This is a genomic window from Labilibaculum manganireducens, from assembly GCF_002843385.1.
In the GTDB taxonomy this organism is placed as follows: domain Bacteria; phylum Bacteroidota; class Bacteroidia; order Bacteroidales; family Marinifilaceae; genus Labilibaculum; species Labilibaculum manganireducens.
On the sequence record NZ_MVDE01000001.1, the window covers coordinates 115,343 to 230,685 of the forward strand.

Here is a 115,343-nt window from a genome sequence, read left to right on the forward strand (position 1 = left end):
AAGTACAAAGCCTTATTTGAAAACTCCCCGGAGTCTCTTTGGGAGGAGGATTTCACAATTTTAATATTAACTATAGAGGATCTTAAAGCTAAAGGAGTAACTGATTTCAAAAATTATTTTGATGAGCACCAAGAATTATTAATTGAATTAGCTCAGCAGGTTATTATTGTTGATGTTAACCAAGCAACAGTGAATTTATACAAAGCTAAATCAAAAGAAGATCTGATAGGAAATTTAGCACTGACATTTCTACCGGAATCCCTTACCGTTTTTAAAGAGGAATTATTGGCTATTATCAATGGTGAAAACTCATTTGAAAAAGAGGCGAAAGTAAAAACCCTTGAAGGAGAAGTTGTTGAGGTGATCATTAAACTTTTCTACACCAAACATAATAACAAATTTATTGCATATGTTTCAACAACAGATATAACATCGCGTAAGAAAACAGATCATGCGCTAAAACAAAAAAATGAAGAGTTCTTAAAATTAAATGCAGAACTTGAGAGTACAAATAAAGAATATGAGCTGCTAAATCTAGAATATAAAACAATTAATTCTGAGATTCTTAAAACCAATATAGAGCTTGAAAAAGCGAAAGAAAAAGCCATAGAAAGCGATCATCTAAAGTCAGCTTTTTTAGCAAATATGAGTCATGAAATACGAACTCCAATGAATACAATTATTGGTTTCTCGGATTTATTAGGTCAACCAAGTCTTACTCTTGAAAGAAGACAGAAATTTTTAAAATTGGTTCAGTCGAGCAGTGAACACTTACTTCGAATTATTGATGATATTATTGATGTTTCAAAACTTGAATCGAACCAACTAAAAGTGAATAAGAAATCGTGTCTTTTGAACGAATTGCTTTATGAAATTAAGGAGTCTCAAAGCATGATTAAGATTGTGAAAAATAAAAATGATGTTACACTTCAATTAAACATCCCCCCAAACACTGAAAATCTAAATATAACCTGTGATCCTACACGATTTAGACAAATTGTTTACAATCTGGTTTCCAATGCTTTTAAATACACTGAAAAAGGCTTTGTGGAAATTGGTTATTCGATATCGCATGTTGATTCGATGGTTCATTTATATGTGAAGGATACAGGTTTTGGTATTCAAGCAGAAATGTTTCAGATGATTTTTGAGCGGTTCAGGCAAATTGAGAATCAAAATTTACAAGAAGGAACAGGTATTGGCCTTAGTATTGTAAAAGGTTTAGTGCATCTTTTAGGAGGAGAAATCTGGATTGAATCGAAGGTTAACGAAGGCAGTACATTTCATTTTACAATACCAATATCAGAACAAAACAAACCTGTCATCGAAAAAAAAGTGACTCCTCAAATCACAAATAGTATAAACCTTTCAGAATGTCTTGTTTACATTGCTGAAGATGATATTTCATCTTTTCTTTTACTTGAAGAGTTGCTGCAGGCTACAGAGGTTAAATTAATACATGCTGTGAATGGTGAAGAATTAATAAATCTTATTACTTCACACACACCCGATTTGATACTTCTTGATATTAATATGCCGGTAATGAATGGTTTTGAGGCAATGAACAAAATCAGAAAAACTCATCCATCCATTCCTGTTATTGCCCAAACAGCATATGCTATGGCTGAAGAAAGAGAAAAATGTATTGCTGCTGGTTGTACTGATTATATTTCCAAACCAATTAACGCAACTCTGCTATTGGAAAAAATAAGAAAATATCTGACCTGCCACAGTAATCATCAATAGTATTGATTCATAAAAAAGCATCCAAGCTATAATTCTATGGATCAATATTTGTGTTCATCCATATTCAATACGAATGCACCCAATAAAGAGCAAGACAAATAAGTAATATATATGCAGGCAATTCATGCAAAGCTAATTTCATATGTTTGCAACTGTATGTTTTTGCCATATAGCCTGTCCCGAACTTGTTTCGGGAGAACTTACCATGCTTGGAATAATCATCCCTCTGTGTGTCAAAAAATGTTTTGGCATGGACGTTTCATATGATTATAATTCTAAGAATTTGCCATATTGAACTTGCCATGAACCAATAATCATCCCCCTGTGTTTAGAATGATTTAAACATGGTCGTTTCATTTTAAAAAAAGTTTTGTAATTTTCGCTTCCAATTATGCTTATCAACATTATAATGAAAATGAAGAAAAATTTTATTACTATTTTATGTGTGGGTATTTGCCTGCTATCCTCTGTTACAAGCAAAGCACAAAAATACAATATTGACGTTAACCTAATTGGCTGTACTGATAGTACTGCTTATTTAGCACACTATTTTGACGGCAGAATATTTGCTGATGATACTACGCAATTAATTAATGGCAAAGGCTTATTTAGCAAAGCGAAACAATTGGATGAAGGCATTTATGTCATCTATCTTCCCTCCCAAAAGTATTTCGATCTGTTAATTGGTAAAGATCAGGAATTTGCCATATCAGCAGATCCGGTTAGTTTTATAGAAACGATTAAAATTACCGGTGCCAAAGAGAGTGAAGCATTTCATTCTTTTCAAAAATTCATGAAAGCCCAAAACGAGAATTCCAAAAAAATTCAGGAAGCATACAAGGCAAACAAGGACAATGAGAAAGAAAAAGAGAAATATCAGGAAGCTTATAAACAAGCAGATGAAGATGTACGTGCATACATTCAAAAACTGAATCAGGATTACCCCAACGGAAGCTTTGTTTCCAAATTTGCACAGTTGACTTTATCACCAAAAGTTCCCGATTTCTCAAAGGAAATTCCTGAATCTACTCCAGACAGAGATCAGGAGATCAAAAAAAAATCATACTTGTACAATAAAGATCATTACTTCGATTACGTAGATTTCACTGACAACCGTTTTTTAAGAACACCAATTCTTAAAAATAAACTGGAGTTTTTTTATGAGAAAATTTTGGTTCAAAGTCCGGATACAATTGTAAAAGAAGCCACTGCTATTATTGAAAAATCACGATCTGATCAGGAATTCTTCCAATATCTGGTACAATACTCTCTCAACTACGCAGTTAAAAGCAAGATTATGGGAATGGATGCGGCTTTCGTTAGTCTGGCAAAAAAATACTATTTAAGCGGAGAAGCCAATTGGGCCGATTCAACTTTACTTGCCAATATTCGCGAGCGGGTAATAAAGCTTCAATACAATTTAATTGGAATGAAAGCCCAGGATCTTAAAATGGAAACGCCCGAAGGAGAGTTTGTTCGTTTGCACGAAGTAGAAGCTCCGTTCACCATTTTATATTTTTGGGAACCCGAATGTGGTCATTGTAAAACATCAACTCCAAAATTAAAGACTGATATTTTAGATAAGTACAAACAAATGGGTGTAAAGGTGTTTGCAGTCTGCACTCAAAACGAAAAAGAAGAATGGGAAAATTTTATTGCTGATAAAAACTTATTTGATTTTATCAATTGTTACGATCCCCACTATCAGACCAATTTCAGAATTTATTATGATGTTTTTAGCACTCCAACCATATACCTGCTTGACAAGGATAAAAAAATTATAGCCAAACGGCTGGATATTGATACTCTTAAAACCTTTCTCGATCACGAGCTTGAAAATAAAACAAATTAAGCATGAGGGCACTTCAAAAGGTGTCCTTTTTTGTTATTACCATGTTAATTTCCTCCTTCACCCCCGATAATAAGAACGCCATTCAATAAACAGCCTCTATTTTCGAATCGTTCGAAAAAATAATCTTTTCTACCTATACACAAAAGATATAGAGCTTAAAACATAGTAGAAACTAAATTGAAAATCGTATTTTTGACAACTAATACCAAGATTAAACAGCTTAACCATATTTTTACAGGCTGATAAAATAACTATTAAACAATTTTTTATGTGTGGATTTGTTGGAGTTTTTGATTTGAAGATGGATGCTCAGGAGCTGCGCCCTCAAATTTTAGAAATGTCAAAAAAGATTCGTCATAGAGGTCCGGATTGGTCTGGAATATTTTGTGATGAAAAAGCGATTATGTCTCATGAGAGACTATCGATAGTAGATCCTCAATCGGGAGGACAACCACTTTACAGCAAAGACGGTAATCTGGCTTTGGCTGTTAATGGTGAAATTTATAATCATCTGGAAATTCGAAATCAGATGAAAGAATCTTACGAGTTCCTGACAAAATCAGATTGTGAAGTAATTCTTGCCCTATATCAACAAAAAGGCATCGATTTTATCGATGATTTAAATGGTATTTTTGCATTTGCCTTATACGACAAAAAGAACAATTGCTACCTTATTGGACGGGATCATATGGGAATAATTCCATTGTATCAGGGATGGGACAAGTATGGTAACTACTACGTGGCATCGGAACTAAAAGCATTAGAAGGGTATTGCAATAAAATTGAAGAATTTCTTCCTGGAAAATTTTTATACAGCAAAGACGGCGTTGTTAAAGATTGGTATCAGCGTGACTGGAAAGATTACGAAAATGTAAAAGACAACAAAACTGATATGGCTGCCCTTCGCAAAGGGTTAGAAGATGCTGTTCATCGTCAGTTGATGTCTGATGTACCTTATGGGGTATTACTTTCAGGTGGTTTGGATTCATCTGTAATTTCGGCTATTGCGAAAAAATATTCCGGTAAGCGTGTTGAATCAGGTGATCAGAAGGATGCCTGGTATCCACAATTGCACTCATTTGCAATTGGATTGGTAGGTTCACCTGATCTGGCAGCCTCTCGTTTAGTAGCAGATCATATCGATACAATTCACCATGAAGTAACTTTTACTGTTCAGGAAGGATTGGATGCTATCCGTGATGTGATCTATCATCTGGAAACTTACGATGTAACTACGGTTCGTGCTTCTACCCCAATGTATTTAATGTCTAGAGTGATTAAATCGATGGGAATTAAGATGGTGCTTTCCGGCGAAGGTGCGGACGAAATGTTCGGTGGCTATTTGTATTTCCATAAGGCTCCAAATGCGGAAGAATTTCACAAAGAATGCATCCGAAAATTAGATAAACTTCACCTTTACGATTGTTTACGTTCGAATAAATCGATGTGTTCATGGGGTGTTGAAAGCCGTGTGCCGTTTCTGGACAAAGAATTCCTTGATATTGCAATGAGAATTAACCCGGAAGATAAAATGGCTAAAGATGGAAAAATGGAAAAATGGGTGCTGCGTAAAGCATTCGAAGACTATTTGCCTGAAAGTGTTGCCTGGAGACAAAAAGAACAATTCTCTGATGGTGTGGGTTACAGTTGGATTGATACTTTGAAAGAAGTTGCAGAGAAAAAGGTTTCTGATGAACAATTGGCCAATGCCAAATTTCGTTTTTCTGTGAATCCTCCAATGTCGAAAGAAGAATATTACTACAGAACAATATTTGCAGAACATTTCCCTTCGGATACTGCTGCAGCATGTGTACCATCTGTACCATCTATTGCCTGCAGTACTCCTGAAGCTTTAGCCTGGGATGCATCGTTCCGTAACAATGCCGATCCTTCGGGAAGAGCAATTAACGCCGTTCACAACGACGCATACAAAATGAAATAAATATTGTATCAGATAATTAAATGAGGTTGTTCCAAAAGGACAGCCTCTTTTTTATGCCTCAAAACTTGTCAATTGAGTATCGAAGCATCATAATCATGGGTCAAGACTCCTTAAGCATGCATTGAAGCATCGAAATCAAAGATCAAGACTTCAATGTCAAGCATCGAGACAGCTCAATCGAGTATCGAAGCACCTCAGTCGAGTATCGAGACACAGTTTGCATTAAAAAAACCACGGCTCAGCGTGCCTCGATACTCGATTGATGCCAAAAAAACCACACCTCATCGTGGTTCGAACCACCCTTTTGGTCAAAAAAGACACGGTACACCGTGGTTCGAAGCTCGATTGAACCCAAAAGTTTTGGCTTCGGGGTCAAAAAATTATTGTTAGTAACAAGAAGAAAATCCCCGTTACCCGAAGCATCACCAAGCTTCTTCCAGTAAGAACTTATTGTTTTACTATTGATCTGCTTTCCATTCATCATGGTCTGCATTGTCCTTATTAGTCTGCCTTACAAAAATGCCAAGTTATGAATCAGATTCAATATTTAATTTCCAGTCTTAAAAGTTCTTTTGTTGACGCAATTAAAAAAATGGTTTTTCATTACTAGAATAAAGACGACTTTCTTCCATTAATGTTCTAATTTAGCAGATTCAAATTAGAGAATTACATCTATGCCAGATAAGAAGAGAAAACACCCAAAAGAGAAACCCAGTTTGCATCCCAGAAATAAAAACCGTAACCGCTACGATTTTAAACAACTGGTGGAAACTTGTCCGGAATTAGCTCCATTTATTATTCTGAACAAGTACGAGGATGAATCGATTGATTTTGCGAACCCAGATGCGGTAAAAATGTTGAACAAAGCATTGCTCATGCATCATTATGGACTTAGTGACTGGGATATTCCTGAAAACTACTTGTGTCCTCCGATTCCCGGTAGAGCAGATTACATTCATCATATAGCTGATTTACTGCAACAGAACAACTATGGTAAAATTCCTGCAGGCAATAAATTTACTTGTGTAGATATTGGTGTTGGAGCCAACTGCATTTATCCTATAATCGGAAACAATGAGTACGGATGGTCGTTTATTGGTTCGGATATTGATCCTGCTGCGATTGATTCTGCTGAAAAGATTATTGCTTCGAATCCGTCACTGCAAGGAAATGTGAAATGTGTACTTCAAGAGAATCCCAAAGATTATTTTTACGGTGTTATTCCAAAGGATGAACTGGTTGATTTATCGATTTGCAACCCACCATTTCATGCATCAGCTAAAGATGCATTGGAAGGAACCATGCGCAAAACAAGAAACCTTTCTACCGAAAAAGTGACGAAACCAAGTCTTAATTTTGCAGGACAAAGCAACGAATTGTGGTGCGATGGCGGCGAAGAACGCTTTGTTCGAAACATGATTAATCAGAGTAAGAAATTTGCGAAATCGTGTTTTTGGTTTTCTACACTCGTCTCGAAAGAATCGAATCTGAAAAGTGTTTACCAAGCTCTTACTGCAGCCGAAGCTGTTAAAGTAGAAACCTTACCAATGGGACAAGGAAACAAAAAGAGCCGGATTGTTGCCTGGACATTCCTATCAAAAGAAGAACAACAGAAATGGAAAAATGTAAGGTGGAACAATCAAGCTGAGAAAAAAAAGAAGATTTAATAGTTCAGACCTGACTGGTTTTCAAAAACAGTCAGGTCTAAAAAGAACCCAATATGCTCAGTCAGCTTTTTATTGGGGCTGCGGTGCGCTGCACCTTTTGCTTTTTTGATGATTTATTGCTGCAAATACCATGGTGCTCTGCATCTGAATAAATGGCAACAGACGTTGTCTCCATGATTAAACTTTTGATTCTTTAATTGTAATTGTGGCTACTTGAATTGTAGGCTGCGGTGCGTTGCACCTTTTGCTTTTTTGATGATTTATTTCTACAAATACTATGGTGCTCTGCACCTGAATAAATGGCAACAGACGTTGTCTTCATGATTAAACTTTTGATTCTTTAATTGTAATTGTGGCTACTTGAATTGTAGGCTGCGGTGCGTTGCACCTTTTGCTTTTTTGATGATTTATTTCTACAAATACCATGGTGCTCTGCACCTGAATAAATGGCAACAGACGTTGTCTCCATGATTAAACTTTTGATTCTTTAATTGTAATTGTGGCTACTTGAATTGTAGGCTGCGGTGCGTTGCACCTTTTTCTATTTGATGATTTGTTGCTGCAAATACTGCTTACTACGTACCTGAATAAATAGCAACGGGCTTTGCCAAACTCCGCGATTAAATACTACATCCCTGAAAGAATAGTTAGCAACAGAGTTGCGCAGTCTTTGTAGGTTAATTTATACGATAGTGAATTAGGTACAGAGTACCGAAGCTCTTTCTGAATTTACTGTCTAATATTTAGATTTTGGATCAAGTCATACTCTGACATGTTTGGTTTGTTTAGAGTCAATGACGGAGATTTTTGTTTTGGGAATGCGTTAGGGATTGAAATGAAAACCCCACAGCGAGAAACGAGCGATACCGATTAGTATCTAAAATTACTCATTCATTTCACTTCGTTTATGATTGAGTTTTAGATATCTATCGGCATTATACGAGTATGTAATTTTGTATCTAAAATCGTATAAGGAGTTGTAATAGAAAGCCCGCCCGAAGGGAACGCAAAAAAAAGGCCAGTATCTGGAAATACTGACCCTTTAAAATCAAAACTAACTTAACTATAATGAGTTCTTCTTAATAAAATCGATTACTTCATCGATGTAGGCGAAACTCATGCCAACTACCGTATCGGCAGCTCCGTAATAAACGGCAACTTTATTTCCTTCGGTTAATGCGGCACATGGGAATACCACATTAGGCACATCGCCAACCAACTCGTAAGGTGCTGCCGGAGCCAATAAATAGGGTTGAGATCGGTACAAGACCTTATCGGGATTTTCGAGGTCGAGAAGGGCTGCTCCCATCGAATAACGGAATCCATTGCAGGTATTGATTACCCCATGGTAAAACATCAACCACCCTTCGTTGGTGCGAACAGGAACTGAACCGGCTCCAATTTTGGTACACTGCCATGCACTATCGGTGAAATTTGATACCTTCATTACGCAACGGTGCTCTCCCCAATATTTCATATCGGGACTGTAAGAGATATAAATATCACCGAAAGGTGTGTGTCCATTATCGCTTGGGCGGCTTAGCATTGCGTATTTTCCGTCAATTTTCTCAGGAAACAAAACACCGTTACGGTTGAATGGTAAAAATGCATTTTCGCACTGGTGAAAGGTCTTAAAATCGAAGGTGTAAGCGATCCCGATTGTTGGTCCGTGGTAACCGTTGCACCATGTAATCCAATAGCGGTCTTCGATCCAGCAAACACGAGGGTCGTATTTGTAATCGGAATCGATCATGTCGGTGTTGCCGGCTACCATTTCGATTGGATCGTGATTGATGTCCCAATTGATTCCATCTTTACTGAAACCGGCAAAAATATTCATTTGCACCGATTTGTTATCGCAACGGAATACTCCGGCAAAGCCATCCCCAAAAGGAACTACTGCGCTATTAAAAATACTGTTGGATGTTGGTATGTCGTACCTTCCAATAACAGGATTTTGAGAAAATCTCCACATCACGTCCTTACATCCTTCCGGCCTGTCTTCCCAAGGCATATTTACTTTACTAGTCATTTTTTATTGTTTATGAATTTAATTCTATTCAATATCGTTTTAGTCTTCGTTGATTTCTTTTTTGCAATACTTATAATCAGCAGGATAATCTTCGAGCTTTTTGTACCATGTAAAATAGAGAATAATGCTCGTTATTATAAATAATGCCGCAACCCATGACAATGAGGTGTATTTTCCAATCACAAAATAAATTGGGATGAGTGGCAACATCATTTGCCAGCCTGCTCCAATGGTACAGTTAAACATGTCTTTTAAGAAATCGTTATTCGGTTTTGCTTCCGGATTTTGTGCTTTCAATTTTAAATAAACCGGCTTCCAAAATCCCCATGGACGAACACTTTCGTAAAATTTAATTAATACCTCATCGGATTCAGGTTTGGTTAGCAAACTGCCGATAACCGATGCGGCAAAAGAGAATAGGAAAATATACGGGAAGGCATAAATTGGAGACACTTCGGGAAACACAAGAGGTGCCACCAACGAGGCTGTTAAACCGGCAAGCATTCCATAAAAATAGCCATAGCCATTAAATCTCCACCACACCCATTTTAAAAGATTTGATGCGGTATATCCGCCAAACAAAGCTCCTACCAACCACTTCATAACAGTATCGATACTTTCGGCAAAAAAGCCAAAGAATATTCCTACAATTACAACTGCGAATGATGACAAATAACTCATTCGAATGTATTTCTTTTGAGAAGCATTCGGATTGATGAATTTTTTATAGATATCGTTTACAATGTAGGCCGGTCCGGCATTTACGTTTGCAGCAAAAGTGGACATGAAGGCCGCGATTAGTCCTGCCAGTAATAATCCTTTTGCTCCATCGGGAATAAAATTATTTAAGGCATATGGCAAGACCATTTCAAAATCGATGTTGTTACCCATCTTATTGAATTCGGGAGCCAGATAAACCAATGCCAATACTGCCAGCCCCGCAATCATCAAATAACGGGGAACGAATAGTACCAAAGATACAATCCCACTCATTTTAGCAGCATCTTTAGGTGTTTCGGTAGAAAGAATCCGCTGCATATCGTAACTGGGAACCGGTCCGGCAATACTCACCAATACCCCTTTAAAAATCATCATCATCATTAAAACCGAGAACAAATTATAGCCGTCGATATCAATTTTGTGGTTTACTGCAGGTATTAGATTGCTCCAATCTAAATTCAGATTCCAGCCAAAGGAAATATCAGCCCAACCTGCAGGCACGGCTGCAGCAATCTGCTCCGGAGTAACTAAGGATACCGCAATTACACCTACCATGATACAGGCAATCGTCATAATTACAAACTGAAGTACTTCGGTAAAAACTACGGAATACATTCCCCCTTTTACAACATACAAAGTGGTTAATCCCATAATGATAATGGCGTACATATTCTCCGACTTGATTCCTAGTCCGAAAACAGAGGTGTGTAAATCCCATGGAAAAAATGTTTGTGCGAATTTACCAACGCCGACAAATCCGTAGGTTATAAAGCCAATTACACTAATAATAGCAAATAGTACAACAATTAAATGCGAAAGTTGTGATCCTCTGCCATTACCGAAACGGGTTTTCAACCACTCAGCTCCTGTCATTACATTCGAACGCCGTAACCAAATAGCCATGAACATCATCAGGAAAATTTGATTCCAAACCGGCCACAACCATGGAATCCATACCGATTTTAAACCATACACAAACAAAATGGTAACCGTCCACATGGTACCTGTGATATCGAACATACCCGACGCATTCGAAATTCCAAGCATGTACCATGGTATTTTGTTTCCGCCCAAAAAGTAGTTGGAAAGGTTTTTTGATGCTTTGGTTGATAAAAAGTAACCAATGAATATGGTTAAAATAATGTATCCTACAATTATGGATAAATCGAGTACAGATAAGTTCATTTAATAGATATTAGACTTTATTTTCATCTGCTTCGCTTTCCTCTGAATGAACAAAAGGAACAAATCTTGCTGCCAACAGAGATGGAATTATAACAACAAGTATGCATATAAAAAACAACTTATAGCCTAACCAATCGCTCATAAAACCACTTAACATACCCGGCAGCATAATGCCCAGATTCATGATTCCTGTAGCAAATGCATAATGAGCCATTTTATATTTACCAGGAGCAACTTGCTGCATCATAAACAACATTAAGCCCACAAAGCCAAAACCATATACAAAATATTCAACCACAACTGCTGATCCAATTAGAAATATACTTTCCGGGCGGTAAACGGCCAATAGAGCGTAAATTATAAATTGAACATTAAAAATACAAACAAGAGTGAACAAAGATTTTTTTAATCCCCGTGCTGAAATATAATAGCCTGCTAAAATTGACCCCAGAACAAAAGCTGCAGAACCAAATACGCCATAAATAAGGCCTATTTGCGAAGTGCTAAGTCCCAAACCGCCATCTTCGATTGTAGCTTTAAAAAACAAAGGAGCTATTTTAATGGCAAAGCCTTCGGTAAATCGGTACAAGATGATAAAAGCAATAAACCAACCAATGTGTTTTTTCTGGAAAAAGGTTTTTATAACATCCCACAAGGTTTTAAATCCCTCATTTAACGAAGCAACCTCACTGCTTGCGTTTCCTCCTGATGGTAACATTTTAATATGATACAAAGCCAATGAAATCATGATTACTGAGTAGGTAAGCATAACGGCCATCCATGCATGTAATACACCAAAACGGTCTTCGAGGATGCCTGCTAAATAAACAAAAGCACCGGCAGTTAAGATTTTTGCAATGTTATACGAAGCACCTTGCCATCCAATATATTTTGCCTGTTCTTTTCCTGATAAAACACTTAGGTAAACTCCATCGGCGGCAATATCGTGGGTTGCACCACTAAAGGCGATAACAGCTAATAAAGCAATAGAATAGGTAAAAAAACTATCTAATGGCAAGGACAATGCGACCAGAGCAAATGTAAATCCTGTTACGAGTTGTGTTGCAACAACAAAATGCTTTTTTGTTTTAAACATTTCCAATATTGGACTCCATAGTGGTTTTAATGTCCAAGGCAACATGATGAGCGAGGTCCAGAATGCAATTAACGAATCGGAAATCCCGAAACTCTTAAACATAAGCACGGATGCCTGAGCAATAGCAACAAATGGTAAACCCATCGCAAAATATGCAGTGGGAATCCAAGTAGCCGGGTGTTTTGGTTTGTTATTGGTTTTTGACATTAGTATTTAACAAGTGTTATTAGGTTGTATTTTTATTTTTTGATAAAAAATTCCAGTTTTCCCCCTTCGCTTATTGCTTTGTGAGTAATGAAATAAGAGTTTTGTTTCTTTCCATTAATCATCATTTTATCAATAAACAAATCGCCTTTATTCTTACGATGTGTGATGATTTCAAAAGTTTTTCCTGAATAAAATTCGGGATCGAGTTGAATGGTTATTCTATCGAAAACAGGACTTGTAATAGCATAATCAGTATCTCCAGAACAAACAGGGTATATTCCCATCATGCTGTAGATTACCCATGCCGATAAGGTGCCGCAATCATCGTTACCCGGAATGCCGTCAGGAGCATTTTTGTAATAAGTATCGATTAACCGGCGAACTTCTTTTTGCGTTCTCCACTCCTCTCCTTTGGCATAATTGAAAAGAAAAGGATAATGAATATCAGGCTCGTTGGCCATATCGAACAATCCTTTGTCAAAAACCATCTGCAATTTGTTTACGAACTTCTTTTCGCCTCCCATCAGTTTTGTTAATCCTTTTACATCATGCGGAACACAAAAAGTATATTGCCATGCTGTTCCTTCGTGAAAACCTGGACTTGGTTCAAAATTTTCGCCTTGCTTTGGATCAAAATTTTGTAAGAAATCACCATTCGCCAAGCGTGGGCGAATCATGCCAAATTCCTGATCGAAATATTCTTTGTATCGGAGCGATTGATTCAGGAATTTCCTGTAATCATCTTTTTTATCAAGAGCCTTGGCGAATTGTGCCAAATTCCAATCGGCAATGTAGTATTCCAAAGCATGAGAAACCGAGTTATCAAATTCTTCCATCAATGGAACGTATCCTTCGTTAAGGTAATAATCAATATCTGGTCGTAATTTGTTCTTTTTCCCTTCTGTCGTTGCTGATTTAACCATCGCAGAATAAGCTGCTTCCACATCAAAATCAGTTAATCCACGCAAGTATGAATCTACAATTACAGGAATTGCCGGATCGCCTTCCATAACATGGGTTTCTTTGCTGTTTAGCTCCCATTTTGGTAACCATCCGCTTTCCTTGTACATGTCCACCATAGATCGAACCATGTCTTGCTGCTCCTGAGGATACAACAAGGCCATTAATGGATGGAAATTTCGGTATGTATCCCACAGAGAAAAAACGGTATATCGATTGCAATCTTTGGTCTCGCGAATTTCGAAAGATTCCATTGCCGGATATTGTCCGTTTACATCGTTTATGATGTTTGGATGAATTTGCGTGTGATACAATGCTGTATAAAAAATGGTTTTTTGGTCTTCGGTTCCGCCTTCCACTTTTACTCGGCTCAAAATATTATTCCATTCCTCTTTGGCTTGCAATCTGGTTTTCTCAAAATCAAATTGGTTCGATTCTGCATTCAAATTCATTCTTGCATTGGCAATACTTACGTATGATACGCCAACTTCTGCAATTATTTGTTCGTTCGTGTTGGTATCGAAAGTGAAATAAGCTCCAATTTCGTCACCAAATAACTCCTGAGTGTAGTTTTTGTAATATTTGAACTGACCATCGGTATCGCTCCATGCAGATTCGGCCTGCATTTCGGGCATTTTTTTCCAAACACCAAATTCTTCTGCTTTTTTACTGAAGCGGGCCACAAAATAAACCGGACGCTCTGAACCATCGTTGTAACAGAAACTTCCCGTCATGCGGGAACCTTCTATTTCCTGATTGTTTACAATCCGAAGCTTTGCACCCGTTTCGTTGGTTAAACCCAAACCTAAATTTAAAAGTATATTCGATTTCCCTTTTGGAAAAGTATAGCGACTGATACCTGTTCTTTTGGTTGAGCTCAGCTCTGCTTTAATTCCATATTTTTCCAAATCGGTGGCGTAATATCCTGGACTTGCCTCCTGATTTGTCATGATAGATCCGTATGCTTTATGATCTGCATTGACTTCACCGATAGTCGGCATCAATAAAATAACGCCCAAATCGGGACAACCAACACCACTTAGGTTTACATGTGAAAATCCGGTAAGAAAAGAATTATCCCAGGAATAGGGTGTTGACCACCATCGGGCATCTTTATCGTAGGTATTCAAATCGGATCCGGAAACATTAAACGGACTTACTGAGACCATTCCCCGTGGTACAATTGCTCCTGGATTTGTAGTGCCAAAATTAGTAGTCCCAATAAATGGATTTACGTAATCGACAAATTGAGCAAAACCATTTATGCTTAGAAAAAAAAGAATCAAAATTCCTGATAAGCGCTTCATCAAGTTGAGTTTTATTGGGGTGCAATTCAAAATAAAAACAATACCGAACGGGAACTGGGCCAGCCAAGCTCTTCCCCGAACGGTTACTAATTTCTAATCTATATAGTCAAATAAAAGCTTTATGGATTAAAAGCAGATTAATTTTAAGATTAATCACTCGTTACATTCATTAATCCTTCTAAAAATAACAAATAACCAAAGAGTTACTATCGTAGCTTTCAGCTAATAATTACTCTTGCTTATTTTTCAGCTTCTCTGATTTCAATAGCCTGTCCTCCACTATTCTGCATTTTCACATGCAATTTTGTTTTGCTATCGACTGCTTTTTTAAAGATTTTTATTTCAGTAGGATTTTCATTCAAGGATGTATTTTCTGTGTCTGAATAAATGGTCGCAACATACTTTTTATCAGCATCCAAAAAGCCTAAATCCAAATCAATTTCTCTGGCATTTTCGTCGGTAATGGCACCAATGTACCAATTCGAAGCTTTCCGACGGGCAACAGCATAAACATCTCCGATTTCTGCAGCCAATACTTTAGATTCTTCGAAATCTGCCGGCAGATTCACAAAAAACTGAAAAGCCGGCTGATCTTCGTAATTACTGATCATATCAGAAGCCATTTGCAAAGGACTGTACAAACAAACCCACAAAGCCAATTGCTTCGCTAAAGTGGTATTTACCCGGCTATTGCCTTTGTCGTTGCTGTTCCATTTAATGTAATTCTTTCGGTTTTTGTACAAAATATCAAAAGTTCCGGGCGTGTAATCAATTGGTCCACCCAAACAACGGGTAAATGGCAAAATCACATGATGCTCCGGCGGATTTCCTTCACTCCATCCATTCCACTCCATGCCTCTCGCACCTTCCCTTGTCATCATATTTGGATAAGTCCGGCTGATTCCTGTTGCTTTTATTGGTTCATGTGCATCCACCATCAAGTGATATTTGGCTGCTGTTTCCACTACTTTTCGATAATGTTGTACCATTTTTTGTCCGTGATGAAACTGACCGTTAGGAATTGGTCCGGCATATCCTGTTTTTACAACCCTAATGCCATTATCATGCAATTTTGAAAAGGCTTTATCCATACTTTCTTCATAAAAAATATAATCTCCGCCTGTTTCGTGATGTCCTATCAGTTCAACTCCTTTTGACTTTGCATAGCTCACAATTTCATCAAAATCGAAATCGGGATATGGTGTTACCTGATCGAATGCCCTTGGTTTCCCCCAATTTTCCCAGCCTGTGTTCCAACCTTCGGCCAAAACTGCCTGAATATTGTTATCCGCAGCAAAATCAATGTATTTTTTCATATTATCAGTAGTCGCACCATGAATTGGTCCCGGGGTCCATGTTTCAACCCCCAAATGCATTCCCCACCAAATACCAACATATTTCATGGGTTGAATCCATTTCGTATCTGGAATTGCACAAGCCTCATTCAAATTCTGAATTAAATTCGATTCAACTAAATCTGCCGCATTTTTGCAAAGCATTACTGTTCTCCATGGAGACTGCAAAGAACCTTTTGCTTTTACTTTCACTCCATCGGGCCAAGGAACCAAATTCGCCTGAAAATTAGTACTACCCGTATTCTTTAAAGTCATTCCTGCATAATTCGTCAGGTTCGCCTCGTGAATACTCACGTAATACCCTGATTCCATTTTTACAGTAATTGGCGTATTTGCATCTGGCACTTCGCTTAATTGGGTAGTTCGGTAAAGCATTTCGTAAGAATCGAAATTTGCAGGAATCGACCATGCTGTTCCATTTTGGGCAAAATTAAATTCTGTTAATTCCTTAGTAATGTTAATACTATCGATGCCGTTTTGCTGAGGGATTTCATATCTGAAACCTAATCCATCGTCGAATAAACGCACGTATAACTTCAAATCGTTATTTTCATGATTTTTTAAGGAAACGATTAGCTCATTGTACTTTTCGGGTATTGTTTCATTTGGTCCCCAAACTGGTTTCCAATTCTCATTCTTTTCATTTCTTACTACATTAATAATTCGCAAGCCATCCGTAAACAAAGAATCTTCATGCAATTCCATCCCTAATCTTGAATCGGAGAATATTTGATTTTTATTGGTTTGAAGCTTATAAAACGCCTGTCCATTCTCATTCACTTCCAGGTTGAAAGCAATTTCACCATTGGGTGATAACAAGTCAACACTTTTACTCGATCCGCATGCAGAAAACAGCAAGACTGACAGCAATACTACAATTGTCATTTTACTCATAATTACTCAATCACATAAGTTGTTAATTCGGGGCCAACACCCTTTATGGTTAATTTTTTCCATTGTTTTGGCAAACATGGATTTTTTTGTTCTATTCCATTCTCTGTAAAATGTAAACCTCCAAATCCGAAAAGAACTGTTTGCAGCATGCCGCCGGCTCCTGTCGCGAAATATGGATTATTACTATAAGCAGATTCGGAAAGTGCTCCGAATGGGAGTCGTTTATTAGGCACATAAGCTTTCTTAAAAAGTTCAAAAGCTTTTTCCGGCTCACCCAATCGTGCATACAATACGCCTAAAACAGAATAAGACATGGCCGGACCTTCCGGAGCAACCTTAGACTCATAGTATTCCAAATCTCTTCTTATTTCTTTAGGTTCGGTAACAATTTCCAAAGGATAGGCCAATAAGTTAACATCTGCCTGTTTAATAATCTCCCCATTGTATTCCGAATTCTCTTTGGTAACGCCATCCCCGAAATAATGAAACTTTAAACCTTTGGCTGCATTAGCCCAACGAGGATTGCTTTCTTTTTTGAGAATTTTTCCCGCCTCATTTGCAAACTGCAAAGTGGTTTTCGCCGATCCGTTGGTAAAGGCATTATCATTGGCATGATGATAGAATTCATTCGCACCAACTACATTGTTAATGGAATAACTACCATCATGATTCTGAACAGAACGACTTACCCAAAAATCAGCAACTTCTTTCAAAACGGGAAATCCTCTTTCCTTCAACCATTCCTTATCTCCTGTAGTTCTGTAATAATTCCAAAAAGCAATAGCAATATCTGCTGTAATATGATGCTCGAAGGTTCCCGTTAAAGCCCAGGTTGGTGTCGCCTCTTCTCCTGTATCATCCGATTCCCATGGAAACATAGCGCCTGTATAGCCATAATTCTGTGCCTTTTTCCTGGCCATTTCCAGTCTGTCAAATCTGTAATTCAGTAAAGATTTTGCAATTTTCTGATTGAAAACCAAAAGAGGTGGGAACATCCATAATTCAGTATCCCAAAACACATGTCCGTTATAAGCTTGAGATGATAAACCCATTGGAGCAATGCTCAAATTAGAGTCATCTCTGGCAAAAGAATACAAATGATACAATGCCAAACGGATATCCTGCTGAGACTCCGGATCTCCCTCAATTTCAATATCGCCCTTCCACAATTCAGACCAAAGTTCTTTATGACGATTAATCACGGCTTGTTTATTTCCCAAAAGTTGAAAAATAACCATTCTCTCCGATTCGCTTTTCGGATCTGTAAAATTCTGCGATGTACAAACCGATCCGCACCATGCAAATTTATATTCTTCCTCGTTTTTCAAAGATTTAGAAAAGCCCAGTTCATTAGTAAAAATATCTTTCAAGTTGTGTTTTAAATCGGGTGTTTCTCCTTCAAATATAAATGCTGCACTGGTTGCCAAATCGTGTTTCCCAAACGGACTCTTTGCTACAGTCTGCAATATTGGCATTCGTGCATCCAAATCTTGTAAAATCCTAAAATCAGAAGTCACATCTTTATATTCACTTGGACAAATAATTTGTCCATTCACCACTATATTCAATTTCTTTTGCAGAGATTTTATTTTCACATCTACCAATCCGGAATAAGGCATTCCTCTTAATGCGTAAAGTGTAAAAGATATCTCGGCATATTCTTTAAACCGACATGATGTTGTGAAAGTAGCTGATTTCATATTCAGCACTTGTTTCCAATTGGAACAATCTGCAAAAGAAAGTGTGTCTTGATCAACAACAATCTGAAGGTTTGCAAAGTTAATTCCCAGCAACACTTTACTGACTCCAAATTCAGATTCCTTGTCATAAACATTATTAAGAATGATCGATTTGGTTTTTCCTGGCTCGGCCGAAGGAAGAATTCCTATTCGTCCATTTGCAACTGATATTCCTGTATAGTTGGTATAATCATTTGCTTCAATCATCCAAGCTGAATTCTCCTGTGCAAACAAGCAGTTTCCAAAAAATCCAAAAAGAATAGATAACAGTAACAATTGTGTCCTAACTCGTATCATATCACTTGTTTTTAGCTTGATTTATCTTTTCATATGATTATAATTTTAAGTTTTTGTCATATAGCCTGTCCCGAACTTGTTTCGGGAGAACTTACCATATAATCATCTCCCTGTGTGTAGAAAGCTTTATACATGGACGTTTCACATAAGAAAGGCCTACAAACTCATGTTTGCAAGCCTTCCGTTATATTTGATATGCTACTATCATTCTTTCTTATTTACTCATAGAATATGGAAAACTTTCTTTAGTAGTTCCTCTCTCCTTATTTGGTTCTGCCGACATATTAAATTCAAGATTTCCCCCGTTTAAAATATCCTTGTGTTTAATGAAATTAGCTCCATAAGACTTACCGTTTAACTTGATATCATCCACAAAAACATGATCTGATGAATTGTTAGTACCTGAAATTGTAAAGGTTTTTCCATTTTCAAGGCTCAAAGTAATTTTATCGAAAAGCGGAGCACCAAAAACATACTCATCGGTTCCGGGACACACGGGATAAAAGCCCATTGAACTGAATACATACCAGGCAGAAGTTTGTCCGTTATCCTCATCCCCACAATAACCGTCGGCCTGCGGAGTGTAGAGCTTATCCATAACCTCACGAACTCTTGCCTGCGCTTTCCATGGCTGGCCTGCAAAATTGTACAAGTAGATCATGTGTTGAATCGGCTGATTTCCATGTGCATAATTCCCCATATTTGCAATCTGCATTTCACGAATCTCGTGAATTACTCCACCATAATATGAATCATCAAATTTAGGAGGCATCTCAAAAACACCATCCAAAGTAGAAATGAACTTTTCCTTTCCTCCCATCAAATCAATTAAGCCATTCACATCCTGAAATACCGACCAAGTGTAATGCAAGCTGTTTCCTTCAGTAAAGGCATCACCCCATTTTAACGGGTTAAAAGGAGACTGAAAAGTTCCATCTTCATTCTTCCCACGCATTAAGCCAGATTCCTTATCGAATACATTCTTATAATTCTGAGCTCTTTTGGCAAACAAATCAATTTCCTCTTGTGGACGACCCAATTCTTTAGCAAGCTTCCAAACACAGAAATCATCGTAAGCATACTCTAATGTTCTGGCTGCATTCTCATTAATATTCACATCGTAAGGAACATAACCCAACTCGTTGTAATAATCTGCACCATAACGTCCAACGGATGTTATCTCTTCATTGTATCCTTTCGTATTTTTAAGAATTGCTTCATACAATGTTTCAATATCATATCCGCGAATTCCTTTTAGGTAAGAATCTGCTATTAAAGAAGCCGAATTCGAACCAATCATGCATCCTCTGTGACCAGGACTCGCCCACTCGGGCAACCAGCCACTCTCTTTGTAAGTGTTGGCTAATCCTTCCATAATCTGAGCGTTAATATCAGGATACATTAGTGTGAAAAATGGAAAGACTGCCCGGAATGTATCCCAAAAGCCATTATCTGTAAACATATAGCCGGGCAGTACCTTACCATTGTAAGGGCTGTAATGGATTACTTCATTATTATCGTTAATTTCATGAAACTTGCGGGGGAATAACAGTACCCTGTACAAGCAGGAATAAAATGTCTTTAATTGATCATCGGTTCCACCTTCCACTTTAATTCGGGAAAGCTCCTTTTCCCATGCCGATTCAGCATCGGTTAATACCTTATCAAAATTTTTCGTTCCAATTTCCCGGTCCAAATTCAATTGTGCCTGTTCCGGACTTACAAAAGATGAAGCTACCTTTACATGAACGACTTCCCCTTTTTGAGTTTTAAATCCAATAACAGCACCAACATGCTCTCCGCTTGCTTTCAGTGAATTTTCAGTTAACTGATCTCCATTCCAAGTATGTGTTACCTCAAATTCTTTATCGAATTCGGCAACAAAATAGTTGTGGAAGTTATCAGGAACACCACCGCTGTTATTTCTGCAGTAACCAATTATTTTTCTTTCCTTCGGAAGAATTGTCACTTCAGATCCTTTAAAAAATCCGTCCAACAAAATATAAGAAGACTCATTTTCCGGAAACGTAAAACGAAAAACAGCCGCTCGTTCTGTAGGTGTTATTTCTGCGGTGACATCATAATCAGCCAGATAAACTTTATAGTAGTTTGGTTTCGAAACTTCAGCTTTATGTGAAAACCAAGATGCTCTTTCATCCTCTTTAAATTTTAAATCACCGGTAACAGCCATTAATGAAAATGCAGCGTAGTCGTTTATCCACGGACTTGGTTGATGGGTTTGTTTTATTCCTCTGATTTTTTTGGCATCATAGGCATAACACCAGCCATTTCCCATTTCACCGGTTTGTGGTGTCCAAAAATTCATTCCCCACGGCAATGCAACAGCCGGATATGTATTTCCATTTGACAAAGAATAGTCGGAATCGGTTCCCATTAATGGATTTACAAAATCAACAAGGTTTTTTTCAGTATTCATTACTTTCTCACCTCCACAGGCTGATAAAACAGTAACAAATAACAATAATAATACGTTTGCTTTCTTCATCTTAGTACTAGTAAACAATTGATTTAGGTCGATCTTGAATTGATTTTCCAAAATTTGGATTTGGTGTAGCTCCCATCTCAAGTGTCAGCACTCCACCGTTTAAAATATCTTTGTGTGTGATAAAAGATTTTGTATACTCCAATCCGTTTAAGGTCGCAGACTGAATGTAAATATTTTTATCACTGTTGTTGTTTGCTTTGATGGTAAACTTCTTATTTGCAGGAAGATTAATACTTGCTTCATCGAACAAAGGACTACCGAAAACATAGGCACCATTGCTTGGATTAACAGGATAGAATCCCATGGAAGACATTACATACCAGGCAGACATCTGTCCACAATCTTCATTCCCGCATAAACCATCTGGTTGATCGGTATACAATTCATTCATGATGTAACGAACCTTATCGGCCGTTTTAAACTGCTCGCCGGCATATGCATACAAATAGGTGATGTGATGACTTGGCTCGTTTCCATGTGCATACTGACCAATTAAGCCTGAAATATCAGAGGAAGCTCCTTCTTCCAATTCGGAAGAAATCGAGAAAAGACTGTCCAACTTATTCAAAAATGGTTTTTCACCACCTAAAAGAGAAATTAATCCTTCCGGATCTTGTGGAACCAACCATAGATACTGCCATGCGTTGCCTTCACAATAATCATTTACACGATGCTGTGCTGAGTAAGGATTAAAAGGTGTTCTCCAGGAACCATCTTTCATTTTTCCTTTCATAAACCGATCTTTCGGATCGAAATATTTAGTATATGCTTTAGCTCTGTCCGCAAAATATTTTACATCATCTGTTTTCCCCAATTTTTCAGCCAGTTTGCTGATTGCCCAATCACTAATCGCATATTCCATAGCACTTGCCACAGATTCATGCATCATATCACACGGAATGAAACCGTATTCCTGTAACTCTTTAACTCCTGGTTCAAAATCGCCCATAGCCGTTGCCTTAACAGCTTCGTAAGCTAATTCATAATCTATCCCTTCAAATCCTTTTAAACAAGCATCTACAACAACAGGAACAGCACTGTATCCAACCATTGTGTTGGTTTCGTTTCCTCTTAAATGCCAAACCGGTAATTTCCCTTGCTGCTGGTAAATTGTCAGCATTGAATTAATCATATCCGGAACGCGTTCCTGTTGTGTCAAAGTATATAAAGGATGTGCTGTACGGTAGGTATCCCATAAAGAAAATAAGGTGTAATTTGTAAAATCTGCATTTTGGTATACTTTTTTATCAACTCCTCGGTAATCGCCATTAGAATCATTAAATAAATTAGGCGCTATAAGTGTGTGATACATTGCAGTGTAGAAAACCTTTTTCTTTGTTAGGTCTTTCGTTTTGATTTCAATTTTAGCCAGTTCCTTATTCCATTTTGCTTGATTTTCAGTAAGGATTTTAGAAAAATTCCATGATTTCATTTCAGCTTGAATATTTGCCAAAGCATTTTCCATACTTACTGGCGACATTCCAAACTTAACTTGTATCTCTTCAGAAATTTCTGTCTCAAATTCCAGACAAGCCTTTACTGCAAGTCCTTTTGCGGCATCTCCTTCGACTAATTTATCGCCATTATAAACTGCAATATCTTTAACCGGCTTAGAGAGTACCATTGCAAAATATTCTCTTTGATCTTCAGCCCATCCAGTTGAAAAACGATAGCCGGCTACAATTGTATCGTTTACTTTATGAAAAAATGTCTCGGTAGCGTTATCACCGTTTCCCTCCTGCAAATCAAGAATTATTTTTGACTGATCTGATTTTGGGAATGTTATTTTATGAAGAGCCACACGTTCACTTGTGGTCATTTCAATATCTACATTATAAGTATCCAAATGTACTTTATAGTAGCCAGGCTCAACCTTCTCAGTTTTATGATCGTAGTAGGAAGCGTAACCTTCCTCAGGATTTTCCTGTGAACCTGGATTCATTTTCACATCTCCAACAGCAGGCATAATTAAAAAATCGCCTAAATCGGTACAACCAGTTCCACTCAAATGCAAATGAGAAAAACCTTTGACGATGCTATCTGAATAATGATACGATGAACACCAATCCCAGCCTTTATGGAAATTGCTAGGGCCAGCCTGAATGGCACCAAAAGGCACACTTGCTCCAACAAAAACATGTCCATGTCCCGCCGATCCAATTAAAGGATCAACAAACTGAATGTAGTTGCCTTCGGTATCTTTTTGCTCTCGGTTACTACAGGAAAATAAAGTAGTAATTGCCAGAGATAGTAAAATTAATGATTTAATAGAATTTTGGTATAGCATCTGGTTTTTGTTCTTAAGTTTTATAATCTGCTGATATATGTTGTAGCTCAAAGCTATTTAATCTTCAATTTTAGTACACCTTTTTTCGAAAAGGCTGGAAAAAAATCCTTCCTTTATATGCAGGCGGAAGCAAACCTCTTTACTTTAATATGGTTTCCCTTAAAAAAAACAAAAATTGGAAATAGGAGCTGTCAAGCGACAGCTCCTAAATTATTTAATCAAACTATTAATCTTCAATTACATTCCAAGAGATTCCTCTCATGTCACCTTGATAGTTTCCAGTTTTATCAGCGAACTTAACGCCACGAACCCTATTCAATGGGAAGTAAACATTTAATCCAGTTTCAGTGCCATCGATATCAGCATCCAAATCAGCAACATCACGAGCAACGTCCCATAAACGAAAATCTTTCATATAACCATCCATTTTACCCCAGCCGTTACCAAGCCACATTTCACCCCAACCAGATACATTTGGAGCACCTATATCTTCCTGAACACCTTTCGCAACACCATCAACATATAATGTTGTTGTTAAGGCTGTATTGTCATGAACAATAGCAACATGTTGCCATACATCTTTCTGCATTGTCAATGCTTCTGCTTTTGGGCCTTGCCATCCACTTCCAGCGTCAGTAAAGTTCCATAATCCTCCAGCTCCTAATACATTCTCTTCAGATAATTCAGTATATCCATCAACCCAAACTCCGTAAGTTCCATTATTAAAGAATTCTCCATTGCCATATCCAAACAAAGATTTAACTTTAACATTGAATTCTACAGTATAATCACCTTGTGGTGTATAGTTTGGTGTAATTCTTAAACCAACTGCAGCAGGATTATCATGATCAATAAAAATACCGTCAGTTTCAGCAACTAGCATTTTATTAATCAAAGCAATTTTACCCGTTAATGATGTTGCCAATTCATCCAACTTGGCTTGACGTCCTTCATTTTCCAAAGCATCATTTGCATCTACAATCAGTCCATCAATGTATTCAATCGTTCCAATTGGATAATCACCATCTTGCTCGCCTTCAACAACTGTTGCTTTAAAATCTGATATTTCTTTAATCGCATTCGTTAGGTTCGCTTTATCTAAAACGATAACCGGAGGAGCAGATACCCATTCTACTTTTCCTTTAATAGCAGCAGTATAGTTTCCTGTAACATCCTTAAATGAATCACCTAAATTTGCACTCAAAGGAAAGAACATTTCAAGATTTGCTTCAGTTCCATCCAATGCCGCAGTTTTGTTATCAGCAATTTCAGAAGCTGTACGAGCGCCTTTCCAAACTCTAACATCTTTCACGATACCATTGATAGCACGACTGGTCCAAGTTGGTCCATTACCTATAAAAAAACTTTTGTCAGCTCCCGGCAAATAAGTTTGTGTTTGTGATAATACCTCAACACCATTTACGTATAATTTCTGGCTGGTAATTTCGTTTACCAATGCGATTTGCATCCATTCGCCGGATTTCATTACGCCAGCTTCAGTTTTAACTTCTTTCCAACCATCAGCAGTACCCACGTTAAGATGGATAACACCATCGCTGAAATAACGAATTACGAAACCACTATCGGGACCATCCTGCTCGGTTGCAAAAATATTGTTTGAATAATCTAATACAGCTAAGTCAACCACATAAATCTGAGTCTCAATAGTAAAACTTTCAGCAAAAACAGATTTGATATTATCTGAAATTTGAATCCCTGTTCCATCTTCCTGTTGAATCCAAGGCATTGCTAACGCAACCGTATTTGCCTTAAAAATATCAATGTAACGCTGCAATTTCACCGCAGCATCAGCAATATCTTCCTGTTTATCAGAATTTTCGATACGCCAATAAGCCCAATCAACCACTTCCTGAAGTTCTTTTTTTGCCCCTGGTTTAAAATCGCCGGCATTAATTCCTTCAACACTGGTTGCAATTAAGCCTTCTGCTTCTGTAATCAAAGCATCAAGAGAGCCCGTCTCAAAATTACCTGCACTTTTATTGTCATCATCACATGCTGCGAAGGTGAAAACCATCAAAAAAGCAGCCAGATAAGACAACATTTTTATATTAAATTTTATTGCTTTCATATGATTATAATTTTAAACTTTTGCCATATGGAACTTACCATGCTGAAATAATCATCCCCCTGTGTGTCAAAATATCCTTGTCATGGACGTTTCATATAACAAAGTTTAAATGAAGTGCTCTGTTAATCTAATAATCAGAACACTTTCATTAAATTTTTAATTAAAAATTGCTATTCATTAATCCACTACCATCTTTGGTTTTGGTATCTGCAGTATCCCACCACACTTTAATATCCATTCTGTCAGATGTTAATGTATTAAGTGCTGACGGCATGTTCGTCTCATTCTGAAGGTGCTCATTATCAGGATAACGAACTCTTTTCACCCAAGTACCGGCTGCAACAGTCGAACTTCCGCTAACTCCGTCTTTCGGTAAAGTGATGTCTGGGTAGTCAGTTCTTCTAAAATCCGCCCAGCCTTCCACTCCATTAGGGAAATTTGCTAACCATTTTTGAGTGATTAATTGCTTTAATTTAGCTTCATTCGTTCCAGAAAGAGCCGCTAATCCATCAATATAACCAGTAGCATCACCACCATCTACACCAACATAATCCATAGAAGCTTGTACGCCTTCTTTGTACAATGCATTTGCATCTCCTGAAATCCATCCTCTAAGAGCAGCTTCGGCTTCTAAGAACTTAACTTCAGAATAGAACATTACAGGACAATACATTCCGTTTTCTCCACCGTCTCCCGCAAAATCAACATATCCACCCTCTAAATTGATAGTCGCAAAGTTTTTATCTGAATCTGCAGGAACAAGATTGTAACCATTTTCAATTCCTAAATACTTATCGAAACCAGCATCTTCTTTCGTTGTTGGCTTACCATCAACCTGATAAGCAAACCATTTAGGTGCTCTTGGATCTTCTCCCACTGATGATTGGTTATACAGATTATCAGAGAAAGTCTTTGACATTCTGATATTGTTCCAATTCCAAGCCATTTGGTGCAAATAATCATACCATCCTTTACTCCACATTGGAACCTTAGCAACATCAGCATTGCTGATTAATAATCCACCTGGGCCACTAGCTGCCGCCTGAGCTTCAGCCTGAGCTTTTGCTGGATCTGCATTGGAAATACGCATTGCCAAACGCAAACGCAAAGAATTACCAAACTTACGCCATTGCAATGCATCACCATTGTAAATCAAGTCGTAACCGTCATCATATTTATATTGCTCTGCGTCACCAGTAATGCTTTTAATTGCGGCATCCAGTCTTGCAAATAAATCAGTATAAATTTCTTGTTGTGATGTATAAGGCACAGATTCACCTGTTCCTGCATTGAAATAAGGAATATCACCATAAGTATCGGTCATTCTTGACCACCAGTAAACCATCCAAATTTCTTTGATTGCTAATGCATCAGCAAATACAGGATTATCTCCTACACTTTCTTGAATTGCTACAGCTTTACGTAAATAATCGGTATAATGCTCTTTCCATTGATTTCCAATCCATCCATCAACATATTCATATCGTGGAGAAGCAAAACCAGATACTGTATTTGCCCAGTACTGGGAATACAAATCAGGATATAAATTCACATTCCTTTGATAGTTAGCGAATGTCGCTTGTATTATCGTGTTAAAGAAAAACTTCGGTTCTACGTCAACAACTGCATCTTTCTTGACATTCATATCGTAGAAATCATCTGAACAACCAGTGTTTATAACGAATAGTCCCAATGCAAGCAGTACTATATATATTTTATTCATAACCTTTAATTTTTTAACTATTAAAAACCAACATTAAGAGAGAACCCATAAGTTCGCGCTGATGGAACCGGTGAGAAATCAAATGCTTGTGCTGCAAAATCAGTACTATAAGCACTAGCATCAGGAGCAGTTCCCGGAGTATGCTTATAGAAATAGAATAAATTTCTTCCTACTAAAGATACACGTGCATTTTTAATCGGGTTATGAGGTATTTTACTCAAAAGAGACTTTGGCAGATTATATCCAACAGCAACTTCTCTAAGCTTCATATGAGAGGCATCATACATAAATTCTTCATCTACTTTGGCTAATTGTCTCCAATATTCCTCAGCTGAAACAATTACATTATTCGCTCCGCCACTGGCAGTAACACCATCAACAAAAAATGACATTCTGTTATTCTCAGTAGTTCTTGCCGCGGTTCCAGCAGAAACAGCACCTCTTTCAGAAGAAGATAAAATATCACCACCTTCTTGAACTGAAACTAAAGCTGTAAGAAACAATCCTTTATAATCAACACTCAAGTTAATTGAACCTGTCCAGTCAGGCTGAACATTTCCTAAAACATGGTCATCACCTTGAGCTATAACCATTAAACCACTATTGTCAATTATTATATTACCATTAACATCACGATCATATACAGTACCACGAATCACCCCTAATTTCTCACCTGGAATTGCCATTACATTCATACCAAAATTATATTCAGGTACTCCGTTGGCCAATTTTTCCATAACACTCTCGTTCTTAGCGAAATTAAAATCTAAACCAACAGTCAGATCTTTAGTTTTTACAGGAACGGTAGTCAACATCAATTCCACACCTTTATTGGTGATTAAACCGGCATTTATCAAAATTGTATTGTATCCTGAACTTTGTACGCCAGGAACAGCAAGAATTTGATTTTTAGTTTCCTCGTTGTAGTAAGTAAAGTCAATACCTAAACGATTGTTTAATAATCTTAAATCAGCTCCTATTTCCCAAGAAGTAGAAATTTCCGGCTTAAGTCCTATCACTACCCTCTGATCTGAAACAATCCCTCTTGTTAAATTATAGTTACCACTCTCTAACGTGTATGATTGACTTGTGTTATATGGTTCTGTAGCCTTACCAACTTTTGCCCAAGATCCTCTAACTTTTGCAAATGACACCCAATCCGGTAAATCAGTCATTTCAGAAACAATACCACTCAAACTCACTGATGGGTAGAAATAAGAATTATCATATTGAGCATCAGATGCTGTAAGAGTTGATGACCAATCGTTACGAGCTGTAAGATCAAGAAACAACATGTTTTTATAGGCAACCTGACCAAAACCATAAACAGAACGAACTTCACTTTCTGAAGCTGACTCCGAAGCTTTTATATTAGATCCTGCTGCCAAAAAGAAATCTCCTTCTGAAGATAAACGTCCGGAATTGGCGCTTAAACCTTTAGAAACTCTTCTCATATCATTAGCACCAACATTTACACCAATTGTAAAATCCTCATTAATATCTTTATTGTAAGACAAAAGAAATTCATAATTTTCTTCCTTAAAATTAGATTGAGTTGGATTGTAATTTGGTCTGCTCGCATCAACATTGTCTGCAAACAGATAACCTTCAACTGAAGAAAAATCATAAAAATCCATTCCATACTTAAATTTTGCTTTTAAGTCGGAATTAATCTTAATATTTGCAGCAACATATCCAAAAGTTCTGTTTTTCTCGTCGTAATTTGTTGTTTGTGCTTGCAAAAAATAAGGATTACGAAGGTTCGCATTTGGGTTTTTATATAATTTCTCCACGTGCTGACCACTAATAATATTATATCCTGGAGCCAGATCCTGATTACGAATATTCATTGGCATAGTATTGAAATAAGAAACGTAAGAATAGTTTCCAATTTCAGGTCGTTCATTACCTTCTGTCTGAAAATAAGAAACTTTAGTATCAACATTTAACCAATTATTAATGTCATAATCAGCACGTAAATCAAAAGTTAATTTCTCCACTTTATGATCTTCATAAAGACCATTCATAATGTCTTTTCCGATAGATACACGGTAAGCGCCCTCTTCATTACCCCCTGTAAGAGCCACATTGTGCTTTTGAGTTGTTCCTGTTCGGGTAAAATCTTTCAAACGATCTTTTTGTGCTTCGTATGGAATCATTTCTCCAGTCCAAGACTCTAAAAGCTGACCATTCATTTCAGGTCCCCATGACGAAGCATTATTTTTATCGTACACGCCATTGGAACCTTGCCCATACTTATCCTGAAGATCCAACATATAAGCAGCTTCAGACATAGTAAATCCACCAGAATAAGAAATTCCTAAACCTTTACCACGAGTTCCTTTTTTTGTTGTTACTAAAACAACACCATTACCTCCTCGTTCTCCGTAAAGAGCAGCTGCATTAGGTCCCTTCAAGATTGAGACCGACTCAATATCTTCCGGATTCAAATCAAAAGCACCGCCAGCTCTCGATGTTCCTCCCCAAATACTTCCATCGCGACTATTTCCGTTATCAAATGGAACTCCATCAACCACCCAAAGAGGCTCATTGTTTCCACTTAAAGAACTAGCTCCCCGAATCTCGATTCTCGATGTTCCTCCTACGCCACCACCAGATTGATTAATCTGTACTCCAGCAACCTTCCCCTCCAGAGAACTTACTAAATCAGAATTACCAGCCTGAGTCAACTCATCTGCTTTTACATCCTGAACAGCATAACCAAGTGCTTTCTTTTCTCTTTTAATGCCTAATGCAGTAACAATTACCTCATCTACCTGTAAAGCATCAGTAGCCATAACAATATTAATTACAGATTGAGAACCAACTGTAATTTCCTGTGTTTGCATACCAACAAAACTAAAAACCAAAATACTGGTTGACTCAGGAACTGTGATCTCGAATTTTCCATCGATATCAGTTACTGTTCCAGTTGTAGTACCCTTAACAACAACTGATACTCCAGGAAGTGACATTCCTGAGTCTTCAGTAACAGCACCTGTAACAACTTGCTGTGTTGCTGAAACAGATGAATTGTCATTAGTTAATGTGTTAACGTTTGCATTTGCCGAAAATGGAAGAACCATCATCGCGCAAAGCAAAGCAAAAATCCCAATCTTACTTCCAAGTCCTAATGGGTTAGTCAGGCTTGAATGAAGATTTCGTAAATAGCATTTCTTCATAGTTAGAATTATTAATTATACAATGAACAAAAAAAATGTTGTTTTTTTCTGAAACCAATATTAGCGCAAACGTATTAATTCACGATTAATATTGAATTAACAAGGCACATAAAATCATTAATCAAACGTTTTATATCTGATTTACAAAACCTTACCAAAAGTGACTTGTCGGGCACAATTAATAAGGATTTTTAGCAATTCCTTATTTGTTCCAACCATTGAATGAAGTCAATTTTAGAAACAACTTATACCTATCACAATTTCACCACCTATTTACTGTTTTTTCTATTATCGAAATGAATAAATCAATTTGATTGATATCAAGCTGAAATAAGTTCACAAATTCTTCTTCTGTTTTGTGCAACGACCTTAGTCTTTTTAGGCTTTTATCTTTAAAGTCTTGGTATATTTCGATATATTTGGAAATTAACAAACGCCATAAATAATAATGAAATTTCTACTTGCATTATTTGCCTTAATTATATCTTCCCCTTCTCTTTATGCTGACCATGGTATTTATTTTAAATCCAACGAGGTTTCGAAAGAGAATCGGACTGGAATTGATATTACACACAAGAATAATATTTCATATACCAAAAGCTTCACCATTGCTTTTATGATTTCTTTACGGGAAACGGAAACTCATTATGGGGAAATCCTATCTTTAAAGGAGGAACATGGTAAAAACTTAATTCAGGTTACCTATAGAGAACCGGATTTATATGTAATCCTCAATAAAAAAGAAACTAAATTTCATTGTAATTTTAATTCATTAAACCTTCTTCGAAACAGATGGATTCCATTCCAACTTAAAATTGATAGTGAAAATGGAGAGATTTCCTTAACTCTTGGGGAAAATCACTTTAAAAATTCAATTCAATTCCCCAAATCTTCCGAGTTTTCCTTATCATTAGGTGTAATAAACAAGTATGGCTTTTTTATCGATGAAGTTCCCTCAATGTCTGTAAAAGATTTGGCCATTCATATTGACGGAACACCAAAACATTTATGGCCATTTCGAAAAGTTGCCAACAATGAACTTAAAGACATTTTATCAAGCAGAACTGCAAAACTATATAATCCGGATTGGGTAATTGATTACCACAATCGCTGGACTAAAATAAAAACCTTATCATTTCCTTCACTGCCATCTATGGCATATGATAAAAAAAATGAGGCTATTCATTTTGTTCTTAAAAATGGTACTGCAAGCACCTACTCAATTAAAACAGGTACTTTGGTTACAAACAATAAAAATTCCGGTTACCCTGTTTTTGAAAAATCACAACAGCTTATTATTGACAGCAACAATCAATTAGTTTCGTATAGTTTAAACCAAAACGATCTTTCAGCTTACAATTCAGTCAATCAAAGCTGGAGTCATGCCGACAGTGTAACTAACGATCTTCCAAAGTGGTGGCATCACAACAAGCTGATTCATCCAATTAATCACCAAATAACTACTTTGTGCGGATACGGTTACTATTCCTATTCCAATTCAATTAAATCATTCAACGAGAAAAGCAAAGTATGGACAGAGCTCAAACTTAAAGGTGATGTAATCGAACCTCGGTATTGCAGTTCGCTTGGATTTTCGGCTGAAAACAGTAATGTTGTTTACTTATTTGGAGGACTGGGAAATTCGCTTGGAAAACAAATTTTAGGAAAAGAATTTTACTACGACCTTTATCGAATTGATTTCAAAACAAATGAAATAAAAAAATTATGGGAACTACAGCAAAATGATCAATTTCAATACCTGCCCGTAAATTCATTAAAAGTAACTGAAAAAGACAGTGCCTTTTATACATTACTATTTCCTTGTCAAAAAAGCAGTACGCACCTTCGAATAGCAAAAGGATTTATTAATGATCCAAAACTATATTTTATTGGCGATAGTATACCGTATGAATTTGTTGACATTAAATCTTTTGCCGATCTGTATTATTGGGAAAGTGAAAATAAATTGATTGCACTTACATCGCAGGAAGTGGATGCGGATGCTGAAACATATGAGGTATCTATGTATTCGATAAGCTATGAGCCTGGAGCAGATACTGAATTGAATATGAATAATGATTCACTTCCGTTCGCCATAAAATTATTCTACGTTTTTTTAGCCGCAACACTTTTGTTCCTGATATTTTTTGTGAGGAGAAAAATAAGAACTAAAATAAAAATTGAAAAATTAGAAAATGATTCCATTTTAACCTTTCAGGAAAAACTACCGACTTTTGAAATTCCACAAGTAAACTCTATCCTGTTGTTTGGAGGATTTCAGGTTTTTGATAAGAAAAACAAAGATATCACCTACCGCTTTAGTCCTACTCTTAAAGAATTGTTTCTTTTGATATTATTGTATTCTCTTGAAGATGGAAAAGGAATTTCATCAAGAAGAATTCAAGAATTTCTTTGGCCGGATAAACCGGAAGACAAGGCAAAAAACAACAGAGGTGTTAATATTAAAAAGTTACGTGGCATCATAGAAGATATTCAAGGAATTGAAATTACTTTCGACAATAATTATTGGAAGATGATACTCGAAGAGAACATTTTCTGCGATTTAGCACACATTCAAAAATGTATTGATACTCAAATAACCAATTTAGATAGTGATAGAATAGAGGAAATAATTCAGATATTACACAGAGGCACTCTGCTTCGCGATATTATTCCTGAATGGCTGGATTCTTTTAAAGACAAAACAACCGGTACAATTGTAAGTACTCTGGAGGAATTATTAACAAAATTCGATTTTGAACCAAGCATACGCCTGGCCATTTCAAATGTTATTTTTGGATTCGACCAAATGAATGAAACCGCTCTTCGCGTAAAATGCAATCTCCTTTCCATACAAGGAAAACATAGCTTGGCTATGGAGACGTACGAAAACTACATTAAACTCTATGTGAAATTATACAATGAAAAATATCAATTCACATTTAAAGAGATCGTTTCAGAAAATACAACAGTTTAATCCATAAAAAAACCAGGTGTGAACCTGGTTTTTAAACTAATCTAAACTATATCCTTCTTATGAAAAAGGTTCGGAAAGAGAAACAAATTTGCTTCTCAATCCGAAGGGCAGCACACTACTACTGCAAAATCTTACTATATGTTGTTCCATTTTACAAACTACTAATCATGAAACAGCATTATATTTTATTACATTTCAACCTATATAATTCCTAAAATAGCTGGTCTCTCATGAAATAACTTAACTATTAATTCCCCAAATAATGTATTTGCCCAGGCGAACCATGATCTTGTGAAATTTTCAGGATTATTTTTATGAAATGTTTCATGCATAAACCCTGTTTCTGCATGAGTATCAATCAGCATTTGCATGCAGCTAATAATTTCCTGTTCATCATCAGAAGTCATCGCCCTCATCACAATACTCATGGGCCAAATCATATCAGCACCAACATGTGGCCCTCCGATTCCTTCCGCATATTTCCCTTTGTAAAACCACGGATTATTTGCGCTCAAAACAAACTTTCGGGTGTTTTGATAAAGAGAATCAGTCGTTTCCATTGCTCCCAAATAAGGAAGAGACAGCAAACTTGGAATATTTGCATCATCCATAAACAGCTTATTTCCAAAACCATCTATCTCAAATGCCAATATATTGCCATAATTTAAATGATCCGAAACAGCATACTTTGCAAGCGCTTCGTCTACTTCATTTGCAAGCTTCAAGGTTTCTTCAGCCAATTTAGTCTGCAAACCTAAATGAGTTGCAATCTCAGCCAATTGTTTCAACGAAACTACAGCAAAATAATTAGAAGGAATCAAAAACGGCAAAAGGGTTGCATCATCAGATGGTCGGAATGAAGAAACAATTAATCCAACAGGATTCACAGGATTACCATAGCCTCCACCCGGTAATGTGTCATAAGGCTTTCTTGTTTTTCTTTGAAAAGAGTACGGACCTCTATCCTCTTTTCGTTGCTGCTCTTTAAATGTTTTAACAATTAATTCAGCAGCCTCTTCCCATTTCGCATCAAAACAGCTGTCATCACCCGAAGTTTTCCAATAGTGATACACTAAACGAATAGTATAACAAAGAGAATCTATTTCCCATTTTCGTTCGTGCAGCTCAGCTTTCATTTCTGTATAATCACTTTCCCAGTGACTCCCTTCAGCTCCCTTGTTAAAAGCATTTGCATATGGATCAATCAAAACACATTTTGTTTGTCGGTTGATTAAACCTTTAAACAAGTTTTTTAATTTTTCATCTTCGGGAACCAATGATAAATACGGCCATACCTGAGCTGTTGAATCCCGCAGCCACATGGCATTTATATCGCCCGTAATTACAAAAGTATCCGGTTTACCCGATTCTTCAGAATACTGAACTGTAGTGTCCAATGTATTTGGAAAACAATTTTCAAACATCCACGACAATTCCGGATTCGAAATTTTCTCCTTTATTTGATCAATCATCTCATCGACAGAAGAACTAACAAAATTCCTTTTATTTTTTGCTGGTCGATTTGAAACGTAACTTAAGCCTTTAGGGGATGCAGCTGCACCAAACCCTGTCAGTGCAATTCCTCCGGAAAACAAAATTGAATTTCTTAAAAAAGTTCTTCTCTCCATGATTTCAATGAAAATTATTATTTCAAATTTTTCAATGCAAATGCATATGCTCCAATTGCAATCGCTTTACTTGCTCCAAGCTTACTGAAACAAACTGCTAAACGAGGATTTGGATCATATTTAATCGTTTTGTCTGTTCCAGGTATTTGTATATCTACTGAACAATCCGAAGCAAATTCTTTAAATTCTTCATCGTTATCAATATTGTAGATCTTTTGTACCAAACGAGGAAGAGATTCTCCACCTGCAGTGAAACAATTTCCATTCATCTCTTTCAAAGCTGCTGGCATATATAAATCATGAGCGCCGGTTAACCCTCCACCTATAACAGCAATACCATCGGTAATGGTTAAAAGATTAGCCAAACTATCTCCTAAACATGTTCCAAACAGTTCAAATGCCTTTAGAGCTGCTTTTTGATCCGGATTATTACTATCCACAGCAATATCATAAACATCTTTTGGCATCAGTTCATTGGAATACTTGCCTTTTGCATTTTCCAGAAATGTTCTTTGAATAGCCCGGGTACTTATTCCCTCTTCAGCAAAACGATCAGGAAAAACTCTTGAACTGGTTAACCAAACCTCAGTTGCAATCGAATTATCGCCAGTAAATAATTCATTATTGTGCACTAATCCGCCTCCAAATCCGGTACCAAGTGTAACTCCAATTAAATTACGATAACGCTTAGGACTATTTTCTTCTTCCAAACGTTTATTGATAGCTGGCAATACGCCTCCCAAGGCTTCGCCATAAGCAAATAAATCACCGTCATTATTAATAAAAACCGGTATTGAGAATTTCTCTTCAAGCATCGGTCCTAAAGCAACGCCTCCTCTAAATGCAGGAAGATTCGGCAAATCACCAATAATTCCATTTTTGTAATCGGCTGGTCCCGGAAATGCAAAACTAATTGCAACAGGTTTCTCTGCAAGCAGATTCATAACTTCCTGAAATCCATCAACAATTGTTTTCAGACACAAATCAAGCTGATCTGCATTTGATGACTTTCGAATTGGTTCAACTATTTCTTCCCCGCTTTTCATTGCCGAAAAAACAAAATTTGTTCCTCCTGCATCAAGAGTCATCACAACCCTTTTATCATTCCAAATATTCATATGCTTTCTTACTTTCTTTTGTAAAACGACAATCCAAAAATGTAACCAATACACACCAGCGTAACAACAAAACCACCCATAAGTGAGAAAACATCTGCTACAGCTCCAAATATTACAGGTACAATTGCACCTCCAATAATAGCTGTCACCATCAGACCTGAAATTTCGTTGCTTCTTTCCGGCATTGCATCAATTGCTATTGAAAATACCAATGGGAAAATATTAGCAAATCCCAATCCAATTAAAAATATTGCAGCAAATCCCATTATCGAACTTGATGCTATATAAAGTCCGGCAATCCCAATTAAAGACAAAAGAGTTGTAATTTTCAAAAATCTTGAAGGAGACATCCAATTCAAAATTACACCTCCCAAAAAGCGACCGGTCATTAAAGCAATGAAGAAAAATAAGGTTCCCCACAAGCCTAACTCTTTAATATCATAGCTAAATTTTTCAGATAAATAGTTTGGAAGTTTAGCACTCATACTTACCTCTGAACCAACGTATAAGAAAATAGCTAAAACCATAAAGAAAACATATGGATTTTTCAACAAAGCGAAAACTGAACCAAACGAAGCTGGAGATGCTGAATCATCTTTTTTCTCTTCAATAGTAACAACATATAAATAAATTGCTGCAACTAAAAGAATACCGGAATAAATTGGGAACAAAAGTTTCCAGTCCAATCCCCAATACTTAGCCGCCAACAATGGAATTAAAGCACCCGACAAAGAACCAATTGCCTTAATAAACTGTCCGAACGATAAATTTCTTGAATATTTTCCTTCAGGTGATACATCTCTCATAATTGGATTGCCTGCAACCTGCAGCAAAGCAGCACCTGTTCCTAACAGTAATAATGATCCTAATAACAATCCAAATGATGAAAAATTGCCTAATATAGGCAAGACTAAACCTACCAGCGCTGCCAGCATACCAAGAAGCAACACTCGCTTTTTTCCTTTTCTATCCTGATACAATCCCATTGGAACGGAAAGTAAACCAAACATGATAAACCCCATAAAGGTTACCAATCCAGCCAAAACGTTACTCAACTCATACTCGCTTTGTAACTGACTTGTAAGCGGCCCTACAACATCACCAAATCCCATGCACAAGAATGCCAAAAAAATTGGCCCTGATTTTAGATAATTATTCTTCATTGTTGATTCTTATTATTAACGTTCTATTAATTTAGGTTTCAATTCTATTCTTGTATTCTTACTTTCTTTGCTTTTAATTACTTCCTCCAGAATATCGACAGATTGCCTGGCAATGCTCATTATAGGTTGTGCAATAGAAATTACTCTAGGCATCGAATAATCAAAAATGTCCAGATTATCGAAACTCACAAAGGTGATTTCTTTTACCTTTTCAGGATAATGCATATTCATTAACCAAATAGCCGTAGCAGTAATCTGATTATTAGTAAAAACAACTACATCAACCCCAGCTTCAATCAAATATTTCAATTCCTTTTGAGCACTTTCTTTAATATGATTGTGATCTACAATTCGAAGTAAATTTTCATCATATTCCAAAGCATTATCTGTTAATGCCTGCTTGTACCCATCTATCCTTAGTTTTAATGAATAAACATCCGGTGTAATTGACAACAGACCAATTCTTTTTGCTCCTTTGTCTATTGTTTTCTGAATGGCTTCCTTCATCGGATTTTTGTTTTCAACCAAAATATAATTGGCTAAAAAATCAGGGTCTTCCCGATCGAAAAAAACCATTGGGAAATTTTGCCTGGAAAGAGATTTTAAAACGTCTCCTTTTATAAAACAAGACGCAATAATTAATCCATCAACCTGCCTGTTTACAAACATATTAATCAATAACTCCTCTTTCTCTTTTTTCTCATCGGTACTGCCAATTAGTAAATGATATCCTTTTTCCCAAAGCAAATCTTCAATCATTCGTCCAATTTTAGCATAAAATGGATTCGAAATATCAGGAACCAGATAACCAATAGTATTAGTTGTCCCATTTTTTAAACTCTTGGCAATTTGATTCGGCTGATAGCCTACCTCTTTAATGTAATCCAATATTACTTTTTGAGTTTTTTTACTGATGTTCTTTTCATCTCCTTTTTTATTTAAAACAAATGAGACAGTAGTTTTTGAAACTCCTAAATCCTGGGCAATATCTTTAATTGATTTCTTTTTCAAAGGTTTTCGGCTTTACTAAATCGGTTTACTAAATCGTTTTAGCAAAAATATGGTTTATTTTTAAAATTCAAAACAAATATCCAAAAAGAAAATAGCGGTCAACAGGTTATTGACATTAACGCATTAAAAATAAACACACAAACACCTGTTAATAATAAGATTAATACAACAATACACTGCTATAGTAAATAAGTAACAGATGAAATTTTTTATTCTCCTGATTTCAAAAAAAATTGTACTTTTATGCACTGATAAAAATTATACACACCTCCTTATTTTCTTGCAAATATTTTAAGCCCGATTTCATATAGTTTTAATTAACTTATATTTAAATCGTGTTATCAGACAAATATGAATGAATATGAAAAATCAAAAAATTTGTGTTATTGGTTGTGGTAATTTAGGTCGTTCGATTGTTAAAGGACTTTTAAATAATGATGTCTTTAGCCCGAGCCATGTAACTGCAACAAGAAGAAATATTGATTTAATAGCAGATTTAGCAACAGAGGGAGCAACAGTCACATCAGATAACTGTGAAGCTGTTAAAAATTCCAATATTATTTTAATTGCTGTTAAGCCATACAATGTTGGAAAAATAATTAAAGAGATTAAGGGCGAAATTATTGAAGGAAAACATGTACTTGTTTCTCTTGCAACCGGACTGACAACCGAAGAAATTTCAGAAATGCTGGATCATAAAATACCGGTTTTTAGAGCTATGCCGAATATTGCAGCCAATATATCTGAATCAACAACCTGTATTTGCAGCAAAAATGCTTCTCAGGCAGAAACAAAAAACATTAAAGCTGTTTTCGATTGTGTTGGAGAAAGCCTGATTATTAATGAAGAACTAATGGAGGCGGCCACCATTTTAGGTGCTTGTGGAATTGCTTTTGTGTTCCGTTTTATCCGTGCAATGATTCAAGGTGGAATTCAAATTGGTTTTGATGCCAATACCGCCAAACAAATAGTATCTCAAACAGTAAAAGGCGCTGCCGAAATGCTCCAGATTAATAATGATCATCCCGAATCGGAAATTGACAAGGTTACTACACCAAAAGGCTGTACTATTGTTGGATTAAACGAGATGGAACATCAAGGTTTTTCGTCTGCATTAATCAAAGGAATTGTAACTTCATTTCAAAAAATTGAAAAATAACAACATTAGTTCTCATTCTATTTGCTTAAAAAAATAGAATGAGACTATTTTTTAATTTGTCAGCAGGAGTTTTCTTTTCAAATCAACACCGTCAATATTCAAGTTTAAGATATAGACTCCTGAAGACAATCCATTCAGATTAAAATTAATCATACTTTCATAGCTGGAAACAACTCCTGAGCGAATCTGAGCTCCTTTTGTATCATATACCGTCCAATTGGTCCGCAAATAAATTATCTGGCTTAAATCAACAGTAAAAGCACCATCGGATGGATTTGGATAAATCCTTACTAAATCATTATAGGTGGTCGTTATTTCTTTTGATGTTGAATTTACACCACACAAATTTTCAGCACTAAGTTTTATCGTATATTTTCCTGTTCCGGCATAAGTATGACTTGGATTTTCCTCCTCTGAAACTGCTCCGTCACCAAAATTCCAATTGTAAGTCATCCCTTCAACCGATGTATTTGTCATTTGAACCTTATTCAAATCAACCGTATAATTAAAATTAGTCACAGGAACATCCATGGCCAAAACAGAACGAACTACACTGTCAGCAACCCCATTCCTTCTCACAATTAATTTAACCTGCTTACGACCCGGACTACTGTAACTCACAACATGAGGTCCTTTTTCTATTGAAGTTTGAGGAATAGCTCCATCACCAAAATTCCAATAAAATTCATCTGGTTCACCTAATGAAACATCCGCGAAGGTAACCTGAGATTCATAACAGATACTATCCTGAGAAACTGTAATAACTGCTCTTAATCCTTTGTATGGATCAACACCATCAATTGTTTCCACACCTAAATTCAATGGATCCAACCAAAATTTCAATTGCTGATTCGCTTCGGAATAATTGGCCCAACTTTCTGAAAACTTCGCAAAGTAATCGTATTCCGGATCTTCACAATCAGCCGCTCCTCCTGTTAAATCTCCAATTAAGCGATGATTTTCATCAAACAAAGGTGATCCGGAAGATCCACCTTCTGTAGTTCCTAAATCCCATTCTAAAATTAACCAATGTGTGTTGGGATCGAATGTAAATTTTGTATCTGAATAAGAATCTGTTAGCGGTGCATCGTAATCAGCAGATATTTTTTTCACATCTCCTTGCGGATGATGGATACAGGTTGTATTTATGGGTACCCGGCCTGATCTGTCCCAACCTGCATAATAAGGAGAATACGACGCAGGTGGTATTACTGAAAGTTCTAAAAGTGTAAAATCCAACCCGCTTGTTGTAGCCAGCAAACTTGATCCGGAGATAGATTGCGATTTTGAACCAACAGAGGATTCACAATCTACAGCCTCATAATTAAAAACGAAAATGGCAACATCTGCATCTTCCTGACTATTTACAGCATGATGGGCCGTCAGTAAAAAAGGCCGTCCATCATAGCTGGTGTTATTTATCAGGGCACCCGATGCAATGTAACCACCATACAAAATATGGCAGACTGAGTGCTTTTCAACCTGCCATTCATCTCCTGCTGTACAATTAATATTTACATTACAGGTTCCTGATGATTTTAGCCTGGAGGCTCCTTGCAGCTGATTAAAAATATTTTTATAGTCATGCAGTACACTACCAATTTCTAAATCCGCAATAAAATCAGGATGCAAAGGTTCTATATATTCTACAGTTATTTCATCTCCCTGCAAAGGTTCAACCGAAAACCTGCCCGATTCTTTATTGTTTTTTTCGTTGTATGCTCCAAGTATCCGGTTCGATTGATTATTGTAAACAAACATCTGACTGCCTGCCGGAATTCTAAATTTAGAAAAAATCAATCCTAAAGAATATGCTCCGGGCGACGAAATGGATATCCGCCAGACTCTTCTGCCATCGTCTAAAACCTGCCATTTACCGGAATTTAAGGCATTGTAGCTTGTTGTATATCGATAAGCATACTGTGCATGCTTCAGATAATTTTTACCTTCAACCTGTTCATATGCCTTACTCATTGTTGCCGTCTCGAAACGAGGCAAATAAATGGTTGACAATTCCGACTTTAACTTTCCTTTTTTAAATAAAGGTTCACCACCATAAGAGATTTGAGCCTTGGAGGAAACCCAAAAAAAAGTTAAGCTAATAAATAGCCCGAATCGAATAAATTTAGAGGTCATGCAGGTATATTTCAATCAATAATTATCAAAAATAGCAATTAAGAAAGAAATGTCAACCTATTACCGATAAACAATCGGTATGACCTAAGCTGTTTCAACAAATCTATTTCAAACACGACAGTAAATCACATGAAAACCAATATGATATCATTTCCTGATAATTCAAAATAAATAGTTAATCAACCACCTTTTTAAAGGGATTCTATATAAAGCATCTTCTTTTGAATGCTAATAATTTTATATAAATTTGAATTAAGTAAAAAACCAATTTAGTACACCAAACTATACCTCATGAATTTAATCGAACGTAATTGGTCCTCAAAAACCATTCTTATTGCAGAAGATGTAGAATCCAATTTTCTTTTTTTGGAAGAGGTAATCCGAAAAACAGGGGCTGCAGTTCTCTGGGCAAAAAACGGGAAGGATGCTATTGAAATGTTTAACTGCAATAAGGTTGACTTAATATTAATGGACATTCAAATGCCACTAATGAACGGTTTTGAGGCAACAAAAATCATCAAGAAACAAAATCCAAAAATTCCAATAATTTCGCAAACAGCATATGCAATGTCCGAAGACCGGATTAAGAGTCTGAACGCCGGTTGTGATGATTATATAGCCAAACCAATACCAAGTCAAAAATTATTAGACTTACTTTCTGTTTACATCTAATCTGAATACACCTGAGCTAAATAAAAGTTAGGGTAACATCTTTTAAAAATTTATCCTCAAGAAGACTTACCATTCTTTTCACAACTGTTCTTCTGATCTCCAATTCAATTGGTAAACTGGGATCCTGATGAGCAAAATTAATTCTTGTTCCGGAAATAATAGAAATTTTATCACTCTGTAAAAGATAGTGCACAATCTGATCTGCAGGCCCGTCTCCCAAATCATAATCACTATTGTAATCCCCAAGAATCCGGGCAACTTTTCCAATTGTTAAAATGCCTTCGGTAACCAAATTTATGCTTTCCATATAAGAAGCCGGTGGAAGTTCCGGATCAGTAATTTTCATTCCTGCGGCGAATTTTAAATTTAATTCGCGACCCAAAATTTCGGCCGTTGTTCCTCCGCAAATAATTTTTTTCCCTTTAAAATGATACACTCTCATGGCCAGCTCAGCATCCTTATCCTTTTCGTAAGGAGGACCCGTGCAAATTAAAAGTTTACGCGGCTCCCGATAATAAATTACACCGGCACTAGTATCGTCCTTTAGCTCATCCTGATCGTTTCTGGCAGCTTTTTTCACTAACTGCATGCCCAAATTACGGGCAGATATGTAAGGGGTCGATTTTACAATATTGGTGACAAATTTTAAAGCACTTTCATGTCCCCATCCAAAAGGCAATTCCCTGCTTCCCATTCCCGACTGCATAATTCCATCGGACCAAAACAGAATACGATCTTCTTTTCGGGCAGTAAATTCACAGGTTCTAAGTTCTTTGCCTTGATTTTCTTCACTGTCAAGCAGAATTGTCCTCCATCCCGGATCAAAAACCTCAGAGCCACGCATTACCACACACAAGGGATTGTCGAACTCAATGATACGCGTTGTTCCATCAAATTCAATATCAATTATGGTAAAGGTTGAATAGCTTACTTTTCGAACGCTGCAAACAGGAAGCGTGTTCATGATAATTTCGGCAATGGTTTTTACATCTTTGTGCTCTGCGGTAAAATTCATCGCCATAGATGCAGTTAAAGTTGCCAGCACATTGGCCTTCACTCCACTTCCCATGCCATCACTCAACACGGCAATTGTTCTGTTTTCCTCTTTAATTCTCTTCGAGAGAAACACATCACCGCAAATCATTTCACCATGATGAAAGAGTTGCTGACAGTCGATATCTATATGAAATTTCTCATCCATTATTCGCCTTTCCCTTCTTCCCCTGAAGCATGGGATTTAATGATCGAGCTTAGTAATTTTTCCGTTTTGGAAGCACTCTCACCCAATAAAAAGGCAATTTGCTGCACTGTTTGAAGATTCTCTTTAATAACCGCTCTTGCTCTGCCAATAACCTCTTCTCTCCTTACTTCAGGAGCGTATAAATCGCGAATAATACCACCTACAATCTTATTCTTTTTAATGGTAAAAACCGAAACATTAAACAACCTGTTTCCAAAATGTACATCCTTATTTAAGATATCCTCTCCATTTAAAATTACTGTGGAAAAGAATTTATGAAAGCTGATCAATTTTGTTAAATCTGCATCAACTAACCCGGGAATAATTTCATTTAGCATTCGGGTCTCTTCACCCAATAAATCAACAAAAGTTTTATTCGACTCAATCACTTTCAGCCTTTCGTCGACAATTACAACACCCGAAGGAAGTTTCTGCAACATAGCCGACACCGTTTCTGAAGCTTCCTGCGCTATAATTCTTTCTTCGTTGGCAATTCTTTCCGATTCCTTTAAAGCCGCTTTTGTTTTAGTTAACTGCGCATTTGTATTTCCCAGCTCCTTAATATAGCTGTTCATATTTTTAATTGTAAAGGAAGAACACATCTCATAATTGGCCAGCCCCTGACATTTTGCAATCGCAAACTCCCTGCAAGACTCATAGCCACAGGAACCGCATCCCAATTGATCCTCAATTTTTCCTTTTCCCATCTCCACCAATACTTCCAATATCTCTTCTTCTGTAGGAACTGGAAGCTCCCTTCCTTTCGATTTAAATCCCCGGGTTAAATCAAGATCGCTGTATTCATCAATTTCTTTCTGCCATTTAATCTCATCAAGAGTTTTTAATCTTTTACGCACGTAACGAATTACTTTCGACCGACGAGAAAATTTTCTTCCCCCCGGCGAAGTTCCAGGTCCCATAATGCAGCCTTCGCAATAAAATAAATCAAGATGCTGATATAAATCGTGCTGAGTTTTAAACTCATTGATCGACCTCAAAAAATTATTTCTTCCCTCAGTACTAATAATCCCACCATTCAGCATCGATATATCAATATCAGCAGCCTGAAACAGACCATGACTAATTGGAAATAAACCTCCTAAACGAGCGAATGGAGGATCAAACTCTGAGAATTCAACTGAGTTTTCCGAAACTCCGTACTCTGTAAACAGCTTCCTTAATTCTGCAAAACTCAAAACCGCATGAACACTTCCATCAGTTCCATTAAATGCTTTCACATCATCTTTACTGGCAACGCAAGGCGATAAAGAAACAATCTTAACATTTTTTCCATACTTTTTTCGTACTACTTTTGCCATGGCAATGCCCGGCGGTACAATTGGTGCCAGATTATCAACCAAACCAGGATGGAAATACTCGATATTATTTACAAGAGCCGGACATTTTGTTGAGATATAATATTTCCCATGGAAATTCTTGAACAGTTCCTTGTAGCGATAGGCCACCAAATCTGCACCAAAAGCAGCTTCAACAACGTAATCAAAGCCCAAAGCCCTAATCATACCAACAAAATTCCGAAAGTCCAGAATATCATCAAACTCACCGGAAATACTAGGATCACATATGGCAACTACAGGCTCGGTATCAGCTAACAATTGCTTAACCAAATCTTCCGAACTTCTATATTCTATCGCATTTTGAGCACAAACGGCAACACAATTTCCACAACCAATACATCTGCTTTTAATGATGTTTGCAAAATCATCTTTTATTTTAATTGCTTTGGCCGGACAAACCCGAATACACGTATAACTAAGATTACACTTATTCTTATTGGTTACAATTAATGGCATAATGAGTTTTTTAGGATTGAAAGACTTAATTAAACGAGCCCGAAAACACCGTTTAATATTTCAACAACACTATCCGGATCGACTTCCTCGTGCAGTTCATCTCCAATTTTTAAAATAGGTCCTTTTGCACAATTCCCTGTACACAATTCACCATGAAAGAACACCTTGTCTTTCAATTTATTTTCTTCCAAAAAGGTATTAATTGCTTTTAAAGCTTTTCCGTTACCTCTTGAAAAACAAGAACTTCCCAAGCAAATGGTAATTTCGATTTTTTCGGCCATTTAGTTATTGTCTTTATGATCTGTTTCATGAGGATTGTTACTTTCTTCCAATTCACCAACAAGACTACCCACCAAATGGAAATTCAATCAACAATACCCCATGTTTAATATGGGTTATATTTCATTTTAAATATAACTAAGATCTACTTCTTTTAAAAACTTTTCCTCCAGCAGAGCAACAATATTCTTTACAACGGTTCTTCGTATCTCTAATTCCATTGGTAAATTAGGATCCTGATGCGCAACATTTATTTTTGTTCCATTAATAATAAAAATTTTATCACTTTCCAATAAAACCCGAACCAGCAGATCCGCCGGACCTTGTCGCAATGATAAATTTTGCTTGTAATTTTTAAGTAAGCGATATACTTTACCCAAAGTTAAAATGCCCTCGGTAACCAAATCAATACCATTAATATGTGATATTGGCGGCAATTCCGAATCAGTAATTGTTAATTCAACCTCAATTGGAGCCTGAATTTCACGAGAGATAATCCCGGCTGTTGTGCCCCCGCAAACCACCTTCTTACCCACAAATTCCACAACTTGTTTTGCCAACTGTGCATCCTTCGATTTTTCGTAGGGAGGTCCCGTACATATTAATAAATTTCGTGGTTCCCGAAAATAGAGTACTCCACACGAAGTATCATCTTTAGGTTTATTTCCATAATTAGCACAGGCCCGGTCAACAACCGAAACACCCAATTGCCGGGCAGATATAAATGGCTGTCTGCGAATCAATCCTTTTACGTACGCATCCAGATTATCCAAGCCCCAGCCAAATGGCAATCGCGTACTTCCCATTCCTGAATTTGTAACTCCATCGGAGCAGAATACAATCCTGTCTTCCTTCTGAGCCAGAAACCGATACGAATACAGTACTTTTCCCTCATTGCGATCACCCGTAAGACTTAACTCTTCACAATCGGGGGTAAAACTTTCCAATCCACGCAAAATCAAACATTCCGGATTATCATAACGAATAATCCGGGTCTCTCCATCGCATTCAATTTCAACAATGGTGAAAGTGGAATAACTTGCTTTTCGTTTGCTGCAAACCGGCAGCGTTTTCATAATTACTTCGGCCGCTTTACGAATATCTTTGTTCACTTTCATGTAGTTCAGAATCATCGATGCAGTAAGTGTACCCAGCACGTTCGCTTTAACACCACTTCCCAATCCATCTGATAAAACAAGAATTGTTCGTCCCTCCTCTTTTATTTTCCGCGACATAAACACATCACCACAAATGGACTGACCATTAAAGTTCTTCTGCTGGCATTCTACTTCTATGTAAAAATTGGATGACATAAATGACAGTTAATCTTGTGAGAGACTGTAAAATTCGACGATGGAGTTCAGCATTTCCTCTGTTTCCGAGGCATTCTCTCCAAGTAAGTAAGCAATTTTCTGCACTGTTTCCAGATTTTTTTGATTTACAGATTTTGCTCTCGATATCACTTCTTCCCTCTGAATAAAAGGTTGCGACATATCCCGAAGAATAGCTCCTACTATTTTATTTTTGTGAATACTGAAAAGTGTAATGTGAAACATCTTGTTGCCAAAACGAATATCTTTCTCCAAATTATCAACTCCCGTTGAAAGTGCCGATGAAAACAACTTGTAAAAAGGAGCAATTTTATGCAAATCAGCATCTGCTAAACCAGGAACCGTTTCGTACAATTGTTCAATCTCGGTTCCCATCATTCTGGAAAAACTAAGATTCGCCTCAATAATTTTCAATTGCTCGTTGACAATTACAACTCCCGAAGGAATTTTACGCAAAAGCGCTGATGATTTATCGTGTGCTATTTTGCGCATGTAGGATACGCACATGTTTGGCTCCGACCGATCTTCAAGCAGTGCTCCTGCAAACTCCCTGCAGCTGTTGTAACCACAACCGCCACAATTAATTTCATCTTTATCGGAGTACTTCCCAACCATGGTTAGTGCTTCTTTTATACTATTCTCAGCATGTTCTCTTCGCTCTATTGGCAGAATAGAATCAAAAGTTCTTTCAATTGAAAAATCAGTTTCCAGCTGATAAGCCTGATCTTTACCAAGCTTATTGATTACCTCTAAACGTTTAATCGCAGTTGAATAGGACTTACTGGTTCCCGGTCCATTAACACAACCGCCATCGCAGGCCAAAAGTTCCAAAAACATTACTGTCGATTTCTTGTACTTATCCAGATCAGTTAAAACCAATTGAATATTTGTAATTCCGGAGAAAGTCATATAAACAGCATCGGTTGCAGTGGTGTTGTTCTTCACGCCCATAATCATTCCTCCATCAATTGGGTAAAGAACGCCTCTTCCTGCTTTTCCCGGAACAAAAACCTCTTCTTTTTCGTCCTCCGAAAATAAATAAGGATCGATATTTTCTTCTTCGAACCATTTCCTTACATCCGAAAATGTGAGTGCCGCATCCAACAATTCAGGAAACTGATCACTCTCGGCTTTTTTTGCAATACAAGGACCAATAAAAACAACATGAGTATCATCTCCATACCGGTTTTTAAGGTATTTGGAATGGGTTAAAAGTGGTGATAAAAACGGGGTTATGTAATTTTTATATTTTGGATAATGTTTACAGATCATCTCAACAACCGATGGACATGCCGAAGAAATATAAATTCCTTTATCTTGATTTTCGATGAATTCCGACACTTTTTTTGAGACCTTCTGAGCTCCCAAAGCAGTTTCAGACACATGTGTAAATCCCAATGTTTTTAAAGCGGCAACAATCTGCCCGTCGGACAGATTTGGGAATTCGGTAACAAATGATGGTGCCAATGAAACAATTACTTTTTGATTGCGCTTCAATAAACCCTTCACTTTATTTACATCGTTGCGAACTTTCTTTGCATTTACCGGGCAAATTAAGGTACAGGTTCCGCAGTAAATACAATCATCGTGGAGAATCTGAGCTGAATTATTAACTACCTTAATTGCCTTCAGTTTACATTCCCTTATGCATTTGTAACAATCCTGACAATCGTTTTGCTCCGTATAAACCGGCTTAAAAACATCCATATTATTCTCCTTGTGTTATCTGTATCGATCAACTAAGGACTTCCGCCCCCTTGACCCTTGACCCTTGACCCTTGACCCTTGACCCTTGACCCTTGACCCTTGACCCTTGACCCTTGACCCTTGACCCTTAGTCATGCAAATCTCAGAATTTGTGTTTTAGATATCAGATAAAAACTACTATTCTAGAACACATCAATACTATTCATATGAATTTTAAATAATTTTCATGTATTTATATTTAACTACTAAACAAGGGTTTAATCAGATTGTAATTGTACAAATCAGCAATACCCCTCGGTTGAAAAATACTGGGACAAGCAACACGCGAACCGATCTGTTAAAACATTCATTCAATCTGTTATTCATCCATATTCTTTTCCTATCCTATTCCGCCCCTGTTTTATCCCCCCTCCAGTATTTTATTTCTATAATCGGTTAATACTGTCCTCAATCCTGATGCTTTATCCGTTAATCAATTAGAATATCTCACTTATTTACGAGAGAAACTCACTTATTTAATAATATAATTCATTAATGTATGAAGGAAATCTTTAACTGTGTTTAGGAAATTTATTAAGATATGCAGGAAATCATTAAATGTATCAGGGAAATTCTTTAAGATATTGAGGAAATCATTAACTGTATTAGGAAAATTTATTAATGTATTGGAAAAACTCGATACCGTGTGGCAATACTTCCTTTATTCAAACTTATCTCTTATATAGTTACACCGTTAGAATAAGTAAAGGCCACCAATTCAAAAATCAGCAGCCTTTTCATATTTTACACTCCAGTGAATTTATTTCACCGCAATGGTTTCAATCTCAATCAATGCTCCTAAAGGAAGATCTTTCACGGCAAAAGCTGCACGGGCAGGACATTCTTCTTTGTAATATTCGCCATAAACGGCATTCATTTCAGCAAAACCAGAAATGTCACTCAATAAGCAAGTCGATTTAACAACATCCTTATAGGTATAACCTGCCTCTTCAAGTATATAACCAATGTTCTTCATCACCTGCTCGGTTTGCTCCTTTACACCGCCTTCTACAAATTTTCCTGTAGTAACATCAACAGGAAGCTGACCTGAAATGTAAAGTGTTCCGTTAGCTTCGACAGCCTGGCTGTATGGTCCGATTGCTTTTGGAGCCTTTTCTGAATTAATAGTTTTTTTCATTTTGTTTACTCTAAGTGTTTGTAAAAAAATCGCTTATTTTGCGACTTCAAAGTTAAAATAAAAATGCCTGAATGAGAATAGTAATCATAGATAATTACGACTCTTTTACCTACAATTTGGTTCATATCGTTGAGCAGTTTTGCGAACAGGTAATTGTTATGCGGAATGATCAAATAAATTGGAAACAAATAAAAAATTGTGACAAACTCATTTTTTCTCCCGGCCCCGGACTACCAAAAGAAGTAAAAGTAATGGGTGAAATATTGGATCAATATGCCAATTCAAAACCAATACTTGGCGTTTGTCTGGGTATGCAATACATTGGCGAATACTTTGGCGCTGAATTAATCAATCTGAAGGAAATTGTTCACGGTGTTCCAAAAACTACACTAATTGCCGATGACAACGAACTTCTGTTTAAAAATATTCCTTCGAAGTTCGATTCCGGCAGATATCATTCCTGGGCATTATCAAAAAATAATTTCCCAGAATGCCTTCGTATTACGGCAAGGGACGAACAGGACGTGATTATGGCCATTCGCCACAAAAAATTAAATTTATGCGGCGTTCAGTTTCATCCTGAATCCATTATGACACAGTATGGCAAAGAGATTCTTAAAAATTGGATTCTCAATCAGGCATAAAAAAACCAGCATGAAAACATACTGGTCTAATAATATTATTAAAGTTTAGCGTTAAAAATTCACATCCTGCCAAGCCTGTTTCTTTTCGTATTTTAAATCTGCCAAAATTGAAGATTCCACATTAATTCGGAAGTTATAAGATTGATACGCCCCAAATGGTATGGTATTGAAAGACATTTGCCAACAGTGCAGGTCACGGGTAATCGTAAATTGAGAAGAAGTTACTTCTTTAGCTGTAAAATCATATCCTGATGAAAAACTAACCTTCCACTTTGGTGTTAAGCTAAAATTTCCATTCACACCCATTCTCTGTCCAACAGTACTTTTTGATGTTGGTTTCGAATAAGTCCAACCGTAATCAATAGAGAACGACCAGGGAATATCAAAATCAACATATCGGGTATCTCTCCAAGGTTCAGCAGACTTATCATTTTTATTGTCCTTCCCACTATCTCCCTTCAGATCTTTTGACGACAAGCTAAAGCCCAAATCGATAGAGGCATTGGTTAATCGTGGGCCAAACTCATTAATTCTAATATTATTAGCATTAAGTTTATATGGATCGACGGTTGAGCGTACACTTAAATCCAATTTTTGATTAAAAAGCTTGGTTCTTCCCGACATTTGGATATTCGACCAGTTCAATGAATCTGCAAACATATTATATGAGGTAGAAAATTTTAAGCTCTCAATAATTTTTACCTTTTTAAATTCTTCTGTTCCGGTTGAATCATTTGCCGTACGCATTTTTGCCTCAACGTTATTATCCAAACCAAAACTAATACTTCCTGATTCCTTCGCTCCTGTTGGAGTTCCATACACACTCCCCTCAAATATTGAATATTCAACATCTTTATCTGTAGCTTCGTTTCGGTAAGTTTTGTAATATTTACTTCTGGGAATACCAATTTCAGGCGTATAACTCACACTAATACTTGGAGTCATTACGTGTCTGATAGCTGCTAATTTTGAGCTTTCCTTAAACGTATACATTCCATAAATTTTTGGACTTAAGGAAAGTGAAGCACTGGTTGAATAATTGTGTGCGTATTTAAAACCCTGAATCGTATCCGTTCGAACACCACCTTCTCCATCCTTTAAGGTGGCATCCCAGCTTTTCTTTACCGATTTGGAATACAAAACACCTTGATAATTTAAGGTTGGCGAAAGTGTAAGATCTTTCGTTAATTTAAAGTTCGTACTAATTGGAATACTGTGTTGATATCCATTTTGCCAATCTTTAACCAATGAAGAACTCATCAGTTCTTTTTCCTTCGTATTGATTCTATTTTCCAATTTTGAAGAATAACTCACTCCCACCTTATCATACCATTTCAAATTGGTACTTTTCCCTTTTGTACGGAACGGGTAAATTTGGGTCATATTTAATGACATACTAGGCAAGGTAAGTGAAATTGAAGTATCTCTGCTATTTTGTGAGTGACGAAAACTGGCATTCAAACTAAACGGACTGTCTGCCCATTTTTTACTGTAGGAAATACTTGATTGCTTCTGATTATTTGTAATCTTCTGTATCGATTGTGAGTTGTTTCTATCATTATTACTGGTAGAAAAGTTAACCGAAGCAGAAAAAGTTCGATACGGATTGGCCTTCGCATCTTGAGTATGATTCCAACGAATCGCGAAATCGGTCGACTCCGAAAAATCGGCCAACCCCTTATCACCATAGGTATTGGAATGATATTCTGTAGCAACCCGGCCATTGAACCGGTATCTCTTTTTATAACTCGATTCCATATATCCACCCCACGATCCGTTGGCAAAAATATCACCAGTCACTGCCAAATCCAGATATTCATTAATCGCCCAATAATAACCTCCTCCGCGAAGATTGAATCCTCTTCGCTGCTCTTCTCCATAACTAGGAACAATAATTCCTGATGAATAGGAAGAACTAAAAGGAAACATCGCAAAAGGCAAACCGATAGGCAAAGGCACATCTTCCAACACCAGATAAAGAGGACCTGAAACAATTTTATCGTCCTTTATCATCTTAGCTTTTGTCATTTTCACATAAAAATGCGGATGAGGATGATCACAGGTCGTATATTTTCCATTTCTAAGATAAAAAGTTTTGTCATCAATACGCTTGGTAATTTCAGAATGTACGAATCCACCTTCCTGCTCGGTAATAATTTCATTTACCAAACCCTTGCCTGTGTCAAAATTGTATTTAAGCTCCTTACATGTAAATTCTTCAGCACCATCTTTAAATTCAGGAGTATCGATAAATGTTCCGGTTGAATCTTTTATCCCGTAAGCAAAAGCTTCTTTCTTTTCCAAATCAAGCTCGATGTAGTATGCCCTTAACTCAATCTCACCATATTTTACAAAAGCATTCTTAGTTAAAAACACCTTCTGTCCGGTAAGAGAAAAAACAATTGTATCATCGGAATTGTATTCAATAGTTGCCTCAAAAAAAGCTTTTTTCTCCTTTTTAACAGAATCAGACACTAACGTATCCGACGAAACTTTTAACAATGTATCTTTTTCTGATATTTTATATTCCAATAAATTTGAGATAGCCACAGTATTCCATTCTGTAACCGGCTGATAATTACCATAATCATTAGTCAGATTAATAAACCCGAAGCTACTCAATGGAAATACTATTCCAATGAAAATAATAAAAACTCTTTGTAGTAATTTCAATTGCAATTTTTATCTGTTATTTTTGTAAAATAATCGAATTAAACGGCGCCAAGTCAGATTGACCAAATTTAACAGTCACGCCTTCTTAGGACGCCAAAAATACAAATAAAAGTGCTATATTCCCTAATCGAAACGAACTTCAAAAACATTTTTTAAGTTCTTTTATGAAGATTTTTCTAATGAACATTATTCCAGAATATATATATCGTGGTCTAATTACAAGATCATCAGTCGTTTTATTACTGCTATGTGCCATTGTTCTACAACCTCTTGCTGGAATGTCGCAAAGCAGTCATTCCAAGATCAATACTGTAGTAATTGATGCTGGTCATGGGGGAAAAGACCCTGGTGCAGTAAGCAAAATCATTAACGAAAAGGACGTTGTTCTAAGTATTGCACTTAAATTAGGCACTTATATAGAAAAATACTTTCCTAATGTTAATGTAATTTATACCCGGAAAACTGATGTTTTTATTCCATTAGATAGAAGATCGGAAATTGCGAACCAAAACAAAGCTGATTTATTCATATCTATTCATGCAAATGCAAATGATAATCCTTCTATTAGCGGAACTGAAACCTATACTTTAGGATTGCATAAAACCAAAGAAAATTTAGCGGTTGCGATGAAAGAAAATTCTGTTATGCTCTACGAAGATGATTACAGTACAAAATATGAAGGATTCGATCCAAAAAATCCTGCCTCCTATATCATCTTTAATCTATTACAAGGTATGAATAGGGAAAACAGTATTAATTTGGCAGAATTCACCGAATTTCAATTTAAAACAAGAGTCGGTCGTCACTCGAGAGGTGTTCGTGAAGCCGGATTCTGGGTTCTGAAGCAAGTTAGTATGCCATCAATACTGGTGGAAGTTGGTTTTGTCTCGAATCCTACCGAAGCCAATTACCTGAAGCATTCTGAAAATCAGGATTATCTTGCCAGTGCAATTTTCAGGGCTTTTCGCGATTACAAAACTAAAGTTGAAGAATCGAGCGTAGTTTTGGAAAGGAAAGAAGAATTAGTTCGTATTGATACAACTATAGCAACGTCTGCAATTAATGAACCGGAAACAAATTCACCACTCGAATATTGTGTTCAGGTAAAATCGTCAACAAAACAAATACCGTTAAACTCTGCTGCTTTCAATAATCTTGAAAATATTAAAGAACGTATGAGCGATGGAGTTTATAAATATACCGTTGGGTCCACTGACAAATACAAAGAGATTGTTATCCTCCAAAAGGAAATTAGAAAAGTAGTTAATGACTGTTTTGTGGTTGTATTTTACAATGGAGAACGTATTTCCCTGTCAAAAGCGAAAAAACTTCAAAAAACATAAGTAGTTTTGCCATTAAAATTATCCACAACCACTCAATCTGAAATTAAAATACCGAATTATGAAATTTTCAAAAGACGCAAAAATAGGACTTGTTGTTATTGGAGCCATTGTAATTTTAATTTGGGGTGTAAACTTTCTGAAAGGATTTAATGTATTCTCCAGCGAACAAGTTTTTTATGCAAGATACGAAAGGGTTGATGGACTAAAAAAATCAAGCTCAGTTACACTAAAGGGCTATAAAGTAGGCCAAATTAAATCCATCAAATTTAGCAGTGCATCAGCAGATCATCTTCTTGTTGAATTTGCTATCTCTGATCAATTTAAACTTCCTGCTAATTCGGTTGCTCGTATTGAGAGTGCAGACATCATGGGCACAAAGGAGATTAAAATTATACCCGGCAAAGGGAAAACTCTGCTTCAAACAGGCGATACAATTAAAGGAAGTATTGAAGGTGATTTAAAAGAACAGGTGAGCATGCAGATGTTGCCGCTGAAGAAAAAGGCCGAAAAATTAATGTCTGGTGTTGATTCGGTACTTACAGTAATACAATATATATTTAATGAGAACACGCGTGATAATTTAACAAGAAGCTTTGGTAGTATCGAACAAACCTTTAAAAAACTTGAAAATGCGTCGGGAACACTTGACACTATAATGACAGGACAAAAAAGTCATTTTGAAAATATTTTCGCAAATGTAGATTCAATAACAGGAAATTTAAAAGACAACAATAAAAACGTATCTACAATTCTATCTAATTTTTCAAATATTAGTGATTCCTTATCGGCTACAAATATTGCTCAAACCATAAACAATGCAAAAGCAACCCTTAAACAAACCAATGAAATTCTTGAAAAAATAAATTCAGGAAAAGGTTCTATGGGCTTATTAATTAATAACGATACTTTATATACAAATCTGGAAGCTGCTTCAAACGGTCTGACCAATTTACTGATTGATGTAAAAAACAATCCTAAAAAATATATGCATTTTTCATTATTTGATACTGGAAAAACCGTTTATATGGATTCTGAAAAATCTCAAAAGAAAAAAGACAAAGAGAATCACGTTTACTATAAGGTTCAGATTATGTCTTCTGCCTCTCAAATACCTTTGGATGACACGGCATTTAAAGGACACAGAAAGATTGAAGAAATCTATTTTAACGGAAGGTATAAATATACAATTGGGGAAACACAAAACTATAAAGATATTATCCGACAACTTAAAAAAATTCGTGATGATTTTCCAGATGCCTTTGTAATTAAGATAAGCCCTGAGAATTGATTTATATTGAAAAGCTGAAATTATAGTAAATCAAAACATCTTAAACAACTGAAGCCCTACCTTGTAAGATCAGTTTAATAATCTATTTAACGCACGGCTAGTTATGTTTACAGTGGATTAATTATAGATTGTATAATAAAGACCTTAAAGTATCGTATTCGGAAATGACTAACAACCAGAAAGTTAAACAAAGCCTAATATTAATTCATTGATTAACTGCAACTTAAATAATTTCTTTTTTTTTACGATTCTGTATCCCTTGTTTTATATAGAGTAATAAATGTTTTTAAAAAGTCAATAGCTAAATAATTTTTTTTTCATTTTTTTTTTGACAATCTTGCATAAGCAAAATTTAGCACACCCTACATTTTTAAAACACTGACACAGAAATGAATAATCATCACCTCCAGGTTTGGAATAATTGCTTGGCTGTAATAAAGGACAATGTGCCCCCGATAAGTTACAAAACATGGTTCGAACCAATCGTACCATTGAACTTAGAGAACCAAATCCTGACATTGCAAGTACCAAGCCATTTTTTCTACGAGTATTTGGAGGAGCAATACATTGATATTCTAAGAAAAACACTGCGAAAAGAAATTGGCAACAGTGCTAAATTGGAATACAATGTTGTGATGGAAAATAATCACATTGCAAATTCTAAACCTTTTTCTGTTGTAGTTCCCGGGAATAATGGCTCAAGCACAAAAAATCGTCCGGTTAGCATGCCTTCTGATAAGGAAGAACTAACCATTCGAAATCCGTTTGTTATTCCTGGAATTAAAAAATTACATATCGACTCGCAATTAAATCCGGACTATTCATTTGCAAATTTTATTGAAGGAGATTGCAATAGACTGGCAAGATCAGCAGGTGTGGCTGTTTCTGAAAATCCGGGAGGTACAGCTTTTAATCCATTGGTATTGTATGGTGATTCCGGTTTAGGAAAAACCCACCTTGCTCAGGCAATCGGAATTAAAACAAAAGAATTGTATCAGGATAAAACAGTATTGTATGTAAGTGCAAACAAATTCCAGACACAATTTACTGAAGCAATCAGAAATAATAATAAGAATGACTTTCTTCATTTTTATCAAATGATTGATGTTTTAATTATTGATGATATTCAGGAATTAGCAGGGAAAGAAAAAACTCAAAATACATTTTTCCATATATTTAATCACCTTCATCAATCGGGCAAGCAGTTAATTCTTACTTCTGATAAAGCTCCTATTGAGTTGAAGGGAATGGAGAATCGTTTGCTTTCCAGATTTAAATGGGGACTTTCGGCAGATCTTCAGAATCCTGATTACGAAACCAGAGTTCGAATTTTGCATCAGAAAGCATATAAAGATGGTATTGTACTTGATAACGAAGTGATTGAATACATCGCAAGTCATGTAACCAATAATGTTAGAGAACTGGAAGGAGCATTAATTTCATTATTAGCTCAGTCTACCTTAAATAAAAAAGAGCTTAATCTTGAACTAGCTGTTACCATTATCGACAGGCTGGTGAAAAACACCAAGCGAGAGCTTTCTATTGATTACATTCAAAAAGTAGTATGTGATCATTTTTCATTGCCAATTGATGTATTGCAGGTAAAAACAAGAAAAAGAGAAATTGTACAGGCTCGACAAATAGCAATGTATTTCTCGAAAACACTAACAAAAGCTTCTTTAGCTTCCATCGGATCGCAAATTGGGAAAAAAGATCATGCTACAGTGTTACATGCCTGCAAAACAGTAAACAATTTGATTGATACTGACAGAGGTTTCAAAACTCAAATTGACGAAATTGACAAGAAATTAAAAATGTAATTTTATTACTAATTATTATATTACTACCCTAAAAGCAGATTCATTTTGAATCTGCTTTTCTAATTTTAGACAAGATATTTTTCATTACTTTGCGCAAAAATTAAGTCTATGCTCAATCTATTATTTGCAATTCTTACTTCCACAGGAATATTTATCACCTTTAAATATCTGGAAAAATTCAAAATTGATATTCTTACCGCTATTGTCATAAACTATATAACGGCCTCTTTATGTGGTTATTTCCTGACAAATACCACGTTCAGTTTCAGTAACATTATTCAACAAGACTGGTTCAGCATATCCATATTAATTGGTATTCTTTTTATCATTGTATTCTTTATCATAGGCCGATCTACACAAAAAGCAGGCATATCGGCAACTACTTTAGCTAGTAAAATGTCCTTTGTTCTCCCCTTACTTTTTTCCATCATGTACTATCAGGAAGTCATAACAGGTAAAAAGATTTTTGGGATGATAATTGCAGTTAGTGCAGTATTATTCAGCATTTATAAAGAACAAGGAGATAAGATAAACCGCAGGTATATTTGGTTGCCAATACTTCTTTTTTTTGGAGCAGGAACTGTTGATTCATTGGTTAAATATGCACAACAGGAATACTTAAATTCCGGAGGAACAGAAGAGTTTTCGACACTGCTTTTTGCAATTGCAGGCATTGCAGGATTGATTACTTTGCTTATTCGAAAAGATAAATTACGTGACTTGTTTCAGCTAAAAGTTTTGATTGGTGGAAGTATTTTAGGGCTTGTGAATTTTGGCTCTCTTTATTTCCTGATTGCGTCACTAAACAATTCAGGATTCGACAGCTCAGTGGTTTTCAGTATTGTAAATATTGGAATTGTAGCTTGTTCTGTATTTATTGGCTTGAGCATTTTCGGAGAAAAACTGAACAAAGTTAATATATTGGGAATACTGCTGGCATTTATTGCTATTTTTATCCTGACAAATTAATTTAACAAGTATTTTTGAATAAAAAATGAGTGGCGATACTTACAAAACAATCAATCTGGCATCCGAAGGGCTATACAAAGAAAAAGGAAGTAAATTCATTGCATATGCTTACCCTGTAACCAACGAAGAGGAGATTAAAGAGTATATAGCCAATCTAAAAAAAGAATACTACAATGCCCGGCATCATTGCTATGCATATATGCTTGGAGCTGATAAATCTGAATACAGGGCGAATGATGATGGCGAACCTTCATCTACAGCAGGGAAACCCATTTTGGGACAAATACTCTCGAATGATATTACCAACATACTTATCGTAGTTATTCGTTACTTTGGTGGAACTAAACTAGGCGTAAGTGGGTTAATACATGCATACAAAACAGCAGCCACCGATGCAATTGCCAATACCGAAATTATTGAAAAGACTGTAAATGACATTTACAATATTAATTTCGATTATCTGGTTATGAATGATGTAATGAAAATCATTAAAGATGATCAACCGGAACAGTTGGGGCAAGATTTCAACCTAACCTGCCAAATCACTTTAAGTATGCGACAAAGTGAAGCAGATAGAATCCTTGAAAAATTCTCAAAAATCGATAGCGTTAAAACAGAATTCGTCAAAACCATTTAGTTAATTCGATATCAACATTATATGCATACACATTTCCCTGCTTATTTTTCGCTCAAAAAAAATGTTAATAATTAATCGATTTCTGATTTGATTTTCAGAATTATTTATGCCTATATTTGTAATCTAGAATGGAGATACAACTAATTCAATCTGGAACTGCAAATAATACCAAAAGAAGTAAAGACCTTTACTCCTTCTTACACATTTTCCATTATTTATTTCGAAGCAAACACGATTTGAGGATTAATTCCCGATTTGGCTATTTGGATAATCCTTTTCAAGAATATTTATCAAAAAACCCAACATTACTATCAAATTTAGTAATTGTTGGTTTTTTTTTGTGCAAAAAAAACAATCATATTATAAACACACTTAATTTTTAATCAATGGATAACAAAAGTTTAGTATCGATCGACGACTACACAAAAGAAGAAATCCTGGAAGTATTAGCAAGAGCTGCTGAGTTCGAAAAAAATCCTAACTGCAGCTTATTAGAGGGGAAAGTTGTTGCTTCATTGTTTTTTGAGCCATCAACCCGCACTCGCTTAAGCTTCGAAACTGCAATTAGTCGCATGGGTGGAAGAATTGTTGGATTCACCGATTCTTCGTCATCAAGCGTTACTAAAGGGGAAACTTTAAAGGATACCACTAAAATGGTGAGTAACTATTGCGACCTGATTGTTATGCGTCATCCGATTGAAGGTTCGGCCCGCTACGCATCTGAAGTGTCTGATGTTCCGGTAATTAATGCCGGAGATGGTGCCAACCAGCATCCATCTCAAACCATGCTCGATCTTTATTCCATCATGAAAACACAGGGAACACTTGAAAACCTGAATATTTTTATGGTTGGTGACCTTAAATACGGTCGTACTGTTCATTCTCTGTTGATGGCACTTTCTCACTTCAATCCTACCTTCCATTTTATTGCTCCTCCCGAATTGGAAATTCCCCGCGGGTACAAAATTTTCATGGAAAAAAATAATATCAAATATTTCGAACACACCGAATTTAATGATATTATTAACGATGCTGATATTTTGTATATGACCCGTGTTCAAAAAGAACGTTTTGCGGATCCTTTGGAATATGAAAAAGTAAAAAATGTGTACATCCTTAAGAATGATATGCTTAGCAACACGAAGGATAACATGAGAATTCTTCACCCGCTTCCAAGAGTAAATGAAATAGCTGTGGATGTTGACACCAATCCAAAAGCCTACTATTTTGAACAAGCTTTAAACGGTGTTTATGCCCGACAAGCTATCATAGCAAAAGCTCTTAATCTATAAATTCATACTCACGAATAAAAGCACATCATCATATGAACACAAAAAAAGAATTGCAAGTAAGCGCTATTGAAAACGGAACTGTTATCGATCATATTCCTGCTGAATATCTTTTTCAGGTAATTACAATTTTAGGATTGGACAAAAGTAAAAATTCAGTGACTTTTGGAAACAATTTGGAAAGTAAACTATTGGGAAAGAAAGCTATCATCAAAATTTCCGACAAATTTTTTGAAGATGAAGAAATCAATAAAATTTCATTAATTGCTCCGCATGCAAAACTAAATATCATTCGTGATTACAAAGTTGCAGAAAAGAAAATTGTAGAATCGCCTGAAAAAGTTATTGGTATTGCTAAATGTATGAATCCAAAATGCATTACAAATGTAGAAGCTGTAACCACTCGCTTTAAGGTGATAAATAACTCTCCTATTACCCTAAAATGCCACTATTGTGAGAAAATAACAGATCACAAAAACATAGAAATTGTATAATTGGCATTTCATTGTTCCTCATATAAAAGAAGTCCGCTTGGGCTTCTTTTTTTTGTAGAATAAATATTCATCCCCCATAGATAAAAGGATAATTACTACCTTTATATCCTCTAAAAAATAAATATCCCATAACATGACATCTTCAGAAGAACAGCTTCGCAAGCTAATATTACAAGCTATTGAGAAAGGGCAAAACGGAAAAATAAGGGCTTGTAATAAAGACTTGAATGCCATTTATTTGATTCTTAAAAAAGATCCTTTCTTACTTTGGGATGATACTGCCATTTCTCAATTGGGAAAGGCAATTATCATGATGCTCCATTTTGATTTGATTGATGATGAAGAACAAAACATCGGCCTGGCTCATCTCTCCTATCTGTTTATTACCAGAGGAATTGAAAAAGAAGAAAATTTAGCTCCTGAAGAAGATCCGGCGGAACTTTTCCGATTAAGAAAAGATCGTGTTATTCTGATGAAAAGTTGTGATGATTCGTTTGTTGATAGTCTACAGGAATTCTATTTTGCGGATAGCAAAGCCAAGGATTTGGATGAATATAACGATCAAAGAAAGGCAGTATTAAGTCGCCTGCCCTATCTTATATTTGCTGACATACATTTAATTGAACAGGAATACCAAAACCTTAGAGATGATGTATACTTACTTGAAACAGCAAATTTTATTGAGTATGAAAACGAGATGAGTGACGAGAACTTACAGGAAGGACTTTTACTGCACAAAATTTTGTATAAACATACTTATCAGAAGTTGAAAAATGGAGAATTGAATTACTAACAACTCTTTAAAAATTAAAGGATTGTTACATGTTATTTGAATACTTTTTACGTTAAAAATTCATTCCTTTACACATGAATTCTTGTTACTTACGGCTCTAAACAAACAGGATTGTGTGAGGGATAGCAGCGGTATCCTTTTTTGAGGAACGAAAAAAAGATTTAGCGAATAGCCCGACCCAAAGGGACACACCCAAACATCAGAAAAAGACTTTTTTATCCGCAAAACATATAAAAGCTTATGGGTTTGCACTTTTATTTATATCTTTCTACTTGATTTCGCGGGAAGCGCAAAAATGGCTGTAATTCTTCCTGTTACAAATACATTTTACCTAAGCATAACATGCTTGTAATTCAGCCAATTGGAACAATAAACAATAGTTTTTATGGATATAGAAAAATACGACCTTGTTGTCTTGGGAAGTGGACCGGCAGGTTTCTCGGCAGCAATGCGTGCCATCGATTTTAAAAAATCGGTTTGTATCATCGAGGCAAGTCATTTAGGAGGTGCCGGTATTATGAATGGTGCTTTAACTTCAAAGGCAATGTGGGAATTATCGAGAGATTTTTCAATAGCGTCGTCGGTAATGAGAGGTTATCGTGCATCGGGTTTAAATGTTGACTACAAAAAGGTTCAGCAAACCATTATACAGGCTGCGAAGCAAAAACAGCTACAAATGCTGTCGCAAATTGAGACTTACTCGGAACCTTCGGAGACTTACGGAAATATTACCTTAAAATACGGCTGGGGAAAATTTATAGATTCGCATACTGTTGAGGTAATTTCCAATAACAAAATAGAACAGATTAAAGGTGATAATTTTATTATTGCGACAGGTTCCCGGCCCAGACCTATGCCAGATGTTGAGATTGATAATGAGCGAATTATTGACTCGGAAGGCATAATGGATTTAAAAGAATTTCCGGAACGAATGATTATTATTGGCTCGGGAATTATTGGTTGTGAATACGCCACTATTTTTTCCAATTACAACCAGACAGAAGTTCACTTATTGGACCGACAGCATAAGGTAATTCCTTATGAAGATGATGATTTGAGTAATTTTGTTGGGAAAAATTTAGAAAGCAACGGTGTAATTATACATCACACGGCAAACTTAAGAACAATTCGAAAACGTCCGGATTTTTTAGAAGTTGTACTGGATTATCAAGATGGACATTCAACAGTAATAGAGGTAGATGTGGCTATTGTAGCTATTGGAAGAATGCCGAATCTGGATAATATTGGACTGGAAAATGTTGGAATCAACACTACAAATCGTGGTTATCTTGATATTAATGAAGTTTGTGCCACAGACAATTTTCAATCGTGCAACATTTTTGCTGCAGGTGATGTATCGGGGCATGCACAATTGTATTCGGTTGCTGAACTGCAAGGCAGATATATTGTTGAGGCTTTGTATGGCAACTCAGAATATCCATTGGACTACTCAAATATGTCGACCTTAATGTTCTTTAAACCTGAAGTTGCGGCTGTTGGTTTGAATGAGAAGGCCTGCCAAAAATGTGGTATTCCATACAAAGTTGCAACCTATTCAAACTCATTGGTAAACCGTGCTATTGCCATGCGTGCTACCGATGGATTTGTGAAAATTATTGTAAGTGATGATGGTAAGGATCGAATATTGGGTATGCGTGCTGCAGGGCCACAGGCTTCTACCCTAATCACATCCATTGCATACCAGATTACACAAAAAGGAACTTTGAAAGACATTCGGCAAAACGTTCATCCACACCCAAGTATTAGCGAGGGAATTCAGGAATGTTTGCGGGTTTTTGAAGGAAAATCAATTTATAAACCCAAAGCCTTTCCCGATTTAATAAAATTGGAAAGTTGGCAACCTGAAGAGGTTTAATACCAAATTAGACGCGATTATAAATCGCGTCTAATTTTTTTTTGCACTATTCAACTTTCCTCATTCGTGCTAAAAAATGTTTTGATATAAATCCCTGAAGATTTCGTAACTTTTAGTAACCCAAAATCTTAAAACAAACAGCTATGAACTCAACAGAAATGATGAACATTATAATGACTGGTGATTGGCGAAATACAGAAACAAATGATGTCTGTTCTTTTTCCTGGTCGGATTCGGATCATTCAATAACGATGAAATACATTTCCGGAGACAAGACCGGACGCAAAGATTCCCATCAATTTGTAAAATTATATCATAACGCTGAGTACCTGAAAAATTGCAATCTACTGCGGTATCAGAGTAATTTGTTTACCAGCGAATTTACTCTTGAATCGGAAAACGGCCCCCTTTTGGTCGTATCGAATGTTTTTGGGAAAATGAAACTTATCCGACAATAATAAAAAAAACGGAAAACCATCTTACAAGAACATATAAGATGGTTTGGTGCTATTCAATACGTGCTGTTAGTTTTCTATTTCTTTTATTAGCTCAAGAGCATTGTCACGAATAGGTTTATACTTTAATATCCAGAGGATATACCCTAACACCAACAATATTACAAGAATATATATAAACAATCCTGTTGCCATAAATACAATTATCATTGGAAATTCATTTACTGTTTTAGCAAACATTTTATACCAATGCTCTCCACTAAACAGAAACTGCCATGCTTCAACCAAATAAACTCTCCAATTTAGATCTGAATTAAAGAACTGCTTAATTGTTAAAAATATTTTTTCGTTAAGACCTAAACCTACAGCTAAGAAAAGAAATGCAGGAATACTAGCCAAATCTATTGGATGGAATATTCTGTATCGTTTTTCTGTTTTCTTCAATAACATCAAAGTTGGTTCGGCATAAGATATTTTTTTCATTTTCTTTTGTGCATAGGCCATACAAAACAAAAATATGGAAAATCCAGACACAATAAATACTACTTTAAGAATTGGCACAAGTCCTCCCTTTTCTATTTCGAAATAGAATATAGGAATGTAAATAATCAGAAGGACGATGTATGTTATTTTTAAAATCTTATAGAGTTTTTGAAGATTATTATCTTCCCTTTTTAATTTACCGATAAACGATCCCATATCGTTTGTATCCTTTGAAATCTTACTATTACTCATGTCTGCCTCCTGATAATTTAGATTTTAACTGCTCTTTAATTCTATGAATTTTCACCTTCACATTAGATTCTTTTATCCCAATTACATCGGCAATTTCTTTCATCGATAACCCTTCAAGCATCAGCGAAATTAAGGCCTTGTCGATCACAGACAATTGATTTAGCTCATTTTGAAGCTGATTAAGCATTGCTTCCTCCCTGTGTTTTTCAAGCAAACTTTCGTCATCAATGATGGAATTCAGATTTTGTGAATCACTGCTAACTATCAATTTCATCTGTCGGAAATTTTTGCCTGTAAAACTAAGAGAAGTATTCACGGCAACCCGATAAACCCATGTACTTACCATTGAATCGCCCCGGAAATTGTCCAGACTTTTCCAAATGTTTACAAGTACTTCCTGATACATGTCTTTCTGATTTTCGGAATTAGAATTGTAATAATTACAAATACGCCGAATCCGGTCGCTGTTTTCTGCTAAAATTTTATTAAATTGTTCTTCTTTGTTCACTTTATCAATCATTTTTTTGACATTCAAGAGATTTTTCCTGCAAAGGATGTTGCTTGTTGATAGCACAATATATTAAATAAGCCGCTCCGGTAAGAATAAACACAAACAAAATCCCTTCACCAATACCCAATTCAAAATCCGTCAACCGATCATAAAACCGTCTGCATAATAAAAAACCAATATTCCCAACTCCAAAAGAGGCATTCAAGTAGTAACGCAATCCTTTATTCTTCATTTTATACTTTCATTTTAATTTGCAATAAAAAAACTGAAGAGAAAACTTTTCGGTTTGACTAATCATCTAAACTTCCACAAGCCAACTATTATTTATAAAGCTTTCTTATCAATTTAGTACCCGAAATTCTGAATAGTTACAAATAATTTTATTTTTTTTCGAAAAAAAAATAAAACCGCTTTACATACATCTGTAAAGCGGTTTTATCTGGAGTTTCATCATCGTAGATCAACGCTTTGCCACCTCAGCAACAACTGCTTCAGGATCTTCTAAAATAGCCTGCTCTTCCCGATTCAATTCCAATTCCCGTATCAATTTCTCTTTAGTTGGGTAATAAGTTGCGAACAGCAGCATAATTATAACAGCAAAACCCAGCAAAAGCAATTCGCCGGTGAGTAAATAGGTAATAATGGCGAAGAAAGCCGTTCCTTCGAGCATTGCATATTTGATGATGCTGATTGCCCGATAAGATTCCATTTTAGTTTTTAATTCAGTCTCCTCTTTTGCCAGCTTTAATTTTTTGTTTGAAACTAAGTTGCCAACACTATAGGTCACAAGAAAAAACAAGGGTATCATAATCATGAACATAGTGCGCAGCACTTCATCGCCGGCCACAACTGCTCCTTGTGTTTGATTGATAAAAACGGCAAAGGATGCGAAAAACACCTGACCAATTAATAAGGCAGCATGAATAAGGGTACTGCTGCGTTGGTACTGCTGAAAATTTTGTTTTGTTTTATTCATATTGGTTTAAGATTTTTCTTTTTGACAGATACTATTTCTTAGATAAAACTTACTTTGAATTCATATAAACAGTAACCGATTTTGAGTTCAGCAAAACCAAAAGTACAATCAGTGTGATGAATAATACTGTATATGCCATAGCGTAATTCAGGCCCATTGCAAAAGCCATGAATATTGTGGCAAACAAAATAAATCCTGTTAGAATTCCTGCAATGTGCCGAACAAATTTCCATTTTGCAAGCAAGCCAATGGCCAGAATAATACTTAAGCCACCCATTATTTTAAAATGCCCGGTTTCTGATACAAAATACTCTTTGTACAAATCGGTTACAATAGGTATTGCAATAAGAATAATGGCAGCACAAAGTGTTGCTTTAAATCCTTTTTGCTGGTAAAATTTTAAATTCATAAAATTGTAATTTTCGTTTCGTATTTATCTGAAACAGCTCATTTACCTGTTTCAATTCCCGAATCTACAAAACAGAAACTAGCTAACAAAACATTTATATCGAAAAATTTAAATCTACTTTATAACATAAAAAGACTACTTTATCTTATTCTATTGAACCGTGGCTACATTACCAATAAAAAAAGAAAGGTGTCATTAAAAACACCTGAGAAGGATATCAAAAAAACTTTTCGCATTAAAATCATTTTTTCCGTTTCACAGTAGGGGTATTTCTTTCTTCAATTGTCTTCCTGATGATTTTAAGAATAATAATGCGAAATAAAAATCATGAAAATAAGAAATTACCTGTTAGTGTTACTGTTGATTCTTGCATGTAATCAGGAATCCAAAGCACAATCAAATAGTAAACTGTACTCCCAAACCATTCGGGGAACCATCATCGATCATGAAACCAAACAAGGACTTGTTGGAGCCAATATTGTGATTCTGAATTCCGATCCGTTTGAGGGAGCGGCGAGTGACATGGATGGCAATTTCATTTTAAAGCAAGTCTCCATTGGCCGAATTTCCATACACATTAGCTGTTTAGGCTACGAAGCAAAAACCATCGCAAATATTGAAATAGGTTCAGCTAAAGAAGTTGTTCTGAAAATTGAGTTAATAGAATCGCTTACACATATCGAAGAAGTAACGGTTCATCCTAAAACAGCCAGACACGAAACTTTGAATAAAATGGCTACCGTTAGTGGTCAGGCTTTCACCGTTGAAGAAACCAGCAGGTATTCGGGATCTTTGAACGACCCTGCCCGTATGGTATCTGGTTATGCCGGTGTTTCGGGCGACGGCGAGGGCTCAAATGAAATTATTGTACGAGGCAACTCTCCCAAGGGCATTCAATGGCGAATGGAAGGAATAGAAATACCAAATCCAAATCATTTTGCCGACGAAGGATCAACCGGAGGTGCAATTAATGCTCTAAACAGCAGCATGCTGAGCAATTCCGATTTCTTCACGGGTGCTTTCACAGCAGAATACGGGAATGCCTATTCGGGAATATTCGATATTAATTTGCGCTCGGGTAATAATTCCAAACACGAAAATACCTTTGGATTTAGCACTTATGGCATCGATTTTACTGTTGAGGGCCCTCTAAAAAAGAATTACTCTGGGGCTTATTTAGCCAACTATCGCTATTCTTCACTTGAACTGTTGGATAATATCGGATTGGTAGATTTCGACGGTGTTCCCAAATATCAGGATGGATCGTTTAAAATTGTACTCCCTACCCAAAAAGCAGGTAAATTCACTCTATTTGGTCTTTTGGGAAAAAGCAACATCCTGGCTAAGGAAGAGAATGATGAGGAAACTATTACTCTTGGGGAATACATTGTTAATTCAGATCTTACTGTAATTGGAATATCAAACCTTTTGCCCATTGGTAAAAAATCGTACCTGAAAAACACTATGGCCTACTCAGCAACCAATACTCAAAATGAATCAAGAATCTTAGGTGATGACAATACTATGTTTGTTGCCTTAAATGAAAAATATCAACACAATTACTTTAAATATGTCAGCACATTCAACACAAAACTAAATGCTAAAAACAGTGTAAAGGCAGGAATTGAATACACCCGTTTGGGTTTTGACATCAAGAGTGTTAACGACTTTAAAAATACCGGAGCATTTACAACAGATGTAAATTCCGAAGGCAAGTCTCATTTATTCCAATCATTTGTAAACTGGAAATACAGAATTACATCAGACTTCACTGTAGTAAGCGGGGTGCATGCAAGTTATTTTAAACTGAATAATGATTACACCATTGAACCAAGAGTTGGATTGAAGTATCAGTTTTTATCCAACCAATCATTTTCCTTTGGCTTTGGTATGCATAGCAAAACAGAGAGCCTGTCCACCTATTTCGTTCAATTACATGATAATGAAAATAATACCTACACGCCAAACAAAAATTTAAAAATGAGCAAAGCCATACACTATGTACTTGGCTATAACAATCAGCTGAACCGTAACCTGCATTTAAAAGCAGAGGTCTATTATCAGGATTTATATGATGTAGCTGTTGAAAACGACCCAAACAGTAAAATAGTACTTCAGGATATAAAAGAGGGTTTGGCCGATTTTGATTTTGTGAACAAAGGAACTGGTAAAAACTACGGTTTGGAGTTGAGTCTGGAACGATTCTTCCATAACGATTTTTACTATTTGCTTACAGGATCTTTATACGAATCAAAATTTACAGCCTTGGATGGTATTGAGCGAAATTCAAGATACAATGGAAATTATGCTGCCAATCTTCTTATTGGGAAAGAGTATAAGGTTGGACGAAATGATCAAAACAGAATTGGTTTAAATGGAAAAATAACATTCAGAGGAGGACAATATTATACACCGGTAGATTTAGCGAAAAGTCAGGAAGCCGGAGAAACCGTATATCTTGCCAATAGTGAATTCAGCAAACAAGGAGATGATCTTTTTATTCTGAATGCCTCATTCTCATACAAGGTGAATCGTAAAAAAACACAACATGAATTTAAAATAGATATTAAAAATGCAAGTAATAATAAGGCCAAAATATTGGAAAGATATAATGAAGCAACTCATAAAATAGAAGATGGTAAACAACTGTCATTATTGCCTACTTTGCAGTATATACTTTACTTCTAAGGCTAAATAAAACAGACCAAAACAAATAAACACCACGCAAGAAGCGCAAAAAACGTTCCTTGCGTGGCATTCTATTTATATCTCAGACACTTAATTAATTTACATCATAAAAAAAACATTTACCTTTGTTGCTCTTAACTAGCTTAACATTGACTACTGAAAAAACAATACAATCGGAATGCATTAACAGAACAGATTTCGAAACTTTGTTTAACGCCCATTACAGTCGTTTGTGTTCTTATGCCTATAATTTTCTGAAAGAAGAAGAAGGATCTGAAGAAGTTGTTCAGGAAGTGTTTTTCAAACTATGGATTCACCGACACGATATTCGCATTGAAAGTTCAATGGAATCCTATTTATACCGTGCCGTTCGAAACTCAAGTCTAAATCTGATTAAACACATCAATATCCGGGAAAAATACAAAGAACATAACCGACAAGAAATCGAATATTCCGAACGTCTGGAAAATGATCCGATGAATGCTTCCGAATTGGAGCTTAAAATCAGAAGCAGTATTGATCTGTTGCCTGAACAACGAAGGAAAATATTTATTCTAAGCAGATATGAGCAGCTCAAATACAAAGAAATAGCGGATAAATTAGGGATATCTGTTAAAACCGTAGAAAATCAAATGGGAAAAGCCCTGCAATTTTTGCGAAAGGAATTGGCAGACTATCTCCCGTTGCTGGTTCTGTTCTTCAGTCATTTTTTTAACGGAGAATAGGGTTAAACACAATTACAATTGTCATACTTATAAAGAACAATACACCAAATAAAAGCGATACCCTATTAAGAGAAATTAATTGTGCATGAAAAACGATAACCTACATATTAGTGATGCATTCCTTGCCAAATTCCTTTTGGGTGAAACCAACAAGGAAGAGCAAAGCGTGGTTATTCGTTGGCTGGAAGAAAAGCACGAAAACCGCAGACATTTAGATCAATTGGAACAAATTTGGCTGGAAAGCGGCAAATTAAATCCTCATCCAATTTCGGTTAATAAAAAATCAGCATGGACAAAGCTATCTTTTCGGTTAAATCAGCATGAAAAAACCCTCTCTCCGTCTATTCAACGGTTTTCCCGATTTAGAATTGCTTTAATCAGCTCTGCAGCTGCATTCATTCTTGTTCTTTTTGGTATTTTCAATTGGTATTCCGATAATAAAATTCAAACAGAAGAATACTTACTATCCAACACCAGCCAATCTACCATTCAAGATAGTTTACCGGATGGATCAAAAATTTATTTGAATAAGTTCGCTCACATTAGCTACCACACCTCAAAAACCAGGCAACGCATTGTAAATTTGCAAGGTGATGCTTTCTTTACTGTGAAAAGAGATACACTTAGGCCATTTATTGTTAATGCAGGTATTGGAGGCGTTAAGGTGTTGGGGACAAGCTTTCAGGTGAAGATGAAAGAAAACGGAGATATTGCTGTGGATGTGAATTCCGGCAAGGTAGAACTCTTCCGCCCGAATAAAACCCAAACCGATACCTTGCACATGATTTTAACCAATAACGAAGGAGGCTTAATTTCGAGCCAACAAGATACAATTATAAGATTGACAAGCAATTCTTCGGCTTTTTTCTGGGTTGATAAAAGATTGTCCTTCAGAAATAAACCATTAAAAGAAGTATTCAAAGTACTTGAATCCTGTTATCACATCACTATAAATTCAGACAATCCTGAAATAAACAATCTTTACTACTCTTCTTCATTCATTGATGAAGATGCTGAAAATGTGATTAAAGTTATCTCAAAGACATTTAACTTAACTTACAGCAGGAAAAAAAACACATTTACTATATCAGACCCGAAAAAGAATGAATAAAATTGCCCTGATTCTATCAATAACAATAGCCTGTATTCTCTGCATCATGAAGATACAGGCTCAAAACTTTCTGGAAAAGAAGATCAACCTGGAAGTTACAAATCAAAGTACTGAAACTACAATGTTTATTCTAGAGAAACTTGGAGGCTTTAACTTCTCATACGATGCAATGTTACTCGACCCAAGTAAAATGATTTCGATTAAGGGCAAGCATCAGTCTCTCGAAGAAATATTGGATGAGCTCTTTAAAGGAAGATTGACCTATAAAGTGATCGGTTCGCATGTTATCTTACAATCGAAAAATAAGTCTGATTTGAGCAATACCATGTGGGTTTTATCTGGTGTGATTACAAATTCAAACGGAAATCCACTCGAAAATGCAATTGTTTATGAGGTGAATCGGCAAGCTTCATTCATTACCAATCCTAACGGAAAATACCTGTTGCATTTAGAAGGCAATCAAAATTCTGGTATCAACTTTAGCTGCAAAGGATACAAAGACACCATTGTTTATGTTCAGGCTGGTAAAAAACAGCAGCTAAATATTGTTCTTAAACCATGGCAGGCACAAAGTATCTTTAAAACAGAACCTGCTTTTGCCCAAAACTTACATTCCAGAACCAAAGCAATTAATTGGGCCTATACCAATAAAGAGTTACAGGATATTGGTTTTGTCAACCTTATGGTGACGAACAAAGCACTCTATATTTCCAACAACCTCAATGTGAGAGAAGTACGATTTGTTCAGGTATCATTTATTCCCTCCTGGGGAACCAATCAATTAACAAATGGACTGGTTACAAACAAATTATCTATGAATATTATCGCGGGATATTCGGCAAATATTGAGGGGTTCGAAATTGGAAGCGTAGCCAATATCATCCGGCAGGAAATGAATGGTGTCCAAATTTCCGGCGTTGCGAACGTGGTGGGTGAAGATGTACATGGTGTTCAGGCTTCCGGTGTTGTCAATACAAATTTGGGAAACATGGATGGAGTTCAAATAGCTGGAGCAATTAACAGAGTAAAAGGCGATATTAAAGGCCTTCAAATAGGTGGAGCCATAAATTCTGCTGCTGCAAAATCATTGGACAGCATCCCCTATAGAGGTTGGAACGGACAAATCAGCGGAGGAATTAATCTGCATGGTGGTGAGCGAATTAATCTGCAGGTCGGTGGTGTCTACAATCAAGCAAACTCGGTAGATGGGCTTCAAATTTCGGGGGCAATTAATCTGGTGAGAGGAACAACCAACGGGGTGCAAATATCTGGGATCTACAATCAAACCGACAAGTTGCGGGGCATACAAATTGGTCTCATCAATTTTGCCGACACTATTGAAAATGGTTTTCCGATTGGATTGGTGAATATCATTAAAAACGGCTATCACAAATGGGAACTTTCAACAGATGAGTCGTTTTACTTTAATGCAGCCTACAAAACGGGTGGCAAAAATCTTTACAGCTTTCTAAGAATTGGAGCGGGTAAATATCTTAACATTGCTTATGGTATTGGCTGCACAAGCAATCCCAAACGCAAATTTTCAATCAACTTGGATGTGTCTGGTTCTTCCCTTTTTAACACTGATTCTGACTATGATGCTTTTGCTGGTGATCTGTACCGGGCTCAGCTTGGCCTTAATTTTAAACTGAACAAAAATATCACTATAAGCACAGGACCATCTTTCAATTTTTGTAGTCCGTATAAGGAACAAAAAGAGCTTAACAAAACCAATTTATCCAATAAAAACAATCTCTTTTTTGGAAATTACTATTTAGATAAGTCTGTAAATACCAAGAAAGGTCAGTATTGGTTTGGCTGGCAATTCGGCCTTAGATTTTAAACATTTATAATCAGATTCAACACAAAGAGCATGAAAGGATATGGATGCACTTCTGCATTCTTCTTATCTTCTTTCCTAAGATCAATTTTTTGAAATTTTAAATAGGGGTATCTCCAACTACAATTGTCTTCCTTCTATAAGATCATAAAATCAAATTTATAGAAATGACAAAAGTAAGAATTGCATTAGCATGCATGATACTGAGCTTAATAAGCCCTGCAATTGCCCAAAACCACACAAAATATCAAGCTGGTTTTGTTTCTCCTATCGGAACCAATGGAACAAACTCAATCAACTACATCAACGATTATTCCTTTAACTTACTGATAGGAATTAATGGTGGTGTAAATAAAATGGAAATTGGTGGCTTAGCAAATTACAACAAAGGAAAAACGACTGGATTTCAACTTGCCGGAGTTACGAATATTACCAAAAACATATCAGATGGTTGTATAATTTCCGGAGTCGCTAACCTGATAACTGATGATGTAAAAGGATTTCAGCTTTCTGGAGTCGGCAATATTAATTCCAGGAATTCAAATGGAGTAATGATATCCGGTGTTGCCAATATCACAAAAGAAAATGCCAAGGGATTTCAATTGTCCACGGCAAACATCACCAAAAACAAATTAAATGGCGTACAAATAGGAGCTTTCAACTATGCAAAAGTCCTAAAAGGAAGTCAAATAGGTGTTTTTAATCTTGTTGACAGCCTTGAAAGCGGCACACCAATAGGCCTTTTCTCTATTGTAAAAGGAGGTTATTATGCGCTTGAAATTTCTACCAATGATGTTATTCACGCTAATTTAAATTACAAAATGGGTGTTGAGCATTTCTATACCCTATTTACAGTTGGATTTGATCGATACAAGGGCAAAGATCTTTTTAAATACGGCACCGGGTTTGGAAGTTTGCTCCCTATTGGGCAAAGATACAAGCTATCCTTTGAAGCAACATCAAACCAATTGGTATACGATAACGACTGGAGTGAATTAAATCTTTTAAACACATTGCAAACCAATTTTCATTTTCACTTTACTCCTCAATGTTCCCTCTTTGCCGGCCCTACCCTTAATGCTTACATAACCAATAAGAAAGTTGGTGAACAATATGGAACAATAGACATGCCACACACGATCTACGATCATACAAGCAGTAAAAACAAATTGTTTGTATGGATTGGTTTTAATGCTGGTGTTTCATTCCAATTTTAACCGAAACTAACAAAAAAGAGGGTGTCCAAAAAGTATAGTTCCATTGTCATTCTGATCCCGATGAATCGGGACGAAGAATCTTTGACTCTGAAAAACAGATGTTTCGACTTCCGTTCAACATGACAATCCGATACAAAATATTACTTTTTGGACACCCTCTTTTGTTTTGTGAATTATTTCTTCCTCCAAATCGTCATCTGCGCTATGGTATGCTGAAATTTCCGTGACGTTTCACGAATTACAAAAGGAACATCCCTGGGCTCATCCAACAAATCGAAATGTTCCCTCAAAATGTTCTTTAAACCATCGAATGATGTAAAAGGTTCACCATCTTTTCGGTATCCTCCTACCCATTTATCAACTTCGGTAAATTCTTCGAGCCAAGTATAGGGTGAAGTAAGAACCAAAATTCCACCATCATTAATCCTCATATGAATATCTTGCAAAAACTTAATAGGATCGTACAATCTATCGATTAAATTGCCTGCAAAAACCAAATCGTATCCGGAATAAATGGGTTTTAAATTGCACGCATCAGCCTGAAAAAATTCTACGCTGTCACGAACAGAACCCAAGTCATGATCCACCAATTTAATTTCCTGATGACTCGTTAGTTTCCCTTCTTCCTGTCGGATATACTTTAACTTTCCGCTTTCTTTCAACTGGGTTCCAATGCGAATAAAACGAGCTGAAAAATCCAAACCTGTTACCTTATCGAAATATTTCGCCAGCTCGAAAGTCGTTCTGCCCGTTGCACATCCAATATCCAATGCATTCCCTTTAGTAAGGCCTTTTAAATGATTTTTGATAAGAGCAAGACAAGCTTTGGAATAATCTTTCACACCAAAATATTCCTCTCCATACTGGAATTCACAATATTGCGATACTAAACTATCCGTTTCATAGTAATCCGTTTCAATTTCCACCTCCTGATCTGATTCAATGTATCGAAAACCTGCATGCTGAAAAAAATGACGGCGAAAAGCATAACGGGAATCACGAATGGCCAGATTTCCTGTTGATATCCAGGATCCACCTTTAATCAGATTGTGTTTAGCATCGAAAGTTGGCGTTGAAAAATCATCGTAAAACGGATGAATCTCAAAACCGTCCAAGCCTGAAATAGGCATCTCTGTCCATTGCCACACATTCCCAATTACATCATAAAAACCACCAGTTTCAAATTTATCCACCGGACAAGAAGAAGAATAATACTCCAAATTTATATTTCCGGGAGCCATTTCCCATTCCGGTTGATCTGCAATATTAAATGAATCGCGCAAACGATAATACTCCGCCTCGGTTGGCAAGCGCAAAGTTTTGCCTGTCTTCGCAGATTTCCAGTTACAGAAAGCCTTTGCTTCCAGATAATTCACTTCTACAGGCCAATTCCAAGGCATTTCAATCATCTCGAGCATGGTACGAAACTTCCATTCGCTTCCTTCTTTCAGCCACCACAAAGGATGCTCACATTTTTTATAAGTCACCCAGCCCCAGCCTTCTTCCGTCCACCATTTTTCTGTTTTGTATCCATCATCGTCAACAAAAGCCTTAAACTCCTCATTCGAAACCAAAAACTTCGATGCATGAAATGATTTAATTTTAGATTGGAATTCTCCAAACTCATTGTCCCAGCCATACAGGGCATTGTCCTTGCCTTTTCCTATTCTTACCTTTCCCGATTTCACTTTTAACAACTCGTTGACCGGAGCATCTCCCCATTCCATACAAATCTTAAACAGCAAATTGGGTTTTACCAAATGGATAGGCAACTGACGAATCAATACCGATGATGTTTCGATATGAATTCGCTGATGCTCTATTCCCATCATTATTACCCAAAACTGACTTTCCCAATTGATAGGAATTGTCAGCGGAAGCTCTAAAATCAGCTTCTCAATCATCTTCTTTGCCTCATTACGATAAGCCAGAGTTTCCTGCGAAGTTGGCCATTCGTAATGTTTGTCATTCAAATCATCCCACGACATTTCGTCAACACCAACTGCAAACATCGATTCAAATTTTGGATTCAATCTATCAGTAATGATTCCTGCCAATATCAATTTATTTACAAAAAAGGTGGCTGTATGTCCAAAATAAAAAGCCAGAGGATGGCGCAATGGATCAGCCCGGTGTAAAAATGCCTCTTGTCCGTTTAAGCAATCGTATAAGAGTTCATCCAATTCCCATGTCTTTCTAAAATAGTTGAGAATCTCTTTTCTTTTTTCTTCCGGATTCCCTTGGTTCAATATCGGTGTTTTAGTCACCAATAAATCCTGATGACTCTTTGTTTCTATCATATTTTCCATAAAATTTCAGCTTTGAATATTCCATTTTCATTGCAAAAATGAAGTTAATAATTATTCTTATCCATTCAAAAATCCATTGCAATGCAATACGAGTAATCAACAATAAAAAGATTGTTTTTGTTTTAAGAAATTTTAGTAATTTAATAAAGCACTAATTCTCAACACATGAACTATCTTATTTTTTTACTAATTGGACTTGTAGCCGGATGGATTGCGAGCATTTTATTAAAAGGTCGTGGTTATGGCATGATAATCAACCTGATTTTAGGTGTTATTGGTTCTTTTATAGGAGGTACAATCTTTGGTATTTTTGGGATACATTTAAATGGATTCTTTGGTTTGCTAATATCTGCAACAGTAGGAGCTATTGTTCTTATTTGGGTAGTAGGCTTATTTTCGAAGAAATAAGGCTCTTTTTACAGCATTCACCCCTTTAGGGATTTGGGTTACATTTATGAATCCAAAACACTATTTCTCGAAAAAATAATCCGATTCCACCTTACAGATTCGAACAGCATATTTTTCGTACCAATTCTCTTTGCCTCTTTCCTGAGCAATTTGATGTGCCGGATGCGCCTGCCATTTTTTAATGGCGTCCAGACTCTCCCAATACGAAACTGTTATTCCAACTTCATTTCTGGCCGATTCGGCACCCAGAAAACCTGGTTGTCTTCTCGCCAATTCCATCATAGAATCTGCCATTTCATCATAAGCATTATCTTCACCAGTTTTTACCGATGAAAATACTACCGCATAATAAGGTGTTCTTATCGTTTTAGCAATCATTTTTCTATAAAATTAGTTTTAACAATCTCCTTATCTTCCTCTCTTAGCATCTGCGAAGGCACACTCTCTTTAATCACCTGACTAATTGCATTCAACAGATTAAGTCTCACCTCTGTTTTTAACGAAACCATACTTATTTCTCTTACCTTCTTCTTCCCTTTTATCTCCTTAATCATTTCTTCCTGCTCCGAAGGAATCATTAAAGTAGATAGTTCAGGCAGGAAAGTAATTCCTCCCTTATATTCCACAATTCTACGTAAAGCGTCGATATTGTTACTCTCATATATAAAATTTCCATTCTGATTGGGCCGGGCACTGCAAATATTAGTCACCTGATCCATAAAACAATTTCCTTCTTTAAGCAACCAAACATCCGAAAAATCCAATTTACTAATGTCTATTTTATCCTGTGAATACAACTCATGTTTATCCGACACATACAAATAAAACTGCTCGTAAAATAAAGGAACCAAATCAAGATTACTCTTTAATTCTATTGGTGTTGAGATAATTCCGGCATGAAAAATTCCGGTTTTAATTCCCTGCAAAATATTTTCGGTGATTGCCTCCTGAATCTTTATTTTAATCCTGGGATACTTTTTATTCAACTCATCGATAAACAAAGGCACAAGAAATGGCGATAAGGTTGGAATAATGCCCAGACAAACCTCTCCCTGAATCTCTTCAGACAATTGAATGGCAAAATCTTCCAATTGCTTCGATTCTGTCACCAAAGATTGTGCTTTTTCCAAAAAAGCAATTCCATTTAAGGTCGGTTCCACATTTTTGGTCGACCGATCGAAAAGAATAATACCCAACTCATCCTCTAAGGCCTGTATCTGCAAACTAACCGCCGGCTGCGATACTCCCATCGATTTGGCAACACCTATATAACTTCCCAAACGGCCTAAGGCCAAAGCGTATTTTAATTGTTTTAGGGTCATTCGATAACTTTTTCTTATTTGAATGATGAAGTTAATTAAAAATATCAATCTCTCAGCTATCAGATCCACAGTTCTATCTTCGGATAAGAGAAAAACGGATCAATAAAATTCTGATTAATACGTTTAAAACTGCATTGTTTTTTAACTTTGTCCACTTACTTAAAACAGCAATATTATCTTTGTACTTGATACTTACTACTTGATACGCAAAAAATGAAAATTGGAATTATAGGCGCAATGGAAGTCGAAGTAGTTAAACTTCGTGATCAATTGTCCAACAAAAAAGAACAAAAAAAGGGCTCCTTTGTTTTCTATACGGGTACTTTAAACAATGTTGAAATTGTTTTGCTTCAATCGGGAATTGGAAAAGTAAATGCAGCTATCGGAACCACTTTACTCATCGACAACTTTAAACCTGATTATATAATTAATACAGGTGCTGCGGGAGGTTTTCCCGGTGATTTAAAAGTTGGCGATATTGTAATATCCGAAGAGGTTATTCATCATGATATGGATTGCACTGTTTTTGGTTATAAAACAGGACAAGTTCCCGGAATGCCGGCAAGTTTTGCTGCCAATGAGAAATTAATCTCTTTGGCCGATAAATCGGTTCACCAATTAACCGATTTACAGACAAAAAAGGCAACTATTCTAACTGGTGATCAGTTCATGAATAATGCCGAAGCAACCAACAAGATAAAAACTTTATTCCCTGCCGCCGAAGCTGTTGAAATGGAAGGTGCCGCAATTGCACAAACCTGTTACCAGTTCGATATTCCATTTGTGGTTATCCGATCTATTTCGGATATTGCAGGACAAGAGAATGCAATGGAATATCAGGAATTTGTTGAAATAGCTGCGGTAAATTCAGCCAAAATGGTGACAGAAATGGTACGTGAGTTAGGAAATCAGAAATAAAAAAAGAAAAAATGGAAAAAATACAGAGCTTTACAGTAGACCACAATAAATTGAAAAGAGGGATTTATGTATCCCGTAAGGATAAAGTTGGAGCAGAGACATTAACAAGTTTCGATATCAGAACCAAATTGCCGAATCAGGAACCGGCAATGGATATTCCTGCAATGCACACCATGGAGCATTTGGGTGCTACCTTTTTAAGAAACCATAAAGAATGGGCAGACCGCACAATTTATTTTGGCCCAATGGGATGTCGTACCGGCTTTTATGCAATTTTCAACGGCGATTTGGAATCGAAAGATATCGTAAAAGTAACTCAGGAAATGTTCGATTTTATGGCTGATTTTAACGGCGAAATTCCAGGAACAAACAAAATAGAATGTGGAAATTACATGAGCCACGATTTACCAATGGCCAAATGGGAATCAAACAAATTCAAAACTGAGGTTTTGGAGCATCTTACTGACGAGAATTTGAATTATCCTGAATAAGGATTAAAAGTATACAACAAAAAGAGACTGTTTTTCTTATTAAAAGGCAGTCTCTTTTTTTGTTCAATTTTCCTTATATTTAGTGATAATAAATAGCTCCATGCAATGAAGATTTCCGGATCAAGGTTTCTTATTATTACAATTTTAATATTACTGATTCCCATTTATGCAAATTGGAAACTTATAGTATATGGGGAGAAAACAGAAGGTATTGTAGTAAAAACAGTAGAAGAAAATAGTGGCATGTTACTCTCTTTTTATTCCGTTATTGCCTACGAAGCCAATCAAAAGCAATTTACCTTAAAAGGTCCTGAGAATGTTGAATATCCTATTGGAAAAAAATTTCAGATTCTTCACTTACAAGAAGATCCTCAAAATGCGATTATTTTCTCAATAAAAGGATTCTATTTAAACAAATTCACTTCAACTTCGTTTGTGTTATTCGTTTTATGGATCGCATTTTACTTAAGCTTTTCACCAAAGAGTGCAAACCGGGACTCAGGAAAGCAAAAAATGAATTCAAATAAAAAAAATTGCAGGAAAAAATTAGTTTAAACCTGATTTTGTATCTCCCAATATCCGAAGGATAAAACCTACCCTTATTCATTTCACATTCCAAACATTTTAATTCTAAATTGCAACAAGTATGCTGCGAAAACTAAACAAATCATAAGGAAAACCAGTCAGATTTTACTAATTTGGCAGGCAAACATTCTATAAGTACTAATACTAAACCTAACAACGTGAAAAAGACTTTTCTTTATGTACTTGTTGCAGGTATTGGTTTAACCGCCTGCAATAGTAACAAAAGTGAGCAAAAGACTGAAAATCCGTTTTTTGCAGACTACAACACTCCTCACCAAACAGCTCCATTTGATTTAATTAAATTTGAGCACTTCGAGCCGGCTTTCATGGAAGGCATGAAGCAAGGTCGTGCAGAAATTGATGCTATTGCCAACAATACTGAAGCACCAACTTTCGAAAATACGATCGAAGCAATGGATAAAGCAGGACAATTGTTGACTAAAGTCAGCAATGTATTTTTTAATCTTTCGGGTTCGGATACCAATGATTCCATTCAGGCTCTTTCGAAAAGATTGGCTCCTGAATTGACAAAATATGGTGCGGATATTGACCTCAACGAAAATTTGTTTAAAAGAGTTAAAGCTGTTTATGAGCAAAAAAATGCATTAAACTTAGACGTTGAAGCAAATACACTTCTTGAGAAAACGTACAAAAGTTTTGTTCGTGGTGGTGCCGATTTAGATGCCGGTAAAAAAGCAAAACTTCGTGCAATCGATGAAAAATTATCATTATTAACTCTGCAGTTTGGAGAGAACCAATTGGCAGAAAACAATGCATTTGTATTGCTTATTGATAATGAAGATGATTTAGCTGGTCTTCCGGAATCTGTTAAAGCGGCTGCCGCTGAAACTGCAACTGCAAAAGGAGAAGAAGGAAAATGGGCTTTCACTTTAGACAAGCCAAGTATGCTTCCTTTTCTTCAGTACGCAGATAACCGCGATCTAAGAAAAAAAATCTACATGGGTTATGTGAACCGTTGTAATAACGACAATGAGTTCGACAACAAAAAAGTATTGTCAGAAATTGCTAACCTACGAGTAGAAAGAGCTCAATTATTTGGATTTAAAAGTCATGCAGATTATATTCTTGCCGAGAATATGGCAAAAACTCCTGAGAAAGTATTCGAATTATTGAATAAACTATGGGATGCTGCTCTTCCAAATGCAAAACTGGAAGCTGCTGAAATGCAAAAAGTGATTGACAAAGAAGGTGGTAAATTCAAACTAGCATCTTACGACTGGTGGTACTATGCTGAAAAAGTAAAGAAAGCGAAATACAATTTAGATGAGTCTGAACTTCGTCCATACTTCGAAATCAATAACGTTCGCGACGGTGCTTTCGAATTGGCTCACCGCCTTTATGGAATCAATTTCATCGAAAGAAATGACATCTCAAAATATAATAAGGATGTTCAGACCTGGGAACTGCAGGAAGCAGATGGAACTCATATTGGAATCTTCTATTTAGATTATTTCCCCAGAGCTTCGAAGCGTGGTGGTGCATGGATGAACAGCTTCCGCAAACAATCGGGTTGGCAAACAGAAAATGCAATCACTCCAATTATCTGTAACGTATGTAACTTTACCAAGCCTGTAGGCGATCAGCCAGCTTTGCTAAGTGTTGATGAAGTGGAAACTTTATTCCACGAATTTGGCCACGCTTTGCACGGATTCCTTTCAAGATGCAAATACAACACTCTTTCTGGTACTGCAGTATCACGCGATTTTGTTGAACTGCCATCGCAGGTAATGGAAAACTGGTGTTTAGAGCCTGAAATGTTGGCATTGTATGCCAAACATTACCAAACCGGAGAGGTAATTCCTGTTGAATTGGTTAAAAAAGTTCAGGATGCCGGTAAATTTAATCAAGGATTTGCTACTGTTGAATACCTTGCTGCTTCGTTGTTGGATATGAAATATCATACATTATCTGAAGTTCAGGATATCGATGTTCCAAAATTTGAAGATGATTATCTAAAATCAATTGGCTTGATTCCTGAAATCTATTCAAGATATCGTTCTACTTACTTTGCTCACATTTTTAGCGGTGGATACTCTTCAGGATACTACGCTTACATCTGGGCTGGAGTATTGGATTCCGATGCTTTTCAGGCGTTCAAGGAAACTGGTTTATTCAACAAAGAAACTGCGGCAGCTTTCCGTAATAACGTTTTAGCAAAAGGTGGTACTGAAGATCCAATGGAATTGTATAAACGATTCAGAGGCGCAGAACCAAATATTGATGCTTTGTTAATCAAACGTGGTTTAAAATAATTTATAAATTCCTGACTAAAGGCAATTTGTCGTTAGCAGATTTGCAAAAACATAAAGAATCCGGTTCACGATATGAACCGGATTCCTTTTTATTTATAATCTCAAATTGAATAAAATCTAATCTTCGTATTCGTTTTTTTTAATGTACATATTCAAGACTTTTTGCTGCATCTCATCAATTGGATAACCGTCGGGCTCCAAAACAAAATTCATCGCAATTCCATCCAACATTGAGACAAGAAATCGGGTTTCCATCTTAGGGTTTTCAGAACCTTCTTTACTAAAATATTTTCTAATTATATTTAATTTCGGACTTACGATTTCGTGCAATTCATGTTTGTACTGGTCAACCACCCCGGGCTGAAGTCTCAAAGAATAAAAAAGGCGAAAGAAATCAAGATTTTTTTCAACAGAATCAAAATAATCGTCAATAAAAAACAGCAATTCAACCTCCTGCAATTTACCATCCTGATTTGGATCTACTCCATCAAATATTAGATGTACTGCCTCAGCAACAATTGTGTGAAGCAAATTCTCCTTCGTTTCAAAATGAGAAAATAACTTTTCCTCACTAATACCAACTTCACCGGCAATCATAGCACCTGTTGTCGAGAAATAGCCATCCCGCACAAAAATTTCCAAAGCAATATTTAGAATCTCTTTCTTCAATAAATCATTTGCTGGATTATTTTTCGTTTCTGCCATAATCTGAAATTTTAATAATTAAGCCACTACTCCCTTTGTAAGTTACAACAGAATTTAGCTTAATTCCAAAAATTTTTATTTTCGGCAACACCGGCTTTATTTCGAAACTAAATTATATTCAGACAAATCCCGGCAAAAAGTCAGGACATTGTATTAGTTCATTTTCATTTTTTTTTGTTTCAAAAAAAAGACCAGAGTTCTTCAAACTTTAACAGATTTATAAGTCAAAATCGTCATTGAATTTTCGTGCAGAACTTTGAATACTAAAAAAAATGCTATTCAACAATTCGCTTTACTCAATTTTTTATACTCCCTACTAAATATTTTTGGCACTTCACTCATATATTTTTTTTTCATAAATGCTTTTTAAGAATATTTACCGACACACAATGACGAATGAGTTATTTTTAGGTATTAAATGACATTTTTATTACACTAATACAATTTAATAATACCAATTTATGGTGTACATAAAATTTAAGTGATTGGACAATTAGATCATCGATTCCAAATCATTTAAAACAGATTAAACAAAGTCCGCAGAAACTCTGTGGCATGTTATGGATAATAAGATCCATCTGTAACATCAAAAAAAATAAAAAAAAGACAATTTTATGAAAAGCTCAACAAAAGAAATGGAGAATGTTGCCACATTAGTTGCAAACAGCCAAACCGGTGGAGATGAATTCTACGCAGAATTGCAAAAAAAAGCCCAGGATGCAGTCGCTTCAATTTTTAAATCACCATTGTATCCAATTCAGTATCCTTCTCAAGGAGATTTTCTATGGAACTGGCAAAACATGAATAACGACTTTAACGAATCAACCTACAATTACATTAATTCAGTTGTAGCTCCCGGGGATATTACAAACACTGCTAAGCTTGGATCACCGGGAAGTTTTCCAAACGCTTATGTTCAAATATTGAATTCAATAATGTACTCGCTGAACACCAAAGATCAAGGTCAGTTGGATCAAGCAACAAAAAATGCTTCGACACAGGGAGGAACAGTCGTTTCTGATTACCAAACTTGTTACGGTAACATCTCTGCTGAAGAGATGGAAAAAGTGAAGGTGAAAACCAAACTGGACTATATTATTGGTTATATTTTTGGTAGTGTTTGGAGTGGAAAAGAAGCTGCAGGCGAAAGCCCAATCAGCTATACCCAAATGACTGAAGCCAGAAACTTAAAAAAATTATTGCCTAACCGCCCTGCATCAAGTGATCAGGTAATTTCAGACGTTTCTATCTATCTAAATATAATGAGTCCGGTAAACGCTCTGCAGGATGCACTGCAAAACGGCTCGTGGATACTAACATCATTAAAAGATTGTACTGAATTTCCAACTAAAAAAAATGGTGGAATTAAAACAGTAAATCCTAATACCGGAGTAATTTCTGACAAATTCAATGTTGGGTATAGTATCAATAAATCAAAACAGGAGATTTCAAACGACTTGCAAAATAAAGGCCGTACCATTGAAATTAAAATGGAAACACATTCAGCTTCAGGAAGTGAAATGAATGTACATATTGAAGGTCAGACAGGATTTAGTGTTGGTTCCTGGTTGAAATTTGGAATCTCAGGCGGAGGTTCATACGACATGTCGAAAGCTGAAGGAACAAGTACTGATTGTTCCGTTTCAATGAAGTGGGAAGGATATGCAATGATACCAATGGGTCCTGCTGCATGGCAACAAGCTACTGAAAAAGGATGGTATTACGCTGATCCAATTTCTCAAGCTGTAGCTAACGCAGAAAAGGATATTAGCGGATTTAAGTTTGTGATTAAACCAACTTTCAATATGGACACTTTTAAAAATGGTGGAAACTTTGGTATGCTAAACAACCTTTTAATTGCTAACTACCCAACAGTTGAAATCACTTATCAAAATGCAAATTTTAAAAAATTTAAAGAAAGTTGGGAAGAACATGCATCGGGAAATCTGACACTTTTTGGTTTTATTAAACTAGGTAGCTTCAGTCAGGGAGTTTACAAAAGCTCTTTCAAAGAAAGTTCTGACAACAGTTCATTTAAAGTTACATTCTCTGCTTCGGATGCTATTGTTAGCGTTCCTGAACTGCAGCAAAGTGCATATGCTATTGGAGGTGCAGTTACAAACCCAGGCGCTTAATCAGCTGTTGTAACAAATACCTGTTTCCACTATGCAGGTAATACTACAGAAGACCTGCTTTTCAGCGGGTCTTCACATATTACATAGATTCTATCCTTATTGTAAAAAGAATATTTGTGATGACTAAATCTATAGTAAGAATACTTTTTCTTCCGCTCCTGGCATCTGTTGCTCTTTCATATCAAACGGACACATATGAAACTGCTCAGTATAGCAATACAAAAAATGATACGGATACAACACTACAACCTGTATCAGAATCGCTTTACCCTATTCTTACGGATGCAATAAACAAAGGAATTGCTTCCTTCTATCAGGAACAGATAACTCTTATTCAATACCCGTCACAAGGCAGTTTAAAATGGTACTACCAAAATATGAATGGAATATTCAATGAAGGAACGTTCAACTATATAAGTGCACGGGTACAACCATCAGAAGACTCAAAATATTTAGCATCACTATCGCATGCAGGCGGATTTCCCAACGCTTATTCCAATCTGCTCAATAATATATATTATAATACCGGCGAAACCGAACAACTAACTGATTCCATTCCTCAAGGTCGATGGGCATTATATCAACTTACAGAGAATACCTGTAATCCAACAAATGCAAATGGTGGAATGAAAACAATAAATCCAAATACCGGTGCTATTTCAGACTCATTTCAGGTTGCCTATACAATCTTAAACTCAATTGATCAACTGAGAACAGAGCTGAAAAATAATAGAAAATCGATAAAAATTGAGATAAAAATAAACAATCCAAACCCAATTAATGTGCAAATCATTACCTGCAATGAAACAACAACCGACAGTATTTTGTACTGCTTGCCTGATTCGATAACATCGCTTCTTCTCCCATTCAATGCGGGAACGATGGAAAATGGAATACTGGGAATGGAATATTACGGAGTTACGATGTTCAATATCCTTCCTAAAAAATGGGAATCTGAATCAAATACAGGATGGTACAATGGATTTCCGATTGCAGATGCAGTCAAAAATACGAACCCCAAAAATAAAGGATATCACTTTGCTGTGACACCTAAATATAATTTAGGCTTACTTAAAGACGGAGGCGACTTTGGTTTCATTACCAATTTATTGATTTGTGACTCTTTGGTCAGCACATTCTCTGATCTCGAAGAACCTGTTTTAAAGGAAAATCCAAATACTCTCACCCCGTCGAACTTATTTCGCGGCAATCGGACTTCTAATGAAAATGTTGTTATCAATCTGAAAGAATCCATTTTTCCTAAATTAAGTGTTCCAATCCTTGAGCAAACAGCTACAGTTATCGGCGGCACTTTTTGTTTTCCCGGTGCAGAAAAAGTAACTCCCTAAAGAAAAAAATAAGCTTTTTTTAACTGCTGCCAGTTGAACAACAGACAGCTTCTATTTTTTCAAATCCGTTACCAAACGATTTATAGATATCATATCAAAATCACCAAATTTTTCAGCCTCATAATTCTTAACAAATTCCTGATTGATTAAGAATAGCTTACTGTTGTAAGTATCCTGCATAAAGGTATTCCCGCTGTGAAAATCCTCAAAATCGGTAAAATTAAGCGGACAAGTTGATAATTCCCAGTCATCGCCTTCGGGACTCATAAATAACAAAGGCAATCCATGTGTGCGGCAGATAAAAGGCCGGGATTCGTAGATTTGACACAAATCATGAATCAGAAAATTACAATCGTCAGCTTCTTCATCCAGTTCCTGATACCCTTTTGGCGGGTTTGCCTTCAATTCCTGCAAGATGCTGAAATACTCCACCGGTAAAACCGAAAAATGCATGCAACACTCCGAACAACCTTTTTTGCAAACCATTTCATCTTTATGCAGGTTGGCTAACTTCTCACTCAATTCGCTTACTTCATTTCTCAGTTCGCGGTATCTTTCCAATTGGTTTTGTGCCTTGTCGTTCATGCTCTTTCTTTTTAGGCTGGCAAAAGTACTTAGTTTAAGTACTTATTCCAATTCGAAAGGCAGTAGTTCTCCTAATTCTATTCTTTCCGGCGTTACAATTGCCCGGATGGGATATACCTCCACTCCATTTTCGCGAGCTTCTTTTAATGTTGCAGCATAATCAGGATCGATATCATAAGCAGGAGCAAACTTATCGACGTCGGTTCGTTGAATCACATAAACCATCACAGCTCTTTTGCCTTCTTTCTTTACCTGCATTAATGTATTCAGGTGCTTTTTACCCCGGGTGGTTACCGCATCGGGAAAACGTGCATACTCTCCCACTTTCATACTCACATTTTTTACTTCGATAAAGCACTCCTCCTCCTCATTCGATGCAAAAACATCAAAGCGGCTATCGCCAAATTTCACCTCTCTTTTTACGAACGAATATCCTCTCAAAGTATCAATTTCTTGATTTTTGACGGCTTCGTAAACCAATAAATTAGGAACAGCTGTATTAATTCCTACCCAAGATTTGTTAATTCGGATCATTTCCCAGGTGTACTTGGTTTTTCGTTTGGGATCATCCACGTAAGTAAGATAAACCTCCGCTCCTTCTTCCAGACAAGATTTCATACTGCCCGAGTTCGATGTATGAGCAACAACAATCTCCCCATTGTCCAACTCAACATCAGCTAAAAATCTTTTGTATCGCTTTATTAATCGACCATGCACTAGTTTATTGGGAAAAATCATATTTATAATTTATGTTGGAAAACCAAAGATAAGCAGATTTCACCTACTTTTGTGAGATTAAAAAGATATGAATTTGAATGATGCCAACTGAAATTTATCCAAAAATATTTATTTACAATCCTACCTGCGAAATGGCCATTGCCAACGGAACGGTTAGCTTTATGCCCAATAAAATATTAACAAAGTTTGAGCAGGATCTGGATGTATTGCCGATGTTTTTTGCAGATAAAATGGATACAGTATTGGTTCATCAATTACCTGATCCGCAATTTATTGATCTGCTGATAAACGCAGGTGTAACTATCCCTAATTTCAAACCACTAAGCGCAGCATTAGCAGACTCTGATTTTATTAAAATGCCAAAAGGCAGTCTTCATCCCTGGGGCTGGAGTCCAAGAATTCATCACATTTTCAAACCATTTAAAGAGTCTTGCAGTCCTGATTTTTTAAATCAACCAAATGCCTGTTGGAAAGCAGAACATCGTGATTTATACAGCCGTAAAAAAGCTCTTGAAATTGGAACTGATGCAATTAACCACAAAAAAAACTCGCTGTTTATTGATCCCGATCAAACAGCACAAGTCTGCACCAGTGTTTTAGAGGTAGAACACCTAATGAGCAAATGGAAGCAAATTGTAATTAAAACACCATTAAGCTCAGCAGGAAGAGGCATACAGATTCTTCGGTACGCCAGCTTAAATGAATCCATTATTCAATCGATTAATGGGATTCTTGCTTCACAATCCTATGTAATGGTTGAACCTTTTTTTAATAAATTATTCGATTTCTCGCTTCAATACTATTGCAATGGGAAGAGTGAAGTGAATTATTTGGGATTGGGATTTTTTGAAACGGATTCGAAAGGACAATACCTGAGCAACTATCTGGGGGGTATTCCAAGCAAAATGGAAAAACTATTAACCGGAAAATACATTCAAGAATTGGAATCCTGCATGTCGGAAACTCTTGTTGATTCGGATATCGCAACCAACTATACGGGTTATTTTGGAGTTGATTGTATGTTGGTTTTAGATCGTGAAGAAAAGCTGAGAATTCATCCTTGCCTGGAGATTAACCTTCGGTACAACATGAGTACTTTGGCTCTTTTTCTAAACAAAAATATTCGTTCCGGCTCAAAAGGCAATTTTAAAATCTTTAATCAATTCAAAGCAAGTTTCGACCAATTCCATTTGGAAATGACGAAGAAACATCCACTTGAAATTCAGGATGGAAAATGGGTAAATGGATATCTGCCATTGGTAAGTCCATTTCAAAATAAAACTTTTGGTGCCTATATCTTACTCGAAAAGGAATAAAAAAGGGATTCTCACTTCATGTGAAAACCCCCGTAATCCAAATTCTATTCGGCACTAATTGTCACCTTAATCAAATCATTTACTGCAGGATAAGTAAATCCATCATTCACCTGCATTACCTTAACCGCTTCAGTATCTCCGGTATTCGGTTCCGCTTGTCTTGGTGCCTGATTATTACCTGCACCCGGATATTCATTCACCTCGGTTCCGGCATCCCATAATTTTAACATAGCCGTTACATCTCCGGTAACCGGAATTCCATTATTGAATAAAGCAATTCCCATATCATCAAAAGCTGCAAATATATCATTTGATTGTCCCAACATCGTTGCCAGATTTAAGTAATCGCCTTCGGTTGCTTCAAAAGTAAATTCGAAAGCATCTCCCGGGAGTATCGGTGCTCCGCCGCTTTGTCCCACAGGTTCAGAAAAAACACCGTGACCAACAACAGAAGACAAACCGTTCAAATAGGTATCTAAATCTCCGGGATCGCCATCTTCAGCCAATTTTTCCAAACCATTACCCGCTTGAACTTCACCATCTGTGAACAATGGGTAACCAGCTGTGCTTACCGCAAATACACCGGGAGCAAAAGGGGAAACATATCCACTGTTATCAGCTAAAAACATTCCTTTAACGGCATTCGCTCCATCCTCTGCCAATCCTTCCAAACCATTTGCTGCAACCTGATTAGCAGTGAAAACAGGCATTCCTGAATTATGAACTACCCAAACTCCTGGTGCTATTGGAGACTGGAAAGCATACATGTTGGATACGTTATTAATGGTGACTGTAAATTCAGAACCACCATCGTGAGCCAAACTCACCTGAATTACTTCAGAATTTGCCGGATAGGTGTATCCATCCATTACATCGGCAACCAATCTAACAGTTCCGTTTTCATCCATTCCAGTATTTGCATCAGCTTGTCTGGGAGCCTGATCGGCTCCAACGCCCGGTTCTTGATTTACCTCTGTTCCTGCATCCCAAAGCATAATTTCAGAAGTCATGTCGCCTGTTACTGGATCTCCATTGGCATCGTACAGAGCTAATCCTGTATCAGCAAAACCATAAAATAAATCATTTGACTGACCGAACATTGCAGCGAAAGAAAGGCGGGAACCCTTCCCTGCATTAAAGCTAAAACTTAATGATCCACCTGGCCCAACAGCATCGGATGTACCCGATTTAAAAAAATCTTTACCTGTTTGAATATTTTCCACCCGAACTGTGAAAATTCCTTTTTGAAGCGGATTCATTACAACATCATCGTCCGAATCGCAAGCTGAAAATAACAATACGCCTGCTGCGGCTAAACTTAGTATCTTTTTCATCTTTTTACATTTTTTGATTATTACTCTATACCAAAAGTAGCATCGTCAACAATCGTAAAATGTAAGCCATATCACATTTGCGAAAAAAAGATGAAATTTTTATAATTTTTCTTTCGCTAAAATTTTTATTTCCTTTCTGGAATAATCAATAATTCCCTCTTCCTTCAATTCATTAAATAAGCGTGTCACGGTTTCTCTGCTTGTTCCAATTAAATCTGCAAAATCTTTTTGAGTAAAAAAATGAGTCACAACCAGTTCTGTGCCCTCCATAGTTCCACTTTCATCGGCCATCTCCTTAATGAACTCGCATAATCTGGTTCTAACATCTTTAAAAAGGAGAGCTTCCAAACGCCGTTCCATTTTTTTTATCCGTACACCTATCAGTTTGTAAATTGAAAAGCCAAACTTTTCATTTGTACGCATTAATTGATACATATCCGGCAATTTCATTGGGCACAGTTCGGTAGGTTCACTGCAGGCCAGTGCATAATCACTGCGTTTTTCTTCTCCCAGCAAAGCTTTTTCTCCAAATATTTCTCCTTTCCCGAGAATTGCCTTCACAACTTCCTCTCCGTCTTCGTTATAAGAAACAATTTTCACCTTTCCTTTACTTACCATAAAAATTGATTGAGAAGCATCTTCGGGAAAATAGATAAAATCTCCTTTCTTAAATCCCTCAAAATGATCTTTTCCAAACTCCTTTAACTTATGCGGACAAAGAACCTGATAAAGGTTAACATTCTCGAAACGCCAAATTGAATCACTCATTGTACTGCTAATTTTAGAATCTGAATTTAATTCATTCCATTTTAAATAAACACTTCCTTTTTGCGATCTGTATATATTGAAAAAATCCCTTTCTGTGCAAGAAAGGGATTTGTGAAACACCATATATTTTTAATGATGATGATGCTCTTCCTCTCCAAAATACAAATGAGAAAGCTCCTGAACTGCCTGCTTCAACTTCTCAACATATGTTAGATCTGTAGTTTGTTTAGACTTCATTGCATAAACACAAATTTCGTGCAGAACAGCCAGAAGTTCTGCATTTTTAGCCATTATTTTAGGCTCATCCGAAACTTTTACCCTTTGAAACATAAAGTACTGGGTAGCAATATCCTGAATTTTATTGGCATGATCTTCTTTATTGGTGATCCATCGAACCAGTTGATTGTAGTCTATTTTCTCTGCAGATGATAATTCGGTAATCTTTTTCATGCTTTTCTCAATGGTTTCAATGTCTTCCGACAACATGATGATCCGAAGAGAATCGGCATAAATTCCGCAGGGAATCTCGCAATGAGCATACGATTTTGATGAAGCCCCAAGCAAGAGCATAAACAAGATTAGAAGGCCTGCTCCAATTTTTGATTGTAAAGTTTTCATGGAAATCATTATTTTTTAGTGAATATTCAAACTTCTTATTTAAAATTAGTCTAAACATTCATAATACAAAAATTTCCGGCTTTTAATTTCCAAACAAAAAACTAATTCGTTTACACTGGTCTGTAATTTTACGATCCATCGTACAGAATATTGATGTCCGCATTTTAGCTTTGCTGTTCCTTTAAAACTGAAGGCTATATCGAGCTTTGCTTCCAATCACAAGCAAACTATCCGGCTCCGTTAAACCAATCTTTAAAGCTGCCAACCTTTTCTCTGCTTACAATCAATTCCCTGTCAAATTCCTGCGATAAATCTACTTTAAGTCGTGAATTGGAGTGAACCGAAACACCGTTTATTGAATTAATATTAACGATAAAGGAGCGGCTGATCCGATAAAACTGCTCCGGATTCAACAAATCCTGAAGCTCTTCCATTTTGTAGTCAATAATATAGCGGTTGCCTTCTTTCAACAGAATAAACACATCTCTGCCATCGGCATAAAAAACAGAAATATCCTCTGCCTTAAAGGATCTTAGTTTTTCGCCGATTTTCACCATGAAACGTGTTTTGTAATTTTTTTGAATAGTAGCCAGAGCATTGCTTAACTCCTCAAAATTCCTCATATTCCCGGCTCCTGTCAATGATTCCTTAAGGTGCTCTAATTTTTTTAAACTGGTATACAGATTATCAAACGTGACCGGTTTTAACAGATAATCGATGCTGTTTAATTTAAATGCATTCAAAGCATATTCGTTGTATGCGGTAGTAAAAATAATAGGTGTTTGAACCTGTACTCTATTAAATATTTCGAAGCTCAGTCCATCAACCAAATGGATATCCAAAAAAATCAAATCAGCTTTGTTTGATGGGTTTCCCAACCAGATAGAGGAATCAGTAACTGAATCGAACCGATCAATCACCTTTATTTTGGGATCGTATTTGTGCAGCAAACGTTCCAATTTATCGGCGGCCAATACTTCATCTTCTATAATAACTACATTCATGGCTAACAGGGATATGTGGTTTAGTAATTTGCTAATCTTCTAAATTAATTTTCGGAATGTAAATTTGGGTGAATTCACTCTTTTTATCCCAAACAAGCTCCTTATTTGAATAAAACCCAATGGCTTTTTTTAAAGTCTTCATCTGCATATTCAATTTAGGAACCGGAGTTAACCGCTCCGATGACAAAAAATAAAATACAATATAATCATCATTTTCGCTCACATCAACAACCAATTTGGTATTTAAATCAACCATTTGGTAATATTCAATCATTTGCAATACCTGCAAAACGGTATTGGGAACAATATGAATTTCTTTTAGAGATGATTCAATTTTCCAATTGACAATAAAGTTGTTGTTGTATTTGTTATTTCTGATGAGTATGTACTGATCAACCTTTTGAATTTCCTCTTCGAGCGAGATAATTTCAGAGTATCTGTTCCCTAATATCCGTCTGTAAAATAAAGCCAGATGGTCGATGAATTTTTCTGCCTGATCAACTTCTTTTTTCCGAATCAGACTAATTACGCTTTCAAGTGACTGATATAAGAAATCCGGATTAATTTTATTCTTAAACACCTGCAGTTCAAATTCAATATTTTTCCGGTTCATTTCCTCTTTCTCCAGCAGAAGCACCTTTTGCTGATCTAAAAACCGGATACTCAGATAAAAAAGATGATACAAAATACCAACTAAAGTAAATACAATAAGGAAAGAGGTCAATTCGGCTCTAAACTCGCTTAATCCCAGAAAATAAACGAAGTAGAGTGAAAAGAAGGCGAAAATAAGAATGATTGTGATGATAAAACTCCCCATAAACAGAAAAAAGGATTTCAGCAAAACCCGTTCTTTTAAATAGCCGATTTTCTCCGTTTGATGAATCCAAAAGCGATATACTTCGAATAGGGCAAAAGTCACAATTCCCAAAAAGAGAACTTCTTCCGGACTAAAATTGTTTCCAATTTCAGAGAGCCGGTCGAATATTAGTAATATCAGCAGGTAAACGAATACAGCAACCAAGGGTGGTGCAAATATCCTGTAAAGCAGATGGTTTAAATAATTAGTCTTCATAGTTAACAGCTGTTCTTTTGGTTTTGCATCTCAATTATTTCAATTGAGAAATCAGTGGTAAACTGACTTTAAAGTGTTCATTTTTATCCAGAAGAATCGTCTCATTGGTAAAATAGGAATATCTCTTTCGAATATTTTCAATGCCAATTTGAAATGATTCCGGTTGCTCCCGCAACGGATTGATATTGTTTCGAACGCACAAATAATTCTTCTCCGAATCAATTTCCACGGCCAGAGGTGTTGTCTGCGATATCAGATTGTGTTTAATTGCATTCTCAACCAGCATCTGCACGCTTAAAGGGGGAACATAGCTTTTTAAAACAGCATCCGGTAAGTTGATCTTTAATTCGTATGCTTCCTGAAACCGAACCTCAAGCAAATAATTGTAGGCCTGCACAAAATCCAACTCCTTTTGCAAGGGAATTAATGCCTGATCGTTCTGCTTAAATATGAAGCGATAGCTTTCGGCGAACATGCGGATAAAGCGTTCCGCCTTTTCGGTATCCTTATAAAGCAGCGAAGAAATTGTATTCAGGGAATTGAATAAAAAGTGAGGATCCAATTGAGATTTTAGCGCTTCAAACTGCAGATTAAGCTGATTGTTGATCATCTCTGCCGAGCGAATCTCCTCTTCCTTCATCTGATTGTAAGAATACACCACAAAATCCAAAAGGGAATAAACAAATACCAGAATAAAAAGAATGATCACCGATTTAAAGAATTCATCTTTATACATCAACCAAAACTGGGTATAAGTTAGTTCGGTGCGCAGCGATATTAAAAACATTTCGGAATAAATTGCCACCAGTGCCAAACCTACCACATACAGCAAAACACATTGAATTAAAAAACGAAGTGCATGTTTTTGACGCCAGTTAAAGTTCCTGTTTAAATACTGCCCGATTCCCAATGCCGAAAAGCCGGCCCACAAACCAAATACAGCACTGGGCACATAGCCGTTGAATTTAAATTCGGCACCAGGCAATTCGCCTGCATGACCATAAAAAGCCAGCATATAGCACAAAATTCCAAGAACAGGACTGATGATAAAAAAACGTAAGTATTTATTCATTGGTGCGTATGCGATTTTAATTCTATTTAGTTTAATACCTGCTAAAGATAAGTCAAGCAGTCTGAAATCAAACTTTTACGGCATCAATTTCGTTCTAATTGTATAATTACATGCCGAAAACAATTCATAAACTGTTGATCATCTTATTGAGTTGCAACAAACGGCTTATCTGTCTTTCCGATGAGAATAAATCGCTTTCATAACTTTCCCATATTCATATTCAGAACTTATTTCCTGAGTCGCATTAATAAGAGCATCATAAATTTTCTCATTGCTTAAATCCATTTTTTGACTTGCTCTGGTCAGGAATTGAGCCAATTCGTAATTGGAAGAAATATTCTCAGATTTAAAAATAAGTTCCAGTTGCTGTTCTACAGACAATTCCTCCTGATTTAACAACGAATTGTAAAACCTGCTTAATTCATAAGATGAAGAAATATTATCGGATGCTTTTATCAAGTAGTTAAAACGCCCGGTGCCTAAGGCCTCATAACCAATCAACTCATTTAATATTTGTGTATAGGAATATTCAGATGATATCTCTTCAATCAATTCATTAAATTCATCCAGATTAGAGGTATTCAGCAAACCTCTCTTGATCATTGTGCCAATAATTTGTGTCCTTTCATAATCGGAAGATAAGCTGTGGGTTAGTTCAATTATTTCATTCAGGTTCTTTGTTGAGAGTCCGTCTGCATTCAGCAACGACTTAATAATCTGAGATTTTTCGTAGTCCGATGAAAGGTCTTCCACTTCCTTTAGCAAAATAGTTAATTGTTCATTGGTCAGCCTGTCATCATGCAAAGCCAGTTTCATTAAATTGGATTTTTCGTAATCCGATGAAATGTCATCAAAAGCACCAATAAAAAAGGTGAAGTTTTCGTTGGTTAAATCATTCAGTTTGTAAACAGATGACAACACCTGCGATAATTCGTAGTTTGAAGATAATTCTGCCAGACTTTGAAAAAAATCAGCCGAGACTTCTGCGTCTTCCAAAAATACCGGATTGTACTTTTTAAAAATCTGAGACAACTCATAATCAGAATCAATCCGGTAAGGAAACTCCCTCAGCAAACTTTGCAGTTCCGACTTCTTCAATTTATTATTCTTCAAAAGATATTCAACCATTCTTGAACTAAAATAGTCACTATCGGTTTTCTCCAATTCCGATAAAAAGCCCGTGATGCCTTTCTTCTCATAAATCTTATTAACACGGTTCTCCAGATCCAATCCCGAATTACGAATTACATCTGGCAATACCTTTTTCATCCATTCCCGGCCTTTGGGTTCAAAATTCACCTCCTTATTTCCTTCAAAGTATCGGTAAGCAACACGTCCGTTGTCCGAACTTACGTATAACTTTCGTTTCATGCCGAAACTCACCATGCTGATTTTCAGATATCCGCCATCCGATATCGAAGTGATATCTGTATAAGAATCATTGAATTCGATATCTCCGTTGCTTGAAATCTTAAGATTTTCACGATTCCAGTTCGAATTCCAGCTAATCGTTATTTCTTTATCGGGCTTAACTGCAAAACCATTGTAAGCCGGAAGCAGCATTACGGCTGCCATTACCAGTAAAAACTGAATGTACTTTTTCATATCGTAAGTATTAGTTGTTGTTTGTATGTCTTTTGTAATTTTTCTACGATACAATATTCCGAAATAGTTATTGGAATGAAAAATAAAATGAATTCAACTGTAGAATCATTGTAGTGAATTGTATTTTATCCTGTTCCCTTTCGGGATAAGGCAAGGAAAAGCAGCTCCATTCCGCTGTCAAAAATCTGTTTGGAGAGTATCCGGCGCAAACCAGACCATCAAAAAATAGTTTGAAGAGCATCCGGCGCAAGCCAGACCATCAAAAAATAGTTTGGAGAGCATCTGACGCAAGCCAGACCATCAAAAAATAGTTTGAAGAGCATCCGGCGCAAGCCAGACCATCAAAAAAAAGTTTGAAGAGCATCTGACGCAAGCCAGACCATCAAAAAATAGTTTGAAGAGCATCCGGCGCAAGCCAGACCATCAAAAAATAGTTTGGAGAGCATCCGGCGCAAGCCAGACCATCAAAAAATAGTTTGGAGAGCATCCGGCGCAAGCCAGACCATCAAAAAAAAGTTTGAAGAGCATCCGGCGCAAGCCAGACCATCAAAAAAAAGTTTGGTGGGCAACCGGCACAAGCCTGATTTTACTTTTGTCTCTCCTTTACAGGGATAGAAAACAAAAAAGCCACCCCGAAGGATGGCTTTGAAATATGATTTTGCAATTTCTTATACCGATTGGATAAATTAGTGGGCTACATTTCGCCATGCTCAATATAGCTTCCTATTTATTCCATCGGCATTAGACCGAGTTTTTTTCGCTCGCCACGGCTCACTAATTATTCAAAATGGTATTACATGTTCATTCCACCACAAACGTGAATGGTTTGTCCGGTTACGTATGAAGAAAGATCGGAACCTAAATAAACACATGTTTTTGCAATTTCTTCAGGAGTACCTCCTCTTTTCAAAGGAATTTTACCAGCCCATTCTTTCACAACATCTTCAGGAAGTTTTCCTGTCATTTCTGTAATGATAAAACCCGGAGCAATTGCATTGGAACGAATTCCACGGGAACCCAATTCTTTAGCTACTGATTTTGTAAAGCCAATAATTCCTGCTTTAGAAGCAGAATAATTTGCCTGACCCGCATTTCCGCTAACACCTACAACAGAACTCATGTTGATGATAGAACCGCTGCGTTGCTTCAACATGGTTTTTTGAGCTGCTTTGGTAAAGTTGAATACCGATTTCAAGTTCACGTTAATCACCATATCCCACTGCTCTTCGGTCATACGCATTAACAAAGTATCTTTTGTGATACCAGCGTTGTTAACCAAGATATCAATTGCACCAAATTCTGCTACAATTTCATTAACTACTCTGTCGGTATCAGCAAAATTACTTGCATCCGATGCATATCCTTTGGCTTTTACGCCGTAAGAAGCAATTTCTTTTTCAGTTTCGATTGCCTGCTCATTGTAGAACAAATCAGTAAAAGCAACATTAGCACCTTGCTTTGCAAATTCGATTGCAACTGCTTTACCAATACCACGGGATGCACCGGTAATAATCGCTGTTTTTCCTTCTAATAACTTCATGAAATTCTATTTTGATTTTTTACTTTCAATACAACAACCGGATTATCCGGTTTTTAAAACTAAGATTTCCAACAACTTAAACTGTGATTAATCACACTTGTATTCAAAAATCGAAAACAAATATAAAATATTTTCCCCTATTTTACTTTATGAATTTGGATTTTGAAACTGGCGCAGGTGCTTTTCAACCAATTTTTAATCTTAATTCATCACTTACAAAACTCAACTAATCAAATGGGTAACTTATTAATTCCGCTGAATCAAGTCTTCTAATTCCAGCTTTATCTCACTGGCTATTCTTAGCAGAAAAATTTCTGTAATGCTTAAAGCAGTAATCCTCGAGATGATAGATCTCTGAAAAATATTTTGCGTGTGCGTTATTTGAGTGCAGTAGACATTATTATTAATTTATTCACAGTCAAAACTACATCACCTATTAGATATAGAAATAACTAAATCAACAGTTTACAATCTACAACTCTAAAATATTTTATATATCATTAAGGCAAGGAATCCAAGAGCAAGAATAATATACATCATTCCAGTATATCTATGATTACAAAGAATCTTACCAAACAAAGGTGGTGATTCTATATATTGCTTATGAATCCATCCAAATTTTTTATCATCACCAACCGAATACTCAATAAGATTAAAATTATTTTCACCATTCTTAACAATGTCTATTTTCTCACCAAAACTAAGAAAGGTGACTGTATTTGTATTGTCATCAGTAGATATAGGGTTCTGGCGAACCCTAACATCTTTAGCATTAACAAAATAATCTCCATTTGGAGTAAGTGGAATTAGAGATACTGCAATTGTAAATAATAAAGCAATCTGTGTAATTTTAAGATTTTTAGATTCGACCGATACAAAATTATTTTTAGCACTTGATTTTAAAGATGGTAGAACTATATATTTACAACTTAATAATTGAATAATCTTTTCACACTCGAAAGGAATATTTTTTGTGAGAACATTTAATCCTTCACAACCTATCTGGTAAGATTCCTGAATGTGCCCATTTGGGATGAACTTGATATAGTTGTTTTCTTGTAAACCAATAATAAGCTGCATCAATTCCAACAAACGGTCATTAGTCCTTTTTACATTTTTTGTATGAATTTTAGTATTAATGGAATCTCCTAATAATTTACGAACGGGCTTCTCCCATTTAGTTTCAGGAACCTTAAAAACTACATTGCCTTTGTATAATTCTATTCTTTGATTTGGGAAAAACTTCTTGATTAAATCTCTAAAAACATCATAAAAAATACTATCAGCCTGTCCATTATTATATTTGAGAATAAAGTTCAAGACTTCCTTTTCAAACCCACTAATATTGCTAATAACTTGTTCCATTTATCCTATGTAAGATTTTAGTTGTTTGTAAGGATCAGATTTATAATTATCTCGGTTATTAAAAATCATATAATCTATTCCAAAATCTTTCAATTTAGAGGCTACTTTATCAACATATACCTGACTTAAATTATTGCTAGATGTAACTTCAAGAAGAATCATCCCTGTTTTCATATCTCCAGCCCTTTTAAGTGTTTCAAAATCCATTATTGCCTCACCAATCCTTGCTTTACTGTTAGCTGTCGAAATGTATGCTAAATCTTTAGTTTTATAATAATTAGACGAAGAAATAAAATCTTCCCTTTCAACCTTTTCTATCTTCTTTGTAGTATTCCCGTAGTATGTATCAATAAACTTTGCAACAGCCCTAGCAAATGCGTTTCTCTTATCTCCCTCTCGTTGATGAGATGTTATAAAATGATATATGTGATTGTAGTACACCTTCACAAAATGGGCATATTGAAAAATTATATCTGTTAATTGTTCATGACTTTGATAAGCAAAATTCTTTTCTAAAAATTCACTTACCATTATATAATTTTCTCGTAAAAACTTATCCTTAATTGCCTTAAATCTATCTTCTTTTAATAGGTAAGAATTTAAAAGATCATTACGTTCCAAGCTAACTTCTAGGGATAAATATAGATTATTAGACAAACAATATCTACGCTTTTCTACATGCTCTAAAAATACTGTAACTGTATCTCCAGTATCCAAAAACATAGGTAGATCAATAATATACTTTTTCCCTGTAATCTCCTCCACCAAAACGCGATCACCGTAAATCTTTAATATTTGACTCTCTATATCTTTTGCTTTCATAAAGGACTTTTATTAGATCTTTAAACTATGATGCAAAATAATTTTCTGATAATCACAATAACTTAGAAAATCACTAAGATTAATCCTAAAATCAGATGTTAATTTATTTAGTTTCTTATTAATAATTTCCATTTCCTTATCCCCAAAAACGCCCTCTTCTTCTTTCACTTTATTCTGTAGAAATATAACATACTTCCAATATTTCTTACGATTAAGAATTGAACCATTATGATGTAATATCTTAATTGTATATGTATTGTTGGTCTCTTTACATTTATGCTCTATTACTATGGTATGCTTAGATTGTATACCAAAAGGATCATACCCTCTAACAATCAATTTATCGGTATTATTAAGAAATGCATCAAACATTCTCTTTACAGTAGGAAGTTCAACATTCATTTCTCCATCCGTTTTATCCAATTCCTTAAATTCGGCAAACCTCATTAGTGCTATTTAATTTCATTCAAATATAAACATATAATCTTTTAATCATATAATAGTCCCTCTTTAAATAAAATTAAAGAAAAAAACTCCTTCATGAAATATTATATGTCATCCTCTTTTCTTCTATGCCAGCTTGCCAAATGTAATAGGATCAAAGTAAAAACTGCTTACTTATATATGATATCAACATAACATTCCATTGTGATGAAAAAAAAAACCGCTAAAAAATCGCCTCATACCTCATTTCTCAATTATATGAATTAATCTATTTTTTTGGGAAAATCACCTTCTCCAACTCCCCTAGTATCTCACTAGCTTTTCCTTGAAGAAAAATATCCGTAATACGATGGGTATAATTGGATGGTTCGGTATTTATTTCGATAATTACAGCTCCTGCCCGCTTTGCTTCATTGGGAATCATGGCAGCCGGCATTACCTCACCTGTGGTTCCAATAATCAATACCAGATCGGTCATTCTTGCTGCTAAAAGCGATTTACGATAAGCATTTTCAGGTATGCCTTCCCCGAAAAACACAAAATCGGGTTTTAAAACTTCACCATCATGAATACACCGGGGAGGCAATTTATTCAAATCGACTTCATTGGGTAAGTACAATCGATCACAGACAGGACAAATCATTTTTTGCGAATTCCCATGAAATTCAAGCACATTTTTAGATCCTGCCATCTGATGTAAATTATCGATATTCTGAGTTACAAGAGCCTTTAGCAGTCCCTTTGTCTCAAAATCGGCTAATACTCTGTGAGCCTGATTGAATTCTGCCTTTCCAAAAAAATCATAAAAAATTGCTTTAATGGCTGTCCACGATTCTTTGGGGTGGGAATGAAAGAAATCCAAATCCAGACATTGCGGATCGTATCGGCTCCATAAGCCTTCCGGTCCGCGAAAAGGTGGAATTCCACTCTCTACAGAAATACCGGCTCCGGTAAATGCAATCATCGATCCCGAATTCCGGATTAATTCAGCAGCCTGCCGCACATCAACTTTACTATTTAATTTATTTTTCATTTAAAATGTGAATTTAAAATTGATATAATTTTGCATACTAATCTGTATTGCAACAATTAACCCCTAATATCCCCTAAAGGAGACTTTACCACAATGCATAAAGTTCAGTATTCGTTACTTCATTTCCACCCTCACAAAAAAACTTCTCGTGTAATTATTTAATCCCCTTTAGGAGTTTGGGGTAATCAAACAATACTCTTTTCTGAAACAAAAAAACACCCTGCAAATACCTGTAAACATGCAAATTAAAAGAAGTAACATTTATTTAACATTCTTGTAACATTCCTGTAATGTTAGCTTCATAACATTGTAGTACCAAAAGATGAGGAGTTTGCTTCTCTTCTGTTGTTAAGAGTGAAATATAAATAATTTAATAAATACAAGAACAATAGTTCTAAACTAAAATCTTAAAAAGATGAAAAAATTTCAACTGCTTCTAACCGCTGTTATTGCTGTTGCCCTTATGGCTAGTTGTGGAGGCTCAGGAAAAGAAAAAGCAAAAACTGCTGAGAAAGCGGAAACCATTACCGGTGCCGGTGCAACTTTTCCACAACCATTTTACAACAAAATTTTCAAAAACTACTCATCAGAAAAAGGTTTGCTGGTTACTTATGGAGGAATCGGATCAGGCGGAGGAATTCGCAGTCTGAAAGATGAAATTGTTGATTTTGGTGCAAGTGATGCATTTCTAAACGATGCTAAATTAGCTGAAATGCCGGGTGAAGTTCTTCATATTCCAACCTGTTTAGGTGCTGTTGTTGCAGCATACAACCTTCCTGAAAAACCAGAACTGAAATTCACTCCTGAACTAATGGAAGGTATTTTCATGGGTAAAATTACAAACTGGAAGGATGCTAAAATTGCAGCTGTAAATCCTGGTATTAACTTACCCGATTTAGCCATTACTGTAGTTTATCGTTCTGATGGAAGTGGAACAACTTTCATTTTCAGCGATTACATGAGCAAAGTTAGTGCTGATTGGAAAGAAAAAATTGGTACAGGAAAAGCATTGCAATGGCCTGTTGGAATAGGTGCAAAAGGAAATCCAGGAGTTGCCGGAACTATCAGCCAAACTGTTGGTGCAATTGGTTATATCGGATCGGAATATGCATTTGCTCAAGACATTCCTGTAGCAAGCATTCAAAATTTAGCAGGTAACTTTATTAAGCCTTCTGTTGAATCGGTAAGTGCTTCGGCAAAAGGTGAAATGCCGGCCGATACACGTGTTAGTTTAACAAACACCGATGCTGTTGATGGATATCCTATCTCAAGTTTTACCTGGTTGATCATCTACAAAGAGCAGAATTACAAGAACAGAAGTCTTGATCAGGCTGTTCAAACCATAAAATTGATTGATTGGGCAATTAGTGCTGATGCGCAAAAAGAAACTACAAAAGTTCATTATGCACCACTTCCTGAAACTGCGGTTGCGAAAGCAAAAGCTGTTTTGAGTACTGTTACCTACAATGGCAAGTCTTTAAAATAACAAACTGATTAATTTCAATATTGAACTTGCTTCCAGTTTATTTGTATTCATACAATAAAAAAGTTCTCCAAACTTAACCGGAAGCAAGTTCTTCATTTAACAGGAACCGTTCAAAGCTTATGAACAGCGAAAAAATATTTCGATATCTTTTAATTGGTAGTGGTGTTTTGATAGTACTGATTGCTATAGGAATTGTAACTACCTTATTTATTGGATCAATCCCCTCATTTAAAGAATTTGGTTTTGGTTTTATTTATTCAACAGACTGGAATCCAACCCAAGGAAGAGAATCCTATGGTGCTCTCCCCTTTATTATTGGAACGCTGGTCACTTCAATTCTGGCATTATTAATAACATTTCCATTCGCCTTTTCCATTTCACTGTTTTTAGGCGAATATTTCAAGAATGGTAAATTACCATCTTTTTTACGATCTGTGATCGATCTGTTGGCAGGTATCCCATCCGTTGTATACGGTTTATGGGGATTTTATGCTTTACGACCCATAATTACCGACTTGGGACTAAACGCTCAGGGATTTGGTATTTTCACATCATCCATAGTTCTTGCAATCATGATCATACCTTACGCATCCTCTCTCGGATCGGAAGTGATCTCAATGGTTCCCGGCAGTTTAAAAGAAGCAGCATATTCTCTTGGTGCTACCCGGTTTGAAGTTGTAAAAACGGTTATCATTCCCAATGCAGGATCAGGAATATTTGCAGGATATATTCTTGCATTAGGAAGAGCAATTGGAGAAACAATGGCAGTAACCATGCTGATTGGTAACTCCAACAAAATTCCAACTGGAATTTTCGATTTAGGAAACACTATGGCAAGTTTAATCGCCAATCAATTTGGCGAAGCCGATGGTTTAAAATACACCTCATTGGTAGAAATAGGATTGCTCTTATTTGTAATCACAGGTATTGTAAACTACATCGGCAAATTAATCATGAAAAAATTATCGGCTTAGCCGGAATAAGATATATAGAATGAATACATCTGCTCAAATATCGAATGCTAAGCTAAACAGGCGGTTGCTTAAGGATAAGCTATTTACCTACGCAATTATACTTTTGGCATTCCTCTCAAGTGTCCCTCTTTTTCTTATACTTTTCGAGTTGATAAAAAAGGGATACAGGCAAATTAACATCAGCTTCTTTTATAAAGTTGCACCAGATACCATGGAGGCAATGGTTGCTGTTAAAAACAATGAAATTATTCCCGGCGGTATAGCCAACGGAATAGTCGGCACATTAATTATAGTTGGAATGGCTTCATTGATTGCTATTCCTGTAGGAATTATTTGCGGCATGTATCTGGCCGAAAATTCGAAAGGCAAATTTGCCGGAGTGGTTCGTTTTATAGTAGATATGTTACAAGGAGTTCCATCTATTGTGCTTGGAGTAATTGGGTACATCTGGATTGTAAAACCAATTACCGGCGGTTTTTCAGGCCTGGCTGGTAGTGTTGCCCTTTCTATCATGATGTTGCCCTCCATTGTACGCTCAACAGAGGAAACTTTAAAAATGATACCCGAAACCTTAAAGGAAGCCGCTCTTTCTTTAGGCGTTCCCTATCACAAAACCATGCTAAGAGTCGTGCTTCCATCAGGTATCAGCGGAATTCTTACGGGCGTAATTCTTGGTATATCAAGAATTGCGGGAGAAACGGCTCCATTAATGCTGACAGCTCTGGGAAGTGCTGCAATCAGCACAGATATTACAGAACCATCAAGTGCTATTCCCCTATTGGTTTGGGAGTTTTACAACGATCCAAACCTTGTAGATATGATTTGGAGCGCCTCTTTGTTCCTGTTAATTTTGATTTTATGTTTAAATCTTACCGCTAAAGCAATCGCAAAAAGATGGAAAGTACAGTATTAGAAAAAAAAGAAGTAGAAGCTGAAGTAAAAGCACAACCTTATAAAGTCAACAACATGATGCAAAACCCAATTGAAAAAATAGAATCTCCTATTTTAAACATCGATAAACTTTCCGTTTCCTACGGTGGAGACAAGTATTCGATTAATGAAGTTTCTGCGGGAATTGCAAAAAATAAAATTACAGCAATTATGGGACCTTCGGGTTGTGGTAAAAGCACATTGCTTAGAGCCATTAACCGAATGCACGAATTGTATCCTGATACGCACAACAAAGGTTCTGTTTATCTTGGCAAAGAAGATATTTATAAGATGAATCCTATTTTACTGAGAAGAAAGATTGGAATGGTTTTTCAACGTCCAAACCCTTTCCCGACTATGAGTATTTACGACAATGTAATTGCAGGTTATCTTTTAAACGGAATTAAACTGAAGCGCTCAGAAAAAGACGCAATTGTTGAAAAATCTTTACGTGAAGTAGGTTTGTGGAGCGAGGTAAAAGATTCTCTTCACAACAAGGGAACTTTTTTATCGGGAGGACAGCAGCAACGCCTTTGTATAGCGCGGGCACTTGCCTACACTCCTGAAATTATCCTATTGGATGAACCCACATCTGCATTGGATCCGATTGCAACAGCAAAAATTGAAGATTTGCTGGTAAAACTGAAGAAGGATTTTACCATTGTATTGGTTACGCACAACATGTCGCAGGCTGCAAGAATATCCGACTATTCCATGTTTATGTATTTGGGAGAATTGGTTGAGTATGGTAAAACCAAACAAATGTTTACCATGCCTAAAGACAAGCGAACCGAAGAATACCTAACCGGAAAATTTGGTTGATTTTTCAGCAAAACAGGAATTCTTATACTAACAACACAAATTCGCATACTATGTCAATTAAAAAAGATAAAAAATTCGATAAGCTTGATAATGATTTCGCTAAAATGCAAACACTGCTTTTTCAACAGTTTGATATTTTAGAAGAGGTGGTCAATCATGGCTTGGATCAAATAGAAAAAGGACTGATAGACACGTTTAAAAAAAACGAAAATAAAATTGATCAGTTCGAAATAAAAATGAGTGACAACATTATTGAAACAATTGGTTTGCAGCATCCTATGGCAAGCGATTTGCGCCTTTTAATCTCTTACTTTAGAATGATTGGCCATATTGAAAGAATTGGTGATCAGCTGAATAACATCATGCGCTTTTTTCATAAAATGGAGCCGCCAACAATTCATGAGAATCATAAAGATTCGGTTTTAAACATGCTGTCGATAAGCGCCGAAATGGTTAAAAAAGCATTAATATCCTTTGAGGACGGGGATCGCGAATATGCTATCTGGACCATTAAAAATGATGAGATCGTTGACGAAATGCAATCGAAAATTTTGAAGCGAATGATTCGAAAAAATTCACCCAAAAGCAGTGATCCCACCGAAATATTCAATCTGCTAAATTTCAACAGCATATTAGGTAATATCGAACGAATAGCAGACAATGCAACAAATATTGCTGAAGCAGCAATTTATTACCAGCAAGGCATTGATTTGCGCCATATGGAATTGCCTGAAGAGGATCAATAAAAAACGATAAAAGTTGGCGAACTACTATTACCAAATTAACATCAAAACATGCCTTATAAAATGTTTCTTTTCAGCTATATCTTCGTTAAAAAAGATGCATCGTAACATGGCTATGCTTTACTTTTTTGCCTCGATACAGCTAAAAATTAATTCATTTTTATTAAAGTCTGTTTTGAAATTAAATTGGTATAAAACTTGAAACTCAACTTTTTTAATTAAAAACCATGAAGGATTTAAAAATATTAGTAGTTGATGACGAAGAGGATTTATGCGAAATCCTCCAGTTCAACCTTAAACAGGAAGGATTTGATGTAGATGTTGCCTATTCTGCAGAACAAGCCTTGAAATTGGAGCTTCAAACGTACGATTTCTTCCTTTTAGACATTATGATGGGTGAAATTTCAGGGCTCGATTTGGCAAAAATAATTCGAAGAAATCCTGATCTGGCAGAAAAACCAATACTTTTTATTACAGCGAAAACAAGCGAGGCAGATAAACTTATTGGTTTTAATGCAGGAGCAGATGATTATGTATCCAAACCTTTCTCGGTAAAAGAAATTATTGCAAGAATTAATGTAATTTGCAAACGCGTTTTTTCTGATTCAAAAGAAGATGCTGTTTTCGAATTCGAAGATTTGAAAATGATATCGGAATCGAAAAAAGTGTGTATCGATGGAAAAGACATCGGTTTAACAAAAACCGAGTACGAAATACTTCGATTGCTCATCAGTCATACGGGAAGAATATATTCCAGAGACGAAATAATGAGTATTATCTGGGCGAATGACAGCTCGATTGGCGACAGAACAGTGGATGTTAATGTAAGACGAATAAGAAAAAAAATTGGTGAATATCATAAATTCATTAAAACAAAATCTGGCTATGGTTACTATTTTGAACCTAGAACAAATTGATGACCCTAATCTATAATTTCATGCAAAAACTCATTCAAAAATCCGGTTCAAAATACAAAAAGAGATTGTTCTTCTTCTTCTTTCTTATTGTTTTGATATTCTCTGTGTTAATTGGAGGATTTCAATACAGTCAGGAACGTTTGTATCGAAGAGAGAAACTGGAATATGCTCTTAATATTTATACACAACAGGTACATGAGCTAATTCAAAAAAAAGGGCTGAATAAAACTCTTAATTTTTCGGAAGTTGACACATTGCGTGCCTTAATGCCTGATAAAGACATAAGAATATCGGTTATCACCGCAAAAGGTAAGGTCGTTTACGACTCGTATGTGGAAAACATTGAAAGACTGGATAACCACATCAACCGCCCTGAAGTACAGAAATCATTGCATTCCCAAAAAGGAAGTAACATCCGCTTATCTGGTTCTACCGGACAATCCTATTACTACTATTCCAAAAACTATTACGAATACTTTGTTCGTACTGCTCTTCCAATCAACGAAAGTGTACTCAGCTTTTTAAAGGCCAACACTCTATTTTTCTATTTTCTGTTTGGTTTGTTTGGTGTTACTGTAATTTTTCTGATTTACGCTACAGAGCATTTTGGAAATTCGATTTCAAAACTTCGAAAATTTGCCATTAATGCCGCCCATAACAGAGAAATTGATCCAAATGAGGATTTTGGAAAAACAGAATTGGGTGAAATTAGTCACCAAATTGTAAAAATCTACCGCAAACTAACAAAAACAACCGAGGCTCTTAGTCTGGAGAAAGAAAAGTTGATTATGCACCTTCAGATTGCACAGGAAGGCGTTGCCATATTTGATAAAAAAAAGAACCTGATTCTCTGGAACAGTCATTTTATCGATTACATCAATTATTTGGCTCACATTTCAAGTCATAACTATCAGGAACTGTTCGAGCTTCCGGAATTAAAAGAAATCACTGATTTTATCGATACAAACATCAAAAAACTGGGAACAAACTACATTCCGAACGTTGATATAATCAGTACGAAAAAAACCATTACAATCGGACATAAAGTGTTTCTTTTCCAAGTAGTTGTTTTTACCGACGGTAATTTCGAAATCTCGGTAAACGACATCACCAAAATGGAAAACGAGAAAACCATTAAACAGGAAATGACTTTGAACATAGCGCACGAGCTAAAAACTCCTGTAACTGCCGTTTCCGGATTTTTGGAAACCATTAAGGATAATCCAACTATGGATGAAGACAAAAAAGTACAATTTATTGAACGTTCCTGTCTGCAGATTAATCGTTTATCGAATTTAATTCAGGATATTTCTTTTCTCACAAAAATTGAAGAAGCCAATGAATTGTTTGCCATTGAAGAGGTGAACGTAAAAGAAATGGTTCAGGAGATGCTCACCGATTTTGAATTAAAACTGGCAGAAACAAAAATGGAAATTGAACTGAACTTCCCTTCGGATCTTAAAGTAAAAGGGAATTCGGAATTGTTGGATTCTATTTTCAGAAATTTAATAGACAACTCGATAAAATACGCCGGAGAAGGATGTAAAATTAAACTCACACATTATTTCGAAGATACAAATTACCATTACTTCTCGGTTACCGATAATGGAATTGGAATAAAAGAAGAGCATCTGCCACGTATTTTTGAACGGTTTTACCGCGGAGATCATGGCCGGTCAAGAAAAATGGGTGGTACGGGTTTAGGTTTATCGATCGTGAAAAATGCGGTTGCCTATCACAAAGGGAGAATATTTGTTAAAAAACGAAAAGAAAAGGGGATTGAGTTCTTTTTCTCCTTGAAAAAGACTTTATAAAATACCTATACTATATTTTAAACCACAGAAATTTCTGTGGTTTTTTTTGTTTTTGCTTGTTCTCATTGAAATATTCGATTCTGATTCGCTCACATTCGAACATGTTTAAACATTTCTTACTATCTTCACTTTTCGTATAAAATTTAAATAACTATGTACAAAGCATCTGAAAACAGATATGATGATATGCCCTACCGAAGATGTGGGCAAAGTGGTTTATTACTGCCTGCAATTTCTTTGGGATTGTGGCATAATTTCGGACATGTAGATGTCTGTAACGAGTTCAGAAAGATTATTTTTCATGCCTTTGACCGGGGAATTACCCATTTTGATTTGGCCAACAATTATGGACCACCTCCAGGTTCTGCCGAAGAAAATTTTGGAAAAATTCTGAAAGAAGATTTAAAGCTATATCGTGACGAAATGATTATTTCGACTAAAGCAGGATATAAAATGTGGTCCGGGCCATATGGTGATTGGGGATCACGAAAATATTTGGTTTCAAGTCTCGATCAAAGCTTGAAAAGAATGGGACTCGATTATGTCGATATCTTCTATTCTCATCGTCCCGATCCCAATACACCCATAGAGGAAACCATGATGGCACTGGATCATGTTGTCCGTCAGGGTAAGGCATTGTATGCCGGCATTTCAAATTACAGTGCCGATAAAACACGCGAAGCCTCAAGAATATTACGGGAACTGGGAACTCCCTGCCTTATTCACCAGCCAAAATATTCGATGTTCGAGCGTTGGGTTGAAAATGGCTTGTTAGATGTTTTGGAAGAAGATGGAATTGGTGGCATCGCCTTCTCTCCATTGGCACAAGGAATGTTGACCAATAAATATTTGAAAGGAATTCCTGAAGGCTCGAGAGCCGCTAAATCGCATGGTTTTTTGCAAAAAGAGCAGATTACTGAAAAAGTAATAGATAAAGTAAAGGCTCTGAATGCAATTGCCGAAAAACGAGGACAAAGTTTAGCTCAAATGGCAATTGCCTGGCTGCTAAAAGATAAACGAATTACTTCGGTTTTGGTTGGCGCAAGTTCGGTGAATCAACTCGACCAAAACATAAATTCTGTTGCAAATTTACATTTTGAAGCAAGGGAATTGGAAGCTATTCAGAAAATATTGAATTAAATTTAATTGAATACTAACATTTTTTCTTAATGCTCGTAAATGCTTACTTTAAACTAATATTAGACTTTGTTAATTAATAATCACAAACAAACATTTACTTATGAAACTATTTAAACCCTTCGTAAACCTTACAAAATCAGCATCAACCGGAGTTTATACTATTAATTCCGTAGTTTCTTTACCAAAAGACTATGCACTTAGTTCTATAGAACAAGGACTTATAGAGATAGACGGAAAAAAAGTATGGTCAGTAACAGCTACAGTAACCACAAACGGTTCGTTAGAAACCGATATTGTTGAATTCGCAGTTCCGCTAAAACAAGGACCTTCAGATGAAATCAAGAAAGTGAATATGATGGTTAAGCAAGCTTTATCCGGGGATTCTTCAGTAGGAAATCCTGTTGCAGACAACGGTACAGATGTGAATTATGATGATGCTCAAATTGATGTTTTATAGTAATTGATTTATTCTTTGACTCAAATTGATTACGGACATTGGCAAAACCAATGTCCATTTTATTTACAATTACTTGTTTTCTTATTTAGATACAAAATAAGGCATTCCGATTTTGTAAAGAACTACTTATATATATATATTTAGCAATTGTTAAATTAAAATTGAAACATTATGAATTTATTTGAAGAAAAATTATTAGAAGAAGAAAAATTAGCAGTTGAAGAGTTGAACAATGTTTATGGTGCTGGTCCTGTTGAAGAAAACAGAACCGATGTTGATTATGATGATGCAGAAGTAGATAATCCTTAGGAATAAATTAATCACATGAATCAAATTTACACTGGACACTAATTGATAATTAGTGTCCATTTTTTCAATAAGGCAATGCCCTTGAAGACAACAGAACTGATGCTAACGCTCTTAATTTTAAAAAATGGCTTTCCTAAATTCGAACTAATATCTCATTCTTTTTTTATAACTTAGATTCTGCAATAAAAGCCCAGTTATTCCTATGCGAAAACTAATTCTAATTTTATTTTGTATTCCTTCTTTCCTTTTGTCATTTGGGCAAAAAGTAGATTTTGTAGAACAAACATTGGATTCCATTCAAAATATCAATTCCAAAATTGAGTTTTTAAATGATTGGACAGGAAAAAACTACAGGAATTTCCCCGAGGCTGTTCTTTATTATTCTAATAATAATCTTGAATTAGCAAAATCTGTGAATAATTATTCAGGAGCTGGTGATGCATTAATTAGAATTGGTCTTATAAACAAAAAAGATGATAACTATTCAGAAACTCTTAAATTTTATAATCAAGCATTGCAAAATTATGAACTAGGAATTGATTCTATTAGGATAAATAAAGCTTTACTTAATAGGGCTAATATTTATAACAATATTGGAAAATATGATTTAGCTTTAAAAGATTATTTTAAAAGCCTTACTTATTTCAAAAAAAGTAATAATTTAAAAATACTCACAAGTATTTACAATAATTTAGGTCTTGTCTATAAGAATATTAAAGATTATAAAAATGCCCTTAAATACTATAATGAATCTGCTAAAATCAGTTTTGAAAACAACATAACTTCTACTCTTTATTTTTCAAACACTAATATTGCCAATATATTATCTATCCAGAATAAATTTCAAGAAGCTCTCTCCTACTACAATAAAAATCTTGAAATTTTAAAAGAGAAACCCAACAAGTACCAACTTGCCCAAACCTATCACAACATCGGATCTTGTTTTATGGAAATGGAGCAAGATTCAATGGCCTTGGAATATTTAAATCAAAGCTTGCTGTTAAAGAAAGAAATAGGAAATAAAAATCTAATAATATCTACCATTAATAGTCTAGCTCACGTTTATTATCAGCAAGAGTTATATACCAAGGCTTTAATATACCGTAAAAAAGCACTTACACTTGCGGTTGAGACAAAAAACATTGAATATCAGAAAGATTGCAACCGGGAGCTTTTCGCAATTTTCGCACAATTACACCAAGCAGATAGTGCAATACACTATATATTAAATTATGAATTGCTAAAAGACAGTATTTTCAACCTTAAAAATCTGAAACAGATTGCAGAGATTCAGGAAAAATATGAATCGGAGAAAAAAGAAACGCAAATTACTTTATTGGAAAAAGTAAACAAAAGTAGAATGTGGCAACGAAACAGTTTAATAGTATTGTTGATTTTACTGATTGGCTACGCTATTTTTATTGTCCGCTCGTATTATATAAATAAAAAAACGCATCGATTACTTCAATTGCAAAATGAGAGGATTCAATGGCATAAAACTCTTTTAGACCAAAAAAACGTGGCTTTATCAGATTCCAACAAAACCAAAAACAGGTTGTTTCAGATCATTTCGCACGATCTGCGCTCTCCTTTAGCATCTGTATATAATATTGCTCAGTTGATCAAAATTTTTATTCAGCAAAGAAAATATCAATTACTCGAGGAAAGCTGCCACGACATGGAAGAATCCATAAGTAATGTATTGAGTCTAACCGACAATCTTCTATCCTGGTCTTTAAATCAATCAGGTAAACTGCCCTACAAACCAGCTATTCTATCTCTTAAACCACTTTTAGAAAATAATCTTCGAACCTATTCGAGTGTAGCAAAACAAAAAAACATCCATCTACAATTACTACTTGAAGAAACTGTTATGGTTTTTGCCGATCGCCAAATGCTGGATACAGTAATTCGTAACCTAATTAACAACTCACTAAAATTCACGAAGTCAGGAGGAGTTATTGCGATCGGCCTAAATCAAAGTGATAACTTCGTTGAATTGTGGATAAAAGATAGCGGAATAGGAATTTCTGAAGATCAAATTGCGCATCTTTTTGAAATAGACCATTCTCAATCTTATAACGGAACCAATGGCGAAAAAGGAAATGGATTAGGTTTACTCCTTTGTAAGCAATTTATTGAACAAAACAAAGGAGAAATACGGGTTGAGAGCACTTTAAATTTGGGAACAACCTTCCGGATTACAATTCCTGCTGCCGAAAATACAAATGAAATTTCAACCATTCTTTCTTCAAACGCAAATGCAAATTAATCCTGTTTTTTTGCCCAGGTTTCCCTTCTTTAAAAATTACTTAAAAGTTAATCATACAATCGGATTAGATCTAAAATAAAAATCACTAATTTTGCAGCCTTAATAATTAAAGGAAATAAGTGTATGATTTCAGTTTCAAATTTATCTATTCAATTTGGTAAAAAACCTCTTTTTCAGGATGTTAATATAAAATTCACTCCTGGAAACTGCTACGGAGTTATTGGTGCAAATGGTGCCGGTAAGTCTACCCTAATAAAAATCATTTCTGGTGAGTTGGATTCTACAACAGGATCAATATCGATGGAACCTGGTGAAAGAATGGCGGTTTTAAAGCAGAATCACTTTGAATTTGATGAATTTACAGTTCTGGATACTGTAATTATGGGTCACTCAGAATTGTGGGCTGTATTGCAGGAAAAAAATGACATTTACGCAAAACCTGATTTTTCGGAAGCTGATGGAATTAAAGCATCGGAACTGGAAGAACAATTCGCCGAAATGGATGGTTGGAATGCTGAAAGCGGAGCCGCAGAATTATTAAGCGGTTTGGGCATTAAAGAAGCTCTTCATTACAAGCTAATGAAAGAACTGAGTGGTAAGGAAAAAGTTCGTGTATTATTGGCACAGGCACTTTTTGGTAACCCGGACAACCTGCTTCTCGATGAGCCTACCAATGACCTTGACCTTGAAACAGTAATGTGGTTGGAAAATTATCTGGCCAACTTCGAAAATACAGTTATTGTGGTATCGCATGACCGTCACTTTTTAGATTCGGTATGTACCGATATTGTTGATATCGATTTTGGAAAAGTGAAAATGTTCTCTGGTAACTACACCTTCTGGTACGAATCCAGTCAGTTAGCTGCCCGTCAGCAGGCAAATCAGAATAAAAAGGCCGAAGAAAAAAAGAAAGAACTTCAGGAATTTATTGCCCGATTCAGTGCCAATGTAGCCAAATCGAAGCAAACAACTTCCCG

Annotated in this window: 91 protein-coding genes (2 of these 91 running past the window's edge); 43 read left to right on the top strand and 48 right to left on the bottom strand. The window is 36.1% G+C overall.

From position 1 onward, the window contains the following. The 4 genes from BZG01_RS00570 to rlmF all read left to right on the top strand — a co-directional run. Positions 1-1,746, top strand: the 3' portion of a protein-coding gene (locus BZG01_RS00570) for a hybrid sensor histidine kinase/response regulator (RefSeq protein ID WP_101307874.1). It extends 444 nt beyond the left edge of the window; the window shows 1,746 of its 2,190 coding nt (coding positions 445-2,190); the start codon falls outside the window, past its left edge; its stop codon occupies positions 1,744-1,746. A 415-nt stretch (positions 1,747-2,161) separates the two neighbouring features. Beyond that, entirely contained in the window at positions 2,162-3,598 is a 1,437-nt protein-coding gene (locus BZG01_RS00575) for a TlpA family protein disulfide reductase (protein WP_180327155.1), read from the top strand. 268 nt (positions 3,599-3,866) lie between these two features. Then, entirely contained in the window at positions 3,867-5,540 is a 1,674-nt protein-coding gene (asnB, locus tag BZG01_RS00580) for an asparagine synthase B (RefSeq protein ID WP_101307876.1), read from the top strand. A gap of 674 nt (positions 5,541-6,214) precedes the next feature. After that, the gene (gene rlmF / locus BZG01_RS00590) at positions 6,215-7,207 is read left to right on the top strand and encodes a 23S rRNA (adenine(1618)-N(6))-methyltransferase RlmF (RefSeq protein WP_101307878.1); all 993 of its coding nucleotides are present in this window, start codon (positions 6,215-6,217) and stop codon (positions 7,205-7,207) included. A 193-nt stretch (positions 7,208-7,400) separates the two neighbouring features. Here the strand turns inward: rlmF and BZG01_RS21935 are convergent, their stop codons facing one another. The 13 genes from BZG01_RS21935 to BZG01_RS00645 form a co-directional block, all read right to left on the bottom strand. Further along, complete coding sequence (locus tag BZG01_RS21935) at positions 7,401-7,529, bottom strand: hypothetical protein (RefSeq protein ID WP_281256407.1); 129 nt, start codon at positions 7,527-7,529, stop codon at positions 7,401-7,403. Between the two features lie 18 nt (positions 7,530-7,547). Further along, positions 7,548-7,676 (bottom strand): hypothetical protein, encoded by a 129-nt coding sequence (locus BZG01_RS21940; RefSeq protein WP_262885270.1) that lies wholly within the window; start codon positions 7,674-7,676, stop codon positions 7,548-7,550. A gap of 594 nt (positions 7,677-8,270) precedes the next feature. After that, positions 8,271-9,239: a glycoside hydrolase family 130 protein gene (locus BZG01_RS00595; RefSeq protein WP_101307879.1), complete on the bottom strand. Its 969-nt coding sequence runs from the start codon at positions 9,237-9,239 to the stop codon at positions 8,271-8,273. 39 nt (positions 9,240-9,278) lie between these two features. After that, entirely contained in the window at positions 9,279-11,144 is a 1,866-nt protein-coding gene (locus tag BZG01_RS00600; protein WP_101307880.1) for a sodium:solute symporter family protein, read from the bottom strand. Positions 11,145-11,154: 10 nt separating this feature from the next. After that, positions 11,155-12,447: an MFS transporter gene (locus tag BZG01_RS00605; RefSeq protein WP_101307881.1), complete on the bottom strand. Its 1,293-nt coding sequence runs from the start codon at positions 12,445-12,447 to the stop codon at positions 11,155-11,157. Between the two features lie 32 nt (positions 12,448-12,479). Continuing rightward, entirely contained in the window at positions 12,480-14,714 is a 2,235-nt protein-coding gene (locus BZG01_RS00610; protein WP_101307882.1) for a GH92 family glycosyl hydrolase, read from the bottom strand. Between the two features lie 239 nt (positions 14,715-14,953). Beyond that, entirely contained in the window at positions 14,954-16,954 is a 2,001-nt protein-coding gene (locus tag BZG01_RS00615) for a glycoside hydrolase family 97 protein (RefSeq protein WP_218972971.1), read from the bottom strand. 11 nt (positions 16,955-16,965) lie between these two features. Beyond that, a complete protein-coding gene (locus tag BZG01_RS00620; RefSeq protein WP_218972972.1) occupies positions 16,966-18,999 on the bottom strand; it encodes a kojibiose hydrolase in 2,034 nt (677 codons plus the stop codon). Positions 19,000-19,213: 214 nt separating this feature from the next. After that, on the bottom strand, positions 19,214-21,505 hold the full coding sequence (locus BZG01_RS00625; RefSeq protein ID WP_101307885.1) for a GH92 family glycosyl hydrolase: 2,292 nt from the start codon (positions 21,503-21,505) through the stop codon (positions 19,214-19,216). 7 nt (positions 21,506-21,512) lie between these two features. Next, positions 21,513-23,792 carry a GH92 family glycosyl hydrolase gene (locus BZG01_RS00630; protein ID WP_101307886.1) on the bottom strand — a complete coding sequence of 760 codons (2,280 nt, stop codon included), beginning with the start codon at positions 23,790-23,792 and terminating at the stop codon, positions 21,513-21,515. Between the two features lie 226 nt (positions 23,793-24,018). Continuing rightward, on the bottom strand, positions 24,019-25,881 hold the full coding sequence (locus BZG01_RS00635) for a LamG domain-containing protein (RefSeq protein ID WP_101307887.1): 1,863 nt from the start codon (positions 25,879-25,881) through the stop codon (positions 24,019-24,021). A gap of 160 nt (positions 25,882-26,041) precedes the next feature. Then, positions 26,042-27,604, bottom strand: a complete 1,563-nt coding sequence (locus BZG01_RS00640; RefSeq protein WP_101307888.1) for a SusD/RagB family nutrient-binding outer membrane lipoprotein — start codon at positions 27,602-27,604, stop codon at positions 26,042-26,044. 20 nt (positions 27,605-27,624) lie between these two features. Next, positions 27,625-30,786 carry a SusC/RagA family TonB-linked outer membrane protein gene (locus tag BZG01_RS00645; protein ID WP_101307889.1) on the bottom strand — a complete coding sequence of 1,054 codons (3,162 nt, stop codon included), beginning with the start codon at positions 30,784-30,786 and terminating at the stop codon, positions 27,625-27,627. Positions 30,787-31,234: 448 nt separating this feature from the next. Here BZG01_RS00645 and BZG01_RS00650 point away from each other — a divergent pair, with 448 nt between their 5' ends. Continuing rightward, positions 31,235-33,763, top strand: coding sequence for a Kelch repeat-containing protein (locus BZG01_RS00650; RefSeq protein WP_101307890.1), 2,529 nt, complete (start codon positions 31,235-31,237; stop codon positions 33,761-33,763). Positions 33,764-33,963: 200 nt separating this feature from the next. Here BZG01_RS00650 and BZG01_RS00655 read toward each other — a convergent pair whose 3' ends face one another. Genes BZG01_RS00655 through BZG01_RS00670 form a run of 4 tightly spaced genes read right to left on the bottom strand, consistent with a single transcriptional unit; the run spans position 33,964 to position 38,683 of the window. Beyond that, positions 33,964-35,391 carry a glycoside hydrolase family 125 protein gene (locus BZG01_RS00655; RefSeq protein WP_101307891.1) on the bottom strand — a complete coding sequence of 476 codons (1,428 nt, stop codon included), beginning with the start codon at positions 35,389-35,391 and terminating at the stop codon, positions 33,964-33,966. A gap of 17 nt (positions 35,392-35,408) precedes the next feature. Beyond that, a complete protein-coding gene (locus tag BZG01_RS00660; protein WP_101307892.1) occupies positions 35,409-36,509 on the bottom strand; it encodes an ROK family protein in 1,101 nt (366 codons plus the stop codon). 8 nt (positions 36,510-36,517) lie between these two features. Next, the gene (locus BZG01_RS00665; protein WP_101307893.1) at positions 36,518-37,672 is read right to left on the bottom strand and encodes an MFS transporter; all 1,155 of its coding nucleotides are present in this window, start codon (positions 37,670-37,672) and stop codon (positions 36,518-36,520) included. A 15-nt stretch (positions 37,673-37,687) separates the two neighbouring features. Then, complete coding sequence (locus BZG01_RS00670; protein WP_101307894.1) at positions 37,688-38,683, bottom strand: LacI family DNA-binding transcriptional regulator; 996 nt, start codon at positions 38,681-38,683, stop codon at positions 37,688-37,690. 361 nt (positions 38,684-39,044) lie between these two features. On the opposite strand from BZG01_RS00670, the gene proC reads away from it, so the two are divergent. Then, a complete protein-coding gene (proC, locus tag BZG01_RS00675) occupies positions 39,045-39,842 on the top strand; it encodes a pyrroline-5-carboxylate reductase (protein ID WP_218972973.1) in 798 nt (265 codons plus the stop codon). A 51-nt stretch (positions 39,843-39,893) separates the two neighbouring features. On the opposite strand, the gene BZG01_RS00680 is transcribed toward proC, so the two are convergent. Next, complete coding sequence (locus tag BZG01_RS00680; protein WP_101307896.1) at positions 39,894-41,978, bottom strand: T9SS type A sorting domain-containing protein; 2,085 nt, start codon at positions 41,976-41,978, stop codon at positions 39,894-39,896. Positions 41,979-42,269: 291 nt separating this feature from the next. On the opposite strand from BZG01_RS00680, the gene BZG01_RS00685 reads away from it, so the two are divergent. Then, positions 42,270-42,650, top strand: coding sequence for a response regulator (locus BZG01_RS00685; RefSeq protein ID WP_101307897.1), 381 nt, complete (start codon positions 42,270-42,272; stop codon positions 42,648-42,650). Between the two features lie 16 nt (positions 42,651-42,666). On the opposite strand, the gene BZG01_RS00690 is transcribed toward BZG01_RS00685, so the two are convergent. The 6 genes from BZG01_RS00690 to BZG01_RS00715 all read right to left on the bottom strand — a co-directional run bounded on the left by BZG01_RS00690 (position 42,667) and on the right by BZG01_RS00715 (position 50,198). Beyond that, on the bottom strand, positions 42,667-43,851 hold the full coding sequence (locus tag BZG01_RS00690) for a SpoIIE family protein phosphatase (RefSeq protein WP_101307898.1): 1,185 nt from the start codon (positions 43,849-43,851) through the stop codon (positions 42,667-42,669). Beyond that, positions 43,851-45,704 carry a [Fe-Fe] hydrogenase large subunit C-terminal domain-containing protein gene (locus tag BZG01_RS00695; RefSeq protein WP_101307899.1) on the bottom strand — a complete coding sequence of 618 codons (1,854 nt, stop codon included), beginning with the start codon at positions 45,702-45,704 and terminating at the stop codon, positions 43,851-43,853. The genes BZG01_RS00690 and BZG01_RS00695 overlap by 1 nt, the downstream gene beginning before the upstream one ends. 29 nt (positions 45,705-45,733) lie before the next feature. Next, entirely contained in the window at positions 45,734-45,985 is a 252-nt protein-coding gene (locus tag BZG01_RS00700; protein WP_101307900.1) for an NAD(P)H-dependent oxidoreductase subunit E, read from the bottom strand. A 126-nt stretch (positions 45,986-46,111) separates the two neighbouring features. Then, positions 46,112-47,296: a SpoIIE family protein phosphatase gene (locus tag BZG01_RS00705; protein WP_101307901.1), complete on the bottom strand. Its 1,185-nt coding sequence runs from the start codon at positions 47,294-47,296 to the stop codon at positions 46,112-46,114. Between the two features lie 9 nt (positions 47,297-47,305). Then, on the bottom strand, positions 47,306-49,021 hold the full coding sequence (locus BZG01_RS00710) for a [Fe-Fe] hydrogenase large subunit C-terminal domain-containing protein (RefSeq protein WP_101307902.1): 1,716 nt from the start codon (positions 49,019-49,021) through the stop codon (positions 47,306-47,308). A gap of 799 nt (positions 49,022-49,820) precedes the next feature. Continuing rightward, entirely contained in the window at positions 49,821-50,198 is a 378-nt protein-coding gene (locus tag BZG01_RS00715; RefSeq protein WP_101307903.1) for a RidA family protein, read from the bottom strand. Between the two features lie 71 nt (positions 50,199-50,269). Here BZG01_RS00715 and BZG01_RS00720 point away from each other — a divergent pair, with 71 nt between their 5' ends. Further along, the gene (locus tag BZG01_RS00720) at positions 50,270-50,842 is read left to right on the top strand and encodes an anthranilate synthase component II (RefSeq protein WP_101307904.1); all 573 of its coding nucleotides are present in this window, start codon (positions 50,270-50,272) and stop codon (positions 50,840-50,842) included. A gap of 51 nt (positions 50,843-50,893) precedes the next feature. Here BZG01_RS00720 and BZG01_RS00725 read toward each other — a convergent pair whose 3' ends face one another. Further along, positions 50,894-53,515, bottom strand: coding sequence for a putative LPS assembly protein LptD (locus tag BZG01_RS00725; protein WP_143470800.1), 2,622 nt, complete (start codon positions 53,513-53,515; stop codon positions 50,894-50,896). Positions 53,516-53,694: 179 nt separating this feature from the next. On the opposite strand from BZG01_RS00725, the gene BZG01_RS00730 reads away from it, so the two are divergent. The 10 genes from BZG01_RS00730 to BZG01_RS00780 all read left to right on the top strand — a co-directional run bounded on the left by BZG01_RS00730 (position 53,695) and on the right by BZG01_RS00780 (position 64,482). Beyond that, a complete protein-coding gene (locus BZG01_RS00730) occupies positions 53,695-54,858 on the top strand; it encodes an N-acetylmuramoyl-L-alanine amidase family protein (protein WP_180327156.1) in 1,164 nt (387 codons plus the stop codon). A gap of 58 nt (positions 54,859-54,916) precedes the next feature. Further along, positions 54,917-56,146: an MlaD family protein gene (locus BZG01_RS00735; protein ID WP_101307907.1), complete on the top strand. Its 1,230-nt coding sequence runs from the start codon at positions 54,917-54,919 to the stop codon at positions 56,144-56,146. Positions 56,147-56,535: 389 nt separating this feature from the next. Further along, positions 56,536-57,966 carry a chromosomal replication initiator protein DnaA gene (gene dnaA / locus BZG01_RS00740; RefSeq protein ID WP_101307908.1) on the top strand — a complete coding sequence of 477 codons (1,431 nt, stop codon included), beginning with the start codon at positions 56,536-56,538 and terminating at the stop codon, positions 57,964-57,966. A gap of 108 nt (positions 57,967-58,074) precedes the next feature. Next, positions 58,075-58,935 carry an EamA family transporter gene (locus tag BZG01_RS21365; protein ID WP_143470801.1) on the top strand — a complete coding sequence of 287 codons (861 nt, stop codon included), beginning with the start codon at positions 58,075-58,077 and terminating at the stop codon, positions 58,933-58,935. A gap of 25 nt (positions 58,936-58,960) precedes the next feature. Further along, complete coding sequence (locus BZG01_RS00750) at positions 58,961-59,572, top strand: IMPACT family protein (RefSeq protein ID WP_101307910.1); 612 nt, start codon at positions 58,961-58,963, stop codon at positions 59,570-59,572. A 386-nt stretch (positions 59,573-59,958) separates the two neighbouring features. Next, positions 59,959-60,864, top strand: a complete 906-nt coding sequence (gene pyrB, locus BZG01_RS00760) for an aspartate carbamoyltransferase (RefSeq protein ID WP_101307912.1) — start codon at positions 59,959-59,961, stop codon at positions 60,862-60,864. Between the two features lie 32 nt (positions 60,865-60,896). Beyond that, positions 60,897-61,355 carry an aspartate carbamoyltransferase regulatory subunit gene (gene pyrI, locus BZG01_RS00765; protein WP_101307913.1) on the top strand — a complete coding sequence of 153 codons (459 nt, stop codon included), beginning with the start codon at positions 60,897-60,899 and terminating at the stop codon, positions 61,353-61,355. Between the two features lie 133 nt (positions 61,356-61,488). Continuing rightward, on the top strand, positions 61,489-62,148 hold the full coding sequence (locus BZG01_RS00770) for a hypothetical protein (protein ID WP_101307914.1): 660 nt from the start codon (positions 61,489-61,491) through the stop codon (positions 62,146-62,148). A 385-nt stretch (positions 62,149-62,533) separates the two neighbouring features. After that, positions 62,534-64,024, top strand: a complete 1,491-nt coding sequence (locus BZG01_RS00775; protein WP_101307915.1) for a dihydrolipoyl dehydrogenase family protein — start codon at positions 62,534-62,536, stop codon at positions 64,022-64,024. 143 nt (positions 64,025-64,167) lie between these two features. Beyond that, positions 64,168-64,482: a hypothetical protein gene (locus BZG01_RS00780; RefSeq protein ID WP_101307916.1), complete on the top strand. Its 315-nt coding sequence runs from the start codon at positions 64,168-64,170 to the stop codon at positions 64,480-64,482. Positions 64,483-64,548: 66 nt separating this feature from the next. Here BZG01_RS00780 and BZG01_RS00785 read toward each other — a convergent pair whose 3' ends face one another. The 5 genes from BZG01_RS00785 to BZG01_RS00805 form a co-directional block, all read right to left on the bottom strand. Further along, complete coding sequence (locus tag BZG01_RS00785) at positions 64,549-65,214, bottom strand: hypothetical protein (RefSeq protein ID WP_101307917.1); 666 nt, start codon at positions 65,212-65,214, stop codon at positions 64,549-64,551. Continuing rightward, the gene (locus tag BZG01_RS00790; RefSeq protein WP_101307918.1) at positions 65,207-65,734 is read right to left on the bottom strand and encodes an RNA polymerase sigma factor; all 528 of its coding nucleotides are present in this window, start codon (positions 65,732-65,734) and stop codon (positions 65,207-65,209) included. The genes BZG01_RS00785 and BZG01_RS00790 overlap by 8 nt, the downstream gene beginning before the upstream one ends. Continuing rightward, positions 65,727-65,957, bottom strand: coding sequence for a hypothetical protein (locus tag BZG01_RS00795; RefSeq protein WP_101307919.1), 231 nt, complete (start codon positions 65,955-65,957; stop codon positions 65,727-65,729). The genes BZG01_RS00790 and BZG01_RS00795 overlap by 8 nt, the downstream gene beginning before the upstream one ends. A 228-nt stretch (positions 65,958-66,185) precedes the next feature. Further along, positions 66,186-66,701, bottom strand: coding sequence for a hypothetical protein (locus BZG01_RS00800; protein WP_101307920.1), 516 nt, complete (start codon positions 66,699-66,701; stop codon positions 66,186-66,188). 49 nt (positions 66,702-66,750) lie between these two features. After that, positions 66,751-67,110 (bottom strand): hypothetical protein, encoded by a 360-nt coding sequence (locus tag BZG01_RS00805; RefSeq protein ID WP_101307921.1) that lies wholly within the window; start codon positions 67,108-67,110, stop codon positions 66,751-66,753. Between the two features lie 327 nt (positions 67,111-67,437). Between BZG01_RS00805 and BZG01_RS00810 the strand changes: the two genes are divergently transcribed. From BZG01_RS00810 to BZG01_RS00830, 5 genes are all read left to right on the top strand, one after another. Beyond that, positions 67,438-69,798 (top strand): TonB-dependent receptor, encoded by a 2,361-nt coding sequence (locus tag BZG01_RS00810; protein ID WP_101307922.1) that lies wholly within the window; start codon positions 67,438-67,440, stop codon positions 69,796-69,798. Positions 69,799-69,947: 149 nt separating this feature from the next. Next, complete coding sequence (locus tag BZG01_RS00815; protein ID WP_180327157.1) at positions 69,948-70,523, top strand: RNA polymerase sigma-70 factor; 576 nt, start codon at positions 69,948-69,950, stop codon at positions 70,521-70,523. 85 nt (positions 70,524-70,608) lie between these two features. Further along, entirely contained in the window at positions 70,609-71,634 is a 1,026-nt protein-coding gene (locus BZG01_RS00820) for a FecR family protein (RefSeq protein WP_101307924.1), read from the top strand. Next, positions 71,627-73,477, top strand: coding sequence for a carboxypeptidase-like regulatory domain-containing protein (locus tag BZG01_RS00825; protein ID WP_101307925.1), 1,851 nt, complete (start codon positions 71,627-71,629; stop codon positions 73,475-73,477). Before BZG01_RS00820 ends, BZG01_RS00825 begins: the two co-directional genes overlap by 8 nt. A 164-nt stretch (positions 73,478-73,641) precedes the next feature. Continuing rightward, complete coding sequence (locus tag BZG01_RS00830) at positions 73,642-74,691, top strand: LA_2272 family surface repeat-containing protein (RefSeq protein WP_101307926.1); 1,050 nt, start codon at positions 73,642-73,644, stop codon at positions 74,689-74,691. Between the two features lie 173 nt (positions 74,692-74,864). Here the strand turns inward: BZG01_RS00830 and ovoA are convergent, their stop codons facing one another. Next, positions 74,865-77,000, bottom strand: coding sequence for a 5-histidylcysteine sulfoxide synthase (ovoA, locus tag BZG01_RS00835; protein ID WP_101307927.1), 2,136 nt, complete (start codon positions 76,998-77,000; stop codon positions 74,865-74,867). A gap of 165 nt (positions 77,001-77,165) precedes the next feature. Here ovoA and BZG01_RS00840 point away from each other — a divergent pair, with 165 nt between their 5' ends. Next, complete coding sequence (locus BZG01_RS00840; protein ID WP_101307928.1) at positions 77,166-77,408, top strand: GlsB/YeaQ/YmgE family stress response membrane protein; 243 nt, start codon at positions 77,166-77,168, stop codon at positions 77,406-77,408. Between the two features lie 60 nt (positions 77,409-77,468). Here the strand turns inward: BZG01_RS00840 and BZG01_RS00845 are convergent, their stop codons facing one another. Together BZG01_RS00845 and BZG01_RS00850 are read right to left on the bottom strand one after the other, a co-directional pair. Further along, on the bottom strand, positions 77,469-77,786 hold the full coding sequence (locus BZG01_RS00845; RefSeq protein ID WP_101307929.1) for an antibiotic biosynthesis monooxygenase family protein: 318 nt from the start codon (positions 77,784-77,786) through the stop codon (positions 77,469-77,471). After that, on the bottom strand, positions 77,783-78,730 hold the full coding sequence (locus BZG01_RS00850) for a hydrogen peroxide-inducible genes activator (protein ID WP_101307930.1): 948 nt from the start codon (positions 78,728-78,730) through the stop codon (positions 77,783-77,785). The genes BZG01_RS00845 and BZG01_RS00850 overlap by 4 nt, the downstream gene beginning before the upstream one ends. A gap of 213 nt (positions 78,731-78,943) precedes the next feature. Between BZG01_RS00850 and mtnN the strand changes: the two genes are divergently transcribed. From mtnN to BZG01_RS00870, 4 genes are all read left to right on the top strand, one after another. Beyond that, complete coding sequence (gene mtnN, locus BZG01_RS00855) at positions 78,944-79,648, top strand: 5'-methylthioadenosine/S-adenosylhomocysteine nucleosidase (protein ID WP_101307931.1); 705 nt, start codon at positions 78,944-78,946, stop codon at positions 79,646-79,648. A gap of 11 nt (positions 79,649-79,659) precedes the next feature. Continuing rightward, positions 79,660-80,139, top strand: a complete 480-nt coding sequence (locus BZG01_RS00860; protein WP_101307932.1) for an S-ribosylhomocysteine lyase — start codon at positions 79,660-79,662, stop codon at positions 80,137-80,139. A gap of 105 nt (positions 80,140-80,244) precedes the next feature. Further along, positions 80,245-80,694, top strand: a complete 450-nt coding sequence (locus BZG01_RS00865; RefSeq protein ID WP_101307933.1) for a hypothetical protein — start codon at positions 80,245-80,247, stop codon at positions 80,692-80,694. Positions 80,695-80,882: 188 nt separating this feature from the next. Next, a complete protein-coding gene (locus tag BZG01_RS00870; RefSeq protein WP_101307934.1) occupies positions 80,883-82,997 on the top strand; it encodes a M3 family metallopeptidase in 2,115 nt (704 codons plus the stop codon). A 117-nt stretch (positions 82,998-83,114) separates the two neighbouring features. Here BZG01_RS00870 and BZG01_RS00875 read toward each other — a convergent pair whose 3' ends face one another. Then, entirely contained in the window at positions 83,115-83,702 is a 588-nt protein-coding gene (locus BZG01_RS00875) for a TetR/AcrR family transcriptional regulator (RefSeq protein WP_101307935.1), read from the bottom strand. Positions 83,703-84,316: 614 nt separating this feature from the next. On the opposite strand from BZG01_RS00875, the gene BZG01_RS00880 reads away from it, so the two are divergent. Beyond that, complete coding sequence (locus BZG01_RS00880; RefSeq protein WP_101307936.1) at positions 84,317-85,837, top strand: hypothetical protein; 1,521 nt, start codon at positions 84,317-84,319, stop codon at positions 85,835-85,837. Between the two features lie 119 nt (positions 85,838-85,956). Next, a complete protein-coding gene (locus BZG01_RS00885) occupies positions 85,957-87,186 on the top strand; it encodes a hypothetical protein (protein ID WP_101307937.1) in 1,230 nt (409 codons plus the stop codon). Positions 87,187-87,237: 51 nt separating this feature from the next. On the opposite strand, the gene BZG01_RS00890 is transcribed toward BZG01_RS00885, so the two are convergent. Beyond that, complete coding sequence (locus tag BZG01_RS00890; protein WP_101307938.1) at positions 87,238-87,771, bottom strand: YkgJ family cysteine cluster protein; 534 nt, start codon at positions 87,769-87,771, stop codon at positions 87,238-87,240. Between the two features lie 42 nt (positions 87,772-87,813). Beyond that, a complete protein-coding gene (sfsA, locus tag BZG01_RS00895; RefSeq protein ID WP_101307939.1) occupies positions 87,814-88,509 on the bottom strand; it encodes a DNA/RNA nuclease SfsA in 696 nt (231 codons plus the stop codon). Between the two features lie 77 nt (positions 88,510-88,586). Between sfsA and BZG01_RS00900 the strand changes: the two genes are divergently transcribed. Beyond that, positions 88,587-89,825 (top strand): hypothetical protein, encoded by a 1,239-nt coding sequence (locus BZG01_RS00900; protein WP_101307940.1) that lies wholly within the window; start codon positions 88,587-88,589, stop codon positions 89,823-89,825. Between the two features lie 44 nt (positions 89,826-89,869). Here BZG01_RS00900 and BZG01_RS00905 read toward each other — a convergent pair whose 3' ends face one another. The 12 genes from BZG01_RS00905 to BZG01_RS00960 all read right to left on the bottom strand — a co-directional run bounded on the left by BZG01_RS00905 (position 89,870) and on the right by BZG01_RS00960 (position 102,502). After that, positions 89,870-91,159, bottom strand: a complete 1,290-nt coding sequence (locus BZG01_RS00905) for a spondin domain-containing protein (protein ID WP_101307941.1) — start codon at positions 91,157-91,159, stop codon at positions 89,870-89,872. 99 nt (positions 91,160-91,258) lie between these two features. Continuing rightward, a complete protein-coding gene (locus tag BZG01_RS00910) occupies positions 91,259-91,927 on the bottom strand; it encodes a Crp/Fnr family transcriptional regulator (RefSeq protein ID WP_101308027.1) in 669 nt (222 codons plus the stop codon). Between the two features lie 129 nt (positions 91,928-92,056). Next, positions 92,057-92,545: a superoxide dismutase [Ni] gene (locus BZG01_RS00915; RefSeq protein ID WP_101308028.1), complete on the bottom strand. Its 489-nt coding sequence runs from the start codon at positions 92,543-92,545 to the stop codon at positions 92,057-92,059. Positions 92,546-92,772: 227 nt separating this feature from the next. Beyond that, positions 92,773-93,549, bottom strand: a complete 777-nt coding sequence (locus BZG01_RS00920) for a LytR/AlgR family response regulator transcription factor (RefSeq protein WP_101307942.1) — start codon at positions 93,547-93,549, stop codon at positions 92,773-92,775. A 31-nt stretch (positions 93,550-93,580) separates the two neighbouring features. Further along, positions 93,581-94,621: a histidine kinase gene (locus tag BZG01_RS00925; RefSeq protein ID WP_101307943.1), complete on the bottom strand. Its 1,041-nt coding sequence runs from the start codon at positions 94,619-94,621 to the stop codon at positions 93,581-93,583. A 34-nt stretch (positions 94,622-94,655) separates the two neighbouring features. Beyond that, on the bottom strand, positions 94,656-95,693 hold the full coding sequence (locus tag BZG01_RS00930; RefSeq protein ID WP_101307944.1) for a sensor histidine kinase: 1,038 nt from the start codon (positions 95,691-95,693) through the stop codon (positions 94,656-94,658). 165 nt (positions 95,694-95,858) lie between these two features. Further along, entirely contained in the window at positions 95,859-97,298 is a 1,440-nt protein-coding gene (locus BZG01_RS00935) for a hypothetical protein (RefSeq protein ID WP_101307945.1), read from the bottom strand. A 793-nt stretch (positions 97,299-98,091) separates the two neighbouring features. Continuing rightward, entirely contained in the window at positions 98,092-98,838 is a 747-nt protein-coding gene (gene fabG / locus BZG01_RS00940) for a 3-oxoacyl-[acyl-carrier-protein] reductase (protein ID WP_101307946.1), read from the bottom strand. 480 nt (positions 98,839-99,318) lie between these two features. Next, positions 99,319-100,203 (bottom strand): hypothetical protein, encoded by an 885-nt coding sequence (locus BZG01_RS00945; protein ID WP_101307947.1) that lies wholly within the window; start codon positions 100,201-100,203, stop codon positions 99,319-99,321. Further along, the gene (locus BZG01_RS00950) at positions 100,204-101,025 is read right to left on the bottom strand and encodes a hypothetical protein (protein WP_101307948.1); all 822 of its coding nucleotides are present in this window, start codon (positions 101,023-101,025) and stop codon (positions 100,204-100,206) included. 12 nt (positions 101,026-101,037) lie between these two features. Further along, positions 101,038-101,472: a hypothetical protein gene (locus BZG01_RS00955; protein WP_101307949.1), complete on the bottom strand. Its 435-nt coding sequence runs from the start codon at positions 101,470-101,472 to the stop codon at positions 101,038-101,040. A 265-nt stretch (positions 101,473-101,737) separates the two neighbouring features. Next, a complete protein-coding gene (locus BZG01_RS00960) occupies positions 101,738-102,502 on the bottom strand; it encodes an SIR2 family NAD-dependent protein deacylase (RefSeq protein ID WP_101307950.1) in 765 nt (254 codons plus the stop codon). Positions 102,503-102,917: 415 nt separating this feature from the next. Between BZG01_RS00960 and pstS the strand changes: the two genes are divergently transcribed. From pstS to BZG01_RS01015, 12 genes are all read left to right on the top strand, one after another. Further along, complete coding sequence (pstS, locus tag BZG01_RS00965; protein WP_101307951.1) at positions 102,918-103,988, top strand: phosphate ABC transporter substrate-binding protein PstS; 1,071 nt, start codon at positions 102,918-102,920, stop codon at positions 103,986-103,988. A 119-nt stretch (positions 103,989-104,107) separates the two neighbouring features. After that, positions 104,108-104,962 (top strand): phosphate ABC transporter permease subunit PstC, encoded by an 855-nt coding sequence (pstC, locus tag BZG01_RS00970; RefSeq protein WP_101307952.1) that lies wholly within the window; start codon positions 104,108-104,110, stop codon positions 104,960-104,962. Between the two features lie 19 nt (positions 104,963-104,981). Then, the gene (gene pstA / locus BZG01_RS00975) at positions 104,982-105,875 is read left to right on the top strand and encodes a phosphate ABC transporter permease PstA (protein ID WP_101307953.1); all 894 of its coding nucleotides are present in this window, start codon (positions 104,982-104,984) and stop codon (positions 105,873-105,875) included. Then, positions 105,857-106,714 (top strand): phosphate ABC transporter ATP-binding protein PstB, encoded by an 858-nt coding sequence (gene pstB, locus BZG01_RS00980; RefSeq protein ID WP_245870228.1) that lies wholly within the window; start codon positions 105,857-105,859, stop codon positions 106,712-106,714. Before pstA ends, pstB begins: the two co-directional genes overlap by 19 nt. Positions 106,715-106,764: 50 nt before the next feature. Beyond that, entirely contained in the window at positions 106,765-107,460 is a 696-nt protein-coding gene (phoU, locus tag BZG01_RS00985; RefSeq protein ID WP_101307954.1) for a phosphate signaling complex protein PhoU, read from the top strand. Between the two features lie 224 nt (positions 107,461-107,684). After that, a complete protein-coding gene (gene phoB, locus BZG01_RS00990; RefSeq protein WP_101307955.1) occupies positions 107,685-108,374 on the top strand; it encodes a two-component system response regulator PhoB in 690 nt (229 codons plus the stop codon). 20 nt (positions 108,375-108,394) lie between these two features. Next, positions 108,395-110,188 (top strand): sensor histidine kinase, encoded by a 1,794-nt coding sequence (gene phoR, locus BZG01_RS00995; protein ID WP_160463452.1) that lies wholly within the window; start codon positions 108,395-108,397, stop codon positions 110,186-110,188. Positions 110,189-110,341: 153 nt separating this feature from the next. Beyond that, positions 110,342-111,328, top strand: a complete 987-nt coding sequence (gene mgrA, locus BZG01_RS01000) for an L-glyceraldehyde 3-phosphate reductase (RefSeq protein WP_101307957.1) — start codon at positions 110,342-110,344, stop codon at positions 111,326-111,328. A gap of 100 nt (positions 111,329-111,428) precedes the next feature. Further along, positions 111,429-111,785 (top strand): hypothetical protein, encoded by a 357-nt coding sequence (locus BZG01_RS01005; protein WP_101307958.1) that lies wholly within the window; start codon positions 111,429-111,431, stop codon positions 111,783-111,785. A 171-nt stretch (positions 111,786-111,956) separates the two neighbouring features. Continuing rightward, positions 111,957-112,094 (top strand): hypothetical protein, encoded by a 138-nt coding sequence (locus tag BZG01_RS21475; protein WP_180327158.1) that lies wholly within the window; start codon positions 111,957-111,959, stop codon positions 112,092-112,094. Between the two features lie 202 nt (positions 112,095-112,296). Beyond that, positions 112,297-114,366, top strand: a complete 2,070-nt coding sequence (locus tag BZG01_RS01010; protein ID WP_101307959.1) for a tetratricopeptide repeat-containing sensor histidine kinase — start codon at positions 112,297-112,299, stop codon at positions 114,364-114,366. A 123-nt stretch (positions 114,367-114,489) separates the two neighbouring features. After that, positions 114,490-115,343, top strand: partial view of an ABC-F family ATP-binding cassette domain-containing protein gene (locus BZG01_RS01015; protein WP_101307960.1) — the 5' portion only. The gene runs 760 nt beyond the window's last position; only the first 854 of its 1,614 coding nucleotides appear in the window; it begins with the start codon at positions 114,490-114,492; the stop codon falls past the right edge of the window.

Coding starts and splice junctions, on each gene's coding strand:
- BZG01_RS00825 (WP_101307925.1), top strand. CDS start 71,627: ATGAATAAAATTGCCCTGATTCTATCAATAACAATAGCCTGTATTCTC.
- phoR (WP_160463452.1), top strand. CDS start 108,395: ATGCAAAAACTCATTCAAAAATCCGGTTCAAAATACAAAAAGAGATTG.
- BZG01_RS00820 (WP_101307924.1), top strand. CDS start 70,609: ATGAAAAACGATAACCTACATATTAGTGATGCATTCCTTGCCAAATTC.
- BZG01_RS00720 (WP_101307904.1), top strand. CDS start 50,270: ATGAGAATAGTAATCATAGATAATTACGACTCTTTTACCTACAATTTG.
- BZG01_RS00695 (WP_101307899.1), bottom strand. CDS start 45,704: ATGCCATTAATTGTAACCAATAAGAATAAGTGTAATCTTAGTTATACG.
- pstB (WP_245870228.1), top strand. CDS start 105,857: ATGGAAAGTACAGTATTAGAAAAAAAAGAAGTAGAAGCTGAAGTAAAA.
- BZG01_RS00600 (WP_101307880.1), bottom strand. CDS start 11,144: ATGAACTTATCTGTACTCGATTTATCCATAATTGTAGGATACATTATT.
- BZG01_RS00665 (WP_101307893.1), bottom strand. CDS start 37,672: ATGAAGAATAATTATCTAAAATCAGGGCCAATTTTTTTGGCATTCTTG.
- BZG01_RS00890 (WP_101307938.1), bottom strand. CDS start 87,771: ATGAACGACAAGGCACAAAACCAATTGGAAAGATACCGCGAACTGAGA.
- pyrI (WP_101307913.1), top strand. CDS start 60,897: ATGAACACAAAAAAAGAATTGCAAGTAAGCGCTATTGAAAACGGAACT.
- BZG01_RS00730 (WP_180327156.1), top strand. CDS start 53,695: ATGAACATTATTCCAGAATATATATATCGTGGTCTAATTACAAGATCA.
- BZG01_RS00750 (WP_101307910.1), top strand. CDS start 58,961: ATGAGTGGCGATACTTACAAAACAATCAATCTGGCATCCGAAGGGCTA.
- BZG01_RS00660 (WP_101307892.1), bottom strand. CDS start 36,509: ATGAATATTTGGAATGATAAAAGGGTTGTGATGACTCTTGATGCAGGA.
- phoB (WP_101307955.1), top strand. CDS start 107,685: ATGAAGGATTTAAAAATATTAGTAGTTGATGACGAAGAGGATTTATGC.
- BZG01_RS00810 (WP_101307922.1), top strand. CDS start 67,438: ATGAAAATAAGAAATTACCTGTTAGTGTTACTGTTGATTCTTGCATGT.
- BZG01_RS00710 (WP_101307902.1), bottom strand. CDS start 49,021: ATGGATGTTTTTAAGCCGGTTTATACGGAGCAAAACGATTGTCAGGAT.
- pyrB (WP_101307912.1), top strand. CDS start 59,959: ATGGATAACAAAAGTTTAGTATCGATCGACGACTACACAAAAGAAGAA.
- BZG01_RS00915 (WP_101308028.1), bottom strand. CDS start 92,545: ATGAAAACTTTACAATCAAAAATTGGAGCAGGCCTTCTAATCTTGTTT.
- proC (WP_218972973.1), top strand. CDS start 39,045: ATGAAAAATCAAAAAATTTGTGTTATTGGTTGTGGTAATTTAGGTCGT.
- BZG01_RS00910 (WP_101308027.1), bottom strand. CDS start 91,927: ATGAGTGATTCAATTTGGCGTTTCGAGAATGTTAACCTTTATCAGGTT.
- BZG01_RS01005 (WP_101307958.1), top strand. CDS start 111,429: ATGAAACTATTTAAACCCTTCGTAAACCTTACAAAATCAGCATCAACC.
- fabG (WP_101307946.1), bottom strand. CDS start 98,838: ATGAAGTTATTAGAAGGAAAAACAGCGATTATTACCGGTGCATCCCGT.
- BZG01_RS00935 (WP_101307945.1), bottom strand. CDS start 97,298: ATGAAAAAGTACATTCAGTTTTTACTGGTAATGGCAGCCGTAATGCTG.
- BZG01_RS00770 (WP_101307914.1), top strand. CDS start 61,489: ATGACATCTTCAGAAGAACAGCTTCGCAAGCTAATATTACAAGCTATT.
- ovoA (WP_101307927.1), bottom strand. CDS start 77,000: ATGGAAAATATGATAGAAACAAAGAGTCATCAGGATTTATTGGTGACT.
- BZG01_RS00875 (WP_101307935.1), bottom strand. CDS start 83,702: ATGGCAGAAACGAAAAATAATCCAGCAAATGATTTATTGAAGAAAGAG.
- BZG01_RS00655 (WP_101307891.1), bottom strand. CDS start 35,391: ATGGAGAGAAGAACTTTTTTAAGAAATTCAATTTTGTTTTCCGGAGGA.
- mtnN (WP_101307931.1), top strand. CDS start 78,944: ATGAAAATTGGAATTATAGGCGCAATGGAAGTCGAAGTAGTTAAACTT.
- BZG01_RS01010 (WP_101307959.1), top strand. CDS start 112,297: ATGCGAAAACTAATTCTAATTTTATTTTGTATTCCTTCTTTCCTTTTG.
- BZG01_RS00960 (WP_101307950.1), bottom strand. CDS start 102,502: ATGAAAAATAAATTAAATAGTAAAGTTGATGTGCGGCAGGCTGCTGAA.
- BZG01_RS00705 (WP_101307901.1), bottom strand. CDS start 47,296: ATGTCATCCAATTTTTACATAGAAGTAGAATGCCAGCAGAAGAACTTT.
- BZG01_RS00945 (WP_101307947.1), bottom strand. CDS start 100,203: ATGGAACAAGTTATTAGCAATATTAGTGGGTTTGAAAAGGAAGTCTTG.
- dnaA (WP_101307908.1), top strand. CDS start 56,536: ATGAATAATCATCACCTCCAGGTTTGGAATAATTGCTTGGCTGTAATA.
- BZG01_RS00610 (WP_101307882.1), bottom strand. CDS start 14,714: ATGAAGCGCTTATCAGGAATTTTGATTCTTTTTTTTCTAAGCATAAAT.
- BZG01_RS00640 (WP_101307888.1), bottom strand. CDS start 27,604: ATGAATAAAATATATATAGTACTGCTTGCATTGGGACTATTCGTTATA.
- BZG01_RS00805 (WP_101307921.1), bottom strand. CDS start 67,110: ATGAATTTAAAATTTTACCAGCAAAAAGGATTTAAAGCAACACTTTGT.
- BZG01_RS00925 (WP_101307943.1), bottom strand. CDS start 94,621: ATGAAGACTAATTATTTAAACCATCTGCTTTACAGGATATTTGCACCA.
- BZG01_RS00790 (WP_101307918.1), bottom strand. CDS start 65,734: ATGATTGATAAAGTGAACAAAGAAGAACAATTTAATAAAATTTTAGCA.
- BZG01_RS00605 (WP_101307881.1), bottom strand. CDS start 12,447: ATGTCAAAAACCAATAACAAACCAAAACACCCGGCTACTTGGATTCCC.
- rlmF (WP_101307878.1), top strand. CDS start 6,215: ATGCCAGATAAGAAGAGAAAACACCCAAAAGAGAAACCCAGTTTGCAT.
- BZG01_RS00635 (WP_101307887.1), bottom strand. CDS start 25,881: ATGAAAGCAATAAAATTTAATATAAAAATGTTGTCTTATCTGGCTGCT.
- phoU (WP_101307954.1), top strand. CDS start 106,765: ATGTCAATTAAAAAAGATAAAAAATTCGATAAGCTTGATAATGATTTC.
- BZG01_RS00800 (WP_101307920.1), bottom strand. CDS start 66,701: ATGAATAAAACAAAACAAAATTTTCAGCAGTACCAACGCAGCAGTACC.
- BZG01_RS00615 (WP_218972971.1), bottom strand. CDS start 16,954: ATGACAATTGTAGTATTGCTGTCAGTCTTGCTGTTTTCTGCATGCGGA.
- BZG01_RS00780 (WP_101307916.1), top strand. CDS start 64,168: ATGAACTCAACAGAAATGATGAACATTATAATGACTGGTGATTGGCGA.
- BZG01_RS00920 (WP_101307942.1), bottom strand. CDS start 93,549: ATGAATGTAGTTATTATAGAAGATGAAGTATTGGCCGCCGATAAATTG.
- BZG01_RS00620 (WP_218972972.1), bottom strand. CDS start 18,999: ATGATACGAGTTAGGACACAATTGTTACTGTTATCTATTCTTTTTGGA.
- BZG01_RS00650 (WP_101307890.1), top strand. CDS start 31,235: ATGAAATTTCTACTTGCATTATTTGCCTTAATTATATCTTCCCCTTCT.
- BZG01_RS00700 (WP_101307900.1), bottom strand. CDS start 45,985: ATGGCCGAAAAAATCGAAATTACCATTTGCTTGGGAAGTTCTTGTTTT.
- BZG01_RS00905 (WP_101307941.1), bottom strand. CDS start 91,159: ATGAAAAAGATACTAAGTTTAGCCGCAGCAGGCGTATTGTTATTTTCA.
- sfsA (WP_101307939.1), bottom strand. CDS start 88,509: ATGATTTTTCCCAATAAACTAGTGCATGGTCGATTAATAAAGCGATAC.
- BZG01_RS00900 (WP_101307940.1), top strand. CDS start 88,587: ATGATGCCAACTGAAATTTATCCAAAAATATTTATTTACAATCCTACC.
- BZG01_RS00795 (WP_101307919.1), bottom strand. CDS start 65,957: ATGAAGAATAAAGGATTGCGTTACTACTTGAATGCCTCTTTTGGAGTT.
- BZG01_RS00630 (WP_101307886.1), bottom strand. CDS start 23,792: ATGCTATACCAAAATTCTATTAAATCATTAATTTTACTATCTCTGGCA.
- BZG01_RS21935 (WP_281256407.1), bottom strand. CDS start 7,529: ATGAAGACAACGTCTGTTGCCATTTATTCAGGTGCAGAGCACCATAGT.
- BZG01_RS00690 (WP_101307898.1), bottom strand. CDS start 43,851: ATGGATGAGAAATTTCATATAGATATCGACTGTCAGCAACTCTTTCAT.
- BZG01_RS00845 (WP_101307929.1), bottom strand. CDS start 77,786: ATGATTGCTAAAACGATAAGAACACCTTATTATGCGGTAGTATTTTCA.
- BZG01_RS00955 (WP_101307949.1), bottom strand. CDS start 101,472: ATGAGGTTTGCCGAATTTAAGGAATTGGATAAAACGGATGGAGAAATG.
- BZG01_RS00595 (WP_101307879.1), bottom strand. CDS start 9,239: ATGACTAGTAAAGTAAATATGCCTTGGGAAGACAGGCCGGAAGGATGT.
- BZG01_RS00830 (WP_101307926.1), top strand. CDS start 73,642: ATGACAAAAGTAAGAATTGCATTAGCATGCATGATACTGAGCTTAATA.
- BZG01_RS21365 (WP_143470801.1), top strand. CDS start 58,075: ATGCTCAATCTATTATTTGCAATTCTTACTTCCACAGGAATATTTATC.
- pstS (WP_101307951.1), top strand. CDS start 102,918: ATGAAAAAATTTCAACTGCTTCTAACCGCTGTTATTGCTGTTGCCCTT.
- BZG01_RS00930 (WP_101307944.1), bottom strand. CDS start 95,693: ATGAATAAATACTTACGTTTTTTTATCATCAGTCCTGTTCTTGGAATT.
- mgrA (WP_101307957.1), top strand. CDS start 110,342: ATGTACAAAGCATCTGAAAACAGATATGATGATATGCCCTACCGAAGA.
- BZG01_RS00860 (WP_101307932.1), top strand. CDS start 79,660: ATGGAAAAAATACAGAGCTTTACAGTAGACCACAATAAATTGAAAAGA.
- BZG01_RS00680 (WP_101307896.1), bottom strand. CDS start 41,978: ATGACCTCTAAATTTATTCGATTCGGGCTATTTATTAGCTTAACTTTT.
- BZG01_RS00840 (WP_101307928.1), top strand. CDS start 77,166: ATGAACTATCTTATTTTTTTACTAATTGGACTTGTAGCCGGATGGATT.
- BZG01_RS00850 (WP_101307930.1), bottom strand. CDS start 78,730: ATGACCCTAAAACAATTAAAATACGCTTTGGCCTTAGGCCGTTTGGGA.
- BZG01_RS00785 (WP_101307917.1), bottom strand. CDS start 65,214: ATGAGTAATAGTAAGATTTCAAAGGATACAAACGATATGGGATCGTTT.
- BZG01_RS00685 (WP_101307897.1), top strand. CDS start 42,270: ATGAATTTAATCGAACGTAATTGGTCCTCAAAAACCATTCTTATTGCA.
- BZG01_RS00865 (WP_101307933.1), top strand. CDS start 80,245: ATGAAGATTTCCGGATCAAGGTTTCTTATTATTACAATTTTAATATTA.
- BZG01_RS00880 (WP_101307936.1), top strand. CDS start 84,317: ATGAAAAGCTCAACAAAAGAAATGGAGAATGTTGCCACATTAGTTGCA.
- BZG01_RS00735 (WP_101307907.1), top strand. CDS start 54,917: ATGAAATTTTCAAAAGACGCAAAAATAGGACTTGTTGTTATTGGAGCC.
- asnB (WP_101307876.1), top strand. CDS start 3,867: ATGTGTGGATTTGTTGGAGTTTTTGATTTGAAGATGGATGCTCAGGAG.
- pstA (WP_101307953.1), top strand. CDS start 104,982: ATGAATACATCTGCTCAAATATCGAATGCTAAGCTAAACAGGCGGTTG.
- pstC (WP_101307952.1), top strand. CDS start 104,108: ATGAACAGCGAAAAAATATTTCGATATCTTTTAATTGGTAGTGGTGTT.
- BZG01_RS00775 (WP_101307915.1), top strand. CDS start 62,534: ATGGATATAGAAAAATACGACCTTGTTGTCTTGGGAAGTGGACCGGCA.
- BZG01_RS00715 (WP_101307903.1), bottom strand. CDS start 50,198: ATGAAAAAAACTATTAATTCAGAAAAGGCTCCAAAAGCAATCGGACCA.
- BZG01_RS00575 (WP_180327155.1), top strand. CDS start 2,162: ATGAAGAAAAATTTTATTACTATTTTATGTGTGGGTATTTGCCTGCTA.
- BZG01_RS00625 (WP_101307885.1), bottom strand. CDS start 21,505: ATGAAGAAAGCAAACGTATTATTATTGTTATTTGTTACTGTTTTATCA.
- BZG01_RS00645 (WP_101307889.1), bottom strand. CDS start 30,786: ATGAAGAAATGCTATTTACGAAATCTTCATTCAAGCCTGACTAACCCA.
- BZG01_RS00950 (WP_101307948.1), bottom strand. CDS start 101,025: ATGAAAGCAAAAGATATAGAGAGTCAAATATTAAAGATTTACGGTGAT.
- BZG01_RS21940 (WP_262885270.1), bottom strand. CDS start 7,676: ATGGAGACAACGTCTGTTGCCATTTATTCAGGTGCAGAGCACCATGGT.
- BZG01_RS00885 (WP_101307937.1), top strand. CDS start 85,957: ATGACTAAATCTATAGTAAGAATACTTTTTCTTCCGCTCCTGGCATCT.
- BZG01_RS21475 (WP_180327158.1), top strand. CDS start 111,957: ATGAATTTATTTGAAGAAAAATTATTAGAAGAAGAAAAATTAGCAGTT.